The following is a 91,370-nucleotide window of genomic DNA, read 5'->3' as shown; positions in this document are numbered from 1 at the left end:
CCGCAGCCGGTGAAACCGCAGCCAGTGGAACCGCCGAAGGACGAGCACCCACCACAGCCCGTGGAACCACAGCCAGTGAAGCCACAGCCGGTGAAGCCACAGCCGGTGAAGCCACAGCCGGTGAAACCGCAGCCGGTGAAACCGCAGCCAGTGGAACCGCCGAAGGACGAGCACCCACCACAGCCCGTGGAACCACAGCCAGTGAAGCCACAGCCGGTGAAACCGCAGCCGGTGAAACCGCAGCCAGTGGAACCGCCGAAGGATGAGCACCCACCACAGCCAGTGAAGCCACAGCCGGTGAAACCACAGCCGGTGAAGCCACAGCCGGTGAAACCGCAGCCAGTGGAACCGCCGAAGGACGAGCACCCACCACAGCCCGTGGAACCGCAGCCCAAGCTGCAGGATCAGCCCATCAAGCCGCCGCAAGTGCTGCAGGACCAACCTGTCAAACCGCCGCCAGGATGGCCCAAGCTGCAGGACCAGCCCATTAAGCCGCCGCAAATGCTGCAGGACCAACCCGTCAAACCGCCGCCAGGATGGCCAAAGTTGCCCCAATCGACCAAGCAACCGCCGAACGACGCGAAATGTCCGGATTCGTTCTTGATCGCGGCTCGCGGCTCGGGGGAGAACCCTGTCGACGCACCCAACAACCTCAACAGAAAGGGAGAGAAGTCAGCGCTGTCTGTGATGTATGACCAACTGAACAGCCCAAAGGGCACTACTGGCGTCCATGGTTCGGACTACCCAGCCAAAAAGGCTCTGGTGTTCGCCACAGAGTCCAATCTCTTCAGTAAGAGTTTGTCGCCATCCGCCAAAGACGCTGCCAAGAAGCTCGTGAAAGTCCTGAGGGCCCAGGTGGAAGCATGCGAAGGGCAGAAGATCTATCTGGCCGGTTACTCGCAAGGGGCGGCCATAATTCGGGAAGTCCTGAACTCGGCCCCAGAGCTTCATGACAGTATCAGCGGGATCGTGTTGTTCGGGGACGCCGTTCTCTTCGGCAAGAAATTGCCCAGCGGGCTGGAGCATAAAACACTAAATATCTGTGTGGCAGGCGACCCCGTGTGTGTTGTCGCTCCCGAAAATTGGAACAGCTGTTTGGCATATTCACCCAGCTGCCCGCACTTCAGCTATGCCACCAAACCTGAGGATGGACCAAGTCAGGCGAGCGTCGCTGCGGCCCTCATCACCTGTGAGCCCTGTCGGCTACCAATTACGCCCGGGGCGAGTGCCCCCCGGCTCGGGCCTAGGGGATGAAACACGAGAATGCTCAAGCTAAAACAGCGGCGGAAAATGGAGCGGATCCTTGCCGAAGAATCATGCCGACCCTGCGTAATAGGCCAGGTCGTACCCGATCCGTACCAGCCACGGCCCCGAGAACATGGCCACCCTGCGCGACCCGGCGATCAACGCCCTCCGCGCCGCCGGGCACCCCAACATCGCCGCCGGCCTGCGCCACACCTCCTACGAGCCCTTCACCCGCCCGCTCGACCCAGCTCGAAGCGCCCGCGAAGTAAGCGAACCCGAGCAAGATCAATCTCACCGGGATTTCCTGTATCCCAGCTACTCACACCCGGAGTTCGGCGACGCCGGTTGGAACGGTGCGTTGAGCTTGGTCTCGCGGCGGCTGAGCTCGGCCGCCGACAGGTGGGCGGGGGATGCGCTTGTCACGTCGGAGACCGCCAGATAGAGCTCGAAATCCCTGGTGCTGCCCGCGGGCGGAGGGACGACCAGGGGCGGCTCCTGGTGGGTTCCGGTCGCGCAGGCGGCGAGCTGCAGCCGGGGGAGGAAGGCGTGGAGGGTGTTGATCCAGTCGGCTTCCGCGAGCTCGCGGCCGGGCTCGTCGTCGCCGGCGTATGTGCGCATCCACCCCGCGTAAAGGGCGGTGAGGTGTTCGACGACCGCGGCGTGCCGGTACCAGCAGTGCGTGATCGTGTTGTGGAGTTCGAAGGCCCTGCGGAGCCAGTCGACCCATCCGGCGAGCTCGCGCATGCGGGTCCGCCGCTCCGCCGGGTCCATGGCCGCCCACACCCAGCGCTGGGGTTCGGGGCTCTGGGCAGGGCCTGGTGGCATCGGCCAGAAGTCGGCGGGGTTCAGCGGGTCGGGCACAGGCGCCTCCTGGCGTCGTCGTCGGCTACTTCTTGGCGGTGCCGGGCTTGGGCTCCGCGAGGAGTTTCCTGAGGTCCTTGTCGCGGAAGGTAAGGCGCATCTTCACCTTGATCGGCGGCAGGTTGGTGTACTGGGCGATCGCGGTGAAGTCGGGGAGCTGCTGGAGGGAGTGGACGGGGGCCAGGTCGGTCTCGGTGGCCTGGGTGTTCGTGGAGTGCTCGCCGCGGGATCGGCCGTGGCTGGTCTTCATGACCTCGGTGCGCCCGTAGAGGCCGGAGAAGTAGCGCAGGGTCTCCAGGTCGCCGCAGCCGGGGAGCAGCATGCGCAGGCCGCTCGCGGACAGGACGGTGTTGGCCTTCTGGGCGCCGAGGGATTCCCGGAGCTGGGACAGGTCGTGCCACACCGTGAGGAGGGTGATGCCCATGCCGCGGCCGGTGGTGAGGATGTTGGGCAGGCGCGGGTAGCGGAGCATGTTGCCGGCCTCGTCGACGAGGATGCCGACGCTGGGGCTGATGGGCTTGCCGGTCGAGTTGTAGCGGGATTCCGCGGCGTGGATGGCTCCGGCGATCAGGGAGCTGATGAGCGGGGCGAAGCGGTCCGCGTCGGCCTCGGAGGCGATGACGCAGATGGTGCCGCGCCGGTCGAGCCATTCCTCGAAGGTGAAGTCGGAGCGGGCGCAGGTCTCGCGGACCTCCTCGTCGGCGAAGACGCGGGCCAGGACGTTGAGGCTGAACTGGATGGAGCCGACTCCGTCCTCGTGGAGGCGCAGCCAGGGGGAGGCGTAGTCGTCGGCGACGTCGGTGTAGCCGTGGGTCAGGAGTACGGCGCGGACGTGGTCGACCGCGTCTTTGCCGAGGCCGATCCAGCGCCGCATGTCGGAGACCCCGCCGCCGGAGAGGTGGGCGGCCAGCAGGATGCCCTTGAGGACGCTCTTGGCCTGGCTCACCCAGGGGGCGGCCCGCTTCTCGTCGCCGGAGGGGGAGGCCTCGGCCAGCCAGGCCGCCATCCGGTCCGCGGCCTTGGCGTCGGTGCAGTACTCGACCGGCGACCAGTGGTCGCAGGGGCGGCCGGGGATGCCGGCCGGGGCGATGGCCCAGACGGGGCCGAACGAGCGGCGGCGGGCATGGATGACGTCCAGGTCGGCGGCCTTGGTGGTGGTCACCACCAAGGGGCCCTGCCATTCGGCGGCGTTGGGGAGGACCAGCCCGGTCGTCTTGGACGATCCCGGTACGCCGAACACGGTCGCGGAGATGTGGGGCTGGGCGGCCACGATCTGCTTCGTGCGCAGGCCGCGGCCGGCCGTGACGCGGTTGACCCGCCTGGTCGGGTCGTTGTGCGCGGACATCCTCCGCTCGGTCTTCGCGCCGCCCCACTGGGCGCCGCCGGAGCTCCCGCCGAAGGACACCGCGCCGGCGACCTTGACGAGGACGGCGCCCAGCGTGAGTACGAGGACGGCGGTGAGCGCGTAGAACAGCCAGGCGGGCGGGGCCGGCCGGTAGACGGAGCCGGGGCCCTTGACCAGGGCGGAGACCACGGTAACGGGCACGCTGTCGGCGCTGCCGACCCAGCCGTTGCCGGACAGCAGCCCCGCGAGCGGTCCGGCGAGCAGGGCGGCGCCGCCGATCGTGACCGCCAGGCCCGCGCCGTACGCGGCGAGCAGGGTGTTGTCGTCGAGACCGGCGGCGGACGGCCCGGATCCGCGCGCGGCCATGTCATGCACCTACTGTCTTGGGTTCGTTCTGGTCAGAGGCGTTCCGATGACCTGGGAGGCCAGGTCGGACAGGGTTCACTCGAAGGCGCGAAGAATCCGCCGTTTCGTCGAGAATCCCGAAGCCTCGGCGATATCCCTGACGCATGCGCCCTTTTGGTGAACGGAGCGGCCGATGACGCTGGCCGTGGTCCGCAACCTGTCGTCCTCGCAGGCCCTGCGGACTCAGCAGGACGTCGAGGACTTCGAGCAGGAGATCGTCGATCAGTACGCGTTGTCGATGGCCGCGGCCGGGCTGACCGACGGACACATCACCACGTCCCGAGCGGCGGTCGTGGAGTTCGCCCGCTCGCTTCCCGGGCCGCTGTGGTCGGCGTCCTGCGATGACGCGGACAGGTTCCTCGTCGAGCTCCGCCGGTCCGGACGCTGCGGGAGCCACACGCTGGCCACCAAAACCACCTTGCTGGCACGGTTCTACGACTTCGTGATCGTGCGCTACCAGGGCGACATCCACGCTCTGACCGGCTGCGTGGTCGAGCAGCCGATCGACGAATACAACCGGCCCAAGGGCCCCGCCCGCGGTGAAGTGCGCGTTCCGCCGTCGGACGCTGAGGTGGACGCGTTGTTCGCCCAGTGGGGCCCGTCGATCGTCCAGGCCCGCAAGTACCTGCCCGCCGCGCGGGACTACTTCGCCGCGTCGCTGTGGCGCAGGCTGGGCCTGCGGATCAATGAGACGGCGATGCTCGACATCCGCGACTGGCGGCCGGACCTGGGAGAACTCGGCAAACTGCACGTCCGTCACGGCAAGGGGAGCCGGGGACGGGGCCCGAAGAGCCGCCTGGTGCCGGCCATCAACGGTGCCGACCAGCTCATCGACTGGTGGCTCGCTGAGGTCCGCCACCAGTACGGCAGTGACTGGAGTGACCCGGATGCCCCGTTGCTGCCGAGCGAGCGGCGAGATGCGGACCTCGGCCGCTGCATGAGGGTGGGGACCGATGCCCTTCGCAGTGGGCTCGCTGCGCAGACCGGACAGTGGCTGCCCGCCTGGTCCGGCCGTCTGACTCCGCATGTGCTGCGGCATTACTGTGCCTCCTCGCTCTATGGCGCTGGGATGGACCTCAAGGCCCTCCAAGAACTGCTCGGACACGAGTGGCTGTCCACCACGACCCGATACATCCACGTCCGAAACGACCACATCGAGCAGGCATGGGCGCAGGCCAACCGGCGCCTGGAGTCCCGCTTCGGGGGAGGTGTGTGAGGCCATGCTGTGGAACCTGCGGATGAGAGCCGCCGAGCGCGGCATCTGGAAGTCCACCGAGATGCGCCGGCTCCTGGCCGACGCAGGGCTGGAGATCAGCGCCGGGAAGATGTCGGCGCTGTGGACAGGCACCCCGACCACGATCCGCCTCGACGACCTGGAGGTCATCTGCTCGGTGCTGGACTGCGACCCGGCAACCCTGCTGATCTGCGAACCGGAGAAGGCCGCGGCCCGGCGCCCGCAGAAGGAACAGCAGACAGCCGTGGGGCAGGCCCCGGCGCAGGTGGTGGCACCGCGGTTCGGGCGCCACCGTTCGGCGCCGCCGCTGTGACCACTTCGCCACCTCGTTGCAACGCCTGCCAGGTCAACCGGGTCGCCTGGACGAAGCCCCGCGTCGATTTCTGCTACGACTGCCTGCCCGGCGGGCCGTTCCCGGCGCCTCCATGCCGCAACTGCGGGTCGGCCGACTACTTCAGCCAGGGCCAGTGCGGGACCTGCCACCCCGGCGCCCCGATGCACCCGTTCTCCTGCCGGGGCTGCCTGGCCTGGGGCGTCTCCCGCGTCCACAACTGGCGCTGCTGGAGTTGCCGCTGGTGGCAGAACCACTACCCGGTCGGCGAGTGCCTGTACTGCCATCGGACCACACGCGTCGGCGACTCGGGAGCGTGCAGGCTGTGCCTCGAACAGGCCCGCCGGCTCAAGGAGCCGGACCGTGCAGTCGACCTGGTCGGAGCCAACCGCTTCGGGCAGCAGCTCTACCTGGCCAACCTCCACGCCGTGCGGCGCGGGAAGCGAAGTGACTGGCTGGCCCACCAGCGCCGGCGGGCGCAGGCGCCACCACCGAGGTTCGCTCCTGTTCGTTGGCAGCAGCTGCTGCTGTTCCGGATGCCGCCCAATCACGCAGCCCTCAAGAACCGGGCGGCGGCCGCCGACTCCGAGATGGTCCGCTTCTGCGACGCGATCCTGCGCGACCACGCCGCCCGGCACGGCTGGAGCCGCAAGCAGATCAACGACACCGCTCGGTCCCTCAAGCTGTTGCAGGTCCTTCAGGACACCCCCGGCGCGAAGATCAACGCCAGTGACGTCCTCGAACTCCCCGGCCTGGGCGGAACCGCCATGTCCACGATGGAGATCCTGGCGGCGGCCGACCTGCTGATCGACGACCGGACCACCGCCGTCCACCGGTACTTCGCCGAACACGCGGCTGGCCTGCCGCCGGAGATGCGATCCCAGCTGGACACGTGGTTCGAGGTCATGCTCGGCGGCAGCAAGAGCGCACCCCGCCGCCTGCCGAGACATCCGCAGACCGCCCACCTGCACATCCTCGGGATGGCCCCGATCTGGCACGCGTGGGCAGCCCGAGGCGTCCGCTCCCTCGCCGAGATCAGCCGGGAGGACGTCGTCGCGGCCCTCCCGCCCACAGGCGCCAACCGGTCCTTCGCCGAGCAGGGCCTGCGGGGGCTCTTCGACATCCTCAAGGCCCGCAAGCAGGTCTTCACCAACCCCGCTCGCGGACTGCCCGCCACCCCAAGCGGCAGCACCATCCTGCTGCCCCTGGACACCGAGCTGATCCGGGAAGCCCTCAACTCCGACGACCCTGCCTCCGCGCTGGCCGTCGCCCTGGTCGCCTTCCACGGGCTGACCGGCCCGCAGCTGCAACAACTCGCGCTGACCGACATCCGCGACGGGCGGCTCACCCTCGACGGCCGTAGCATCCCTCTCGCCGGCCCTGTGCGCACCCGCCTGGCGGCATACCTCGACCACCGGGCCCGCACCTGGCCGACCACCATCAACCCGCACCTGCTCATCAACCGGCGCACCGGACCCCGCACCAACCGCGTGGGCAGGGGCTTCCCGTGGTTCAAGCTCGGCGTCACGCCCCAAGCTCTCCGGGAGGACCGCATCCTCCAGGAAATCCACGCCACCGGCGGCGACGTACGTCGAATCTGCGATCTCTTCGGACTCACCGTCTCCGGTGCCATGCGCTACACCGCCGGCCTGGACGGCTATGTAGACGGGAACGAGGGGCGCTGCTAGGCAGTACGGAGTCGTGTGTTGAGGCGTTCCCTGCTTGACCGGGCAACGGTCGTAAAGAGTGTTGCGTCCGTGGGGGTGTGAGCCGGTCCTGCGTAGGGCTGGATCTGTCGAGGGGGGTTCTGTGGAGAAGGACGTGGAACGGGAGCACAACGCGGAGGCGGCGCCGAACGTATACGAGCGGGTCCTCGCAGAGGACCGGAGGGTGATGCGCGAGGCACTGCGTACCAGCCTCGGCTGGGCGCACTTCGGCTTGGTGCTGACGGCCTTGGCACTCGGTGCGGTCGGGTACTTCGAGGGCCCGAAATGGCCGTTGATCATCGGTGGTGTGTTCGCGGTCTGGTTCGCGCTGGCTCTCGCCGTCGTCCGCAGCCGCGGCGGGCGAGGTTGGAAGGCGATCGAGCGTGCATACATCGCAACCTTCGGATGGGCCGGGTGGCTCTGACCTGACCGGTGTCGGGCCTGGCGGTCACTGGTGCACACCTCGACCCACGCCTGCCCGGCCGGCGAGCCCCCGGTTCCCCAACTGGCGGCCCGACACAGGCTCTCCAGCACGCTAACCCCGTGGGTTCCGCACGCCCGACGCTTCAGAAATGACGAACCCACGGGCTTAGATCACCATCTTCTCGTCGGTCTCGAAGAGGCGTTCCTCGGTGCGGGAGAGCATGAGCTGCACGGCGTGGGAGCCGCCTCCGCGGCCGACCTTCCACAGGGCGCGGCCGCGCTGGCCTGCTCCCCAGGAGCCGATGAGGCTGCATTCGGAGTCGGTGAGTCCGATGGCCTCGCGGGTGATCTGGAGGGGCCGGGTGTCCTGGGCGAGCTGGATGCGGGTCTCGCACGAGGCGATGAGGTCGCGGGCGATGGCGACGGCCTCGGAGCCGGCCGCGCCCACGGACTCGAAGTCGGAGAGGCGGTGGGTGGCCAGGACCTGGATGGTGCCGGTCGCCCGGGACAGGCGCAGGTCGGCGTCGATCTTCTTGACCATGGTGGCGCCGCCGGAGCGCATCTGCCGCCACAGTTCGTCGCGTACGACGATCCAGGGCCGCTGGCCTGGCTGGTCGATGGCGGACTGCGCCCAGGTGGAGACGCAGGACAGGACCATGGCGACGGTCTCGTCGCCGTACTCCTGCAGGGCCGAGATGTCGACGGACTGGATGGGTGCGTCCCAGTCCAGGTCGATGCTGGTGGCCTCGTCGAAGAGGCCGCCGAGGTGTCCGGTGACCATGCCACCGAGCGCGGAGCGGATGGAGGCCATCTGCTCGCGGGCCCGCTGGACTTCCCCGTCGCGGATGCGCAGTTCGCGGGCCATGACGTCGGTGGGGTCGCGCAGGCGGTCGTAGACGAGGGGGAGGGTGGGAACGGCGAAGCGGGTGGTGCCGTGGAGTTCGCCGGTGACCTCGCGTACGGCGACGTCGAGGGCTTCTTCCTCCTGGGGCTGCAGGGTGCGCCGCAGCTGGAGTTCGAGCAGAGCCTTGAGCAGGGTCAGGCGGCGGCGGTGGATCTCGGTGAGCCGGCCCTTGAGTTCGGCGGGGTCCGTGATGAGGTCCAGGCCGGCGCCGAGGGGGCCCGCGTCCAGGGGGTTCAGGCGGCCCGGCAGGCCTGGGCCGAGGCGTACGGGTTCGACGCCCAGGTGGCGGCACAGCTCCTGGTACTCGCCCTTGACGTCCCCGGCGATCAGCGTGCGGTGCCCGAAGGCCATCAGCCGCAGGGACAGGGCTTTGATGTGCGCGGACTTACCCGACCCGGGAATGCCGGTGATCATGACGTTGGGGTTGGTGCACAGGCCCTCCTTCACCCAGACCGCGGGGTGGGCGCTGAAGGCCTCCGTGGTCAGGACGTTGCGGCCGATGTACGCGCCGATGGGCGGCAGGCTCGCGGCGTGGAGGTAGGGGTACATCCCGGCGGCGTTCGCGGTGTCGGCGCGCACCACTTCGGTACGGGGCATCGAGGCGGCCCGGCCGGCGAACGGGTGGGTCCACCCTTTCCGCGGGGCGACGCGCATCGCGGTGTCGGGGTCTTCGAGCAGGCGGGCGCGCCGCTGTTCGCGGGCGGTCCTCTGCTGCGGCAGGGGCACGGGCGGGCGGTCGGCGATGCCGGCGGCCTCGTCGATGCCGATGGCTTCGAGGAGGGTGTCGCCGGCCGGGCGGCGGGAGAAGAGGCCCATCAGAATCCCATCCGTCGGTCGGGGAGGCCCTGGCCGAGGGGGAGGGCGCCGGTGGCGAACCCGGTGTCCTGCGCACCCCACATGCGGCGGACCTCCAGCCCGGAGGCGGCCGCGTCGGCCTGGAGTTCGGCGCAGGCGGTCTCCAGCTCGTCGAGCTCGGTGACGGTGACGGTCAGGACGGCCGTCATCCGCATGACGCCCTGGCCGGAGGCGCGTGCCGCGTCCTGGGCGCGGGAGATGGCCTCCTCGCGGCGCTCGTCCTCGCTCTCGTCCCGGCCGGACTTGGCGCGCAGGTGGCGGGCGGAGCTGCGCTTGGCCTTGTCGCGGGCGAGTTCCTGGCGGGCGCGGCGCGGGCCGATGGGCTCGTAGAGCAGGGTCATGGCCCGGCGGGCGTTCTGCCGCGGGCGCAGCAGCGGCTGGAGGATGGTCGCGTACACGGCGGCCTGGGGCCAGGTGCGGACCTGGTACGACACCGACCAGGCGCCGTCGTGCCGGTAGACGCCCCACGCCGTCTCGGTGGCCGCGGGTCCGGCGAGGTCCGCGTCGACGCCCGGGGCGGTGCCCGTCCAGTCGGGGGCCTGGGCGGCGGCCGTGCGGGTGGCGAGCATCTGCTGGGCCTCGGGGTCGTAGGCGGTGCGCACGGTCGCCGCCACCTTGCGGGGCGGGAGCCACTCGACGACCTGCAGGCTCGCGGTGGACAGGGCCTGGCCCATGGCGTGCAGTTCGCGTACGAGGACGGCCGCGGCGCCGATCTGGCCGCCGCCGGCGCCCTTGATGGCCAGGCGGGCCCGGGCGGCGGAGAGGGTGACCGTCAGGTACGTCTCCCGGGTGGCGGCGGCGGGGCCCGCGCCGTCCATCAGCTCGGCGAGCGCGGTCACGGCGGCGGCCGGCGCGTCGGGGGTGACGTGGCGGGCGGTCCAGGAGGCCAGGGCGGCGCCGTCGTCGGGCAGGCACCGCTGGTGGACGGCGATCCGGGTGACGGGGGAGTCCTCGGTGCAGTAGGAGCGCAGGAACGCGGCCCACGCCGCGACCCGGGCGGCCTGCTTGTCGGTGTCGACCAGGGCGAGGCCGGGGAAGGTGATGCGGGCGATGGCGCTGTAGGCGCCGGCTACGGGGTCGTGGACGACGCCGAGCTGCCCGCCGAGCCCGTCGGGGGCGTCGAGGATCCGCAGGCGGGCCAGGATGCCGGGCAGGTCCATCGGCTGGCGGCCGGTCTTGGCGGAGCGCGGGGCGAAGGCGCCGGAGAAGAAGAGGTTGCGTCGGGTGGCCACGGAGATCTGGTGCCTTACTGCGAGAGAGATCCATTCGTCGGCGCTGAGCCCTGACACCCGCCCGAACGCGAGGGCGAGGAGGAGCAGTGCGACCGGTACGCACACGAAGGTCGCCTGCCAGCCGACGTTGAACGGCAGGAGCGCGAGGAGGGAGGCCGCGGCCACCATGGCGAAGCCGGGTCCGGACAGGCGGCCCATGAAGCCGGTCGTCTCGGACTGCCAGCCGCCGTAGGAGACGGGTTGGGACATGTCACGCCTCGCTTCGGGGGGCTGGGACTGGCCGCGGGTCGGTGCTCGGTGCCTCGGTCGGCGCTCCGACCGGAACGGGTGCGGGTGCGGGTGCGGAGGACGGCTGTCGGCGCGGCGGAATGACCGCGTGACGGCCGCCGCCCCCGCCCTGGTCGAGGCCGGCATGTGCGGCCGTGCTGCCCAGACCGGATTCCAGGGAGTCCTTGCCGACCGCCGCGAGCTGCAGGCCGAAGGCCGCCATGCCCAGCGCCCGGCCGCCGAAGCGGCCCGCGGACTTCCCGGCGCCGCCCGCGCCGCCCGTGCCACCCGTGCCGGCGGGTGAGGGAGCCGCGGAGGTCGTCGTGTTCTCCGACTCCAGGGCCTTGGTGTAGCCGGAGCCGCCGCCGACCGCGCCGGCGCCGCTGGGGTCGGGTCGGTGGCCGCCGGTCATGGAGGAGGCGGAGGAGCCCGCAGAGCTGAGCCAGCCCGAGGCCATGGCGGAGCCGGAGCCGTTGGTCGTGAACGTCATGAATTTCGCCAAGGCCGGCCAGCAGAGCGCGGCCGCGAGGAACATGACGAAGCCGACGAGCATGTTCTGTACGCCCTTGCCCTCGGACATGGCGAAGACGCCGATGGAGAAGCAGGCGACGATCGCGGGCTTCATCAGGACCAGGGAGATGAAGGCGTTGCGGGCCTTGGGCCACCACTCGGACGTGGAATCGGAGAGCTGGCCCGCCAGGGTGATCGGCATCGTCGCGATGATGAGCATGATGCCGACCTGGCGCATCAGGATCTCCACCCACAAGGCCGCGATGACCAGGATGCAGACGATGCCGACGACGATGACGACACCGACCGCGGAGGCGGTCACGGTCTCGCCGGCGATGAGGGCGCCTCCGGCGGTGGCGGCGCCGCCGCCTCCGGTGATCAGGCCGCCGAAGAGGGTGCCGAGCTGCTCCTGCATGGCCTTCGTCGCGGCTGCCTCGCCGCTGCCGCCGCCCTCGAACGTCTTGTTGATGATCCATGTCGACACGGCGTCGGACCACGTGAGCGCGGTCTGGGCAACGCCCCAGTACACGGAGGAGATGACTGCCCACTTCGCGAGGCCGATCAGGGCGGTGGCGGCCGGCCCGCCGTTGTGGCTGACCGCGACCTTCCCGAACTGGAGCAGCAGGAGGAATACGGCCAGGACGGCCGAGAGCGAGGTCATCATCAGCGTGAACTTGGCGATGCCGGTGTCGTTCAGGTTGATGGTCGAGTTCTCGTTGAAGAGCGTCGCGAACTCCGACAGCAGCCAGACGACCGACTTCCCGATGTAGGAGGCGGCCTCCTTCAGGGCGTTGGAGGCGAACTCGGAGAACTTGCCCGCCACCCATTCCAGCGGCCCCTTGGCGGGCGGCGGGTACTTCGCCTCGCCGTCCTTCTGGCATGTAGTGAACGGCCTGCCGTCCCGCACAACGCAGTCGGTAATGAACTGGTTGAGGGGCTCGTAGTTCTTCCACTGCTTGTCGGGGAAGTCCTTGCGCCACCTCTCCAGGCGGCGGATCTCGGCTTCCTTCTGTTCCTGGGGGTTGCATTCCGCCGCCCCCGTGCCGTCCGCGCCCTCGCAGATGTTCGTCCTGCCGGGGAAGGGGGGATCGTCGGGCCCCGGAAGGTGACAGATCGAACGGTTGTCGATCTGGTCGACCAGGCAGTACTTGCCGCGGGTATCGAGGCCGACGCCGAACTGATCCCAGTCCTTGGGGATGGGGTCGGGCGGGCCGACGGAGGCGTGGTACTTGGGATCGTCGGCAGCCACCGCGATGGAGAGGGTGGCGCCGGCACCGAGGAATAGGCACAGGGCCCAGAGCAGGACGAGGGCGCGGGTGACTCGCAGGAATCGGTCAGTCCGCATGGCGTACCTGAACCCATCCGTCGTTCCAGGCGAAGCGGCTGGTGGGCTCGTAGGCGACGGGGAAGTCGCCCAGGGCGTCGTACTCGTCGGTGAACTTCCAGGCCCCGTCCTGCCACTTCACGACGAAGGCGACCGTGTCCCCGCGCAGAGGATTCTCGTCCGGTCCGCCCTTCGGGCCGGTGGCAAAGCGGTCGTAGGACAGCCATACCTGCATGACGTCGCCGACGGGCAGCCCGGGCGCCTTGAGGGTCTTGCCCCGTGCGGCATGGACGGCTGTGGTGAAGGAGATGTCGGCGGAGATCCCTCCCGAGGGAGGCAGACCGATGGCCTCACGCGTCTTGCGGATCTCGGAGACCTGCTTGTCGACGTAGCCGGGCACGTCCTTGGACGCGACGGCGGTGAGCTGCTGGGTGGCCTTCTCGTCGTCGAGCCAGGCGTACTCCTCCCAGAAGTACACGACGGCGGAGATCCCGCCGCTGGGAGATCCGGGGAAGCCGGTGGACACACCGTCTTTCTGGCCGGTGGGCTTGCGGAGGCTGACCTTCTGCGCCCGCTCCGGTGTCATCGGGCCGTCCGTCGCCGTACTGCCCGCCGGCGCGGAGGCGCTAGCGGACGGGCTGGCTTCCGCCTGCGGCTTCCCCTTGGCGTCCTCCCGCATCAGGGTGGCGGCGGCGAATCCGCCCACGACGAGAAGCGCCGCTACCGCGACGACGATCGCGGCGAGGACGATTCGGGCCCTGCGGGCCTTGAGCCCGTTCGAGGACTCCATGCTCAGGTGCCGCTCGTCATGGTGAAGACGGCCAGGACCAGCGAGGACGTCAGTCCGATGCCGCCCGCACCGATCAGGCTCCACAGCACGCCCTGCTTGCCCCGGGCCGCCAGCGCCGCGCGCTCGGTGTTGTGGCCGACCGCTACCAGGGCCCAGCCGCAGAGGCCGCCGAGCACGGCCAGCGCGAGGCCGCCGCCGGCCGTCCAGGCCAGGATCGTCTTGACCGGGGTGTTGACCGATGTCGGAAGGGCCGGGTCGAAGTCGGGGACCGGGCCGACGCCTTCGGCCAGGACGACCAGGCCGGGGTCACTCGCGAGGGTGTGCAGGGTCGTCAGGAGCTGGCTCATATTCGGTGGTTCCTCGTCAGACGGCAGTGACTGCAACGGCAGGGAGCGGGGCGGGCTGCGGGGCGTCGGGCAGCGGATCGCCGAAGGACGCCCGGGCGGCGGCGAGCACGGCGGTTGCCAGCTGCCGGGCCGCCTGCCGGGTGCGCGGGCGGATCCGGGCGGGCTGGGCCTGGAGTCCGTGGGCGCGGATGTCGGCGTCGTGGGGCAGGTGGACCACGGCGGCGGCGCGGGCCGAGAGCATCGTGGCCGCGGCCCGGACCACGGCGGGCGGGCGGCCGTCGGCCGTGGCGGCCAGGACGACGACGCTGCGGTGCAGGGGAAGGCCTTCGGCGTGCAGCACCATCACGGCCTGCTGGAGGGTCTGGACGCCCTCTGCGGTGGCCTGCGCGCACAGGACCGGCACGCTGAAGGGCAGATCGCACCAGGCGCGGGTCAGGCTCGGTGATCCTTCGCAGCGGGCCAGGAGGACGTCGTGCGGGACATGGTGGGCGGTGTCCGCGACCAGGGCCTGCCACCCGCCCGCGGCCGCCAGTTGGTACCAGGCTGCGGGCGGTGCGGGCAGGGACAGCGGAGCCGCATGCCATTCGCGCCCGTCGGTCAGTACGCCCCAGTCACCGTCGGCTGCGCGCCGTACGGCGGCGGCACCGCGGATCCGGGCCCGGGTCAGCGGGCGGTCGTGCGGCAGAGCGGCGAGGCCTCCCGCTTCCGGGCCGCCGCTCCACGCCGGCCAGGGAGAGGCGAGGCGGGGTGCCAGGTCGAACACCACGGTGTCGGCGGCCGCCGACAGCGCGTCGGCGAGGACGTGCGCGACGGTGGAGCGCGCGCTGCCGCCGGTCGCGGCCATCACCGGAACGACAAGGCGCGCGGTCTCCGGTAACGGCAACAGCGTCGAGTTGCCCCTTTTGCTCATCAATCCCCCAAAAACGCGCCACACAAAGCCATCACTAATGTGAATTTCACACGTTCGTCCGACTCTGCGATGAAGGGCATCGGCACCTTACACCGGACATACGACGACAACTGAGAGGTCTTCACCAACCCCACCTGCAAGCAGAGATGGCATAGTGTCACGATCCGCCTACGCAATCACAGGGAGACCAACTCCCGGCCAGTGTGGCCGAATTGCATCTTCGTGGGCGCAAATCAAAGGGACTGCCGAGGGGGCTGGGTGGGGGCGAAGCGGTGGCTGGGGGTGGCCGCCGCGGGTGCGGCGGCGGCCCCGTTGGCACTGGGAGTGGGCGTGGTCATGCTCGTCGGCGCGCTCGCCGAGGACGACGGCAAGGGCCGGACGGTCGGCACGTGGCCGACCGCGAGCACCCTCAAAATCGGCGGGGCCGACGGCGTACCGGCCCAGTACGCTCCGCTCATCCTGGCCGCTGCCGCCGCGTGCGATCAGGGGCTTCCGCCGGCGATCCTGGCGGCCCAGTTGTGGGCGGAAAGCAACTTCGACCCCACGGCGATCTCGAGGGATTCCGCCGGCCGGCCGATCGCGTACGGGATATCGCAGTTCATCCCGGAGACCTGGGCCCGCCAGGGCGTCGACGGTGATGGCGACGGCGACAAGGACGTCATGGACCCGAACGACGCCATCCCCGCGCAGGGGCGCATGATGTGCGGCCTGCTGAAGACGGCCAAGGCGCACCCCGAGTACAGCGGTTCCCCCATCGAGAAGGCCCTGGCCGGCTACAACGCGGGCTGGGGGCGGGTCGAGCAGTTCGGCGGCGTACCGCCCGCGAGCTTCGCCGCGGGGGAGACGTACAACTACGTCAAGGCGATCCTGGCCCGGTCGGTGAAGTACACCGCGTCGGGGGGCGGCGGGCCGGTCGAACTGCCGGCCGGCTTCGAGCTTCCGCCGGACACCCCGCCCCAGGTCCGCACCGCCGTGGCCTGGGCCCTGGCCCAGAAGGGCGGCTGGTACCAGCTCGGCGGCGACTGCACCGACGCCCTGGGCTCCAACCCCCGGCACTGGTGCGACTGCTCCTCCCTCATGCAGCAGGCGTACAGGGCGGCCGGGATCACGATCCCCCGCGTCACCTTCGACCAGATCGACCTGCCCATCCAGGTCGGCCTGGACAGCCCGAAACCCGGCGACCTGGTCTTCAACGCCGGCTCCGACGGCTCGGCGGCCAGCCCGGGACACGTCGGCATGTACATCGGCGCGGGCCTGCTGATCGAGTCCCCGCGGACCGGGGTCCGCACGCGGGTCGTCCCGTACAGCAGCTGGCGCAACTCGACGAACTACATGACCCGGGCGACGGGCATCCGCCGGGTGGTGACCTGGTGACCGACACGAGCGCAGGGACTCCCATGCACGACCAGCCCTTCTTCCGCCCCTGGGGCGTGATTGACCCGGCGTTCTGGGCGGGCGCGGAGGCCGGAGAGGCCACCATCTCCCCTGTCGAGATCCCCATTGCCGTCAAGGCCGCTGCCGTGAAGGGAGAGGTCGCCGAACAGCTGACCTCCATTCGCGCCGCGGCGTCCGTCGACCTCGTGCGCGCGAACGTCCTCGCCGAGGAACTCGACGCGAAGACCACGGCCGCGCACGGCGAAGGGCACATCGAGACGGTCCGGGTCCGGGAGGTCCGCGCCTACCTCGCACTTCTGACTGGCCACCACGAGACCGCGGTGGCCTGGTACCTCCACGTCGTCCGCCTACACGCCGGGCTCCACGGTCCCGAGCACGCCGAGACTGCCCTCGCGGTCCGCCGGGCGTACAGCATGTGGAAGGCGCTGCCCGCCTCGGATGCGGTCCGTCTCGCAGAAGGTCTGATCGAGGCCTTCACCGAGCTGCAGGGTGCAGGGGCGGAAGCAGTCCCCCGCATGCGCGAGCACCTCCAGCAACTCCAATAGCACCCACGGGGCCACGGCGGGCGCCACCTCACGGAATCTTCAGTCGTCATTGCCCGGGTCGGGTGGTACAGCCGGTCGGGCCCTACGGCGTACCCGTGAGGCAGAAAGCGCCGTTCTGGGACGGTGTTTCAGATACGGCAGCATCAAGAGGTGACTATCCAGAGCTGGCGGCTCTGCAGCTGGCGGCTCTGTCGAGACTCCGCCCGCCCGCCGGCCGAGGGAGTAGGTAATGCCCGCGACCGCGATCGGCGTCAGCGCTGTTCCCAACGAGGCAATCCAGTCGGGCCAGTCCAACCCTCCTTCCTTGTCCGACGGCTCATTGACCAAAATCTGTAGCCACGTTCCTGGAGGGACCGTCCTAGCCTGCGCCGCCCCGGAAGGCGCGGTCGACGAAGGCGCAGTCGGCGAAGGGGCGGTCGACGAAGGGGCAGTCGGCGAAGGCGCGGTCGACGAAGGCGCGGTCGACGAAGGCGCGGTCAGCGAAGGCGCGGTCGGTAGCGTCCAAGGGTTAGGACCCGTCGGCTGAAACCCAGGATTGACAGTCTCCTTCGGCGGCAGCACACCATCATCACGCGAGTGCGGCGTCTGGTCCTCCGTCGGCAAGCCGTCACTGCCCGTCCGGATCGTGCGCGACGTAACGGTCGTTAGCTGCTGCTCTGACTCGGCTAGAACAGCAAATGCAGACACCACACCGCTGCCAACGGCCGCCGTGATGGCGGCCATAACCGCCCATCGACTCCATGCGGTGCGCTCGGGCCCCTTTGACGACACCGATTCATCACCTTGACCGATTCGCCCCATATTGGACTAATATTTCAGTGTATGGTTCGCCCACGCGGGAAGAACACGCCGTAGAGGCCTGTGAGCACTCGCCGTTCACCCTTTCAGCCTGGCCTCTGAAGGCTGCAGCACACCTCAGGCGTCGCCTGCGTTTCCACAGGCCATGCGTCCGACCGGTGGGTTCCCAGGTTGGGCGGGCAGACCTAGTCCAGCGCGCCGTTCACCGGGGGTCCAGGATCGGGCTTGCCCGACCTCCGAAGGCGGCGCCGGAAGCATCCTGGGTCCCCGCGCCGGCGGGGATCAGCAGATGTCACCCGTATCGGTACGGAGCAGCATGGGGTCATCCCCCGCGGTGGGGGGAGCAGCGGGTATATCCCGACCTGTTCAACCCTGGCTGTGGTTCATCCCCGCAAGTGCAGGAAGCAGATTCTTGAGCGGGAGCTCATCATTCCCAACCTGGGGCCATCCCACGAGTGCGGGAAGAGGCCTTCCATAGTCCGCCCGAATGGTGCGCCGAGGGGGCATCCCCGCGGGTGCGGGGAGCAGGACGCCGACATGGTCGCGGATGCCTTCAAGGAAGGTTCATCCCCGCAGGCGCGGGAGGCAGGGCGACCTGGCTGCCGTCGAAGGAAAAGGCGCGGGGGCATCCCCGCGGGCGCGGGGGCATCCCCGCAGGCGCGGGGGCATCCCCGCAGGCGCGGGGGCATCCCCGCAGGCGCGGGGGCATCCCCGCAGGCGCGGGGGCATCCCCGCAGGCGCGGGGAGCAGCCCTCATCCTGGCCCCGGAAGTTTGGCTTGTGAGGGTCATCCCCGCGGGTGCGGGAAGCAGACTTTCTAGCCTGCCACTTTAGAAGGACAGGTGGGCGCGCCACGGCACTTTCGCCGAAACCGACATCCAGCGCATCTCGCCCCCACCAGTCCCAAGCGCCGTAGTCGCCCGCCGGTATCCCGCTCTCGATGCCTTCGCTGGCCAACAGGGCAGAGCAAACTGCGGGGCTGCAGGGCCCGGAGCAAGACTCCTTCGGCGCGCACCGCAGCGAGGAGTTATCCACACCGCCGGTCCTGTCCACAGGCCCGCACGTCGGTCGCGTCCGAGGTGGGACGATCACCACGTTTCCGCGACGAAGGAGGGGATGCCGGTGTCCGCAACCGCGATCAACGTGCTCGACTCGCAGCTCGATTCCGAGGATGCAGCCGCGGTACTGGCTGCGGCCTGGGACGTCCTCGAGATGACCACCGGGCTCTGCGATGCCATCGCGTTCGACGAAGGCAGCGACGAGCTGCAGGCGATGGTCGCCGCGCAGAAGTGCTCGGAGGGCCGAGATCTGCTTCCGCTCCCGACGACCGGGGGGCCGGTCACGGCTCCGCCTCCGGAGCCAGGGGCCGCGGGCCTCGTCCCGTACGTACGGCTCCTCGAGCACGTCGGCGGTGCGCTGGCCCGGTTGGCTGCGGGGCGGTCGGAAGCCGAGGCCCAGGGTCTGGGGCGGGCCGGGGAGCTGGCTGCCGGCGCTGCCGCGGCACTGGCCGTGGTCCGGGGGCAGTGAGGTGACCACCCTGGGAGGGTTGTTCGACGTCGCGGTCGCCCGGCTCGAGGAGGTCGCCCAGACCCCGCTGGCGTCGGTCGCGGCCGACGAGCGCGCGGCACTGGTCGCCGAGCTCGACGGCTTATTGCAGCAGGTACAGAAGGGGCTCGGCCCGCGCGCGTACACGCCGGTCCCGACGACCGAGGAGCGGAAGCTGACCCCGGCGGAGCAGAACCTGGACGACTGCCTGGGCGATGCGCGGGCGTCGCTCGGTACGGCGAGCCGGTACCTGTCGCCGCAGAAGGGGGAGCCCGGCCCGGCCGGCGAGCGGATCGCTGTCGCGGCGCGTGCCGTGGGAGCCGTACGCGACACGATCAGCAGCCATCTGGGACCGGACCGGGCACCGTTGACCCCGTACGCCTACCTCCTGCGGCACCAGAAGGCCTTCGACTACCTCGCCCGGCGCTACTCCGAGGTCGCCTGGGCGGCGGGCCACGTGGTGCACCGGCTCTCGCAGGGTGCCGAGCATCCCGGCGCGGTCGACGCCTTCGACAAGGCCCGGACCTCCCTCGACCACGCCTCCGTCTACGCGCGGGCATCGACCCGCGACGCCGATCACGCCCTGGCCGCCTTCCCGGCGGCCCTGCCCGTCGAACCGGTCCAGGCCACGGCCGCCGACCCGACCGGCACGGTCGTCGCCCGCCTCGCCGAGGACGGCGAGCGGCTCTCCCGCGCCGCGTACGCCGCCCTGCACGACCGCGCGGAGCATCGGATGAGCGGCTCGGACCTCCAGCAGATCTCCCGCTGGAACGCCATGGGCCGGCTGCTGGCGGGACGGGTCCTCCTGCACGTCGCCGAGGACGCCGCCGACGGCGCGGTGCGCGAGAGCCTCAAGGCGGCGGCCGGGGAGTTGAGGGAATCCTCCCGGGCGTGGAAGGCCGCGGCCGGGGCCTGGCAGCGCGTCGTGGACACCGGGGACCCGCGGGAGCGCCCGCAGCTGCCCCCGCCGGGGTACGCGCAGGTCCGGCAGGGGAAGGTCGCACCGATGCCGTCGACCGATCCCCACCCGGCGGTGGTGATCTCCCGTACCAGCGTCGTACGGCTGGGCCAGCTGCTGTTCGGCTCGCAGTGGACGCCGGAGCAGCCGCCGGGAGCCGCGCGGCCTGCTGCCGAACTCCTCGCGGACGCCGGTGGTGCGGGCGCGCTGGCGGCCTCCGCGTACCGGCTCTCCGCCACCGGCTGGCAGATGGCGGCGGCCGCCCCGTGGGTCGTCCGGCGGGCCGAGCCCGGACTGGTGACCGACGCCCCCGCCCACCGCCCGGCTGGCCTCGACCGGGGCCGTCGCTTCTACCCCGTCCATCCTCGCCAGATCGAGACACTGACGGAGGGCTACGGGGCGGTCATGGCCGCCGAACAGAAGGGCGCGGCCGCCCTCCTGACCACTGCTCAACGCGCGGGCACGCCCGTACCGCGGGCCATGCTGGATGCTGCCGCCCACCGCACGATCGCCCAGGAGCAGCAGTGGGTCACAGCGACACCGACCCAGACGCCGGCGCGATCCCTGCCCCGAGCCCACGTCCCGACCGACCTGGTCCTCGGACGCCGCCCGGGCATGCGCCGATGAGCCCACCGCCGGGCGTGCTCCCGCTCGGCGCTGCGTTCATCCCCGCGCAGCGGGGAGCAGGCCCCACCCGATGTGTGCACCTCGGCGGGCTCAGATTCAACCCCGCACGTGCAGGGAGCGGGGAGCCCTGCGGTTCACCACCGGCCAGCTCCTGGGTTCATCCCCACAAATGCGGGGAGCAGGCAGGCGGATGGTGGCTCTTCGCCGAAGACCTGGATTCATCCCCGCGTACGCGGATAGCAGGCTTGCCGACCTGCCACCTTAAGTGCCAGATGGAGGGTCTGAAGCAGTTTCACCCAATCGACATTTCAGGCATCTCGCGCAACCGGTGATCGGCGCTGCCCAAGCTGCACTGGCTCCCTGTCGATCCGGTCGGCAGTGAGGGCCCATCCGCCCGATCGGCCGGCCCGGCGGCGTGCAAGCCGCGCCCACCAGCCGTCCCCCGTCGGAACATCAGCCACAGAAGGTGCGCCCAAGCGAAAGCCGCACGCTGTATGCGGTGTACGGGCGCTACTCCGCACCACAGACAGCCTCAGCCACTGTGCTGTCTTTCTCCCGGAGCAACCACGTTCCTGAGCAGGTGGACACCAACGGGCCATCAGCACGGTGCAGCCCGCTGGGGCCTTCTGCAGCTCCCGGTCGGGCCACGGGCCCTGGCCACCTGGTGCGCCGTGCTTCTGACGCAGTAAGGAACCGCAGTCCGGAGACTCCTACAACGCCGACCGCGCATCCGCTTGAGACGGCCACCCACGTTCTGGCGATCCGCGGATAGCATCCGCCGCCAGAACAGGAGGGGATGGCCTGGCGTACCCGTAATGCGCCCGTCCGGCCCCTACTCGCTCAACCACATGGAAAGAAAGGCTCCCTTGAGCAGCATCAGCTCTGGCGGGCGGGTTCAGCCTGCCCGTCCCGGCGACCCGAAGAAGATCGGCCCGTACCGGGTCATCGGGCGTCTCGGCTCGGGCGGAATGGGCACTGTCCACGCCGCTCTCGACCCGCAGGGCGTCAGAGTGGCCGTGAAGGTCATCCATCAGGCGCAGGCGCAGGACCCGGAGTTCCGGGCCCGGTTCCACCGCGAGGTCCAGCTGTCGGCCCGCGTGTCCGGCCCGTGCCTGATACCGCTGCTGGCAGCAGACCCTGAGGCCGAAGCCCCGTGGCTGGCCACCGCGTACGCGCCCGGCCCGACCCTCAACCAGCACCTGGCAGCCCACGGTCCGCTTACCGGCGGCTCTCTGCATGCGCTCGCCACCGGTACCGCGCAGGCACTGGCCGCAATCCACCGAGCGGGCGTGGTGCACCGGGACGTGAAGCCGCAGAATGTCATCCTCAGCCCCGCCGGGCCCCGCGTCCTGGACTTCGGCATCGCCCACGCCGCCGACGGAACCTCCGTCACCCGTACCGGCATCATGACCGGCACCCCCGGCTGGATCAGCCCTGAGCAGTACCGCACCGGGACGGCGGGGCCGGCCGGGGATGTGTTCGCCTGGGGGGCGCTCATCGCCTACGCATCGAGCGGGCGTCTCCCGTTCGGCACCGGGGCCCCTGACGTGGTCGCCTTCCGCGTCATGTCCGGCGAGGCCGACCTCAACGGCATTCCCGACGGGCTTCGGGAGATCGTGGCACGGGCGCTGTCGAAGGATCCGGACAAGCGGCCGACAGCAGGTGAGGCGGCCGATCAGTGCGCTGCCGTGTTGTCCACCCAGGCCACCCAGATCATCGTCTCGGGCAACGCACCCACCCTCGTCGGTGACCTCATAGCGGGCGAGTGGGACATGCCCACCCTGGACGACCCGACCTGGCACGCCCCGGCCGCCAGGTCCCGGAAGCGCACTGTGATCACTGTGGCCGTGGCTGCGGCCATCGTGGGTGGATTGACCGGCGCCATCGCAGCATTCGGCCCGGGCGATGACAGCAAAGGCCCGCGCGGCACCGCTCAGGCAGCGGTCTCGACACCGACGACCGCGACGACACAGCCGCCACCGAACAGCACCACGAGCCCGGCCGCGAGTGCCGCGAGTCAGCCCGGACCGGAGAAGATGACGGACTCGGGGGAGGCAACCATCGCCACGTGGAAGGAATCCCGCCCTGCCCGGACCACAGCCGAGAACGACTCCTACGGAGCGATGGGTACCGGGCCTTGGCTCGACCCGGACTCCTACCCCGACGTCAACAACGGCACCCTCACCTTCCACCCGGGGAGGAAGGAGGTCTATGTCGCCATGAGCGACATGCAGCTTCCCCCGGTAGCGGTCCAGGAGGTCGCTCAGCTGGCCTGTCTGGGTCTGCGGCACCTCTCCGACCTCTATCCCGACTATCCCTACACCGAGTACGTGATCGTGGACACCGCCCGCGCGGGCGGGCCCGGCATCGTGTGGGAGGCGAATTTCCGCACCAACACGACCTGCACCACGTCCGCGACCCAGCGCACCGCCGACTGGCGACCCGACCAGCCGGGCCTGGCAGGAGCCCAGATCCCGAGCAGCGACGCCAACGAGATCCGCGTCGCTACTGATGCGGTCAACGGCATCCTGGGGCAATGGCCGGACAAGTCCCTCGGCCACCACAACACCAGCGCCGGCTATGACCGTGAAGGCCGCGCCCTGTACGTGTGGGTGGACAAGCCGGACTGGGACAACGCCACCCGCGAAAGCTGGGCGCGCATCGCCGCGTCCTCGGCCTGCAGCGCCCTCAAGGCCCAGGCCGCCCGATCCGCGAACTGGCCGTACACCAGGTACGCCTCGGTCATCACCGCCGCAGACGGAACAGCCCGCGAGTTCATGACCTCGGGCACCCTCGCAGACTGCCCTGCCTGATCATCGGTCGCACGGCCCCCGCCTCCCGCCGTCCGTCCACGGCGGCATCGGCACGGTCGGGCCGGTCGCGGTACAAGTCCGCCCAGCACATCGCACATACGTGCCCCTCGCCCCGGACGCTGCTCCCGGGGCGCAACAAGAAAGGAATGGGGTTGAACCTCAAGGAGATAGCCGACCTGGGCCAGGGCCTGGGCGCTCTCGCCTCGGCTGTCGTCGCCCTCATCGTCGTTCCGGCCACGGCCGTGATCGGTATCAAGCAGGCCAAGGCCGTCATCGCGGCCGGTCAGGATACTGCCACGGCTACCGCCAAGGCAGGACAGGAGAACGCCGAAGCCGTCTACAAGGCCGCCGTGGACGGGATGCATCTGCAGTCCAGAGGGGTACACCAACAGTGGCTGAAGGAGAACCGGGCCCAGACCTGGGTCCTCTTCTTGCAGGCCATCGACGACATGGCCAAGTTTCCTCACGAGTCCCCCGAGGAAAGTGAGGAGCACCTGGACGCACTCGCAAGGGCCTACTCCGTTCTGGAGATCGGTGCTCCCCTAGGGGACCACCCGGTCGTCGAAGCCGCCAAGGCGGTGATGAAGGCCGCCGATGACCTGGACGCGGAGAGGGGATGGGCAGCGGTGTACCGATCCGCCACCGATCTCATGCGGGAGCACACCCCGTCCGAGGAACAACTGGAAGTCGCCGAGTACGAGCTGGAAGCACACCAGGCGGCAGAGGACCACGAAGCACAGATGGAGGGCAGGGAGCCCGGCAGAGTGCTCAGCAGGCCACTCGCAGTACATGAAGCAACCCAGGGCCTGGATCGCCTGCGCCGCGGTGGCGACACGGTCGACACCACGCTGAAAGACAAGGTCCAGCGGCACCTGGATGACTGCACGTTCCTGGACGACGAGGAACGCCGAGTACTGCTGGAAGACGCCACGGAACGGCCGCGACGCAGCAGAACACAGCCGGGTCGGGCGCGCGCAACTCTCCGGTTCAAGCGGAGGGCATTCGTGGAGGCCGCAAAGAACGAGCTGAACGGACAGTAGGCCGTAGGCCACCCCCGCCGTCCGTCCACGGCGGTGCCGGCCCCCTCATGAGCGGCATCAGAAGACGCAGGTCCTTGACCGATCGTCCCCGTTCTTCCTGGTCACCTCACCCCAGGAAGGCGGATGGCTTCACACCCGCGGCGGCCGGATCCCGTGGTCCGCACCGTCCCCTGGCCTGGTCGGCACTTGGTGGTGCCGGGTAAGGGGCGCAGTCCGTGGCGTCTGCGGAGGCGGCGTTCGGCCCTCGAGCACTCGCCGGGCTGCGGCGGCACGCTCGTCAGTCTCCCGGGCGTGCCGGACAGGAGCCGTGGAGCGCATCTCCTCGCGGAGGGCGGTCTCCTGGCGCATCCCGTCCGCGTTCGCCCGGTGTTCCGTGGCCGCCGTCCGCTGGGCGGCCGCGCCGGCCCGCAGCCGCTCGATGTCCTCGGCGACCTGGGCGTCGAGGCGAGCGGCCAGTGCGGGTACGCGCCGGCGCATCGCCTCGAGGAGCAGGTCCATCGCCCGGACGTCCCCGGGCGGGGTCGCGGCTCCTCCGTCCTGCGCGAGCAGGGAGATGTGCGGGTGGGCGGCGACGGCCTGCCAGCCCTCGCGCAGTGCCTGGGCGGAGGCGCGGGAGGCCCGTTGGGCCTCGTCGGCCGCGGCCGTGCGCTGCTGTTCGTACTGGGTGGCCAGCGCCAGGGTCTCCTTCCGGCTGGTGCCGGCCAGTCGGAGCGCGAGGCGGCCCTTCTCCGCGGACTGCTCGATCCGCTCCAGGACGCGGCGCATCGACTCGGCGTGCCGCAGCGCCGCCGCATGGCGCTCCGCTTCCTCCCGCGCCCGGTGCGTCCAGGCGCCGGCACGGGACAGGACTTCGTACGCCTCGGCGGCGAAGGCGCCGCCCGGGGTGACGGGCGCGTCCAGGCGGCTCTGCTGGACGCCGGCCTGGCGCTCCTGCTCCGCGGCCATGTCCTGCGCCCGCTGCGCGGCGGCGCTCGCGTCGGCCGCGCGGGCGGCGAGCTGCTGCGCGGGCAGGTGCCCGTACGGGCGCTGCTGCCACGGGGTGCAGGCGGGCTCTTCCCTGACCAGGGCCCCGGTCCGGGCGGCCGGGACACGGGTGAACTCGTCGGTGACCATGATGTCGTCGGCGTCGGACCGGAGGACGCGTCCGTACGCGGCGACCGCGCGGTCCAGGCGGTCGGCGTCGGTGCGGACCGGCCCGAGGGCGGCGCGGGTGGGGTGGTCCTCCAACTCGTCGAGCGGCAGGTAGAGGTGGCTCTCCCGGCGGGCTCGGGACAGGGCCGGGTAGAGGCTGTGGGAGTCGGCGTGCAGGCCGTAGGCGAGGGTGACCTCGGCGGTGAGGCCCTGCGCCGAGCCGATCGTCATCGCGTACGCGTGGGTGAGGCACCCTTCGGCGATGTCGCGGACCGACATCCAGGCCTCGTGCATGGCGAAGCCGCCCGTCGGCCGGGGTCGGCGCCATTGGACGAGTACGCCGCGGCGCTCGTCCAGTGCCAGGACCACGCCCCGGAACCCGTTGAGGACGTCGACCTCGGACTCGTCCCGCCGGCTGCGGTAGTCGTTGCGGCGGATGTGGACCAGGTCCCCGGCCGCAAACGCGATCCGTCCCCCGCCCGCGACCGCGTACGTACGCCCCTGCTCCAGCTCGCCGGAGGCGACCAGGGCCGCGCGGGCGCCCGCGTTGAGGACGGCGACGTCCGCCCGGCGGGCGGCGAGCAGCAGGAGTTCGGAGAGCTGGCCGTGCGGGTCGCCGGCCCAGCGGACGCGTGCTTCGTTCCAGGCGGCCAGCATCGAGGTCAAGGCCTCGGTGGCGGTGTCCTCGGCGTGCACGCGGCCGTGGGCGGCGAACGCGGCGAGCGCGCTGGTACGGGCGCCGCTGCGCCAGTCCTGCAGGGCGGCCCGTTCCACGACATCGCGCTGGCGGCGGTTCTCCGTGAGCTGCAGGCCGTCGACGATGCGGTGGACGCGGGCGAAGCCTCCGCCGATGCCGACCGCGCGGAGCTGGAGCGGGTCGCCGACGGCAACGACCTTGGTGCCGGTGCCGGCCGCGTGCCGCAGGAGCGCGGCGAGCGCCCGGTCGTCGACCATCGCGGCCTCGTCGATGACCAGTACGCCGACCCCGTGCAGGCCGCGGCCGCCGCTGATGTCGCGGGTCCACGCGGCGACGGTCCGGGACTCGATGCCTGCCTCGGCGGCCAGGTTCGCGGCGGCCACGGCCGCGGTGGAGGCGCCCACGACGCGCAGCCCGGCGGCCTCCCATCCGGTACGGGCGGCCTGCATGAGCGTGGTCTTGCCCGCGCCGGCGACGCCGATGACCGCGTCGACCGCGTGCCCGGCGGTCAGCAGCCGCAGGACGACGGCGCGCTGCTCGGTGCTGAAGACGAAGGACCGGTCGTCGGTGGAGTGGGCGACCTCGACGGAGGCGAGCGTCATCTCGGCGGCCGCGGCGGTCAGCTGGGCCAGCTGCCGGCCCAGGCCGGCCGCGGCGCACTCGATGACGTCCTGCTCGGCGGCCACGACCGTGGTGTGCGTGTACCGCTGACGGTGGGTGTGGTGCCCGCGGTTGGAGTCGGACAGCCGGACCGCGTGGCCGTCCACCGCGAGGACCTCGTCCGTCAGCGCGGTCAGCCGCTCCACCGAGGGCAGGTAGGGCAGCGTCTTGGCGACCGCCGCCATCACGTGCGTGTGGGAGACCGTCTTCCGGGAGGCGGTCAGCCCGTGCTCGGCGTCCCAGATCCGGGCCGCGATCTCGGCCGGGCCCGGGAGGAGGGGGCCGCCGCCGGCGGACAGCGGCGGCGCCGTCCCGTCCGGCCCAGGCAGCGCGGCCGCGACCATCGCGTCGACCGCTTCCTCGCCGCCGAGCACGGTGGCCGCGCGCGTGCGCCATGCCTCCCTCGGCGCGGCCGGACCGGCGTCCTCCTTGGCCTCCGCGCTCTTACGGGCGGCCGCCTTCTGCTGCTCGCGCGAAGCACCCTCGCCCGCCAGGTCGATGACCTGCCGGTGGCGGCGGGAGAACGCGTCGCGCAAGCCTTCGTCGACTCCCGCGAGCTCCCACGCCCCGGTGGTCTCCGAGCGCTCGAAACGGGCCCCGTAGCCCTCCGTCAGCCTCGCCCTCAGCCGGCCCTCGGCGATCTCGTTGACCAGGTGGGCGTAGCGGTGGAGGTCCTCGCCGCCGCCCGCGATCGTGCGCCACTGGCCGTCCGCGCACTTCGCCATGTGCGCGATGTTCACGTGGACGTGCAGGTGCGGGTCACCGGGCGAACCGTCCACCGGGCGCGCGGAACGGTGCAGGGTCGTCCAGCCGATCAGCCCGGAGGTCTCCACCCGCTCGGCCTGCCGGCCGTCCCCGTGATGGCCGGCCATCCCGTACGCCGCCCACTCCTCCAGCGCGTGGACCGCCTCGGTGACGGACGCCAGCCAGTCCTCCTCGATCCGCCCGGCGAGCTCGGCGCCGGCCAGCCCGTAGGCCGCCGAGATGCTCTTCGGCAGATCCAGGGTGATGTCCACGCCGCGCAGGCCGACATCGACGTGCTGCCGCATCCACTTCCGGGCCGTGGCCACCGTGTCCGTGCCGTACAGCCCGTCGAGGGGGAGACCGGCGGCCGCGGCAAGGCGCTCGGCGTCGGCCAGCGGCAGCAGGTGGGTCTCGCCGTCGCGCAGGATGCCGCGCTCGGCCTGACCGAACCTCTTCGCCAACGCGGGCCGGCCCAAGTACTCCGAAACCGTCTTCCCGGCCGCGGCCGCCGCCTCGGAGACAGCGTCCACGAGCACGCGCGCGGTCACCTTCCCCCGCGGATCGAGGGCCTTCTTCCGCGCGACCAACTGCTCGCCGGTACGCCAGTCCCGACCGTCCATCAGCGCACGGGCGGCATCCGGATCGACGCGCCCGCCGGCGACCAGACCCAGCTCGGCCAGGCCGCCGCCGATCCACCGAAGGGTGCTCTGCCCGGCGAGCCGGTACTCGACCTGAGCGTCTTCGGCCCGGTCGCATCCACAGTCTTCGCTCAGCCGGTACTCGACCTGCTCGGGGGCGTAGATGGGCGTCGCGTACCCCACTTGCCCACCCCCTCAGCCGGTTCCCAGGCTTCGCAATCCATGATCCTGTATCGAAGATACCTGGAGTGCTAACGGGCATTCAAGGACGGAAGTTCCACGTCCCCGGAAGTGGATTTCGGCAGGCAGAGACGCGCCGGACTTTTGTCCGCGGACAAAAGTCCGGCGCGGTCCCGTCGGGCGCAGGGTTGATGTCAGCGTGATGCGCAGGGCTATGGCGGTGGGATCTCCGCTCCCGAAGACTCCGCGCCGCGCTGACATCCCCTCAGTTGGCGAGGACGCCTTGCCCGGCCCACCTTGCCCTTCCCCGGCCCGTCCCTCTGCCCAGGCTTCGCCAACGGCCCGTCCCGACCAGCGGGTGAACGCTCCTCCCGATGCCGGGGCGAACGGGTGACATGGCCACCGCCCGCCGTGATCATGCCGCCCGCAGTGCGTTGCCGTACTGCCAGGAGTCCCTCACGAACCACCCGACAGGAGAAGCCCTCCATGTTCATGCACGCGCTGAGGCGACGGATGTGCGCTCTCGGGACCGTCCTCGGGCTGGGCATTGTTCTGCCGCTCGCCACCGGGGCCACCCCGGCATCCGCCCAGGCTGTTCTGACCGTCACGAAGACCCACGAGGGGAACTTCGCCCGGGGCGGTGAGGGCGTCTACATCATCACGGTCACCAACACCGGCAACGAGGAGACCATCGGCAACGTACGCATCACCGACAACATGCCGCTGGGACTCACCCGCACAGGGCTGACTGTCGCTGTCAATGGAAACGGAGGCATCAACTGCCCGGTGAACGGCCCGTCAGGGTTCGCCTGTGATGCCGACCTCGACGCCGGCACCAGTATCGAGATCGAAGTGACCGTGGCTGTCTCCTCCGACGCCCCCTGCACCGTTACCAACACCGTGTCCGTCAGCGGCCTCGCAGACCAGGTCCTGATCTCGGCGAGCGACCCCACAACCATCACCGGCACCGGCTGCGGCAATGGCAACGGTGGGGGTGGCGACGGATCGATCCTCCCCGTCGATCTCAACGGAGTCGTCACCGCGTTCAACAACATCAGCACGAACAACAACCTCCTCAGCCCGGGGGCTACGAACACCACCAACCAGAACCTCGGGATCAACGCGCCCTGACAGAGCAGAGGACTGCCATGCCCGGACGGATCGTCCAGGATGCGCTGGGTGTCAGGGCCTGACGTGGTGGGACGCCGCGGCCAGGGTCGGCCCAGGCCTGGTCGAGGGCATCGATCCGTCCTGTCGGTGTCCCATTGCAGGACTCGGCAAGGTGGTCGACGGTGAGCGGGCGGCCGGCGTGCGCGAGGGCGTTGAGGTCGAGCGGGAGTTCATTCACGAGCGGACCCTGATCGGCCTGGACACCGCCGCGGCGAACGGCAGCCACGGTGGCCGCCCGCCCGCCATCGACGGCGACATGCTCGCCGTCGCCCTCCGGCGCCGCGACGCCGCGATGCCGAAGAGTCCGTCACCGCCATCGCCAAGCACCTCGGCGTCGGCCGCTCCACCCTGTACCGCACCCTCGCCGCGTACGACGAAGCCGCGGCCACCACCGACGCGCCACGGATCACCGACCGCCGCGTCGTGCCGCCCGACCATCGTCGGCGACCAGTCGAGAACCCGGCCCGCCGATCGGGCAGGTGCCGGAGTCGCCGACGGTGCACCCGAGCCATGTTGTGTACTACAAGGCCTTGTTCATGGTGCATTCGGTTGCCAGGAGGTCTGGAAGATGGACGAGCTGTACCCGCCGGTCGAGCCGTACGAGAAGGGGATGCTCGACGTCGGCGACGGCAACCTCGTGTACTGGGAGGTCTGCGGCAACCCAGACGGCAAGCCCGCCCTCGTCGTCCACGGCGGACCGGGATCAGGATGCGGGACCGGGGCACGTCAGTACTTCGACCCGGACCGCTACCGGATCGTCCTGTTCGACCAGCGCGGCTGTGGCCGCAGCACCCCCCACGCAAGCGAACCCACGACCGACATGCGCCACAACACCACCCGGCACCTGATCGCCGACATGGAGCGGCTTCGGAATCTCCTGGGTATCGACCGCTGGCTGCTCTACGGAGGCTCGTGGGGATCCACGCTGATACTGGCCTACGCCGAGACCTACCCCGAGCGGGTGTCGGAGATCGTCATCGCCGCCGTCACCACCACCCGGCGCTCCGAGATCGACTGGCTCTACCGCGGAGCGGGCCGGTTCTTCCCCGAGCAGTGGGAACGCTTCCTCGAAGGAGCCGGCGGCACACCACGGGACGGTGACATCGTCGCGGCCTACGCACGTCTGATGGAGCATCAGGACCCCGCGGTCCGGGAGAAGGCCACGGCCGACTGGTGCGCCTGGGAAGACGCGGTCCTGTCCGGGGAAACGAACGGCGCCTCCAACCCGTACGGCGACCGCCCGCCGGCCGCGCAACTGGCCCTCGTCCGCATCTGCTCGCACTACTTCTCCCACGGTGCTTGGCTGGAGGAAGGCGCACTCCTGCGCGATGCGCACCGCCTGGCCGGTATCCCGGGCGTGCTGGTCCACGGCAGGCTCGACCTGGCCGGCCCGCTCGATACCGCATGGGAGGTCGCCCGCGCCTGGCCCGATGCCGAGCTGACCGTCGTCGGTAACGCAGGCCATCTGGGCAGCGACACGACCCGCGCCCATGTACTCAAGGCCCTCGACCAATTCGCTCGCCAGGGATGAGACCAGACCGCCCGGCGATCCAGAGTCACTGACACCTCGCGTGTCGCCGACCGCTGACATATCCATGTCGCCCGACGCCGCGTGAGCCACGCTCCTTCTCGGGCGATGCAGCCGGCGGCGTCTTCAACGACGGCGGCACGGTTGTCCCTGATCGCGACCGCGGTCAGGGACAACCGTTCCACCAACTGTTCCGGCAGCGCCCCCGCCATCGCCGACTGCACGAACTGAGGGGCAACCGCAGCTGACGCTCTGCCGGGCCGGACCGTCATCACGGACACCGCCGCGTGAGACCGCGCCCCCGGCCTACCAGGGGGTCGGGTGGGCGGTCGCTGCCGACGCCACCGACGGGACGTAAAAGGTCGCCCCCATTGCCCACGTCTATCCCGAGCGAGTGCTGTGGCAGCCCGACCTCCTGTGACCGGCCGCTTCGCCCGAATGGCTCGTTCACGAGAGTGGGTTCTGGCTCAACTTCTGGATGCTGTTGGTGATCTTGCCGAAGCTCCGGCGCCGCGCTCGGCGCCTATCGGGCGCCTCGGGTCGGTAGCCCGTAAGCGAGCTGTTGTGCGGCGCCGGGCCGGCACCCTGGATGGCCACTTCGCCGGGCGGCAGTTGGCCATCTGGGTTCTGGAAGGGGGCCGCCGGGGGGCTCTGCATGCGTCAGTGGTCGGCTTCCGGTTGCCAGCGCGGGCCGGCGTACCGGGTGAGGGCGCCTTCGAAGTCTGCTTGCTGCTGTGCGGTCATCGGGCCGAGGACGCACACCGGGACGCAGCGGTCCGCGCGGAGGCGGACGCCACGGGAGTGGGTCCAGCCCGCAGGGGGGCCAGGGAAGCTGTGGCCGTCGTGGGTGAAGCGGATGTGCAGCCCAGTAGAGGGATATGGCGCCTTCGACCGGATGGCCTCCACGGTGACCATCTGGATCTTGTCCCAAGCGACCATGCGGAGGGAGGCATCAGTTACGGCGATGCCGTGCTTTTCGATGCTGAGGGACCATGGGTACCAATGCCGCAGCTTACGGCGCCACTGGACTGCGTCGGCCACCAGAAAGGGCAGTAGCACGGCTGTGCACAGCGCGCCGATGCCGAACAACATCATGGCCACGACCTCCCCCACTCCGGGCCTGACGCCCGTCTCCAGCTGGAAGGTCCCCATCTTCTGCAGGAAGTAGGAGTCCATTCCCGTGGCCACCGCGAGAGCCACGACGACGCGCAACAGATAGGAGGAGCGCAGAAAGGAAAGCGAAGCGTCGTCGGTGATCCGGTCCCGGGCTGTCCAGGAAATCTCGAACGGGCCGTCGTGCGTAGGTAACCGGTGGGTGGGCGGCGGGGGGTTGTCGAAACGCGGCACGCGGGTCACTGTGGTCGCGCCGGAAGAGCCGAGGGCAGTCCGGAGCTCGTCAAGGCGTCCATGAACTGCCTCAGCTGTCTGAGGACGCCGGCCGGGGTCTCGCTGCAGCAGCTCGGCGACAAGCTGGATCACTGCCGGCGGCAGCTCGGGCCGGAGTGTGCCGAGTGAGGGGGCATCCTCGGCAAGCTTGTGGTGCATGATCGCGAGCCCGGTTTGCCCGGTGAACGGTGGCCGCCCGGTGAGCAGTGCAAAGAGGACGCTCCCCAGGGCGTAGAGGTCCGAGCGTGCGTCGCCGCGTTCGGTGAGGAACTGCTCCGGCGCCCCATACTCAGGTGTGCCGGCAGGGGCAAGCTGCGAGGAGTGAGCCAGGGTGAAGGCAGTCTGGATGAACCCGGCGATGCCGAAGTCGACCACCTTGACCCGGCCGTCCGAGGCGAGCATCACGTTGTGCGGCTTGATGTCGTAGTGGATGACCTGTGCCCGGTGCGCGGCTACCAGGGCCGCGCAGATCTCCCCCGCGATCTTTAGAGCTCGGCCCACGTCCATGGGACTCTCGTGGCGAATGTGCTCGGCGAGATTGGCGCCCTCGACCCGCTCCATGACCAGGAACCACAGGTCCTCGTGGACCCCCCGGTCGTACAGGGCGACCACGTTCGGATGGCTGATCTGCGCAGCCGCCACCGCCTCCCGCTCGAACCGGCGTGGCAGATCCGCATGCATCGCCTCATCGAGCACCAGCATCTTGACCGCCACGTCCCGGTGCAGGCTCCGGTCCCGCCCGGCCCACACCTCCCCCATCCCTCCCCGTCCAAGCCGCTTGGTCAGCTCGTACCGCCCCGCGATCAGCTCTCCGCGCTGCACCCGCCACCCCCGATGACAAAGGCCATGCCAATCATCAGCGTATGGCCACGAGGGTCAGCCGAAGGGCGATCGACGGAGATCCAGGGCGCCTCCCTCCCATCCGACGACCCGAAGGTCTGGGGCGGCGTTCTGGCCAACGACCGGTCGGCATGGTCACGTATCGGTCGACGACGTCACATCAAGCGCCAACTCGCCAAGTCGAGGGTTCTGACCGCTTTTCCGGATGCTGTTGATGATCTTCGGCCACCGGTGCGGTTGGCGTTCCAAGGAGGCCCGGTTCGCCGGCCGCGGCCTGGCAATCCTCGAAACGGTCAACTGACATGCGGGTGTCGGGGCCATCCCTGCGGGTGCCGGGAGCAGAACGGCTTTGACCTGTACCTCGCGAACAACTGGGGGTCATCCCCGCGGGTGCGGGGAGCAAGGCCGGGACGAGAACGGAGTGCCCCTGGCCCCTGGATCATCCCCAGTCCCGCGGCCATGGGATCCGCCAGGGACTTCGGGGTGTCGGCTTGCGACGTCAGCCGGCCCAGACGATGGAGAGGACACGGAGGTGGCCCAGGCTGCGGTTGACCCAGTAGACGACGGTGAGCGGGCCGATCGACGCCCGCCGTACGTCCTCGCCCTCCGGGTCTGTGCGGTCCCACTGGGGCCAGGACCACGGGGACCGGGAGGCGATGTCGAGAACGTCGCGGACCATTTCCTGGACGGTCGGGTCGAGCTCGGCGAGGTGGGCGGAGGCCTGCGGTGCCAGCCGGGCGGGCCAGGCATCGCTCACCGGCGGGCCCCGATGATGTCCTCCAGGGCGACGCTGTCGGTGTCTTCGAACCCCGAGGCGATGAGCGCGGCGACGGCGGGCGCGGTGTCGAGCCGGCCCTGCCATTCACGGACCACCTCGTGCAGCGCCGTGAGGTCGAAGGTCTGCCTGGACTCCTCCAGGGCAGCGCCCCAGTCACGCTCGAACGCGGGAAGCCAGCGGTCGGCGGCTTCGTGCGCGGCGATGCGGGAGCGGAGTTTGGCCCCGGCCGCCGGGGCCGGCGGGGCCTGCGGGTGATGTACGGGTTGTGCACTCATGCGGCGGGTTCCCTTCCTCTGTACCGAGTCTGCCGCCTGATGACGGTCCAGGTCGAGTGCGCAGTGGAGCAGAGGATGCCGGCCTCTCCTGGACCCCCGACTTTTGTCCGCGGACAAAAGTCGGGGCCGGCGCACGACGGGCAACGCGGCCTCCGTAACCGTGGATTACGGGTCAGATCCCGAGGAGAGCTTCTCCTTGTGGCGGTATCGGAGGCTCAAGGACGTCGCGGAGACGGGTGATGCCTCGGCGCCAGTTCGGACCGTCCGCGGCTTCGCCCCACAGTTCGGCCAGTTCGGAGGCTCTGACCGCGCTTCCGTGATGACTGCGCCTTTCGGCTGCGTCTGGCCGCGGGCGCTTGGGGTGTGACCTTCGGCCTCGGCGCTCGTTCACCGGCAGTGAGGAAGATCATCACCGTCGTAGCGGGGGGCGCGCGTCTCGACGACGCTGCCGGCGCAACGGTTGAAAGCCGGGTCGGTTGAACCATGCGACTGATTCGCGTCGCGTGTTGCGCGGCTGTGGCGCTGCTGCTGATGAGCTGCGCCGATCATCGGATCGCTTCCCCACACCGTGAGTATCCGGTCGGCGAACAGGCCCAGGGCGATCTCATCAAGTCCGCGCAGCTTGCCCTCGTCACCCGCTGCCTTTCCGGGCAGGGGCTGGCCGTGCCGTCCCCACAGCAACGCCCCAAGGCCGCCACCAGCGAGGACAAGCGTTTCCAGGCCGCCTATTTCGGCACTGACCCCCGCGAGCTGTCCCTCACCCTCCCCACCGGGTACACCGTCACCGCCAATACGGATGGCTGCCTCGCCGACGCGCAGCGCGTCCTGTACGGCGATCAGAAGCGGTGGTTCGAGGCCGAGGTGGTCGTCAACAATCTGCGCGCCGAAGCGCAGGCCCGGATGGCGACCGATCCCGATCACCGTGCCGCGATGGCCCGCTGGGAACGCTGCGCCGGACAACGGTCCGGGACGCACCCGGACCAGCCGGACCCGGCCGTCACCGACCGCTGCAACCGTGAGAGCGGCCTGGCGGTGGTCGAATCCCGCCTGGAGCCCGTCCTGCTGGCCAAGGTACGTACCGAGCGGCGCGAGCAGCTGACCGCCTACCGGCAGCTGCGCTCGATCGCCCTGCAACGCGCCGTCAACCTGGCCTCCGCCGCAAACGCTCCTCAGGGGCCCAGTCGGAGATCCGACCCAACCACCGATCCGAGACCGACCGAACCGAAAGGGCACCACCCCTCATGACCATGCAGCGCATCATCACGTCCGCCGCCGCGGCGCTCCTCGCCATGACCGGAGCCCTGACGGTCTCCACTCCGGCCGGAGCAGCCGACTGCCCCAGCGGACACTTCTGCGCCTGGGAGCACGCCAACTTCGATGGCCAGCGCGCCAACTGGTCTGGCGATGACGGCTGGTGGGAGAGCTTCATCGCCGACGAGGACTCCTCGTGGGCCAATCACGGCATTTCGGGCCCGGGAATCAAGGACCACGTCAAGGTGTACTCCCGGGCACACCAGGGCGGCCACATGACCATCTGTCTGACCCCCGGCCAGGAAGTCGGCTCCAACGGAGCCGCAAACGACAACGGCGACTCCCACACCTGGGCGATGAGCTGCTGAACCAAGCCCGTGCCGGCAGTGAGCCCGACCGTCGTCCGGGCCCCACAGGGGAGATCACCCCGGGCGACGCCCGCCCTTGAAGCGCATGAGTCCGCACCCGACTGACCGAAGCCCCCGCTTCTGCGACAGCAGACGCTGATTCCGACGCGCCTCTGCCCTCTGGGGCCTGCTTCCGGTTTGAGTGCGCTCCTTGGCCAGACTGGCCAAGGAGCGGATGGCGTACCCCTCACTGGCTATGACGACTTTTTTGGGAGTCGTCTGTTGAGGACTTCGGTAGGCACGTGGCTCGGGGTTGAGTGATCAACATCGATAAGATTCGATGTCGTAAGCGTGTGCGGTCGAGGTTCGTGGTCTGTTTCATAATCCAGCTGTGGACATTTCCGATGAGGGACAGCCGCTCGATCCCGTCTGGCTTGAGATCGACAACAACGTGTGTGGCGGCTTGGCAGGGGCCCCGAGTGCTTCGTTGGTGGCCGAGCGGTTCATCGGGGCGGGCTGGAGTTCCAGATCGATTTCGTGGGAGTCGTATGAGGTCGAGACTGGCTGGTGTCGCATCGCGGTCGATCCGACCGAGGGTGACACGCTTCTGAACGGAGTTGTCGATCCTGAGAGGTTCGAGGATCTGGCAGCACTGCTGACCCGGTTCGGCCTGCCGTTCAGTCTTGAGCTTTGTGACGATGACGGCGAACTGCTGCGGGAGATCGCGGCTGGAACCCCGTCAGCGCCTCAGGACACAGTTTCCAAGCCCCTGAGCCGTCTCCTCGCTCTGCCTGGGCTTTGGTCGCGGCGAGGCGGTAGGACTCGGTTCCGGTCTGGATGATGTTGCCGCCGAAGGTGAGCCGGTCGACGATGGCCGCGCAGAGCCGGGGATTGGTGAACGTCTTGGTCCAACCGGAGAAGGACTCGTTCGATGCGATGGCGACGCTGTTCTTCTCCTCGCGTTCGGTCAGAACCTTGATCAGTTGCTTCTCGTCGGCGGCCTCGACGAGCTCGTTCACGAGCTTCGTAGCGAGGGTGTAGCGGACCCGGTGTCCCTTCATCGCGGCCTCGGTGCCCAGCGCGATCAGCAGATGGGACTTGCCGGTGCCGGAGTCGCCGATCAGGCAGAGCGGCTGGCCTTCTTGCGCACCCACTCGCACTTGGCCACCTCACCGAAGAACGGCCAGAACCAGATCGGACGACTCAGCGAGGACCTGGGCCAGAGCATCGACGGCGAGCATTCGACGGTCTGTGGGGAGCCCGGGCAGCGGTTCCGAGGGGCCGTAGATCGAACACGCCGGTTCGCCGTCAGGGTGCTGTGCGGCACCCAGGGCCGCCGCAGCCACAGCTCGCTCGGCGCCTGGGGCGTCCAGTTCGCCTCCAAGGTCGGCGGCGTGCTTGAGCAAGCTGCGGATCATGAACTCCCGTTCTTCCCTGGACGCGTCGTCCAGGTCGCCGGCGAAGTCGGCGGCGGTGTCGTTGTCAAAGGGACCGATATCCCAAGTGCCCATGTGGCCTCCTCCCGTGGCTGTCCGGAGATCCTCGCGCTGACCACCGACAGTGACGTCCGGAGGTCAGCGCGTCCATACCCGATCGGGCCCGGATCCGGCGGCGATGTCAGACACGAGTGACATGCTTTCGAACTCACGTCCTCTGACGAACGGAGCTGCCGGCGATGGGCATCGACTTTGATGCTGTCTGGTGCGCGACAGATCTCGGCAACCACCGCCCCTGCCGCTATACGTACGAGATGTATCCGTACGCCACCCTGCCTCCTCTGGACGAGAAGCGGTTCACGGGCGCATTCCAGTGGCTGGGTGACGCAGGAGGTTGCGTCGCCGAGCAGACCGCGAAACTGCGGCTGCTGGAAGAGAAGCTGGCCATCGAGGGACTGGCGCTACCGGAGGACTTCGTCACCTTCTACTCGTCGTCGAGTCTGCGGGAATCCTTGGACGCGGTGTCGGTGACCGGGTGCTGGAGCAGTCTCTCCGGGCCGCTGCCCAGCCCCGTTGAGCCAGGGGCGTTCCTCGTCCGGTTCTTCCGCGATCAGCAGGATTGCGTTCTCTGGTACCTCTACTTGCGCCCGTCCGGCGAGGTCTTCGTGGTCAATTCCCACCTCGACTACGAGTATGAGTACGAAGCACGGGACTCGGAGGACTGCCAGCCGGAGAGCAACCTGGACGATCTTGCCGCTCAGAAGGCAGGGATCCTTTGGTGTGCTCCCTCCTTCGAGGGCTTTGCCTACCGTTTCTGGCTTGAGAACTGTCTCTGGCACGCCGTGAACGGCGGGGGTGAGGCGTCACTCGACGCCGAGATGGAGAAGTATCTGGGCCACTACCAGGGCACGCCGTCCCGAAGAGAATGACGCCGCCATCCCCGTATGCGCGGGGAGCAGTCACCAATCGCTCCTTGTTTTGCTCACGGTGACGGGTTCATCCCCATCGGTGCGGGGCGCAGGAGGCGGGAATGTGACCGGCCTGTCTGACCTGGGTTCATCCCCGCACCTGCGGAGCGTTGAGGTGACGACCTCCACGCTAGACCAAGGGGCACCCGGTCCGGCGCCGTTCTCCGTCGGCAGGGGTCCTTAAGGTGCTCCGCTCCGCAGGTGCGCGAGGGCGATGTCGTGGACCCGTACGACCGCTTCGGGCGCGATCCGGGCCAGGACCGGCAGGGCGTGGTGCCAGCCGTCGCCCTCCAGGGCCTGCCGTACGAACCGGGCGGCAGCCCGCTCGTCGCCGGGGGTCTGCGCGGAGGCGGCGAGCGCGAGGGCCCGGATCGTGTGGGTCAGCGGGTCCCCATCCACCGACCTTCTGTGGGCGGTTACGCGGACCGGCACCCGGGCCAAGTACCCCGCGACGGCCGCGAACGCGACCGCGCGGCGCGCCGGGATCGCCAGCCGGTCCGCGACCCGCCACGCCTCGGCGGTGTCGCCGAGCAGCGCATGGAGCACGGCGAAGCCGGCCGTCGGCAGGAAGTCCGGAGAGTCGGCTCGCATCGGCCGGTCCAGCCAGTCCAGCCGGTCGGTGGCGTCCTCCCCGGCCCGGATCCGCAGGAAGGCGTCCACGAGGACGGTCTCGATCCGCCACACCGGCGGCGGCTCGTTCGCGTACTCCAAGGAGTAGCGGATCGCGTGCTCCAGCCGCTCCCGGCAGGACTCCTCCGTCCCGGCCGCGGCGGGCAGCAGCTCGGCGAGCCCGGGCAGGAGGTCGGCCAGCCCGCGTGGCCGTTCGGCGGTGACGAGCAGGCGTTCCCGCTCCTCGTCGACGAGCGCTGCCGCCATGGCCGGCTCGTGCGCGGCGACTCCCTCGGCAACGGCGATCCGGGCCTGCCGGGCGTTCAGCCGCCGCCAGGCCGCTCTTGTCCTGCGCTCCGAGGACTCCGAGGGATCCGCCTGGGCGATGAGTCCGACAGCGTCGACACCTGCGCCTGCCCAGGCCAGCGCCTGCGCCGCGGCAGCCCATGCGTCAGGATCCGAACCGGCACATTCGGCGGCAGCGAAGGCCGTCCTCCGTGCGTCGAGCGCGCGCCCGGCATCCGCGTGGGCCAGGGACAGCGCGGCCAGGGCACGCGCCCGCTCTCTCGTGCGGGTCAGCCGGGCGGCGAGTTCCTCGGCGTCCACGGGCATGCCGATCCGTCCGAGCGCGTCCACGAGAGCAGGCAGCCAGAAGGTCGGGAGCAGCTTGCCGGAGCCGGCGGCCCGCAGCAGCTCCAGGGCCTCACCCAGTCGGCTTTTCGCTTCGTCGTGCCTGCCCCGGCCTGCCAGCCGGATGGCCTCGTCGGCCAGCCTTCCCGCCTCGGTCCGGTCGATCTCCACGAAGCCGCTGCCCTCGTGGGCGTCGCCGGCCTCGATCCTGTCGACAGCCGTGCGGGCGAGAGCGGTTACGTCCCTCTCGTAGAGGCCTGTGTACGTCGTACGGAACTCCTCGGGTACCGCGTCCAGCAGACGGCGCGTCTGCTCCATCGGGAACCCTGTGTCGTCCAGTGCCAGCACGAGCTGTGCAAGGGTCAGTTCGAACGCCAGGTCCATGTGGGAGCGGTCCGCCGTCGACATCGAACCGGCGTCCCCACAGACCGACTCGACGTACTGCCTCGCCGTTTCCGCCACGGCTGCGGCCTTCTCGGGCCGGGCGTCCGCCAGCATCGAGGCGACCGCCGCGAGGATGCCGATGTTCTCCAGCGTCGGTGCTTTCTCCCATACGTCGCGCGCGTGATCGAGGGCACGGTCATGGATCCTGTCCGCCCGGTCGGGGGAAGCGGCTGCCAGGATCGCCCAGACCTGGATCCGGACGACCCGGACGTCCGGATAGCCGTGGTGGTGGCTGTCGTCGAGGTCCTCGGCCCGCTCCTCCATCTCGTCGAGGAGTTCCGCCGCCCGTGCCGGGTCGTGCGGCCGCAGCCGGCGGGCCGCCTCTGCCCAGGCCTCGTACCTCGCCGTGCCCAGCCCCCATGTCGAACGGAGGAGCTCCAGGCCGGCCTCCTCCTGCCCTGTCGCGATCAGGGCTACCGCCGCCCGGGCGGCGACCGCCTCCTCCTCGTCCTCGTCCCCGGGCAGGGACACGACCTGTCGGCGCCCCGTGCCCGCCCATACCGCCGCCTCCCGCGCGGTTTCCGGGGCCTGCTCGTGGCCCTTGTCCGCCAGTACGAGGGCCACCTCGACCAGCGCAGCGGCCTTGGCGGAGGGGTGCGTCGCCGCCAGTGCCAGCGCTCTCGCGTACCCGGGATCGCCGAGTCGGGCGACCGCACGCAGGACGGACCGCGGCAGGGGCAGGACGTGCCGCAGGAGGAACTCCCGGGACACGGCGGCGCCCGCCGCCACGGCGAGGTCGCCGGGGGTGGCGCCCCAATGCGCCGCCGCGACCGAGTCCAGGTCCGTGAGGGCGATCTCCGCCCCGAAACGGTCCACGAGGCGGAGCTGGCGCACCGGGTCGAGGACGAGCGCCGCCAGCCGGTCGGCGTCCCCGCCGTGCTGGAGCATGCGGGTGTATCCGGTGAGGAGGTAGTCCGGTGTGGTCTCGGGCCAGCCCTGGTCCCGGTAGCGGTCGGCCCAGGCGTGCAGCCGCGCCTCGTACCCGGCGAGTTCCGCTTCGCCGAGGGCGTCCACCGCGGCCCGGCGCAGCTCCTCGTGGGCGAGTACGTACGTCAGCCGGCCGGGGTCCTCGGCCTGTCCGCGCGGGGCCATGTGTGCGGAGTGACCGGGTGCCATGCTGCGGCCGACGACGCTGCGGAGCTTCTTGTCCACGTCGTACGGGCGGACCTCGACCAGCTCGGCCATCTCCCGGCCGCTGAGGGCGCCCCGGGCCACCGTGAGCAGGCCGAGGAGGTGGCAGCCGACCTGCGGATCGTCCAGCAGGGCGTACAGGTCCCGCATGGCCATGTCCCGGATGACCTGGGCCGCGGGCGAGGCCGCGAGGCGGCGGACGACCGCGGGCCGGCGCAGGGGGTGGTCGGCGGGAACGTCGTCGGGGACGGGCGGATTCGGCCGTCCGGCGACGATGACGCGCATGCCGGTCGGCAGGTGCCTGGGCAGCAGCGCCGCGATGCTCTGCCGGCCCGGACCGGCCCCGGCGTCCTCGTCGAGGCCGTCCACCACGAGCAGCAGGGTCCGGCCGCGGGCCGCGCTCGCCCGCGCCGCCGCCTCGTAGAGGTCGAACAGCTGGTCCGGGCGCCGGGGACGCGACGGCGTGAGCTTGCGCCCCGCTACGGCAGCGAGCTGATCGGTCATGTCCCGGAGGAAGTCGTCCCGGTGGTTCGTGCCCAGGCGCTCGGCGACGAAGTGCACGGCCACGTCGACCCCGGCCGGGAGGTACCGGAGGGCGAACCAGGCCAGAAGCGCGGATTTGCCCGCCCAGGCGTCGGCCTGCCACCAGAGGTAGTCGCCGCTGGGGCCCGGCGGTTCGCTCGCGAAGGCCGCCAGTTCGTCCAGCTCCTTCTCCCGGCCGACGAAGTCCCGGGGAAGGATGGTCTGGCAGACCTCGGCCGGATGACCGTAGAGGCGGCCGGGCGAGCCGGCATCGATGCGCGGGCCCCTGCCGCCTTGTCTGCTTCTCCCCCGCTTCTGGGCGGCTCGCAGGCGCGAGTGCCACCCCTCGGGGCTGACCCGCCGATGGACCGGGGAGCGCAGCGCGGCGAGCCTCTCCAGCTCCGGGATCAGGACCCGCAGCACGTAGGTCTCGTGCTCCTCGGACGGGACGGAACGGCCCCTCATCCAGTCGCTGATCGTGGCGTCGCGCACCTCGAACCCGTGCTTCGCACCGAGGCTGATGAGCTTCTTGTACCCGACCTCGCGCCCGCCCGCGGCCTCGTACAGCTCCCGCAGCTCTGCCGCGAAGCTCGGCGCCTCGACCCCCTCCGCCAACTGACCGGTCTCCGTCCCCTGTCCGGCGACGACTTCGCCGGAAACCTCGTCATATCCCGTCTGACCAGCGTACTTACGAGGCCTCCAGCCGTCCGGACATCGCCGGAGAACCTCCCGCCGAGGGATACCTGTGGCACCGAAGCCCGGCGGACGAGACCGCCGAGGCGCCTTGCCCGAGGGGGATTCCGTGTCCGTCCTGCAGTCCGTACTCCACGACGCGGCCGCACTGACCGCCGTCACCGGCCTCACCTACACCGGAGCCGTGGTCACGGTCGCCGCGTCGTCGGTGCTCTCCCGCAGCCCGGAGCGCCGGCGCGACGCCCGGGCGACGCTGACGATCCTGCTGCGGCGGCGCGGCGCGCGGTAGGCAGGCAGGCCGCCGGAGGCCGGGTGTGGGGAAGCTGCTCCTGGCTCCGGCCAGGCTGGTTTCCCCTTCTGCCACGCGCTACTCTCTGCGCCAGCGCAGCACCCCGCCACCTGCGGGGATGGCCCCCGTTACGAGCACAGCCCGCCCCGAGCCCCGCATGCGCGGGGATGAAGCGGCTCACCTCCGGGTGAGCCCCATGACCGAGCGGCCTTACCGCTAGCCTCGCGCTTTCAGCAGAGTGCGACGTCTGCTCATGATCAAAAAGCAGGAGCGCTCCTCCGACCTGGGAGGATCGGGTATTCCGATGAATCTTCTTGCCTCAAGCTGGGGGCACTTGTCAGGTGATGGAGCCCGGGGTGTCTCCGCGATGCTCCCAGGCTGGGCGGAGCGGCCCATGGATCTCAGGTGAGAGCGAGGAGCACTTCGTCGATCTCACCGCCGCGTGCTTGGCCAAAGCCCCTGCCATGCCCGGTGATCACAAAGCCACACTTTTCCAGTACGCGGATCGAGCCTGCGTTATCGGCTGCTGCGTGGGCGTGCAACGGCCGGGTTCTGACGAGATCGACCAGCACCGTGAGCGCCGCTGTGGCGATGCCGCGGCCCCAGTGATTTCGGCCGATCCAGTAGGTGACCTCGCGTTCGTTCGGCGGCCCGTACACCGCAGCATGGCCGACCACCTCATCGTCGGCGAGCACAGTGCGCATCAGGACATCGGGGTTGGAACGGATCCTGGCCCAGTAGCTGTCGAAGAGCGCCCTGTCGTAGTGGTACTTCCTGGTGACCGCGGCCACGTGCTGCGCCTCGGGATCAGAGAGGTGCTCCCAAAAGGTGGGCAGATCACTATCGAGTACTTCGCGGAGGGAGATCATTCCGGTGGTGGCTCCTGCGGCTGGTCGAGGACGTGGTACTTCGTCGAGTGCGGCGTCCGATAGCTGATCAAATTCAGTGAGTGTACTCCTGGCCTGGGAGGATGGACCGTGTCGAAGGCTCTGTCCGCAGCAGGAAGTAGGCGCGCTCCAGGTGAAGAAGAGTTGCGGGTGGCGTCGCTGTCAGGTCAGGACGAGGCAGCCCAGCCGCTCCAGTTCGCTGAGGAGCGGTAGGGAGGGATCGACCTCGTTCCATCGCAGATCCAGCTTCTCCAGCGATGGCATCAGGGCGAGCCAGTCGGGCAGCTGGCAAAGGCGGTTGCTTCGGAGGTCGATCTGACGCAGTCGTGGGAGGCCGGCCAGTGACTCCGGCACCTCGGTCAGGGAGTTCTCGCGTAGGTCCAGGTGGCGCAGTTCGTGCAGCTCGGCTGCCGACGACGGCAGGTGCTCGATCGCGTTCCCTCGGAGCCACAGCTCACGCAGGCAGCGGAGCTGGCCGAGGGCATCGGGCAGGGCGGTGAGCCGGTTGTGCTGCGCCCTGAGCTCGATGAGGCTGCCCATCCCACCGATGGTCTCTGGCAGGGTGGTGAGGGAGTTCTCACCGACGTTGAGGTAACGCAACCGGGTCAGGTTTCCCAGGGAGTCGGGGATCCGAGACAGCTGGTTGTCGTGCAGGTAGAGGCAGTCGCTGAGCTCGGTCAGCTTGCCGAGTTCTTCGGGCACCGAGGCCAGCGCGTTGTGGCCCAGGTCCAGGGTCTTCAGCCGGTGGAGCTGCCCGATGTCCGGCGGGAGGGCTATGAGTCCGTTGTCCGCGAGGATCAGCACATGGAGATCGGTCTTCCGCCAAACCGACTCGGGCACCTCTCCGAGCTCTTGACGCCACAAGTTCAGTGTGTGCCTCACGGCCATCTCCCCTTCGTCAACCGTCCTGGGCTCCGATTCTCGTCCGGGACCTCCCTCGGCGGCGACGGGGCCAGCAGACAGTCAAGGCAAGATCGACTGGCCGCGGCTTCGGCGCGGGCTCGGGTGCTGGCGAGGCGGTAGGAATCGGTTCCGGTCTCGATGATGGTGCCGTTGAAAGTGAGGCGGTCGACGACCGAACGACGGGTCACCGAGCCGTCCGGGAGACCGCTCGGAGCCGTCCTGCGCCGACGTCCCGTCCCGGCCGGCCTTCCCCCAACACCCCATTCAGGAACGGGTGTTGACGTTTCCCAAACCCGGCATGGCGTCCTCGCCCCCGTGCTACGTTCCTGCCTCATTCCAGCAGGGAACCGTTATGAGCAGAGAGCGAACGATGCACCTTGGCTGAATCACACACCCTGCCCCGCGGGGTGATACGTCCCCGGTGGGACCCTCGCCACCAAGCATGCGCCGAGGCACTGACATCGAAGGGCGAGAGGGTCGAGCTGAGCCTCACCGCCCTGCTCGAACAGGCCGATGACCTGCTGACCCTGACCGGGTCCACCCCCGGCGAGACGGTCGCTCTCCTCGAATACCTGCTGGCCATCTGCTACGCGTCCGAGACCTACCCGGCCACCGCCTCCCAGTGGCGGAAGTGGGTGGAAGAGAAGCACCCGCTGGACCAGGCCGCCGCGTGGCTCGCGGGCCGGCCGGACGACGAGGTGTGGGACCTCTTCCACCCCACCGAGCCGCTCGGCCAGAACGCGCTCCTCGCCCCCTTCCTCGATCAGCACGGTGCGGGCCCCGCACAGCTGGTGATCGAGCACGTGGGCGACTACAACCAGTTCTTCGACCACCACCACCTGGAGCATCCGGCGCCGTTACCCGTCGCCGAGGCGTTCCGGGCCATGCTCACGCAGCACGTGTACGGGCCCGCCGGCCGGGCCCGGATCTCCGGCAAGGAGACGCTCGGGCCGACCATCACCAACCTCGCCATCGGACGCCTCAGCAGCCGCATCCGCGTCGTCGCGCTCGGCGCCACCCTCGGCGAGACCCTCCGCCTCAACCTGACCCCGTCCGCCGGGCTCCCCGGCGCCTTCAACCGTTCCTGGACGGCCGGGCCCCAGCAGCGCCGGGGCTTCCGGACCAAGCCGGACGGCCGTCCCGTGAGCGGCCCGGCGGACCTCCACAGCTACCTCGGCCGCTCCGTCCTGATGCGCCCGACGGCCGACGGGGACGCCGTCGACCGGGTCCTCATGGGCGCGGGCGAACTCCTGGACCTGCAGCCCGTCCACCTCCAGGACGCGGTCTACGCCCTGACGGCGGACGGCAGGAGGAAGCCCCTGTGGGCATCGGCGACCAGGGCCCTGTGGCGTGACGCCCACGCCCTGTACGCCGCCGTCGCGGACCTCGACCGGCCCGGCGCGGTGGACAAGGGCATGGACCTCTACCGCCGCCTGGCGCTCTTCCCCGGAGCCGACGCCCTCCCGGGACCGGAACCGGGACCCGGCCGGCCCTCCTCCCGCACCATCAACCTGTGGGCGGTGGGACTCGTCGCGAAGCAGACCACCGCCATCACCTGGGTCTCCGGCGTCTTCCCCTTCGCCCCGGGGCTGGAGGCGGAGCTGTACCTCGCCTCCAAGCGCGGCTCTCTGATCGCCGAGCACGTCGCCACCAGCCTGGCGAAAGCCGCCTACGCGGCCTGGGCCGTCGCCTACCCGAACCCCAAGCCCGCCGACAAGGCCGGCCAGATCGCCCGGTTCGACGCGCGCGCAATGCACTGGGAGGCGACGGAGGAGGCCTTCAACATCCTGCTGGACGAGACCGCCGCGGGAGAAGACGTCCACGAGTGCCTCCGCGACTACGGCTCCACGGTCCTGGCCGCCGCCGGGAAGTTCCTCACCGAGCGCCTCGACTCGCTGCCGAGGAACTCCCGGGGAGCCCAGGCACGGGCCGCGGCCCTGCGTCGCTTCGACGACGAGACGGCACATCCCAGCGCCCCGGCCGAACTCCAGGGGGAAACAGCATGAGCAACCGGACGGAAAACCCCGGCGAGGCCACGGAGGCGGCACTCCCCTCCCCGCGGCCGGCCGCCGACGCCGCCCGCGACGAGGACTTCGAGGCCTGGGAGGAGAAGCCCCCCGCCGAGCGCCTCGCGGCCTGGCTCACCACCCTCGTACGCAACCGCGAGTACGGGCAGCTCGCGGAACTGCGCCGGCCGCGCACGCGGACGAACGCCCACATCCGGGCCGGCTGGTTCAACCCCGAGCAGCGCGAGGTCTACGAGCAGGTGGCCTTCCTGTTCGCGGTCTACCACCGGGGCAAGTCCCAGCCCTCGTACGGCTTCGGCAGCCTGGGCGACGCCGCCCGCCGGATCGGCGGCGGCGTCGGGCGCGGGCCGGACGACCCCGGGGCGGCCCGCCTGATCGACCGGATCGTCGCCAGCCGCCGGATCCCGTGGCGCCACCTCCAGCACGCGGTCCAGCGGCTCCGCGCCTGCGACCAGAAGCCGCCCTCGTGGGCCCGTCTCGCCGACGACCTCGTCCGGTGGAACGACCGCAAGGCGCGCGTCTCCTACCACTGGGCCGTCGACTTCCACACGCCTCCCACTCGGTCCCGCAGCACCGGGAAGAGCGACAAGACCGCCGACACGATCAAGAAGGGCACCATCAAGTGACCAGCAACGCCCCCTTCGCCGGTAGCCCGTTCCTCTCCCTCCACCTGCTGGAGACCCTGGTCGCCGTGCTGCCCGTACGCGACGAGAACGGCTCCCCCAAGTCGATCGTCTACGGCGGCGCCGAGCGCCACATGATCACGAGCCAGGCCCGCCGCCGGGCCGAGCGGGTCCATGCCCGGGGCCGCGCCAACGCGGGAGTCGGCGCACTGGCCGGGCACAGCACGGGCCTGCGTACCCGTGAGTGGGCGCTGATCACGGCCCGCGCCCTGGCTTCGGAGCACGGCTGGGACCAGGACGAGGCGGTCAGGACGGCCCGCGCGGTCATCGAGGCCACCGGGCTGAAGTTCGGTGATCCCGCGAAGAAGACCGTGGCGAACCTGACCAAGGTGCTGCTGTTCGCCCCCTCCGACGCGGGTGCCCTGATCGCCGCCCACATCGCCGAGCAGGAGGAGCAGATCCGGACCTGGACGGCCGGGTACCTGGCCGCGCAGACGGCCGGCGCCGTAAAGGCCAAGAGGGGCGCCAGGAAGGCGGCCGATGCCGCGGGCGCCGAATCCGAGGCCGCGGACGGCGGAGCCGACACGAAGTCGCTGCCCGCGCTGCCGCCCGCGACGCGCGCCGCGGTCCTCACCGCCCTGGCTCCGCGCGACGCCATCGACATCGCGCTCTACGGGCGCTTCCTCGCGGAGATCGCCGACTCCCCCAACGTGGACGGCGCCGTCCAGAGCAGCCACGCCTTCACCGTGCACGAGGCGGAGCAGGTCGACGACTTCTACGCGGCCGCCGACGACGCCAAACTCGACCGGAAGAAGAACGCCCTGGACTTCCTGGACGCCGCCGACGACTCCGGGGCCGGCATGACCGGCTACCAGTCCCTGATCTCCGGGACCTTCTACCGGCACGCCGTCCTCGACCGCGTCAGGCTGCGCAACAACCTCCGGGCCGCCGGCATGAGCGAGCAGGCGGCGGAGGAGGCCTCGGTGGCGGCCGAGGCGGAGTTCGTCAACGCCTTCGTCGACGCCTTCCCCGAGGCGAAGAAGAACTCGACCGCCTCCACGGGATCGCTGCCCGCCCTGGTCCTCGCCTTCGAGGGCGAGCGGCCGTACAACTACGCCGGCGCCTTCCAGAAGCCCATCGACGAGAACCCCGAGGACAAGGGCGGCGACGGCCCGGCCGGCCCCGCCGCGGTCAAGCGGCTCCTCGCCCACCACGTCTTCGTCGGCAGCCGCCGCGCCGACATCGGGGCCGGGCGCGTCCTCACGTACGACCCTCAGATCGACGGCCTGCTCAAGGAGCTGGATGCCCTCGGCGCCACGCCCGTGACGTCCATCGAGGAGCTGACGGCGTGACGCACGTCCTGCTCGTCCGGCTCGCCGCTCCCCTGCAGTCCTGGGGGGCGGTGTCCCGGTTCTCGCGCCGCGACACCCACAGCCGGCCCACCAAGTCGGCGGTGATCGGCCTGTGCGCCGCGGCCCTGGGCCGGGAGCGCACCGACGCCGTGGACGACCTGGCCGAGCTCGCCTTCGGCGTCCGCGCGGACCATCCGGGCACACCCGTACGGGACTACCACTCCGTCGGCGCCGGCCGGTACCCGCTGCGCCCGCGCGACATCATCACCGACCACCGGCGTGCCGCGGCCGTCTCGGCGAGCATGGAAGCGGCCACGGGCGGGGGCTTCGGCCACCACGAGCTGGCCGGCTGGTACGGGGCTCCCAAGAAGATCGCCGCCGATCCGGTCTCCGGGGCCCTGGTCTCCGGCGAGCTCTCCCGCACGGCGCTGATCACCGAGCGCTGGTACCTGTCGGACGCCGCGTTCCTGGCCGGGCTCCAGCACGAGGACCGGGGGCGGCTGGAGGAGATCGCCCACGCCCTGGAACACCCGAAGCAGCTGCTGTGGCTGGGCCGCAAGTCCTGCCCGCCCTCCGGCACGCTGGCCGCCGGCATCCTGCCCGGCACCCTCGCCCAGGCCTTCTCCGCCAAGCGGCTGCTGCCGGGCCCGGAGGAACCCGTGCCCGGGCACCGCCCCTGGGCCTGGATCCAGACCGCGCCCGGAGCTCCGGGGGCGTCCCCCGTCAACGACCAGCCGGTCAGCTTCGATCCGGCCCGCCGGGTCCACACCACGCGCTGGGAATCCCGTACGCGCATCACCATCGCCCCGACCGCCGCCGACTGGGAGGACATCATCCCGTGACCACCACACGCACCACGGCGGCCCGCTTCGTCGCCACGCACACCGTCCTGACCATGGACGCCCGGCATCCGTACGCCGCGAAGTCCCTCGTGGACGCCCAGGACATGCACCGCACGGTGATGAGCGGATTTCGCGGCTGGGTCGAGGACGGCGATCCGAGTGCCCGCTCCCAGATGGGGATCCTGTCGACGTGGTCGGTGGACCTCAAGGCGGCGGCCCTCGTACTGGTCGTGCAGTCACGGGTACCGGGTGACTGGAGCCGCATCCCCCGGGCCGCGCTCACCGGCAGGCCCCACACCATCACGGTGGACCGCACCCTCAGGGCCGGGGACGTCCTCGGCTTCCGTACGGTCGTCAACCCGACCCGGAGCAAGCCGTCGGGCAAGCCGGTCTCGGAGAAGGTGCGCGGGGCCCGGGTCCCCCACAGCAATCCCGAGCACGTCAAGAACTGGTTCGTGCGCCGCCTCCAGGCCGAGGGCGAGCCGTCGAAGGCGGAGAACGGCGTGATCCGGATCGGCGCCACCGCCGACCCGGCGGCCCTCGGGATCCGCATGCTGCCCACGGTCTCCAGCCCCGCCCCGCACAAGGGCCTGCGCATCGCCCGCGCGGAAATCCGCGGTTCGCTGACCGTCACCGACCCGGAAGCCCTGGTGGAGACCCTCTCCAACGGCCTCGGCCACGCCAGGGCGTACAGCTGCGGGCTCGTCCTGACGCGTTGACAGGCCCGTTGCGGGAGCGCCGACTTTTGTCCGCGGACAAAAGTCGGCGCCTCCTGCCGGCCATCGTGCTCGGCGCCGCTGTGATCATCTTCGAGGCGCGACACGATGACGAGGAGGACCACGTGCTGGACGCGATCCGCACGATATGGCTGCTGATGCCCGGGAAAGCCGGTGAGATCGCCGCTGACGAGTGGGTGAAGGGCGAGTACTGCGCGCTGTCCTTCCGCGAGGCCGGGGAGATCCGGCCGGGAGCCGAAACCGACGAGATCCGGCGAGAGATCGATGTCGCGTACGCGCACCACCCGGACGGCAAGAGGCAGCGACACATCACCCAGCTGCGCCAGTTCCTGACGGTGATGAAGCCCGGCGACTGGGTCGTGACCCCGGACTCGAAGCGGCGCCGCCTGCACCTGGGCGTCGTCGGTGAAGGCCCGCCCACGTACACCTCCTACGGCGACGCCTTCCCCCGCCGACGCCCGATGCACTGGCTCCTCCCGGATCTGGACCTCGACGTCCTGCCCCAGAACGCGCGGCACACCGTCGGCACCATCCAGCCGATCAACAAGTGGCGGCCGGAGGTGGAGAAGCTGATCCGCAAGCACCTGCCCGGCGTCGACACCATGCCCTTCCCGCCTGCGCAGACCTCAACATCGGTCGGGGTCTCCTACCGACAGGCGGACGAGGAAGCGGCGCCGAGCCCGGCCCGTGCCTCCGCGCCCGACCCGGACCTGACCACAGCCGCCGTACGCACCCACGCGCGCCTGCAGAACCTGCTGGCCCGCGAGGCCCAGAACCGCGGCCTGATCGCGCACTCGCCGACCGGCGATCCCGAGTACGACCTTGCGATCACCGACTCCGCCGGCGGCCACCTCATCCTCGCCGAGGTCAAGTCCCTGCCCAAGGGCGCCGAGACCGCGCAACTGCGCGCGGGCCTGGCCCAACTCCTCCACTACGCGGACTCCTTCCGCGAGCGCAAGGACGGTGTCCAGCTGGTGCTGTGGGTCGAAGGGCCTCCGCTGGACTGGGAGGCATGGCACCGGATCTGCCACCGGGCAGGCGTCACCCTCGCCTGGCCCGGTACGGAGGCCCGGATCTTCGGCAGCTGACCCCGGATTCCCGCCTCGGCGAAGCGGAACCCAGCGCCCGACTTTTGTCCGCGGACAAAAGTCGGGCCGCTCCGGCATCAGGCCGTACCCTCGGCCGCGCGCTTCGCCATAGCCGATGCCACTCGTGACCACGGCCCGGCCCGAGCAGGAACCGCTCACCCCGTCCGCCCGTCATGTACACGGGGGTTGCCAGAGTCAACACCCTTTACGCTCTTCACCACCGAGGTCCGAGGAGATCCATGGTCGACACCGTCAACTCACTGGCCGCCCGTGTTCACGAACTGCTGGTGGAGGTCCTGACCCATGGTCCCGCCGCGGTGGGCACCGCGGGCTTCCACGACGTCGTCGCGCGCGCCACGGTGCTCGGCCCCGACGGCACCTGGCTCGTCGCCGCGGGCCACTCGAGCCTCGGCGTCCTGGCCGTCCTCCGCGGAGAGGCGAACCAGGGAATCTTCCACCTCGACGCCGCGGTGGCAGCCGGTTACAACGACTGCGTGGCGCTCCACGCCGCCCCCATACGTCCGCTGCACGACGATCCCCGTTTCCGGGCCCTGTATCAGCGGATGCGCATCACCCAGGCGGACCTCGACGAGTTCTTCTGGCTGCACCAGGAAACGGAGCTCATGGTGCGGGACGCCCAGACAGCGGCCGTTGACAACATCGGCCGTCTCGACACCGGGGTGTCGCTGCTTCCGCAGGCCCCCATGCCGACCCGGGAACCGAACACCCTCGGCGTCCTGATCAGCCGCATCGACCTCGCGGCGACCCAGACCGCACTCCAACAGGCCGCCTTGAAGTCGGAGTTCCAGCGCAGCTCCGGCAATACCAGCCTCAGTCTCATCGACGACTCGTGGGACTACGACCGTGCCAGGCGCGACGCCTGGCACGCCGACGCATTGGATTCCCAACGCCTGCGGGCCGCCGAGGCCCGGGCCTTCGTCGAACGCCCCGGCGCCGGCACCACGCTCATCCCCTGCCCGCCGCTGGGCTCGATCGCATACCCGGGCTGAGGAGGACCGCACCGGCACGGTGGCCGGTGAGGCTTCTTCGCCGGCTCCCGTCCGCCATCTCGGGCGAGGCTGGTGAGAACCGGCTACAGAGACCGCGACGCCCCCGCCGGGCGGCGGGGGCGCGGTGGCAGGTACTCAGGCTTCGGTCAGCCAGCCTTCTTCAAGACCGCCCAGAACAAACCCGTTCTCGAAGCGCACCCTGTATCTGATCTGAGCGCCGACTCCGGCGTCGAGCCCTCCGTGCCGGATGATCTGCTGACGGAGATTGTCGATGATGCCGGCCGTGTGGCCATCGAACTGGACGCCGCGGACTCGCCGTTCGAATTCCGCTAGCCCGTCCTGAGCCATGCCGCCGCCGGCTTCCTTTGCCGAGCCCGTGACGATGCCCTCCAAGCCCTCGGCCAGGCACAGCGGACCGGGGAAGCCGATCCTGGCCGCCGTGTCGTTTGCGGTGAGCTGCACATCCCTGGTCAGCTTCACCTTCGCGCCGGTCTCGTACGGCATGGGTGTACCCCCCTCGTTCGATCTTGGCCGTGACCATGGCAAGCGTAGTCGGGATGCCATGGAAGGAATGGGGGTCCGGCAGGATCAGGAGCCCCACGGCTTGCCAGGCGGGGCCCTTCGTATCGGCCTCAGCCTGAAACTGCTCGAAGATCCGCTGCCAGGTCAGGCCCCCGGAGCGCGGACCTGCCGTGGCACGCTCTGCCGACGCTGCCGAGCGGTGACTCCTCCCCACGGAACAGACACACCCGCAAGGTCCGATGCCGAGAGCCCCACCGCGTTCGTCGTTCGCGGTGGGGCTCTCGGCTGGAACCCCGACTTTTGTCCGCGGACAAAAGTCGGGGCGGTCGGCTGCTAGCTCCCCTGGGTGTTCTCGATCAGGAGCATGGCCAGCTCCTCGCGGTGCTCAGCCGACATGTTGAGGCGGATCGCCTCGTAGACGGCCTTCGGGTCCTGCCACGCAAGCGGGCCGGGCGCCTCCGTGCTCCGGGCCTGGGGCGGGATGACACCTTCCGGTTCCGGCGCGCTCGGCGTCACCGGGGCCGGTGCGGGTGCCGTCGCCCGGACCGGCTCGGCGATCTCCGGGGCGGGCTGAGCGGGCGCCGCCGGGGGTGCCTCCGGCTCCCGACTTTTGTCCGCGGACAAAAGTCGGGCCGGCTGCGGATCCCGCTCGGGCGCCGCCGCCACTCCCCCGGCCGGCGTCGGCTCAGCCGCCACCCGGTCCGGTACGGAGTCCTGCGCGTCCCGCAGGATCTCCCGCTGCACCGCCTTGACCTGGGCCTCCTGGGCCTTGGTCTCCTTCAGGAAGGCCAGCAGTTCGGCCGAACCGGCACCCGGCCGGTCCTTCGCCGTGCGCGCCAGCACCCGGCCGTCCCGCTCCGGGAGGTCCCCCGAGCTGAGCATGGCCTGGATCTCCTCCGGGAGTTCCAGCAGCACCAGCTGGTTCGTCACCCACGACGGCGACTTGCCCAGCCGCTCCGCGGCCCGCGACTTGGCCCCGTGCTCCCGGCCGCCCTCCTCCACGCAGGAGTCGACCAGCTGCTGCACACCGCGGGCGCGCTCGATGACGTCGAAGTCCTCCCGCTCCAGGTTCTCGGCGAGGAGGTGGTCGATGAAGTCCGTACGGGAGGCCGCGAGGTCGTCCCGTACGACGAAGTCCAGCGACTCCAGCCCCACGTGCAGCGCACTGCGGAAGCGGCGCTCGCCGTTGATGAGGACGTACGCGGCCGCGCCGATCCGGGACTCGTGGTCGGGCCACAGGGCGAGGTAGGCACCCCGGCCGACCAGGACACAGGCGGAGAGCTGCGCCTGCCGCAGCTCCTCGCCGAAGCGGGTCATCTCCTCGTCCGTGCCGAAGTTGCGGCGCGGGTTGAGGGGAGTGGGGGACACCTGGTCGAGGGGGACCCGGATGAGTTCGTACGCCGGCAGGTCGCCCTGGGCGATGGCCTTGGCGCGGCCGCGCTCGCTGCGGCCGCCCGTACGGCGGGCGTTGCTGAAGGCGGCGCCGGTGCCGAGTAGGTCGCTCTTGCTCATGCCGCGATCCTCCGGGCGATCTCGCGCATGGCCTCGGACTGCTCGCAGTCCGGCGCGTAGTACAGCAGCGGCAGCTTGACGCGGACCGCTTCGCGCTGCTCCTTGAGGTCGGCGATGACGGTGATGACCGGCGGGTCGCCGAACTCCTTCCAGCTGTTGAGGGAGGAGGTGACGACGTAGCCCTTGCGGCTGTCGTAGAGGTTGACGACGAAGCCGAGCTGGGCGATCTCGATGTCGAGGTCGTCGATGAGGTCCTCGAGCTGCTCGCTGAGCATGTCGTACGCGTCGGCGGAGGTGTCCTCGGCCTGCACGGGCACGATGATGCCCGAGGTCTTGGGGGCTTCGCCCTCGCGGGTGCGCGCGTAGTAGAGCGCGGTGTCCATGGTGTAGCCGAGGCTGGGCGGGCAGTCGACGACGATGTAGTCGAACTCCTCCTCCAGCTCCTCCAGGGCCTTCTCCAGCGCGGTCTCCTTCGTCCGGACATGGCGGGTGGTGGCCAGCCGGGCGTCGAGGAGGAAGGCGTCCTTGCAGGAGGGCAGGAGGAAGAGGCGGCCGGCGAACACCCCGTGCTCGATGGGCACGAGCAGCTCGCGGACCCCGCCCTCGATCTCGCCGAGCATGTGCTTGGCGAGGCTCGGCTCCTTGATGCCGAGCATCTCGGCGCCGAGGTGGCGGGTGAGGTGGCCCTGGGGGTCGAAGTCGATGACGCAGACGCGGGCGCCGGTCTCGGCGAGGGCCTGGGAGAGCCCGTTGCTGATGGCGCTCTTGCCGACGCCGCCCTTCTGGTTGCAGACCACGATCCGGCGGGCGCCCTCGTGGGAGGGCCGGCGCCGACCGGCGGGGGAGGGATGGGTGTCGAGCCAGAGCCGGATGGACTGGGCGAGGCCCTGGTTGTACGGGACCTCCCGCACCCGGCAGTCCTCCTTGAACTCCCCGTAGAGACCGGTGGGGAGGTAGGTGGAGAAGGAGGAGGCGCCCGAGGTGTCCACGGGGATCGCCGCGGAGGCGTCGGCACGCCAGGCGTGAACGCCCTCGGTGACGGCGTCCTGGATGTCCACGCCCAACTGGGCAGCGCGGACCTTGAGTTCCTGCCGCAGGGGGGCGGGCAGCTTGGCGACTACCTTTTCCCTGACTTCCGGATCGTATGGAGCGGTCATGCGGGTACCTTACTAACCTTCTCGACGGAAGGCGAAGAGCCACACCGAAACATGTTGCTTGGCTATGACCCGTGTTGTCCCGAATAGATCTTCCGGATCCCTCCCACGACGGTTACCAGAGACCGGCCCGGGGCGCCTCTCACCTGCGATCCTGACGCGAACAAGTGGGGGATCGCGGTCGGCGGCGAGTGCGCGGAGCGGTACGAGACCGTCGGCACCTTCTTCAGCTTCCTGATGCGTTGCGCCCATCGCTTCGACCGACCGCCCTGCATGGATCGGTCCTGGACCGGGCCCGACGCCGTAGTTGGCCCGTCCGGCCAACTACACCACTCAGCTTTTGCGCCCGTTGTGCGACTCGGCGCGCTGCGGAACCGCGCCAACCTGTGGGGCGTTCGGGCTCCCGACCTCAAGACGAGGACGGGGACCGGGCCACCCTTCAGTCGCGGCGCCTGACCGGCTCTCCGAGCAGCTCGGTCAGTTCCGCCTCGACGGCGGCGAGCAGCGGGGACCCCCAGACGGTCAGTGTCTGTTCCCAGGGGTGGCCGAAGGTGCCCAGGCGGAGGTCGTCGGTGAGGTGGAGGTAGTAGTCGCCATTGGGGTAGGTGCCGTCGCCGGGTCGGGGCGGCCGTCCGGGGAGGTCGGTGCGGCGGGGGTCGTAGCGGTAGCCGTCGTGCTGCCAGTCGAGCCAGTAGACGAACTCGCCGGGCTCGGTGGCCGTGAGCAGTCCGCGCTGGACGATCGCGTCGATCTGTTCGGGGAGGTGAGGGACGGGCCGGTGGTGGGCGTGCAGATGCCAGACGGCGGAGGGAACGGGATCGCTGATCGCGGGCAGGGAGGTGGTGCTCGGCTTGAAGTCGAAGCCAGTGAAGAGGCGGTCCCACAGTGGAACGGCGTCGAGGAGCCAGTCGAGGAACTGCGCGGGGCGGGTGGTCTCGGGGGTGCCGGTCGGGCGCCAGTGGTAGGAGCGGACGGTGGCGGCCTCGATGAAGCCGGCCTTCAGAAGCCGCTCGCGCAGGGGGCCTCCGGCCTCGGCGAGGAGGGGACGCGAGCTCTTCGTGCGCCAGTGGGCGGTGCAGTCCTGGACGAAGTCTGCGTCGTCGCCGCTCAGCCCACCGACGATTTTGAAGGGACGGGTCAGGTCGGCGTAGACCCAGCCCACGGCGGTGACCTCGCCGTGCTGCAGGAGGACGTCGATGTAGACGTCGCCGTGCTCCGAGGGGCCGTCCGCGATCATCTCCGCATAGGGCACCGCGTGCGGGCCGGGGGAACCGACGGCGATCTCCCAGGCCCGTTCGGCCTGCTCCTGTACCGCGTACAGGCTGCGGATTTCGTTCCGGGGCTCCGCCACGACATCGGGCTTCTCGGCCGGCAGCTCCTCGGCAATCAGCACGGAACGCTCCCAGCCCGGAGTGAACCCCGCCGCCGTCAGCGCCGGGCCCAGGTCCGGCGAATCGTGCCCGTACACCTTCCACTCCACCGGCTCGCCACGCTCTGCGAAGGCTTCCCGCTGGCGGCGCACCAGGCTGGCGATGTCGGTCCCGGGCGCGAGGGGGGCGTGCTCGGCCGTGCCGTGCGTCCCGTAGTGCCGGCGCACGACCGGCCCATCGGCCTCGACCACCACCCCGACCGGATGCCACGAGGGGACCCGCCCCCGCAGCCCGTCGTATTCCGCCCACCGCTCACCCATGTCCATGCGCGGGAGCCTAGACGGGCTCGGAGGCGTCCCGGCGACCGGACCATGGATACACGCCTCGGGGCAGCAGGTTCCCCACCATCCATACATGCACGCAGGTCAGGGGCGCCCCCACGGCGGCACGGGCCATTTAGAAAAGAATGTAGCGACGCTGGGCGGGGAGGGCTGAAGCCCATACCCGTCATTGACGGGTACCTATCTTGCGGCCATGCGACTTCCCGTTGCGAGGCGGCCGACGGCGGTCAGCGTCCCGATGAGGGAATGTGACCACCTGGGCGGGGAACTAGCTGACGCCGAACTGGCCGCAGGTCGGGCGGTCGGATCAGGGGGCCCAGGGCAGTCGTACGGCCTCGATCTCCGAGTCGTTGAGGAGAGCCTCGACGAGCGGGGCCGGGCCGGCGACCTTGGTGGCCCACAGGTCGTAGTCCGTGCACAGGACCCAGGACCGGTCGTGAGCCCAGAGGTTGGACGGGGTCCACCAGTCTTCTTCGGGGTGGTCGTACAGGGCCTTCGCGTCTGCGAGCCGGCCTGCCCGGACGTGCAGGTTGTCGAAGTCCTCGGCCCCTTTCACCAACGGGGTGTAGTAGGCGAGGCAGCGGGTGTCAGCGCCCTGCGGGCTGCGCTCGATGAGGATCTCGACCAGCCGGTTCCAGTCAGAGCGGTCCAGGCTGCCCTCGGACGGACCCGTGATGCCGACCGGCCACCCGCCCGACTCGCGGAGCGAAGGGAAGGATGTGTGGCAGGGCAGACGCCCCTCGGAGGCGACGGGATCGCCGGTCCGCTGGGCGAGCTCTGCCCAGCGCAGGCGGCGATCGCGTGGTCCGGGGTGCTCGCCTGTGGACTTGGCGAAGGGGTCCGAAGGGTCGGTGAACACGTCTGCGGGGTCGAGACCCGGGATGATCTCGGGACTGGTGCTGTTCCTGTTCAGGAAGGCCCGCAGGTACTCGCCGTACGACATGTCGAAGGGCCCGAGTTCGTGTTCGTACATGGCATGGAGTACCCAGGCCGCGTCGGGCAGCGCCGGCGGCATGAACCCGGTGAGCCCGTCCCCGGCAGCCAGTTCCCTCAGCCAGTCGGTCTCCGCGGACGCGGCGAGCGGCCAGCGGGCGGTCGCCAGAGCGGCGGAGTTCTCATACATCAGCTCAGGATATGAGCGCAGACCCGGTGCTACCCCAGCGCCTCCCTGGTCTCGACGGCTGTCCTTCCGGCGTAGTCGTCACGGAAGAACGGTCAGAGCCAAGTAGCGCGCTAAAGGGCCACCTAGAGCGCTAAGTCTCAGTGGGCCGTCCGGGGGACCTTGAAGAGAAGACCAGTCGGCCCCGGGTGGCCCCGGAGCGCTGTACGCCCGCCCTGAGGCCTTCCAGGCCAGGCAAGGCCACATCACACCAACAGTCCGGAGAACGGCCGTTCACGGCCCCATTCTGGCGGTCACCTTTTCTGCCTCTGCGGGTGATTCACGTGGGTTGTCCTGTTGTCCCGTCTCACCGAAGCTTGTGGGGTGTGCGCTGTCGACCGGAACCCCGATGTTGTTGACCGCGGTCACGAGCGCCTGTTCCATATCCCCGTCGTCGCAGATGTCATCTACGGTCTTCACGAGCCGTAAGGCGAGTGCGGCAAGTAGGGGGCGGGCGCTACCTGCCTGAACGGTATCCGAGGGGTGTGAGGCATGTTGGCCCTGTGAGGGATGTGCTCCTCGCCCTCAACTTCGGTTCGGTCGAAACGACCTTGAGGCCGGATCGATCAGCGCCGGCGCAGCTCAGTCGAAGTCCTCGAATGCGGGGCGCCGACCCGCGCGTCGCCGTACGAAACCGCGTCGGCCGGCCAGCAGGGTGACGCCCGTCCATCCGACGACGCCTATGACGAGAGTGCCGAGTTGGCTGCCCGGATCGACGTCGGAGGCCGCCTCCAGCGGGACGACACCCTCCGGGTCGCTGATGACCTCGATCCGGTCGCCCACCTTCCACTCCGGGTCGCTTCCGTCGTAGTCCAGGGTCTCCTTGAGCTCGCCCGACCGGCCGATGAGGGTGAAGCGGTGGTTCGAGCCGCCGTCGTCGGCGGCGCTGTCGGCTGCGATGCGGACGGTCTCGCGCACACCCCGGCTGTCGAGCGTGGCCTCGGGGGCGTACTGGACCGAGCCCACGAGGACGAACACCGCCGGCAGGCAGGAGAAGAAGGCGAGCCACCACGCGTGGTGAAGAAAACGCAAGAAGATCACAAAGGCGAGGCACCCGATGAAGCCGGTGATGGTCGGGATCACGTCCATGCCCAAAGCGAGATACGAGATCCCTGTGTTGGCTGCGGCGATGATCCAGCCGAGCCCCACCACGACGAGGGTGAACAGGAGGTACGTACCCCGGTCCACGGTCTCACCCTGCGACTTCTTCATGTCCACTTCAGTCATCGGGGCAGCATAGACAGCCTGCCCGCCATGACGTGCCTTACTTGCCTGCACCCCCGACCACCCATCTGAGCTGCACGAACCTTAAGGAATCCTGGATAAGGGCAGGAGGCCCGGTTTCGGGGAGACCCGCCGCAAGACGCGTTTGGGGAGCGGTCACAGTGACCGCTCCCCAAACGGAAGCCCTGGTGTCGATGAGCCTGCTGTGAAGGGTGCGGCGGTCACCGCCACCACCGCGTCCCGGACTCCCCATTGACGGGGCTTGTTCAGCGCCACAGGCCGGCACGGCCCGCACACTCCACAAACGGGCGGCCTTGGCCCCAGTTGCCGACAGCAACCGACTGGGGAACGAAGAGCCGCCCCGAGGAAAAAGATCGAGATCCGAATCCGGCCCCGGCGCTCGCACGCCGGGGCCGGATTCGGGTGACGGTCAGCTGGCGGTCTGGTAAGCCGTCACGTCATCGCCGGACTTGGAGATCGCGATGCCGGTGAAGGCGTTGACGAGGTCCGGGGCGATGACCGGTGGTGTGGGCAGGTCCGCGCCGGTGCGGGAGTCCAGGGCCACGGTGCCGTTGGCCGTCTTGGCGTAGACCCTCCCGTGCCACACCGTCGTCACCTGGGGGGCGATACGACCGGCCTTTTCATCGGGCAGTTGCCACAGGGTGGTCCCGGTTGTGGCGTCGAATCCCCGGACCCGGTCGCGGCCCCAGCAGACGACCGCGCTCGCGCCGTCGTGCCGGCACCGGGCGGGGACCGGAACGGCGTTCTGCCGGACCTCACCGGTCCGCGGGTCGAGGAACCGCTCGTAGACGATGCGGTAATCCCCCCTGTCTCGGGCGTACAAGTGGATGAGATTCGGCCCCGCCGGACGCAGCTCCAGGTTGATGTGCTCCTGGCCCTGCCACCGCTCGGCCCCTGTGGTCAGGTCGTAGCCTGCAGGGGTGCTGTAGTCGTCGGAGGCTGTCTTCCTCTTCTCGCCGACCACGACGCCGCCCGCGAGGGTGGCGGCACTGAACATTTCCTGGCTCCACAGCACTCGGCGTGCGGTGAGGTCGATCGCATAGGTGGTGGACGCGTTGGTGAACACCGTGTCCTTGTGGGCGAGGGTGACGACGGCTACGTTCCCGGCGGCTCCGACGACCGAGGCCGTCAGCGGTTCCGGGGCGCCCTTCGTCCAGTCCGGGAGGGGCAGCGAGAGTCGCCAGGCGGCCTTGCCTGTTTTCGCGTCGGTCGCGACGAGCTCTGCCGAGTCGCGCGCGGCCTGCGTACCTGCCCCGGCCTGCCGGATCAGGAACGGGGCCAGGACCAGTGGGGAGTCGCCCTCGGTGACCACGGGGGGAGCCGCCCTGTTGCGTTCGCCCCGCGTGAGGGTTGAGATCGGCTCGCCGCCCTCGGGGCGGATGGTCTGCCTGGTCTGCTGGTTGGTGGTGTCGAAGACGAGGAGGCGGTCGGTCGTGGCCACGTAGGCAGTCTCCCCGTGCAAGGCGACGGGGAGTTCGGCCTCGTACATCCACGTTCCTGCAACGTTCAGCAGACCGGAGTACGCCTCCCACGGCATGAGGACACCCGTCGGCCGGAACGTCGTCGGCGGATCATGAGCGACCCGGGGCGGCACCACCGGTTGACTCGCCACCACCGGCGGAGCTGCGTCGACACGATCGGGCGTCGACGAACATCCCGTCGCGGCGACCGCCAACGCCAGTACCGTTCCGGCCAGCAGGCATCGGTGTGAACGCATCGAGTTCAAGCTGGGCCCCATCCCCCTCGGAAAATGATCACTTTAGAGGAGACCCGACGTCGTCGAGTCGTGGATGTTGAGACGCCGCTTCCTATGGCGTATCCGCCGCGGGTGCGCGCAGCGCATCGCGTGAGCGACGCCGAAGGCGTCCTCGATCGCCAGGATCGAGGACAGTGTTCTTGTCCCTCCTCGACCGCGGGCCGTGAATCCCAGGGGCCAGCCCCTGGACCCCGCCAGCGCCTAGGCCGCGCTGGACCGGCCTCGGCATGGGGGGCTACTCGCCCCCCAGACCCCCTCGCCAGGCGCTCAGGCGCCCTGGACCCGCTCCCCCTCACGCCCTGCCCCGCCTCCCTGACGGTCGGCGGTGCACCCCTCGGGCGCTGGGCGCCCTCACTGGGCATGAGGGCAAGGACAAGGAGTGGTTGATCCCGGACGGGGCTGATGTGCGGGTGTTCAGGCAGTGGGATACCCGCAGCCGACAGAAGGTGAAGGTGCGCTGGCTGAGGTGTCAGTGGGTGAGGCGGAAGCAGTATCAAGCCCGAAGGTGTGCCCCTGTGCTGGTGTGTCGATGTGTCAGCAGCCGGAGGAGTGGGGCACTCCCCACCACAGGCGGGCGTCCGCTGAGGCCGTCGGTCACGTTGCTCTTTAATAAGAGGGCGCCGCCGCCGCACGCCTCTGACCTGCAGGTTTGCCGAAGGGTATGTGTCCCCCAGGACACATTTGGCCTCCTGAAATGTGTACCTGGCGAGCACATTTCGCGAAAAACTCAAGCACCAGTTGATTTTTTGAGCCAGCCAACTGGCCCTGGAACACCGCAGGTCAGCGAGTTGGGGCGAGGCAGCCGAGGAGCCCGAACTCATCCGTGGTACCTACATGAATGTGACGTCATCACGACAACCTAAATCAAGGAGTCGTGTACTTTCGGTGCTTGGCGGCGAGAAAACTTCACGTACCGTGTACTTTTTGCGCCGTGTTCGAACAGGGTCGGGATCGGGGCTCCCCTCCGACGCGCCGAGGCGTCAAAAGACAAGCACTGGTTGATTTTTTGGATAGTCTCGGACCGCCTGAGTAACAAGGAGGTCCTGTGACATCTGATCCGCCCGCCCGTCGTCGGCGCGGGCCCCGGCCTGTACCCGCCCCCACCGCCGCGGGTAACGACGCCGAGTACGGAGACATCCTGGCGGTCCTCGGCCAGCAGCTCGGGGAGAAGGTCGCCGAAGCGGCCGACCCCAGCGGCCGCCGTCGGCTCAAGGGAGTCCACTTCGAGTACGCGACCGATCCGCGCGCCGTCCACGACATGGCCGGGGGCGCCGGATACAGCCTGGCCAGCAACTGGTTCACGCAGCTGCTGGCTCAGCTGGCCGTCGCGAACAGCATCACCAAGTCCCAGCTGTGCGTCTTCCTCTTCGTCGCGGGAGGACAGGTGCCGGGGACCGGCATCACCCAGTACACGCAGCAGGAGATCACGGACGGCCTGAACAAGATTGCCGCGCAGAAGGGCGGCAAGATGATCACGCGGTCCACGGTCAACCGGGCCGTCCAGGCGCTGTGCGGCTACAACTGGGTGGAGAAGGCCGGCAACGGCCGGATCCAGATCAACGTGCGCCTGTGGTTCCACGGCAACAGCGCTTCCCAGCAGGAGGTGCTGGCCGAGATCGCCGACCGGCACGAGCACGACACCGAGGTGTTCCCGTACGCCGTGGGGCCGGAAGGCGCCCACCAGGAGGAGCTGGATCTCGGCATCGAGCCCGAGGAGACCTATCGCGCGAGGAGGCGTACCGGGTGATAGTGCTGCCATGCCCCTGCGCGGGCGCCCGCTCACGAGGAAGGCTGTTCCATGGCTAACGTCATGTCTCCGATCATCGCGGAGCGCATCTGGGCGCTGCCGTTGTCCGGGTCTGCCGTCAAGTTCCTCCAGTACCTCGTCTCGCGCAGCGAGTTCGGGGGGACGCTGCCGGTGCGGCAGAAGGACATGGCGGCCGAGTACGGGGTCACGCCCCAGGCCGTCAGCGGACTCATGGCCCCGCTGTGCGAGCTGAACATCGTGCTCAGGCCGCGCAGCGAGGAGCGCACCGGCAACTCGTACCGGCTGCACCCGCTGGCGGCGAAGTACGAGACCCCGGAGTCGATGGAAGCGGCGTTCCGCGCCGCCCTCGCCCGCATTCAGGCGGGGGATCTCCCCAACCTGAAGCTGCCGACGTACCACCAGGCCCCGCCGGCCGCGACGGGCCGCCCGAAGCTGCAGGTCGCCTGAAGCTGCGGAAGCGCACACAGACGGAAGGCCCCCGCCGAGGTGGGGGCCTTCCGCGCCTGAGTAACAGTTGGTGCTCCGAGTATATCCGCCGAGTCCCGGCTCAGGGCAGCTGGATAACGTCGAAGCCGGCGACCGTGTCCCACTCGATGCCGCGCCAGTGTCATGGCCGGCGACGTCCTGCGGCTCAGAAGCGCAGCCGATATGCGCGCCATCGTAGAAATGTCGGATTCCGTGAAACTGCTCAGAAACCAGCCTCTTCGGCCGTAGGGTTGCAGTTTACGAAGCCTGCTCCCCGCGCACGTGGGATGAACCCGGGGCCGCCGTGTTCCACACCAGCCTGTACCACTGCTCCCTGCACAGCGGGGATGAACCACAGGCCCAGATCACCGAGCTGCTCACGCAGCTCTGCTTCCCGCGTGCGCGGGTATGAACCGTGGATGGGCGGAGGCGTGGCTGCGATCCTGATCTGCTTCCCGCACCTGCGGGGATGAACCCGACACCCCGTACGCGGTGCGGGTCCACGAGGACTGCTTCCCGCGCTCGCGGGGATGGCCCCACCTGAGCTCCAATGGCCGGGTACTCGCTGAACTGCTCTCCGCACCGCGGGATGCTCCCCACTGGCAGCGCGCCATCGAGAGGCAGGCGGCCCGGTTCCTGCACCCGCGGGGATGAACCTGGCATGACCTGTGCACCGACGTCCCCGGTGATCTGCTCCCCGCGCCTGCGGGGATGAACCCACCAACACCGAGTGGCGCTTCTTCGGCTGCCACTGCTCCCCGCACACGCGGGGATGAACCCGACTACACCGCGCTGTTCACCGAGGAGTGCGTCTACTCCCTGCGCATGCAGGGATGAACCCTGGACGGCTGCGGGGCCGATCAGGCCGGAGCGCTGCCCCCTGCAGATGCGGGGATGAACCCTCGGGAACGGTCGCCCGTTTCGACGCGCACGGCTGCTCCCCGACGCCCGCAGCGATCGTATGAGTAGACAGCCCTCCCTAACCGTGCCTCCGCAGACCGTCCCGCTGCCACGTGTGCGCCGGGAGGGACTCCGCCAGGGTGGTGAAGAAGCGCTGGTCGCGCCACGCCTCCAGGTTGCCGATCACGAAGAGGCGGCGTTTCGCGCGGCTCACCGCGACGTTGAGGAGGTTCGGGCGGGACGCGGCCCAGGCGCGGGCGCCCGGGCGGCCCGGGTCGGTGCCCAGGATCAGGATGACGACGTCCGCCTCCTTGCCCTGGGTCGTGTGCACCGTGCCGACCCGGTTGGGCGGCATCAGGTCCCGGCAGGCCCGTTGCGCGCCCGCGACCACCTGCCGGAACGGGCTGATCACGAACACGTCCCGGGCCAGGTCCACGCCGCCCTCGTCACGCAGCCGCTCCAGCACGCGCCGCAGCGCCCGCCCCTCCTCCGGGATCCAGTGCCCGTCCGCCTCCGCGCCGACCACGTTCACCCAGCTGCTCGTCGGCCGGTAGACGTACGGCTCGCGCTCCGCCGCCCCCTGGACCATCAGACCGTCGTAGGCGATGGCGTTGCTGATGGAGAACATCGGGTCGTCGCACCGCCGGTGCACGCGCAGCGGCGAGCCGACCCACACCTCGTGGCTGCCGTCGGGCAGTTCGGCCGGCAGCAGGGTGCCGTAGTGGTTCGCGCGGTCGGCGAGCTGCTGCACCGAGGTGCGGCCCGGCGCCCATTCCTCCGCGGCGCCGAAGTCGTCGCGCAGGGCCCGCTGCGCCGTCCACGGCAGGACCACGACCGGCTCCAGCTGCAGCGGGTCGCCGACCACGACCGTACGCCGGGCCCGCCACATGCCGCCCACCGCCATCTGCGGCGTCGCCTGCCCGGCCTCGTCGACGAACAGCCAGCCCAGCGCCTCCGCCCCCAGCCGCCCGAAGACCCGGTCGAGCGAGGCGAACGTCGTCGAGACGACCGGAACCACGAGGAACAGGCTCTGCCACGCCGCCCTCAGGTGCGCCTCGGGCACGGTCCTCGGCACCGCGCCGGCGACCGCGTCCATGCCGGCCATCAGGTTCGCGTACATGGTGCGGGCCGTGCACCGCAGGAAGGCCTGGTGGAGGTGGAGGGCGGCGAGGAAGAGCTCGGTACGGGCCGCGGTGATCTCGGGGTCCGACCAGGGGGCGGACAGTTCGCGCGCCGAGTCGCCGTCCGTGAGCCACGACTGCTGCGGTACGGACTTCCCCCAGCGCTCGCGCGCAGCCGCGATGCCCTCCTCGGCCCGTGCGATCCGGGCGCGCGCCGCCTGCACCGTTTCCTCCCGGGCGCGCAGGCGTGCCGCCGCCGCTCCCACGGCCCCTCGTACGCCGTCCCGTTGCGCCTGCGCCGCATCGCGCGCCCGGCGGGCGCCGGCGACCAGGTCCGCGGCGCCGGCCTCCTCCGCGTGCCAGGCCCGCGCGGCGCGGCCCAGGGTGAAGAGGCTGACCGTGAAGCCCGGTCGGCGGGCCAGGTGTGCCTGATGGGCGTGCTCGGCCTGGGCCAGGGCCTGCTCGGCGCGGGCCAGCGCGTCCTCGGTGGGCGGGAGGGTCTCCCGTACGCGCGCCAGCTCCGCCGCGTCCCGCTGCACGGCCGGCTCCGCCTCGCGCAGGGCCTCGTACGCCGCAGGCAGGCTGTCGTGGACCTTGGCGGCGATGGCTCGTTCGGCGCGCAGCCGCTCGACCTCGGCCAGCGCCGCCTCGAAGCGCTGCTTCCCCTCGCGCCACACGCCCGTCTGCGGGGTGTCACGCCACTGGCGCAGGAGGTGGGAGAGACCGGTGCCGCTGTCGATCCAGGCGTTGCGGGCCCGGCGGCCGCGGCCCTCCGCTTGCGGCGGGACGGGTGGCGGGGGAGGGGCGCCCGCGTCGGTCTGGCGGTACTTGCCGTGCCAGAAGCGGTTGACGAACTCCAGGCGGTTCTTCTTGCTGCCCAGGCGCGCGGCGACCGCACCCCACGCCGGCTCGCCCTTGAGGAGGCGGGTCGCCTGCTCGGCGAAGTAGTCGGCGTCGTCCCGCCACTGCTCGCCCAGGGCCTCGCGGGCGGGGATCTCGGTGGAGATGTTCTCCACGGCCCCGTTGTTGGCGGAGGCGACGACCATCTCGAAGCCGGTGAACTCCGGGCGCAGCGGGGTGACCGTACGGGTGTAGTCGCCGCTCTTCCAGACGTACGGGGCCTGTTCGGCGAAGGCCTGGGACGGCAGGCGCAGCGCGGCGAGGCGGCGGGCCCGCTCGACGACGGCCGCGGCGAAGCAGTCGCGCAGCATGGTGGTCTTGCCGGTGCCGGGCGGGCCGTTGACGGCGAAGATGCCGGCGGCCGGGGCCAGCTCGGTGTGGATCGCGTTGACGGCGAACTGCTGGCTCAGCGCGAGCGCGTGCGCGGGGTCGGCCGGCCAGCGGCCCAGCGGGGTACGGGCGGGGGCGACGCCGGCGAGCGCGACGGCGGGGTTGCGGCGCAGGTCGATGCGGCGGGCCTTGTTGAAATCGGCGTCCGGGGTGAGGTACGCGGCGAGCCCCGGGCCGGGATCGCGCGCGGCGAGCTCGCGGGCCACGAGGTCGAGGTCGGCGGCGATGAAGCTGTTGAGGAAGTCCTGCTGGTCGGCGGCGTCGGATGCGCGGTCCAGCCGTACGGGGACGCTGCGGACGCGCACCCCGGTGGGGTCCAGCGCGACGGAGACGCCCCAGGCCTCGGCCAGCTCGGCGGTGAACTCCAGGAGGTGCCCGGCCGTGATGACGCCGGTCCCGACGGGCGAGTCGCCCTCGTCCTCGCCCTCGTTCTTGTCCTCTTGCTTGCTCACTGAGGGGGCGGGCTCACCGAGCGCGGAGGCCCGGGTGCCCCAGGCGTCGGCCTCCTCTTCGAAGCCGTCGAGCCACCCGCGGCTGCCGGGTCCGGGGGCCACGGCCCGGCCGGTGGCCCAGGCGCAGGAGGAGAAGACGGGGGAGTCCAGCAGCAGCCGGCCCTCGTCGGTGACGGTTAACGCGAACAGCGCGCACTCGCCGTCCATCCGGCCGTCGTGATCCTCCCCGCTCTCCCCGAAGACGTGGAGCAGGGTGTCGCGTACGGCGGCGAGGGTGTAGGCGCCGCCGTAGACGATGTGCTGCCAGCCGTACCCCGGCTCCAGGGGTACGGACCGCAGCGGATGGCCGGGCTCCCAGGGCATGGGCCGATCCGGCTCGGCCGCGTAGACCCGCTCCCGGTCGGACAGGGCGGGCACCTTCTGCGGGCTGAACAACTCGACCGCCCGCCAGTACCCGACGATCCCGCTCCGCCGCCGACGCTCGTCCCCCAGCCGCGTCACGCCCGCTCCCGTCATCGGTGATCACTACTGCGCACCTTACGGGGATCATGACGGTGGGTCAGGCGGTTGGACGGGTCCGGCTCATCGTGCGCGGCCAGGCCTCTGGAACGTGCCGGGCTGCGGGTCTCCGTACGTGGGCCGCCTTGTCTGTGTGGCGTTGACCGATAGGTGGTTCTGACCGCGCTTCCGTGACGACTACGGCTGGCAGCACAGGCGACACCGTTGAGCGGACGACCAACAGACTCAAGCACTCCCGTGTGGTCGTTACCGCAGTACGACAGGTGCGAGTGAACGAAGTCTTTGTACCGGTCGGGCGGCCCGCTCACCCGTTGACTCTGGGCCGTGGCGGTCATCGCCCCCGGCTGTTTGGGGGAACCGCGATCCACCCCGGCTCTTCGCCCACCCGGCGCGTGCATCCATGGGTGAAACGAAAGGGAGACACGATGCCGCTCTATCTATCGAGGTTCAGCTACACGCCGGAGACGTGGGCGAGGCTGATCGGCCACCCCGAGGACCGCGCAAAGGCCGCTCAGTCGTACATCGAATCCGTCGGGGGAAAGCTCCACGGCTTCTGGTACGCCTTCGGCACGCACGACGGCTACAACCTCTGGGAAGCTCCGGACAACGTGTCCATGGCCGCGGTTGCGCTGGCGATCAGCGGAGGTGGCGCGCTCAGCTCGTTCGAGACGACCGTTCTCCTGAGCGTTGATGAAACGCTGGATGCCCTGCGCAGGGCGGAGCAAGTCCGGTATCGGGCTCCTGGCGAGTAGCGGCCCGCGAGCAGGCCGCTGCCTCCGTTGGCCCGTGCCGGGTCGACAACATCCACAACACGGCCGATCCAACCCGACTGACCAAGCGCCTCATGTGTGCCTTCAATCTCCATCCTGTCCACTTATGGGGCCACGACGGCGTCGACGGAGGACACGTCGGCGGCTGCCCGGACTGGGGCGCGGACCGCACTTTTGACGTAGCCGTCACGGAAGTGCGGTCAGAACCCGATAGGTGGCCACTTTGATTCCTAGTTGGCCAGGTCGTATCTGCGGGGCAAAGCCGGCACAGCATGGCGCGAGGCCAGCGGACCCGCCACCGTCATGCAGCCGAATCGTTAGCCGACCATGATGAAGATCAATTCGCGCAGCAGGGTTGTGGCAGCCGTAGGCGGAGCGGTTGCGCTGCTCGCCACTCTCACTGGACCCACGTCCGCAGCCAGCGACTCCAGTGCACTCGCCTCGACGCTGAACTGCATTGGCTCGATCACCGTGAACATCGGAGGCAGCGGGGCCGTCGATGGCAAGGGCAACCTCCGCTGCGCGACGCCCAGCACCTCCTACGACGCCCAGCTGACTCTCTCGGGATCCGTTACGAACAGCAGTGGGCTGGTCTACGAGACCAGGACGTCCGACCGACTCAGCATCTTCAACGGCAGCAGCGGCGAGGTCATCGACCTCACGGTGAACAGGAGGCTGGAGCGGCTCTCCAGCGGAGCCTCCGGCAATGCCACCGCGCGGGGCGCGGGGATGGTCATCGGGGGCGGCCCCTTCGGCGGCGCCCGGCAGACCGAGTCCGGCACCGGGACGTTCGGCACCGGGAGGGTGACAACCTTCCTCATCACCGACAACTACATCTTCGACCTGAACGGGTAACAGCACCAGCTGGTCACTATGGATCAAAGTCACAGTCTGAAGGGCGCGCTGCCTCTTTGGCTGGATCGGGCCGAAGTGCCCCAGGGCGTCGGTCCCCCGCGTAGGGTCGCAGGTCAGTAAGTCTGCTCCCCGCACCTGTGGGGCTGCCCCCTTCCTGACCTCGTTGGCGGCGGGGGTCGCGTTCTGCTCCCCGCCTTCGCGGGGATGAACCCCACAGCACAAACCGGAGTTGCTCGGGGGTGAACTGCTCCCCGCCTCTGCGGGGATGAACCCATCATCCTGCGGTACTGGGAACTGCACGACTGCTGCTCCTTGCACTTGCGGGGATGGACCCCTGGGCGTTTCCGTTCGAGGAGCTTGCCCACTGCTCTCCCGCACCTGTGGGATGAACCCAGGCGCAGCCCCTCTGGGGAGAGCTCTGCCCACTGCTCCCCGCGCGCGCGGGGATGGGCCCTACACAGACGAGCCGGACTTCCCGGCCATCTGCTGTTCCCCGCACGAGAGGGGATGGCCCCGTGTTACGCCGGAGGTAGAGGACGGCGCCGAGACCCCCCACACCCGTGTGGGGATGACCCCGAACATGAGATATCCCGGATGTGGGCTCTCATGCTCCCTGCGCCAGCAGGGATGGCCCTATCGGGAACCGTGCCACACAGCGTTGCTATCAGCGCTCCTTGCATGCGCGGGGATGACCCCATCGGCCCGTGGACGAAGGAGGCCTTGGGCCGCTGCTCCCCGCTCCTGCAGGGATGAACCCCGGTGTCCCGGCCAGGACTTGTCCGGCCGATCATGTGACCACGCCGTGCGCGGTTCGTTGATGTGGACATGGGGCGGGGTGATCTGAGTGATGCCGAGTGGGAAGGGCTGCGTCCGTTCCTGCCGGTCAGCAACAGGCGTTGTGGCCGGTGGCGAGACCACCGGCAGGTGATCAACGTGATTCTGCACCGGGTGCGGACCGGCGTGCAGTGGCGTGACCTGCCCGAACGGTTCGGGCCGTGGAAGGCTGTCTACGAACGCCATCGGCTGTGGTTGGCAGACGGGACTTGGGAGCGCCTGCTCCAGCAGGTCCAGGCCGTGACTGATGCGACGGGTGAGATCGACTGGGACATCTCGGTCGACTCCACCATCGTGCGAGCCCACCAGCACGCGGCGGGCGCCCGCACCGACCCGCCGCCGGCCACCGCGTCAAAGGGGGCCGAAGGGCCAGAACACCAGGACGAAACGCCGTGGCAGAGCTTCGTCGCCCGCCTGGTGGAGGTGGTGCGGGAGGTGAGGGCCTGGGACGCTCGCGCGGTGGGTTCACCACCAAGCTCCACCTGCGCGCGGACGGCCGCTGCCGCCCGCTGTCCTTGGTCGTCACGCCAGGTCAGCGGGCTGATTGCACCCAGTTCAAACCGGTGCTGGAGAAGATCCGAGTCCGAAGTCCGGGCCGGGCAGGCCCCGTAAGAAGCCCGACAGCGTCGCGGCCGACAAGGCCTACAGCAACGGGCCCTGCTGTCTCGTCTCAGCGAAGTTCGAGCAGTCTCAGTGAAACTTGACTGACGCTGCACGTGTCATCGCAGGCTGAGTGCGTGCATCGTTCGTGGGCACCGCTCCCTGCCGCTGCACTACACGTGCCGGACAACCTGATAGATCGTGTGCGAGGTGGGTGCCGGATGTGGGGCGCTATTCCAGCCGATCTCCTCAGCACGCCTCTCAATCGCTTCTCGCGCAGCGTGAGCTGCGGCTTCGTTCTCGAAGAAGGAAATGGACAGTCCGTTGCCCGTGGCAGGATCGACGAGGTGATACGCCCCGTGCACGCCGGGCACAGTTGCGGCGGCGTCCAGCACCCAGTCTCGGTCGTCAGTTGGCATCGGCTCCCACACGGCCACCCTTGCGATCATCGCCGCCTCCTTCGTTGCCCTGGACATCCAGAATGAACCAACTTCTATGGAATCCGCCGTCAACGACGCACTGACCGTCTCGTCGCAGCCGCAGCGTGTGCAGGCGCGCTGGATATCGCACAGGGCCCCTGACCTGTGGTTCGCTCGCGCCTTCGACGACACGGGACACCGCCGGCGCCCGTCTGGTGAAAGTTCGATGAGACGAACAGGCCGGTCGTCAATCTTCGGTGCGACCGGTGCATCTTCGCTGAGACAGGACACCTGCCGCGAATATCTGTGGCGCCGGGGCATCCGGCACACGATCCCGGAGAAAACCGACAGCCGGGCCGCCCGCCTGCGCAGCGGGTCACGCGGCGGGCGGCCACCAGGCTTCGACGAAGAGCGGTACAAGAGGCGCAACACCAACGAACGGGCCATCAACCGGCTGAGGCGGTTCAGGGCCGTCACCACGAGGTACGACAAGCGTGGCTACGTGGTCCTTGGCGCAGCCACGGCAGCAGCCTTAGTCATCTGGCCCCGCATTGGATGGACTGGACAAGCCCACGTGGCGGTCTCCTGCCTGACGGCGGACGGAACGCGTAACGGCGAGCGTTCCAGCCTGGGTCAGCGGCGGGGGTAGATGAGGATGCTCTTCCCGCCGGCGGTCGATGTGCCGAAGACGGCGACGTCGGCTCCGATCGCGGTGGGCAGGAGAGTTCCCTCTGGCAGCGGGGACGCCTGGCCCGAGGAGAGGTCGACGCCGGCGGGCGACTGAGAGGTTTTGCCGTAGGCGGTGCCGTCCTTGTCCACCGTCGAGACGGTGATCGCCTTGCGGGTGCTTGTCTGCTCGAAGCAGTGGCCCTGCCCCGACTGGAGGTCGATCACCACGCGGCCGGCCAGCACATAGCGGCCATCACCCGACACCGTGGGCGTGAAGGCGGAGTCGCTCTCGTTCGCGCACGCGACGGAGGCGCGCACCAGGCCCGTCTTGCCGTCGTGCACCGCATAGACGTTGGTCTGCGCCTTGCCCTCCTTGTCAGGCCAGGATGCCAGCGCGTCCCCGTTGGGCAGGCCGGAGGCCGTGACCGTGCGCCCGCCGTGCTCGGGCGCGGCGCCGGCAGGCACCACATCGCCGCTGAACCAGCTGCCGGCCCAGAAGGCGCCGTAGCCCTGGACCAGCGGGCCCGCGGGCGTCTGCCCGGCCACCGTCACTCGCCTGCTGTCGCAGGTGCCGGTCAGTTGCTGGCAGGGCTTGGGCGACTTCAGCGCGGGGTGGTTCTTGTCGTAGGTGGTGACCTGGCCGGAGATTACGTCGACGAGCGACGCGCCCTGGTCTGACGCCACTTTGACGACGCCCAGTTCCCGCTGCGCTGTGAAGCCGACGGCCGGCCCCGGGACGGTGATCTCCCGCAGAGGTTTCGCATCGTCTCCTGAAGAGGCGATGTCGTACACCGCGAGACGCGTGACCGAGCTCGCCGCGTTGACTCCGTCACCACCCTCGTTGCCGGTGACCGCGAGAACGGCGTACTCCTTGCTGCCGCCGCGCGTCAGCAACACCTTGGAGTCGACAGGCAGTCCGCTCTTGGGGGCTTCCGGACGGACCACCGGCTTGCTGCTCCAGCGCACCTTGCCGGTCTTCGCATCCCTGGCCACCACGCGCGCCGTCTTGCCGCCTCGTTCGTGCCAGCGCAGCAGAACCAGCCGGGCCTCGTCGGAGATCACGGGTCCGGACAACTCGTGTTCGTCGTCCTTGATCTCCCAGCCCTTCGTATTGTCGAACGCCGCCGGCACGGGCTCCTTCGGTGCGACCGCGGGTGCTGGCCCCTGCTCCCCGCCCTGGGCAGCACCACCCTTCGATCCGTTCGCCCCGTCGCCAGACGAACTGCCCTCGCACGCTGCCAGCGACAGCGCGGCGAACGCCGTCACCACACCCACAGCCACTCGGAATCTCTTCCCCATCGCTTGCTCCCCCGATCGCTTCTCAACAAACGTGAGAAACATACGGGATGATCAATCGTCAGATCCAGCGCCATTGCATTGGCCTGCGAGCCCTCGGCTCCCTCCCGTTGCCCCGCCTTACCGGCTTGGCTGACCGCCGGGGCGCCGACGCTCGATCGCGAGGTCGCGGGCCTGCCTGGCGAAGCTGGAGGACGGGATGATGCGGCCGCCCACGTGGATTCCGGACGAGAGCCGGCAGTCGCGGCCGACCGCCAGGCCCGGGCCGAGGGTGAGGGTGCTGCCCGTCTGGGTGCGGTCGCCGATCAGGGCGCCGAAGGCGGGGGCCTTGCAGCGGTACGGCTCGTCGTCTCCGTCGGCCCTCAGGACGATCTCCGTGATCGGGTGCCGCATGTCGGCGTTCAGCAGGCTGATGGCCGCCACGACGACCTGGGCGGACAGGTGGGCCCCGGTGCCGATGACGGAATGGCCGACGCCGACGGAGTGCCCCAGCCGGGCGCCTTCGCCGATGAACGTCTGCGTCACCTCGCACCCGAAGCCGACCGAGGCCCCGGCGCACAGCACCGAGCCCTTGCGGACCGTCGAGAACTCGTGGACCCGTACGCCCGGGCCGACGATCACATCCGGTCCGATGTTCGCCGTGGGGTGGATGACCGCCGAGGGATGGATCCGGTCCGGGAGTGTGAGGAGCGCGTCTTCGTGGATCGCCTTCCAGTCGCCCAGGAATGCGGACAGCTCGTAGTCCTCCAGCCTGCTGTAGCCGGTGTGCGCCAGGTCGGCCTGCTCGGGGCTGCTGACGTAGTCGCCGATGCGGATCGCGGTGGGCATGGGCTGCTCCTTGATACGTCGTCATGGGTGGGTAGGGGCGGGCGGGTGGCGGCACGGCGGGCGGGCTAACATCGCCTGCATTCGTCATGAAATGGGAGTGCTGCCCGTGTCCGGTCCGCGTCTCGGTGTCGCCGTCATCACGATGGGGACCCGTCCCGCCGAACTGCTCGCCCTGCTCGATTCCGTGCGCGCCCAGCACGGCGAGCCGGTCCGGATCGTCGTCGTCGGGAACGGATGCCGGTTCGACGGGCAGGGGCAGGGGCAGGGGCAGGGGAACGGGCTCGGGCCGGGCGTCGAGACGGTGGAACTGCCGGAGAACCTCGGGGTGTCCGGCGGGCGGAACGTGGCGTGGGAGACGCTGCGGGCACACGGCGACGTCGATGTGGTCGTCGACCTCGACGACGACGGACTGCTGCCCGATCCGGACACCTTCGCCCTGCTGCGCAAGGCCCTGGCCGACCCGGCCGTCGGCATCGTGAGCTTCCGGATCGCCGATGAGACCGGCTTCACGCAGCGGCGGCACGTCCCGCGACTCCGGGCCGCCGACCCGATGGCGGCCGGAGAGGTCACCACGTTCCTGGGCGGTGGCCACGCCATCCGGGCCGAGGTCTTCGAGCAGGTCGGGGGATGGCCGACCGAGTTCTTCTTCGCGCACGAGGAGACCGATCTCGCCTGGCGGGCCATCGACGCCGGATGGCAGGTCCGCTACGAGCCCGAGCTGCTGCTCCAGCACCCCCGGACGAGTCCGGCCCGCCACGCGGTGTACTTCCGGACGAACGCCCGCAACCGCGTCTGGCTGGCGAAGCGGCACCTGCCCGCCCCCCTCGTCCCGGTGTACCTCGGCGTCTGGACGGTGCTGACCCTCGTACGCAGGCCCCCGATCGACGGGTTGAAGGCGTGGCTCGGCGGCTTCGCGGAGGGCGTCCGGACGCCGTGCGGGCCTCGCAAGCCGATGCGCTGGCGCACGGTGGCACGTATGGCGCGGCTCGGGCGCCCGCCGGTGATCTAGTGCGGCGACCGGGCCCGCTACGCGATGTCGGCGCTAATCGGCCCGGTACCGCTCGGCCTCCTCGCGGAGGAAGTCGGGCAGCGCGTTCGGCGTCTGGTCCAGCCAGGCGACGTAGCGGGCCACTCCCTGTTCGACGGAGATCCGCGGCTCCCAACCGAGCGCGGCGGACATGCGGGTGGTGTCGGCGTAGCCGCCGAGGGGGTCGCCCTCGGGCAGCGGGCGGGTCTCGACCGGCGCGTCCGGGTAGTGCTGGACGACCATGTCCGCGATCTCGCGGATCGAGGTCGCCCGGCCGGTGCCCACGTTGAGTACCTGCTGGTGGGCCGCCGGGGCGAGCATGGCGCGGATGGTGGCCTCGGCGATGTCGTCGACGTGCACGAAGTCGCGGACCTGGAGGCCGCCCCCGTTGAGGAGCAGTGGGAGGCCGAGCTTCGCGCGCATCGCCAGCCACGCCACCACCCAGGAGTGACTGTGCTCCTTCACGGTCTGCGGTTCGCCGTAGACGCTGAAGTAGCGCACGGTGGCGTGGGAGACGTTCGCCGCGTTCGTCATCAGCGCGGTCTGGTGCTCGCCCCACACCTTCGTGTTGGCGTACACGGAGAGCGGGGCGAGGGGCTGCTCCTCGTGCCAGGAGCGGACATCCTTCCGCTTGGGATCGCCGTTGCCGTAGACCGCTGCGGAGGACACGAAGACGAAGCGCCGGACCTTGGCGTTGTGTGCCCGTACGGCTCCCAGCAGGACCTGCGTCCCGTGGACGTTGGTCGCCAGCGCGGCGAGCGGGTTGCGGGTGCAGGAGGCGACGTCGGCGACGGCCGCGGCGTGGATGACGTAGTCGCTCTGCCGGACCATCGCGTTCATGAGGGCCTCGTCGGCGATGTCGCCCACGACGGTGTCGCCGTCGCCGGCGTGGACGCCGAAGAGGTCGCTGTAGACGCGGGCCGGGTACGCGTCGAGCCGGCCCACGGCGATGACGCGGGCGCCGGCGCCCCGCAGGCGGCTGGTGATCCGGCTGCCGACGAGGCCGCCGCCGCCGGTGACCATGACCGTGGCGCCGGATACGGCGGATCGGAGGTCGTCGTCGTCCGTGTGTGAACAGGGCATGGTGAAGCTCCCGTCGTCGGGGTGGTGGTGAGGGCTGGGGCCGGACGGGGTCCGGGGGCCGGGGCCGGGTCGGTGGCGGCCGGTCGGCTCGGGTGCAGGCCGTTGCTCCGTATGGGCAGGGGTTGTCGGGCCACACCCGCGAGCAGGGGGAGCTGGGCGGCAGGGCTGAGAAAGGGCTCGCGAACACTCCTCTGCCCGCATAGAGTCCCAGGTCACGAAGCCTGCTCCCCGCAGACGCGGGGATGAACCCGTAGGTGACTGGTACCAGGCAAAGAAGGGCGGCTGCTCCCCGCACACGCGGGGATGACCCCGACCCGAAGCGGGTCATCGCCCCGGCGCTTTCCTGCTCCCCGCACTCCGCGGGGATGGACCGAAGGGTCGATTTCAGCCGCGTTCGAGGCTCAAGGGGTCCTGGACCACCCACTCGACGCCCCCGCCCTCGGGCCGGGCGAACACGGCGTTCGCGTACGAGATCCGGGTGGCTGGGTCCTCGTACTCCCCGATGAACTGGACGACACCCTTCCTCTTCTCCAGCGGGTCGAAGATCTGGACGCCCTCGGCGACCCATCCGGGGAGGGCCTGCTTCTGTCGGGGGCTGGTAGTACGGGCCACAGCGCTCCTTCGGGTTCTCGCGGTCCGGCGGCGGCCGGCCCTGTCGGGGGACGAGCGGTCGGTAGGGCGTGCACGGAACCGCACCTGCCTCCGCCGCCGGTGCTCCGGCGCGCCTCGGCGGGTGCTTGCATTCAGTGAACCGGCCGTCACGCAGTGCCGGTACGGTGAAGGTGCCGGGAACCCGTTCAATCCGTTCAAGATCGTTCCAGGGGGCCGAAGATGACGGAGAGTCGGACACCGAACGACGAACTGGCAGCCGTCATCGCCGAGGCCGGAGTCACGTACTACGCGCTCGCGCGGGAGATCCGTACGGTGGCGGCCGAGGCCGGGGAGACGCTGGGCACCGCCCCGTCGGCCGTCGCCTACTGGGTTGCCGGAGGGACACCGAGCGGTCGTACCCGCTCATACATCGCCGAGGCCCTGTCGAGAAAGATCAAGCGGAAGGTGACGGTCGCCGAGGTGGGTCTAGGCTGCGCAGGCATCGGGGAGGCGCTGAGCGCCGACCCCCTGGCCACTGCCGCCGACCTCGGGAGATCAGTGATGCTCCGCCGCAGGGAATTCCTCAACGCCGCCTTCGCCACGGCCGCCGTCGGTCTCCCCCTGGCCTACGACCATGAGGCGGTGGCCGCTACGTTCAAGGCGGCCGGTAACGGCGGCACCGTCGGCGCGGAGGAGGTCGCCGTCGTCCGGCAGCTCACCGAGATGTTCCGGAGCGCGGACGAGAAGCTCGGCGGCGGACACGGCCTGACCACGGTCACCGCCTACCTCACCGACACCGTCACCCCCATGCTCCGGGGCCGGTTCCCGTCGGAGGCGGTGCGCAGGGACGCCTTCGGGGCGGCCGCGCAGTTGGCGTGCCTGGTCGGCTGGAAGCACCACGATCTCGGCCGTGAGGGCGCGGCCCAGCAGTACTACCTGCTCGGATACCAACTGGCCTGCGAATGCGACCCGGCCGGCCACGGCGCGTGGCTCATGCGGGCGATGACGCACCAGGCCCTCGACCTCGGCCACCCGGGCTCGTGCGCGGAGCTTGCGGAGGAAGCGCTGCGCCGGGCGTCGGGCAAGGTCGACCGGCAGACCGAGGCGCTTCTGCTGGTCACCTGTGCCCGGGCGTACGGGACGGTCGGGGAACGCGGCAAGGCGGCGGGGGCGCTGCTGGCCGCCGAGGACGCGCTGTCGGACACGGAGGATCCGGTGCCGTCGTACGCCGCCGCTTCCGGGCCCGTCGCGGCGACCGTCGCCTCGCACACGGGCAGGACGCTGACCGCGATGAAGGACTACTCCGCGGCCGAACGGCACTACCGCACGGCGATGGTGGCCCGTACGCCGGGCACGTACCAGCGCGGACATGCCCTGACCATGGTCAACCTCGGGAAGTCGGTCGCCGCGCAGCACCGGCACGAAGAGGCCGTCGGGCTGTGGAGCCGCTCGCTCGACTTCATGGACGGAGTGGTCTCCGACCGGAGCCGGAAGGAAGTCCGGTCCATCCGTACGGTGGCGGCCGGCTACGGCCGGCGCGGCGTGCCCGGAGCGGCGGGTCTGCAACAGCGCGCGACCGAGCTCCTGCGAGCCCAGGCATGACGGCCCGCGGTACGGACGCTCCCGCGGCCGCGGTGGGCGTCGTGGTGCTGACCATGGGAGACCGGGAACCGGAACTCCGCGCCCTCCTCGACTCGGTGGCGTCCCAGGAGGGCGAGGCGGCGACGGTCGTCGTGCTCGGCCAGGGCGTGAAGCTGCCTCCCCTTCCCGACGGGGTGGAGGCCGTCGAGCTGCCGGAGAACCTGGGCATCCCCGGCGGCCGGAACGCGGGCGTGCGGTGGCTCCGCGAGCACGGCGGCGTGGACATCGTCCTGGTCCTGGACGACGACGGCCTGCTGCCCCGGACCGACACCCTGCGGCTCGTCCGGGAAGCCTTCGCGGAGAATCCGCGGCTCGGGGTGGTGGGCTTCCGGATCGTCGACGAGGAGGGCCTCACCCAGCGCCGCCACGTACCCCGCCTCGGCGGCGCCGACCCGGCACAGTCGGGGCCGGTCACCACGTTCCTCGGCGGTGCCCATGCCATCCGTATGAGCGTGATCGACCAGGTCGGGGAGTTCCCGGCGGAGTTCTTCTACGCGCACGAGGAGACGGACTTCGCGTGGCGGGCGCTGGACGCGGGGTGGGAGATCGACTACCGGGCGGACCTGGTGCTCCGGCACCCGCGCACCCAGGCGTCCCGGCACGCGGTCTACTACCGCAACACCGGCCGCAACCGCGTCTGGCTGGCCAAGCGTCACCTGCCTGCCGTGCTGGTGCCCGTCTACCTGGCCACGTGGGCGGCGTACACCGTGGCACAGCGGCCGCCGCTGCACGGGCTCCGGTCGTGGTGGGCCGGCTTCTTCGAAGGCGTCCGCGTCCCGTGCCCGCCACGGCGGCCCATGCGGTGGCGGACGGTGTGGCGGATGACGCGCCTGGGCCGGCCGCCGGTCATCTGACGGAGACGCGGACCAGGACGGGCCTTCGCCGCCGCGGGGGAGCGGCTGCGGGCGTTTTCACGTCGATCCCTAACGGGTTGGTGCGCGAGAGCGGTCGTGGGCGCAGTCGGGAGTGCAACTGAGTGCACCCTTCGCACGTCCTCCCCTCCGTGACGAGGCGTTGGATACCCGGGACACGGCGCGGACGGGTCCTGACCGTGGGCCCGGCCGGGCTGGTACTGGCCGCGGTCCTGCTGTGGAATGTCCCGCTGGCCGGGCAGTGGCGAGGGGAGCCCCCGCTCACGCAGCTCCTGCCGCAGTCCCCGCCCGGGCCGGGGCCCTGGGACAGCACCTCCGAAGGCATGTATTTCTCCGAGCCGGGGCTCGACGAAGACGAACAGAAGTTCCGGGGCTTCGCGCTCCACGGCAGCGACATCCTGCGCCACGGCTTCTCGCAGAGCGTCAAGCGGTTCGACTCCCCGACCTGGGCCTGGCTCGCTGTCCGCCGGTCTCCGGCCCAGGACAAGCCCTGGTCCTTTCCGCCGGTCGAGCCGGCCGGCAGCCGGAAGGCGGACGATCAGTCCTACACCTGCCTCGTCTACAGCGACTCGGTGGACGGGTGCGAACGCTGGTACGGCCACATCCGCTACGGCCAGTACGTGGTCGACATTGCTGTGAACGGCCGGGAGCAGGCACCCCAGGCCCTCGCCCTCCTCCAGGAGGCCGTGCTCGCCACCGACGCCCTCATGCCTGAATGACCAAGGCGCGGGCCGCGTCGATCGCGCGGAACTCCGGGCGCTGGAGGGGATGGAGGCGGCTGGAGGTGCCCGGGTCCTCCTCGAAGACGACAGGGTCCTTGATGTCGGCCTCGTGAAGGGCGAGGTCCTGCCGGGCGGTCGACTGCCGCCGGGTAAGATCCGGGAGTTTCATCGAGCCGTGGTTCGGGGCGAGGGTGCCGCGACCCGCGGATGTGGTGAGCGCATCCACGAGACCGTCCGGGGGGGCATCACATGACACAGCAGGGGACCATCGTGATAGAGCGCATGGACGGACCGGCCGCAGTGCGGGCCGAGGACGCGTTCAGGCTGATCTACGCCGAAGCGTTCGCCGAGCCTCCCTACTACGAGACGCCGGACGACGTCGCCGCCGCCTTCCGCCGTTTCCCTGCCCAGGTCCGCAAGCACACCTTCCGTGCCGCCCTGGCCCGTTGCGAGGACGGCGAGCCGGTCGGCATGGCGTACGGCTGGTCGCTCGCTCCCGACACGGGCTGGTGGGACGAACTGACCGAGCCGGTGCCCGAGGACGTGCGACGGGAGGACGGACACCGCACCTTCGGGCTGATGGAACTCGCAGTGCGCGGACCGTGGCGCGGGCAGGGCATCGCGCGGTCTCTGCACGAGACGCTGCTCGGCGGCATTGAGGCCGAGCGGGTGCTGCTGAATGTCCACCCGGGCGGCAAGGCGGCGTCGGCTGCCTACCGGGCGTGGGGATACCGCAAGATCGGCGAGGCGCGGCCATGGGGGACAGGTGCCGACCTCCATGACGTGATGCTGCTCGACCTGCGCTGAAAGCAGCCTGTGAACGGAGCGCCGCGAAGGCGCCCGCGTCCGCAGCCAGAAGCGAATCCGCTGGGGCGGATGCCCGCTGACACTGACGGCATGGAGGCGAACCCCAGCAAGATCGTTCTCGCCGGGGATTCTCTGTACCTCAACTACTCACCCGGAGTCTCCCACTGCCCCCTGGCCACCCCGTCCGCGTCCGGTACGACGGCGCACCAGTCGGCCGGCGCCGCATCGGCCAGCATGAGGGAGAAACCGTCATCCGTGACCTCGGAGAGTGTGTCGGCTCCACCGGGGTAGTTCCGGTGGGCCAGTTCGCCGTGCGACAGCGGGGCCACGAAAGCGGTGAAGTCGTCTTGCAGCAGCTCCGCTCTGGGGTTCAGCTCCGGCTCGACGGCGACGCAAACCAGCGAGCGTGGCCGCAGTAGTCGGGCCACTTCGGCTGTGCTCTCCGGCGTCACGCGGAACCATCTGCACCCCTGAGTGCCGTACGCCCAGCGCTCGCAAACCAGGGTCAGGCGCTCGGATACTTCCGCCACCCTCGCCCAGAAATCCGCGTCCGCGACGGCGTCGACGGGGTCCGAGACCTCTACGGGTTCAGGAGCCGAGTCTCGCCACAGGAACGCCGCGGCCTCACCATGGAATCCCGCCAGATCGGCGGCCACCGCTGGTGTGGTGTAGAGGTGTACCGCTCCCTCCCATCCCGACTCGATCTGAAGTCTCCCGGGTGCGGCGAGCTGACAGTACGGCCCGCGCCCGGCTGCCATTCCCTCGACGAGACCTATCGCTTGCGGCGGCCGGACCTCCGCACCATTGCGCAGGCCGCGGTGCTCTTCGGGAAGGGGCTCGCTCACCAGCAGCCCGCCCACCTCCAGGAGGTCTGCGCCACTCTTCTCCATCGCGGCTCCGAGCACCTCGCGAAGCTCCGCCGCGTACGCGCTCCAGGCAGCGGCTTCCGCCAGCTCCTCTCGCACGCGCTCGCTGCGGGGGCCAATGATCAGCTCTTTGGTCATTTCGCCGGCCACTTGAGTCCTCAGCTCCCCTTCCGGCCCGATGTCCGATCGTACGTTCCGCCTCGGGCGGGATGGTGTGTCAGATCATGGCGAGCCGGTCCACGAGCAGCTCCATCCTCCGCTCGGTCTCCTCCGGCGGCAGCCGTCCCGCCCTGGTCAGGGTCGCCAGCCCGTGCAGGGACGCCCAGAACACCTAGGTGAACAGTCCCGGGTGGACGCCGTCCCCGGCGACCTCGGCGAGGTTCTCCAGAAGGACGGCGAAGGCGTTCTTCAGCGGCTCCGGGGTGTCCTCCTGCGCGAACGCCAGGCCGCCGTCGAGCTGGAACATGGCGTCGTAGACCGCCGGGTTGCGTTCGGCGAAGTCGAGGTAGGCGCGGGCGAGAACGGTGACCCGGGCGTGCGGGCCGTTTGCGGCGGAGGTCGCGGCCCGCAGCGCCGCGGCCAAAGCGCCGCACGACGGGCACGTCACCGTCTGCTGTCGGGCGTGCAGGTCGACCCATACTGCGTCCCCGACGACGCCCACCGCGTCGACGACCAGTCCCTCGACGTCCGGCCACACGAAATCCCAGAAGCGTTCGTCCCCCATGGACACCATGCTGGGCAACGAGTATCACAGGTCGTGGCGGATGTTTAGGACTGACCGTCACAAAATATCCGCCACAGCCAGATTCAAAGAGCGCCATCATCGGCAGGAAACGAAGCGGTTGCCGCCGAGCCAGCCGCAGGAATCGATCGCACGTCGCCGCCGGATTCGTTCCCCTGGCTCAGGCAGCGGGCAGCACAGCGGCAGGCTCAGCCCGCCGCGGGAGTGTCCGGCTTACCGGGGCATGAGATTCGGAGGGAGCATCGGCATGCGCCCCTGCACATCTACGGCGGACGGGATCGAGGTAACGGCCTCGGTGCAAAGGCCATAGGTGTACAGCGTGGCCCGCTCATTGCCGTTGTGCCTGCCGGTGACATACCAGCCCTTCGGCCCGTTGTTCCAGGCGATGGAGCTTGCGCTCATGGTGAAGGCGCCGCCGTCGCGGAACGCTAGAAATCCACCTCCCCCGGTGACCAGCTGACCGGGCGGACAGTCATCCGTTCTGGCCGTGCCGACTTGTCCCGGATTCAGGTCGGTGTGCCCCCACACCACATGTGTGGTGATCTGTCGCGAAGCAGCCGAGTTGGACGCGCCCTGCTGCGCGTAGGCGATTCCGGCCCCGGCGGCGAGGGCCGCGGCGACCACGAGAGCGGTGGTACGAATGCGTTGCATGATGCCCTCCCGAAGGACGGATTTGTCGGGAGGACTCATAACCCTCGGAGCCTTGCCCATCCCCCGGGTCACGCGGATACCGCAAGCAGAAACGATCTCCCAGCGTCTCATCGAGTGAGTGGTTCCTCGGCGTGTGCCCGACGACGCTGGACGGGCCGAGAGAGATGGCCGCGCCGAGCGGCACGCCCCAACCCTTCGCCCGGACGACAACCGCCCATGCGGGTTGGCCAAACCAGAGGCGAACCCCGCCAGGTACACCGCTCATGCCAGGTCCGGCCGGTAAGCAAGCGGTCCACTCTCGCTCGCCACGCTCACCAGGCTCAGAGACAGCTTCTCGCTCTGCGCTGGAGCTCAGACGCCGTCGAGGGCCAGGTCACGCGCATCAAGCTGATCAAACGCCCGTCAGACGGCCGAGCTTCCTTCGCTCTCTTGCGGACCCTCGTCCCGGCGCAGCCGCCGTGACCGTCACGAAATATCCGCCACAGCCGATTCCACAGATCCCCATCGGCGGGCCGACAACGCGCCGGTGGCGCACATGTGGGCCGGGCAAGGTCACGTCTGTTCGTTGGGGGATCCCCCAACGAACAGAGGCGTCACTCGGCTCCGTAGTTGGAACGTTTCCACACGCGTTCGAATGCTTCCGCTGGGCTGATCGGTTCGGTGCTCCCGGCGAAGCTGGCGAGCCACGTGGCACCGGCCTGTCGGTGTCCATCCGTATCGGACAAATTCCAAGCCGCCAGTGCACGTGCGAAATCAGTCTGCGTGGTGTCTTCCATGATGCTGATCAGCAGCGATGCGTAGGCATCCTTGTCTACTCTGGCCAGCTGTTGACCGGCCTTGCCGCTAAGGGCGGGGTCTCTGGCAAAGCGCATCAGCCACTCGATGCCGGCTTCTCGGTGTCCATCCAGCTGAGCCAGCCCCCAGGCCGCCCAAATGCGATCCTCCCCGTTGAAGGTGGTGTCTTCCACGAATCGGGTCAGCATGGTCGCCGCGGCCTCCTCGTACTCGTCCATCAGGGCCAGTTGCCAGGCCGACCACACACGGTCGTAGTCATCGACTGTGGCGTCTTCGGCGAAGCGGGCAAGCCATGCCGCTCCCGCTTCCCTCTCTTCACGTACCTCGGTCAACGCCTTGGCGGCCTGCATGCGATCGGGCACCTTGAGGCTGGTGTCCTCAGCGAAGCGTGCAAGCCAGGTCACACCGGCCGACTGATATCCCTCCACCCGAGCCAAATCCTTGGCGGACTGGATGCGGTCGTGCACCGTGAGGCTGGTGTCTTCGGTGAAGCGTGCAAGCCAGGTCACACCGGCCTGCTGATATCCCTCCACCCGAGCCAACATCCCAGCAGCCAGCGAACGCTCGTCCGCTTCGAGCAAGGTGGCCCGAACAAAGAGGGTCAGCCATTCGGCAGCAGTCTCTTGATATCCCTCCAGCTGACCCAGGGTGCCGGCTGCTGCCACGCGATCCCAGATCCTGGCGCCGTCGTCCTCAACGCGTTGGATCAGCAGGTCCGCACCGGCCTCCAGATGTCCATCCAGCATGGAAAGCCACCCGGCCGCCTTTACGCGGATTTCGAACGGATCGTAGATGCTGGGCTGCTCGACCAAGCGGCGAAGACGGCCGGCGATGGGCTGCAGGGGAAGGTTCGTCTTCAGGTCCAGGACCTGCACGACGAGGGACTGGATCGTTTCCAGTTCCCCGCGTTCCGCCAGGATTTCCAATCGCCGAGTCGTCTCGGTCGCGGTGCTGTCCCCGGCGCCGAGGAGATGGTCGAGGAGGAATCCGAGGTAGGACGAGGGGTGGCGTGGAGGCTGTGGGGGACTTTCGATGGTGGAGGGTTCTTGGTGGGGGAACAGATCGTGGAGCAGCTGGACACGAGCAGCCTCGTCGCGCGTGGCATGGCGGGCGGCGTGGAATTCGAGGAAGGTCTGGTGGAGGAAGTCGAGGTCGTCCGCGCGCTGGGTCAGGATGCCGGTGGGCCGCAGGAGGTCGCCCAGGAACGCGTGCCAGAGGTGCTCTTTGACCTTCTGTGGACGGTTGGCCTGAAGGTGTGAGGCCAGGATTTCGACGGCGGGCGCGGTGCTGCCGTTGATCCTTTCGTAGGCGAGGTGGTCAATCAGCTCGGGCAAGTGATCGCGCACCTGTTCGGCGGCCTGTTCGGCGGCCTGGTTGTCCCTGGGGATCTGGTGACGGTCCTTCAGTCGTCGGATGGCCTCGTCATGGGTTTTCTTGATGTTCTTGTGGGCGTTCTGTTCGTAGATCAGCTCGACGAACGACTGGTAGGCACCGGTACGGCCGTCGGGCAGGGGACGGAGGGGATCGGCCGCGTAGAGCTGGCAGAGCATGAGGGCCATCAGCGGGATGCGGGCCAGGCTTTCCAGGCGGGAGTGCTTGAGGCCGGCGATGAATGCCTTGACGTGGCGGCCGGGGTCGTCCAGGGGGCGGAACCAGTGTGTGGCGTAGCCGTGCAGGTCGTCGCGGGAGAAGGGCTGTAGTTCGTAGCGCGGCACGTGCGGGCCCAGGGCGCCGAGTTCTGCCGCGGGCAGGGGGCGGGTCGCCACGACGAACCGGTACAGACCCGGCGCGGCCGCAGCCGCGCCGGCGAGCATCGTCAGAACAGCGTTGCGGGTATCGGTGTCGGGGATCTCGTCGATGCCGTCGACCAGGACCAGCCAGGACACCCCGGCTCGTGGCGGGTGGCGGAAGAAGTCGGCTGTCAGCTCATCGAGCAGCCCGACCTGCCGCAGGTTGGCGGTCACGGCTTCGGCGAGGACCGTGGGCAGCGGGTCCGTGCCGGTCAGAGCGGCGGCGCTCACCATGACCGGGATCGTCTCGCCGGTCCTGCGGTCCAGCCAGCTGTCGGCGGAGTCGGCCAGGTGGGTGCAGAGCAGCGTGGACTTGCCGCCGCCGGGTCCGCCCAGCAGTACGCACATGGCCCGGTCTTCGCGGAAGACCTCGGCGGCGGGCACCGCGGGGTCGTTCTGGTTGTTCGCTGCCGGGGTGCGAGCCTGCTGGCGCACGTAGACATCGGCCAGCGCCGGCAGGCTCGGGACGCCCAGGACGCCTGGATAGGGGTGCCGGCGTGCCGCCTTCTCGGCGGCTTCCAGGTACGCCTCCAGTGGGGTCGTGCCACGGCGTTCCGCCTGATCGCGCAGACGGGACAATTCGTCTCTCTCCGCGCTGCTGATGCCCGCCGCGTTGAGAATCGCCATGAGAGTGGCGGCCTCTGGCGGCCCCTTGTCGGGGTTGAGCGCGTTACTGACCGTCGCCTTACCGACCGGCTCGCCGTTGATCTGTGCCTGCCTGACGATGTCGGCCTGCTTCAGCTTCTGACGGGTCAGAGCGCCCTTCAGACGATTCTTCAGTTCCCTGTTGGCGCTGTCGCGCCCTGCCGGCCCCGTATCGGACACCCCGCCCCCTGACTAGTTGTTCATCCTTGTTCATGTGAACCCGGTGAACACCTCCTGCGCCGATTCTGTACTCGACCGGCCGGCCGGTCCCGTCCGAATCGGAAAAATCGTTCTGGAGGAGTACCGGATGACCATCGAACTGGTGCTGGCCAGCGGCCCCGTTCTGCTGGTGGCAGTGCTTGCGCTACGGCGGCGCAGGGCGCAGTCGAAGCCGGTGGGACTGGCTCGCGACGTCCGCGACCTGATCACCCTGCGCATGGTGCTGCGAGATGCCAAGCCCGGCCAGCGCGAGAGCCTGCTGGAGGCACACCGCAAGTGGCGATGTGAGCCGACGAAGAAGCCCCGAGGCTGAAGTCTGGAGACCAGCACGGGCGGGGACAGCAGAGCCCCGCCCGGAGCCTGGCCTATCCCTCCCCGTCGTCATCGTCGAGGTCGACGGCGTCCGGGTCGCGTAGTACTTGTTTCCGATCCCCTGATGTGGGCGGCCTGTCCCGAAGGGGGTGGCGGGCCAGGCTTGGCCGGGCCCGCCACCCCGTTCTCGAGGTCACCCGGGAGACCGTGATGCGCCACCGCCGCTATCCCTCGGACACCACCGACGCCGAGTGGGCCCTGATCGAACCCCTCCTGCCCACCCCGGCCTGCGAGACCGAGGCCGGCGGGGCTCCGGAGCGGCATCCCAGACGGGAGATCGTCGACGCCATCCGCTACGTCGTCGACACCGGCTGCAAATGGAGAGCCCTCCCCGCCGACTACCCGCCCTGGCGGACAGTCTGGGGCTTCATGGCGAGATGGACCGCAGCCGGCGTCGTCGGCCACATACGCGACCACCTGCGCGGCCGCATCCGCCGCGACATGGGCAAAGGCCCCAGAGCGGTGGCCACTGTGATCGACTCCCAGAGCGTCAAGGCCGCCGAGACTGTTGCCAAGGCCTCCCGCGGCTGCGACGCCGCGAAAAAGATCAACGGCAGGATACGGCACCTGGTCGTAGATACTCGCGGCCTCCCACTGCTCGTCATGGTCACCCCCGCCGACATGACCGACCGGGACGCGGCCAAGGAAGTCCTCTTCCGCCTGCGCCTCATGCATCCCGAGATCACCATCGTCTGGCCGGACCCGCCTACGCCGGACAGCTCGTCGAGTGGGCCAAGAAATATCTGCGGCTCACCATCAAGACGGTCAGCCGGCCAAAGGACGCCACCGGATTCGTGGTCCTGCCGCGCAGGTGGGTCGTCGAGCGCACGCCGGCCTGGCTCACGCATGCCTGCCGCCACGCACGCGACTACGAGAGGCTCGTACAGCACAGCGAAGCACTCATCACCTGGGCAGCCATCACGTTGATGACCCGCCGCATCACCCAGAAGAAGAAGCTCAGCCCTTCCACCCTCGCCCAAGCCGCCTGAACCGGTACCTCCAGCTCAGCCGACGGCTCGGTACATCACATCTGTCATGAACGGCTCAGGCGTAAGCAATGAGCGAGAAACCTGGCTACTGGACCATTCAGGTGGCATGCCCGCCTTTGCTTACCTGTTTTGGTTTGGAGTGTCCACATCACCGGAAATCCTGCGCTTCGGGCGGATCTCGCTCCCCACACCGAAAGGAACCGATGCCATGAAGCGCATCGCGCAGAAGGTGATGACGCTTTCCGCTGCTGTTGCCATTGCGGCCGCGGCGGCCATTCTCCCAGCGCCTCACGCGCAGGCCCATGCTCCGCGCATCGCCTTCCCGGAGATCGGCATCCAGTTCAACGCCGACGGCAACGCCGGCCAGTGCGGCGGGAGAACAGGGGAGCAGTGGCACCTCCACCAGAACTGGACCGAAGCGATCCGCTTCGACACCGACTCTCGCCCGGGCGGTTGCCGACTCGCCTTCGGCATCTACGACCCGGACGACGATCTGGCCGGGGCGTCCGTCACATACACCTTCCAGTCCAGCCCCGGCGGGAACCCTGCCCAGTGCGGAAACCAGGGCACCCACCAAATGCCGATCCAGAGGACCCGGACCTTCGGCCCCAGCATCCGGATCGACACCGACAACCGGCCGGGCGGATGCAAGCTCACCTTCGCCTTGTCGAGCCCCTTCCGCATGGGAATCGACGTCCGGTACGCCTCCGACGGCAACCGCGACCAGTGCGGCAACGCCTTCCCTCTCCCGGGCACCACCAGCCCTGTGGACAACAGCCGCGCAGTGCCCATCGACATCGACACCGACGACCGCTTCGGCGGCTGCCAGCTTCAGCTACGGCTCGATCTCCTCTAGTTCTATGCGGACACGTACCAACACCCACCGAAACGGCGATGCCTCCCGGGCCCGAAGGATCCTGGGAGGCATCGCCGTCTCACCTAGGCGCCGCAGCCCGCTACGCGGGACGGAGGCGGTGAAGCTGTAGCGGCCCAGGACGTTGAGGTTCCTGTGCTTGAGCGGGGACAGGCGGGCCACGTCGTCGTCCCGGATCTCCCCCTTGTGTCCGCGGCCCGCCCGGACTTCTGCACCCAAGTGGCCGAGACTCCGGGCGTCAGTCGATGGTTCGGGGGATAGGTGTGGACTGCAAGTTACCTGTAACAGACTCCCCACCACCCACTCACCTTGGCGGCCCCGGCCCCGCCCCGCGCCGTATCCCTGGGCACCGGACCTTGGTACACCGCGGGCAGGGGAGTGGGTGGTGGGAAGTCTGTTACAGATAACTTATGTCACTCGAGGATCTCCGTCCCTGGGTGTCTGGATCCGTGGCGCCATGGTCTCGCTGTCAGGCTCAAGCGACTCCCGTGCAACATCGCTGAACGCTACGAGCGCCCGCCTGTACTGCAGCCATCGAGCTTCCTGCGTCTGGACCAACGGTTCGCGCAGCATGTCGATTGCGAGGGCTTGAATCTGTAAGGAGTCCAACAGGCCGCATTGCCGCAGAGCATCGACGGCCTCCGCCTTGCGAGCCTCACAGTCCGGGCTCTGGACATGGAGTGCTTCACGCGCCCTCGTTACAGCGACATACGCAGCCCTACCCGCTGCACTGCCATCATTAGCTGCCCTGACCAGGGAATCCATCGCCCTGGCTGCCGGTCCCCTCAGACGAGCCGCTTCCAGAGAGGCCTGCAGGGCCTCCATGACCAACATCGCCATGATTGAAAGCAACGAGGACGCGCTCAGCTGAAGATCAGCAAGGGCCAGGTCCACCTCGTCCCAGATATCCGCCTCATCATCGCGCTCCTGGCGGTAGAGATCGAGGGTAAGGCGCATGAACCTTCGCGTCGTCCGGACGTACTCCGCAGCCGCAGTCCGGCGTTCGTCCCTCAGCGCCGCCAACCGGTACGCCTCGGCGGCGATCCAAGCCGCCTCCCGCGCCGCGCTCGCCTGCGCCAGACCGCCCGCTGCCTGCACCTTCGCGCCCAGCCAGTTCCCCAGCAGACCGCCCCCGATCGCCAGGAACGGCGCCAGCAGGGTCAACCCCGCCGAGTGCCGTTCGATCCAGTGCCAGAGCCCGACCACCATGCCGCCCCCTCTGTTCCGCCCACTACGGCGAAACAGGCAGCGTAGGCGCGAGAGCGTACGGGTCGAGCCCGTACAGGTAATTTGACCGCATGGATCGCGACATCGCCGAGCTCGTCGAGGAGTGGCTGGCCGGCCCGAACTCCGAGGCGAACGGCTACTTCGGCTACCAGGCCCTCGAGCACTACCGGCCCGCCGTCCTGCACTGGCTGACCGTCGGCTGCGGTACCGACGACCGCCCGGACCCCGACCTGTACCTTCAGCCCACCCCCACGGCGCTACAGGAATGGGCCATCGGCTACGCGGCCGCGGCCCGCTCGCGCGACGCCGCCTGCGGAGCCGTCCGCTCCTTCTACCGCTGGGCCGAGACGCCTGCGGCCGCCGGCGGGCCCGCCCTCGTGCCGCCCGGCACCGCGAAGTCGCTGCAGTTCCAGCGCGGCGGGAACTTCGCCGCGGGCCTCCCCGGCCGTGAGCTCCTCACACCCGACCAGTGCCGCTGGCTCGCCCAGGCCGCCGACCGCTACCCGGGCACCCGCCGCGAAGGCCCCCACCGCGCCCGCGCCCTGGTCTACCTCTGCCTCAACCACTACCTCTGGGGCCGGCACAGCGACGACGACGTCCTGCGCCCCGGCCAGATCACCGCCATGCGCCTGAGCGGCCGCCACCGCGAACAGCACCGCACCACCTGGGACGTCCCCCAGAAGAACGCCGCCTCCGACGCCACCCGCCTCCAGCCCGTCCACCACGACGCCGTACGCGCCATCGACGAATACCTCCCCCACCGCGCCGCCGCCCGCGACGACACCGGCCACCTCTTCACCACCGTCAACGGCCGCCCCCTCGAACCCCAGTCCCTCATCCGCATCCTGCGCACCGTCGCCGCCACCCACCCCGACCTGGAGGAGATCGCACCGGCCCTGTCCGCCGACGCCGTCACACACTCGCCGCCCACGCCGCCCACGCAGCCAACCGGACCCGACGCGTCGTCCCCCTCCTGATCGCCACCCTCCTGGCCGGCAAAGGCGCCTCGCCGTCCGCTACACCGTGGACCAGGACACCGCGAGACGGGGTCATGGCGTTCTCCTCGAGTGGTAGACGGAGCCGGCCACCCCCGCGCAGGTAGGCCCCGGTGTCCTAGCTCAGACACCAGCCGCAAGGTAGGTCGTGGGTGGCGGCACGAGTCCCGTTTCCCTGTCCGGGGCGCTGTCGTTGGCCTGATCGAGTGATCGAGGCCAAAAGGGGCGGGCGTGCGGCAAGAGTGGTCGCCAGAGGAGCTGTTGGCGAGCTGGACGCTGGTGGACGGCGACTGGGACCTAGGGCCTGTGTGATGTCGTGATCATTCGGCGGTTTTCAGCAGGTCGTCGATCCAGATCATTGCGGCGCGGAGGTGGAGGCCGGCGAGGTAGCT

Annotated in this window: 73 protein-coding genes and 7 pseudogenes; 39 read left to right on the top strand and 41 right to left on the bottom strand. The window is 69.9% G+C overall.

The window, feature by feature from the left end; all coding sequences use genetic code 11:
* Positions 1–441, bottom strand: a 441-nt coding sequence (locus ACFWBN_RS24600) for a hypothetical protein (RefSeq protein WP_385179071.1), incomplete at its 3' end; no start/stop codon positions are given.
* 60 nt (positions 442–501) lie between these two features.
* Between ACFWBN_RS24600 and ACFWBN_RS24595 the strand changes: the two genes are divergently transcribed.
* Positions 502–1,254: a cutinase family protein gene (locus ACFWBN_RS24595; RefSeq protein ID WP_385179070.1), complete on the top strand. Its 753-nt coding sequence runs from the start codon at positions 502–504 to the stop codon at positions 1,252–1,254.
* Positions 1,255–1,560: 306 nt separating this feature from the next.
* Here ACFWBN_RS24595 and ACFWBN_RS24590 read toward each other — a convergent pair whose 3' ends face one another.
* Positions 1,561–2,106: a hypothetical protein gene (locus ACFWBN_RS24590; RefSeq protein WP_385179069.1), complete on the bottom strand. Its 546-nt coding sequence runs from the start codon at positions 2,104–2,106 to the stop codon at positions 1,561–1,563.
* A 25-nt stretch (positions 2,107–2,131) separates the two neighbouring features.
* On the bottom strand, positions 2,132–3,817 hold the full coding sequence (locus ACFWBN_RS24585) for a type IV secretory system conjugative DNA transfer family protein (RefSeq protein WP_385179068.1): 1,686 nt from the start codon (positions 3,815–3,817) through the stop codon (positions 2,132–2,134).
* Between the two features lie 172 nt (positions 3,818–3,989).
* Here ACFWBN_RS24585 and ACFWBN_RS24580 point away from each other — a divergent pair, with 172 nt between their 5' ends.
* From ACFWBN_RS24580 to ACFWBN_RS24565, 4 genes are all read left to right on the top strand, one after another.
* A complete protein-coding gene (locus ACFWBN_RS24580; protein WP_385179067.1) occupies positions 3,990–5,072 on the top strand; it encodes a tyrosine-type recombinase/integrase in 1,083 nt (360 codons plus the stop codon).
* Positions 5,073–5,076: 4 nt separating this feature from the next.
* Positions 5,077–5,403, top strand: coding sequence for a helix-turn-helix domain-containing protein (locus tag ACFWBN_RS24575; protein ID WP_385179066.1), 327 nt, complete (start codon positions 5,077–5,079; stop codon positions 5,401–5,403).
* Positions 5,400–7,109, top strand: a complete 1,710-nt coding sequence (locus ACFWBN_RS24570) for a hypothetical protein (protein WP_385179065.1) — start codon at positions 5,400–5,402, stop codon at positions 7,107–7,109. The genes ACFWBN_RS24575 and ACFWBN_RS24570 overlap by 4 nt, the downstream gene beginning before the upstream one ends.
* A 121-nt stretch (positions 7,110–7,230) precedes the next feature.
* Positions 7,231–7,551: a hypothetical protein gene (locus tag ACFWBN_RS24565; RefSeq protein WP_385179064.1), complete on the top strand. Its 321-nt coding sequence runs from the start codon at positions 7,231–7,233 to the stop codon at positions 7,549–7,551.
* Between the two features lie 165 nt (positions 7,552–7,716).
* On the opposite strand, the gene ACFWBN_RS24560 is transcribed toward ACFWBN_RS24565, so the two are convergent.
* The 6 genes from ACFWBN_RS24560 to ACFWBN_RS24535 are packed head-to-tail and all read right to left on the bottom strand — an operon-like array spanning position 7,717 to position 14,623.
* The gene (locus ACFWBN_RS24560; RefSeq protein WP_385179063.1) at positions 7,717–9,270 is read right to left on the bottom strand and encodes a type VI secretion protein; all 1,554 of its coding nucleotides are present in this window, start codon (positions 9,268–9,270) and stop codon (positions 7,717–7,719) included.
* The gene (locus tag ACFWBN_RS24555) at positions 9,270–10,790 is read right to left on the bottom strand and encodes an SCO6880 family protein (RefSeq protein WP_385179062.1); all 1,521 of its coding nucleotides are present in this window, start codon (positions 10,788–10,790) and stop codon (positions 9,270–9,272) included. Before ACFWBN_RS24555 ends, ACFWBN_RS24560 begins: the two co-directional genes overlap by 1 nt.
* 1 nt (position 10,791) lies before the next feature.
* Positions 10,792–12,663 carry a hypothetical protein gene (locus ACFWBN_RS24550; protein ID WP_385179061.1) on the bottom strand — a complete coding sequence of 624 codons (1,872 nt, stop codon included), beginning with the start codon at positions 12,661–12,663 and terminating at the stop codon, positions 10,792–10,794.
* Entirely contained in the window at positions 12,653–13,432 is a 780-nt protein-coding gene (locus ACFWBN_RS24545) for a hypothetical protein (RefSeq protein ID WP_385179060.1), read from the bottom strand. The genes ACFWBN_RS24550 and ACFWBN_RS24545 overlap by 11 nt, the downstream gene beginning before the upstream one ends.
* Before the next feature lie 2 nt (positions 13,433–13,434).
* On the bottom strand, positions 13,435–13,779 hold the full coding sequence (locus ACFWBN_RS24540) for a hypothetical protein (RefSeq protein WP_385179059.1): 345 nt from the start codon (positions 13,777–13,779) through the stop codon (positions 13,435–13,437).
* Between the two features lie 16 nt (positions 13,780–13,795).
* The gene (locus tag ACFWBN_RS24535) at positions 13,796–14,623 is read right to left on the bottom strand and encodes a hypothetical protein (protein WP_385179058.1); all 828 of its coding nucleotides are present in this window, start codon (positions 14,621–14,623) and stop codon (positions 13,796–13,798) included.
* 324 nt (positions 14,624–14,947) lie between these two features.
* Here ACFWBN_RS24535 and ACFWBN_RS24530 point away from each other — a divergent pair, with 324 nt between their 5' ends.
* Positions 14,948–16,063, top strand: a complete 1,116-nt coding sequence (locus ACFWBN_RS24530) for an NlpC/P60 family protein (RefSeq protein ID WP_385179057.1) — start codon at positions 14,948–14,950, stop codon at positions 16,061–16,063.
* The gene (locus tag ACFWBN_RS24525) at positions 16,060–16,629 is read left to right on the top strand and encodes a hypothetical protein (protein ID WP_385179056.1); all 570 of its coding nucleotides are present in this window, start codon (positions 16,060–16,062) and stop codon (positions 16,627–16,629) included. Before ACFWBN_RS24530 ends, ACFWBN_RS24525 begins: the two co-directional genes overlap by 4 nt.
* A 358-nt stretch (positions 16,630–16,987) precedes the next feature.
* Here the strand turns inward: ACFWBN_RS24525 and ACFWBN_RS24520 are convergent, their stop codons facing one another.
* Positions 16,988–17,134 carry a hypothetical protein gene (locus tag ACFWBN_RS24520; RefSeq protein ID WP_385179055.1) on the bottom strand — a complete coding sequence of 49 codons (147 nt, stop codon included), beginning with the start codon at positions 17,132–17,134 and terminating at the stop codon, positions 16,988–16,990.
* A gap of 1,414 nt (positions 17,135–18,548) precedes the next feature.
* On the opposite strand from ACFWBN_RS24520, the gene ACFWBN_RS24515 reads away from it, so the two are divergent.
* From ACFWBN_RS24515 to ACFWBN_RS24500, 4 genes are all read left to right on the top strand, one after another.
* On the top strand, positions 18,549–18,953 hold the full coding sequence (locus ACFWBN_RS24515) for a hypothetical protein (protein WP_385179054.1): 405 nt from the start codon (positions 18,549–18,551) through the stop codon (positions 18,951–18,953).
* 19 nt (positions 18,954–18,972) lie between these two features.
* Complete coding sequence (locus tag ACFWBN_RS24510; protein ID WP_385179053.1) at positions 18,973–20,556, top strand: hypothetical protein; 1,584 nt, start codon at positions 18,973–18,975, stop codon at positions 20,554–20,556.
* An 866-nt stretch (positions 20,557–21,422) separates the two neighbouring features.
* Positions 21,423–23,369, top strand: a complete 1,947-nt coding sequence (locus ACFWBN_RS24505; RefSeq protein ID WP_385179052.1) for a serine/threonine-protein kinase — start codon at positions 21,423–21,425, stop codon at positions 23,367–23,369.
* A gap of 152 nt (positions 23,370–23,521) precedes the next feature.
* Positions 23,522–24,409, top strand: a complete 888-nt coding sequence (locus ACFWBN_RS24500) for a hypothetical protein (RefSeq protein ID WP_385179051.1) — start codon at positions 23,522–23,524, stop codon at positions 24,407–24,409.
* Between the two features lie 129 nt (positions 24,410–24,538).
* On the opposite strand, the gene mobF is transcribed toward ACFWBN_RS24500, so the two are convergent.
* Positions 24,539–28,462 carry a MobF family relaxase gene (gene mobF, locus ACFWBN_RS24495; RefSeq protein ID WP_385179050.1) on the bottom strand — a complete coding sequence of 1,308 codons (3,924 nt, stop codon included), beginning with the start codon at positions 28,460–28,462 and terminating at the stop codon, positions 24,539–24,541.
* A 483-nt stretch (positions 28,463–28,945) separates the two neighbouring features.
* Here mobF and ACFWBN_RS24490 point away from each other — a divergent pair, with 483 nt between their 5' ends.
* The 3 genes and pseudogenes from ACFWBN_RS24490 (at position 28,946) to pip (ending at position 31,160) form a co-directional block, all read left to right on the top strand.
* The gene (locus tag ACFWBN_RS24490) at positions 28,946–29,590 is read left to right on the top strand and encodes a hypothetical protein (RefSeq protein ID WP_385179049.1); all 645 of its coding nucleotides are present in this window, start codon (positions 28,946–28,948) and stop codon (positions 29,588–29,590) included.
* 336 nt (positions 29,591–29,926) lie between these two features.
* A pseudogene (locus tag ACFWBN_RS24485) lies at positions 29,927–29,986 on the top strand (helix-turn-helix domain-containing protein); the annotation flags it as partial.
* Positions 29,987–30,197: 211 nt separating this feature from the next.
* Entirely contained in the window at positions 30,198–31,160 is a 963-nt protein-coding gene (gene pip / locus ACFWBN_RS24480; RefSeq protein ID WP_385179048.1) for a prolyl aminopeptidase, read from the top strand.
* A 657-nt stretch (positions 31,161–31,817) separates the two neighbouring features.
* On the opposite strand, the gene ACFWBN_RS24475 is transcribed toward pip, so the two are convergent.
* The 3 genes from ACFWBN_RS24475 to ACFWBN_RS24465 form a co-directional block, all read right to left on the bottom strand.
* Complete coding sequence (locus tag ACFWBN_RS24475; protein ID WP_385179047.1) at positions 31,818–33,365, bottom strand: serine/threonine-protein kinase; 1,548 nt, start codon at positions 33,363–33,365, stop codon at positions 31,818–31,820.
* Positions 33,366–33,882: 517 nt separating this feature from the next.
* The gene (locus ACFWBN_RS24470) at positions 33,883–34,140 is read right to left on the bottom strand and encodes a hypothetical protein (protein ID WP_385179046.1); all 258 of its coding nucleotides are present in this window, start codon (positions 34,138–34,140) and stop codon (positions 33,883–33,885) included.
* Complete coding sequence (locus ACFWBN_RS24465; RefSeq protein ID WP_385179045.1) at positions 34,137–34,436, bottom strand: DUF6247 family protein; 300 nt, start codon at positions 34,434–34,436, stop codon at positions 34,137–34,139. Before ACFWBN_RS24465 ends, ACFWBN_RS24470 begins: the two co-directional genes overlap by 4 nt.
* Before the next feature lie 483 nt (positions 34,437–34,919).
* On the opposite strand from ACFWBN_RS24465, the gene ACFWBN_RS24460 reads away from it, so the two are divergent.
* Together ACFWBN_RS24460 and ACFWBN_RS24455 are read left to right on the top strand one after the other, a co-directional pair.
* On the top strand, positions 34,920–35,681 hold the full coding sequence (locus tag ACFWBN_RS24460) for a hypothetical protein (RefSeq protein WP_385179044.1): 762 nt from the start codon (positions 34,920–34,922) through the stop codon (positions 35,679–35,681).
* Positions 35,678–36,055, top strand: a complete 378-nt coding sequence (locus tag ACFWBN_RS24455) for a peptidase inhibitor family I36 protein (RefSeq protein WP_385179043.1) — start codon at positions 35,678–35,680, stop codon at positions 36,053–36,055. The genes ACFWBN_RS24460 and ACFWBN_RS24455 overlap by 4 nt, the downstream gene beginning before the upstream one ends.
* Positions 36,056–36,711: 656 nt before the next feature.
* Here the strand turns inward: ACFWBN_RS24455 and ACFWBN_RS24450 are convergent.
* Both ACFWBN_RS24450 and ACFWBN_RS24445 read right to left on the bottom strand, forming a co-directional pair.
* Positions 36,712–37,202: pseudogene (locus ACFWBN_RS24450) on the bottom strand (ATP-binding protein); the annotation flags it as partial.
* Position 37,203: 1 nt separating this feature from the next.
* Positions 37,204–37,545: a DUF4259 domain-containing protein gene (locus ACFWBN_RS24445; RefSeq protein WP_385179042.1), complete on the bottom strand. Its 342-nt coding sequence runs from the start codon at positions 37,543–37,545 to the stop codon at positions 37,204–37,206.
* Between the two features lie 164 nt (positions 37,546–37,709).
* On the opposite strand from ACFWBN_RS24445, the gene ACFWBN_RS24440 reads away from it, so the two are divergent.
* Positions 37,710–38,399 carry a hypothetical protein gene (locus ACFWBN_RS24440; RefSeq protein WP_385179041.1) on the top strand — a complete coding sequence of 230 codons (690 nt, stop codon included), beginning with the start codon at positions 37,710–37,712 and terminating at the stop codon, positions 38,397–38,399.
* Between the two features lie 219 nt (positions 38,400–38,618).
* On the opposite strand, the gene ACFWBN_RS24435 is transcribed toward ACFWBN_RS24440, so the two are convergent.
* The gene (locus ACFWBN_RS24435; protein ID WP_385179040.1) at positions 38,619–42,389 is read right to left on the bottom strand and encodes a hypothetical protein; all 3,771 of its coding nucleotides are present in this window, start codon (positions 42,387–42,389) and stop codon (positions 38,619–38,621) included.
* 187 nt (positions 42,390–42,576) lie between these two features.
* Here ACFWBN_RS24435 and ACFWBN_RS24430 point away from each other — a divergent pair, with 187 nt between their 5' ends.
* Positions 42,577–42,756, top strand: a complete 180-nt coding sequence (locus ACFWBN_RS24430) for a hypothetical protein (RefSeq protein ID WP_385179039.1) — start codon at positions 42,577–42,579, stop codon at positions 42,754–42,756.
* 401 nt (positions 42,757–43,157) lie between these two features.
* On the opposite strand, the gene ACFWBN_RS24425 is transcribed toward ACFWBN_RS24430, so the two are convergent.
* From ACFWBN_RS24425 to ACFWBN_RS24415, 3 genes and pseudogenes are all read right to left on the bottom strand, one after another.
* Positions 43,158–43,625, bottom strand: a complete 468-nt coding sequence (locus ACFWBN_RS24425) for a GNAT family N-acetyltransferase (RefSeq protein ID WP_190109197.1) — start codon at positions 43,623–43,625, stop codon at positions 43,158–43,160.
* A gap of 180 nt (positions 43,626–43,805) precedes the next feature.
* Positions 43,806–44,531 carry a leucine-rich repeat domain-containing protein gene (locus ACFWBN_RS24420; RefSeq protein ID WP_385179038.1) on the bottom strand — a complete coding sequence of 242 codons (726 nt, stop codon included), beginning with the start codon at positions 44,529–44,531 and terminating at the stop codon, positions 43,806–43,808.
* A gap of 89 nt (positions 44,532–44,620) precedes the next feature.
* Positions 44,621–44,722 (bottom strand): annotated as a pseudogene (locus ACFWBN_RS24415) (AAA family ATPase); the annotation flags it as partial.
* A gap of 231 nt (positions 44,723–44,953) precedes the next feature.
* Between ACFWBN_RS24415 and ACFWBN_RS24410 the strand changes: the two are divergent.
* From ACFWBN_RS24410 to ACFWBN_RS24380, 7 genes are all read left to right on the top strand, one after another.
* A complete protein-coding gene (locus ACFWBN_RS24410) occupies positions 44,954–46,552 on the top strand; it encodes a type I-E CRISPR-associated protein Cse1/CasA (protein WP_385179037.1) in 1,599 nt (532 codons plus the stop codon).
* Entirely contained in the window at positions 46,549–47,199 is a 651-nt protein-coding gene (casB, locus tag ACFWBN_RS24405; RefSeq protein WP_385179036.1) for a type I-E CRISPR-associated protein Cse2/CasB, read from the top strand. The genes ACFWBN_RS24410 and casB overlap by 4 nt, the downstream gene beginning before the upstream one ends.
* Complete coding sequence (locus ACFWBN_RS24400; protein WP_385179035.1) at positions 47,196–48,548, top strand: type I-E CRISPR-associated protein Cas7/Cse4/CasC; 1,353 nt, start codon at positions 47,196–47,198, stop codon at positions 48,546–48,548. Before casB ends, ACFWBN_RS24400 begins: the two co-directional genes overlap by 4 nt.
* Complete coding sequence (gene cas5e / locus ACFWBN_RS24395; protein WP_385179034.1) at positions 48,545–49,390, top strand: type I-E CRISPR-associated protein Cas5/CasD; 846 nt, start codon at positions 48,545–48,547, stop codon at positions 49,388–49,390. Before ACFWBN_RS24400 ends, cas5e begins: the two co-directional genes overlap by 4 nt.
* Positions 49,387–50,109, top strand: coding sequence for a type I-E CRISPR-associated protein Cas6/Cse3/CasE (locus ACFWBN_RS24390; protein ID WP_385179033.1), 723 nt, complete (start codon positions 49,387–49,389; stop codon positions 50,107–50,109). The genes cas5e and ACFWBN_RS24390 overlap by 4 nt, the downstream gene beginning before the upstream one ends.
* 26 nt (positions 50,110–50,135) lie before the next feature.
* Complete coding sequence (locus ACFWBN_RS24385; RefSeq protein WP_385179032.1) at positions 50,136–51,215, top strand: hypothetical protein; 1,080 nt, start codon at positions 50,136–50,138, stop codon at positions 51,213–51,215.
* A 239-nt stretch (positions 51,216–51,454) separates the two neighbouring features.
* Complete coding sequence (locus tag ACFWBN_RS24380) at positions 51,455–52,225, top strand: hypothetical protein (RefSeq protein ID WP_385179031.1); 771 nt, start codon at positions 51,455–51,457, stop codon at positions 52,223–52,225.
* A 135-nt stretch (positions 52,226–52,360) separates the two neighbouring features.
* On the opposite strand, the gene ACFWBN_RS24375 is transcribed toward ACFWBN_RS24380, so the two are convergent.
* The 8 genes from ACFWBN_RS24375 to ACFWBN_RS24340 form a co-directional block, all read right to left on the bottom strand.
* Positions 52,361–52,729 (bottom strand): hypothetical protein, encoded by a 369-nt coding sequence (locus ACFWBN_RS24375; protein ID WP_385179030.1) that lies wholly within the window; start codon positions 52,727–52,729, stop codon positions 52,361–52,363.
* A gap of 351 nt (positions 52,730–53,080) precedes the next feature.
* Positions 53,081–54,259: a ParB/RepB/Spo0J family partition protein gene (locus ACFWBN_RS24370; protein ID WP_385179029.1), complete on the bottom strand. Its 1,179-nt coding sequence runs from the start codon at positions 54,257–54,259 to the stop codon at positions 53,081–53,083.
* A complete protein-coding gene (locus ACFWBN_RS24365; RefSeq protein WP_385179028.1) occupies positions 54,256–55,416 on the bottom strand; it encodes a ParA family protein in 1,161 nt (386 codons plus the stop codon). Before ACFWBN_RS24365 ends, ACFWBN_RS24370 begins: the two co-directional genes overlap by 4 nt.
* A 436-nt stretch (positions 55,417–55,852) precedes the next feature.
* Positions 55,853–57,109: a DUF2716 domain-containing protein gene (locus tag ACFWBN_RS24360; RefSeq protein WP_385179027.1), complete on the bottom strand. Its 1,257-nt coding sequence runs from the start codon at positions 57,107–57,109 to the stop codon at positions 55,853–55,855.
* Between the two features lie 322 nt (positions 57,110–57,431).
* Entirely contained in the window at positions 57,432–58,247 is an 816-nt protein-coding gene (locus ACFWBN_RS24355; RefSeq protein ID WP_385179026.1) for a hypothetical protein, read from the bottom strand.
* A gap of 270 nt (positions 58,248–58,517) precedes the next feature.
* Positions 58,518–58,703 carry a hypothetical protein gene (locus ACFWBN_RS24350; RefSeq protein WP_385179025.1) on the bottom strand — a complete coding sequence of 62 codons (186 nt, stop codon included), beginning with the start codon at positions 58,701–58,703 and terminating at the stop codon, positions 58,518–58,520.
* Between the two features lie 162 nt (positions 58,704–58,865).
* Positions 58,866–59,510 carry a hypothetical protein gene (locus tag ACFWBN_RS24345; protein ID WP_385179024.1) on the bottom strand — a complete coding sequence of 215 codons (645 nt, stop codon included), beginning with the start codon at positions 59,508–59,510 and terminating at the stop codon, positions 58,866–58,868.
* 427 nt (positions 59,511–59,937) lie between these two features.
* Positions 59,938–61,017: a PQQ-binding-like beta-propeller repeat protein gene (locus ACFWBN_RS24340; RefSeq protein ID WP_385179023.1), complete on the bottom strand. Its 1,080-nt coding sequence runs from the start codon at positions 61,015–61,017 to the stop codon at positions 59,938–59,940.
* A gap of 1,312 nt (positions 61,018–62,329) precedes the next feature.
* On the opposite strand from ACFWBN_RS24340, the gene ACFWBN_RS24335 reads away from it, so the two are divergent.
* Positions 62,330–63,031: a hypothetical protein gene (locus ACFWBN_RS24335; RefSeq protein WP_385179022.1), complete on the top strand. Its 702-nt coding sequence runs from the start codon at positions 62,330–62,332 to the stop codon at positions 63,029–63,031.
* Positions 63,032–63,082: 51 nt separating this feature from the next.
* Positions 63,083–63,499: a hypothetical protein gene (locus ACFWBN_RS24330; RefSeq protein ID WP_385179021.1), complete on the top strand. Its 417-nt coding sequence runs from the start codon at positions 63,083–63,085 to the stop codon at positions 63,497–63,499.
* Positions 63,500–64,496: 997 nt separating this feature from the next.
* Here ACFWBN_RS24330 and ACFWBN_RS24325 read toward each other — a convergent pair.
* Complete coding sequence (locus tag ACFWBN_RS24325) at positions 64,497–67,781, bottom strand: DEAD/DEAH box helicase (RefSeq protein WP_385179020.1); 3,285 nt, start codon at positions 67,779–67,781, stop codon at positions 64,497–64,499.
* Positions 67,782–68,224: 443 nt separating this feature from the next.
* Between ACFWBN_RS24325 and ACFWBN_RS24320 the strand changes: the two genes are divergently transcribed.
* From ACFWBN_RS24320 to ACFWBN_RS24310, 3 genes and pseudogenes are all read left to right on the top strand, one after another.
* Positions 68,225–68,551, top strand: a complete 327-nt coding sequence (locus ACFWBN_RS24320) for a GYD domain-containing protein (protein WP_385179019.1) — start codon at positions 68,225–68,227, stop codon at positions 68,549–68,551.
* A 345-nt stretch (positions 68,552–68,896) separates the two neighbouring features.
* Complete coding sequence (locus ACFWBN_RS24315; RefSeq protein ID WP_385179018.1) at positions 68,897–69,424, top strand: hypothetical protein; 528 nt, start codon at positions 68,897–68,899, stop codon at positions 69,422–69,424.
* Positions 69,425–70,249: 825 nt separating this feature from the next.
* Positions 70,250–70,910: pseudogene (locus ACFWBN_RS24310) on the top strand (IS5 family transposase); the annotation flags it as partial.
* Between the two features lie 121 nt (positions 70,911–71,031).
* Here the strand turns inward: ACFWBN_RS24310 and ACFWBN_RS24305 are convergent.
* From ACFWBN_RS24305 to ACFWBN_RS24295, 3 genes are all read right to left on the bottom strand, one after another.
* Complete coding sequence (locus ACFWBN_RS24305; RefSeq protein WP_385179017.1) at positions 71,032–71,307, bottom strand: hypothetical protein; 276 nt, start codon at positions 71,305–71,307, stop codon at positions 71,032–71,034.
* Positions 71,308–71,910: 603 nt separating this feature from the next.
* Positions 71,911–73,227 carry a hypothetical protein gene (locus tag ACFWBN_RS24300; RefSeq protein ID WP_385179016.1) on the bottom strand — a complete coding sequence of 439 codons (1,317 nt, stop codon included), beginning with the start codon at positions 73,225–73,227 and terminating at the stop codon, positions 71,911–71,913.
* Positions 73,228–73,362: 135 nt separating this feature from the next.
* Entirely contained in the window at positions 73,363–74,070 is a 708-nt protein-coding gene (locus tag ACFWBN_RS24295; protein ID WP_385179015.1) for a transferase, read from the bottom strand.
* Between the two features lie 106 nt (positions 74,071–74,176).
* On the opposite strand from ACFWBN_RS24295, the gene ACFWBN_RS24290 reads away from it, so the two are divergent.
* Positions 74,177–75,079 (top strand): glycosyltransferase family 2 protein, encoded by a 903-nt coding sequence (locus ACFWBN_RS24290; RefSeq protein ID WP_385179014.1) that lies wholly within the window; start codon positions 74,177–74,179, stop codon positions 75,077–75,079.
* A gap of 33 nt (positions 75,080–75,112) precedes the next feature.
* Here ACFWBN_RS24290 and ACFWBN_RS24285 read toward each other — a convergent pair whose 3' ends face one another.
* Together ACFWBN_RS24285 and ACFWBN_RS24280 are read right to left on the bottom strand one after the other, a co-directional pair.
* Complete coding sequence (locus tag ACFWBN_RS24285; protein WP_385179013.1) at positions 75,113–76,180, bottom strand: NAD-dependent epimerase/dehydratase family protein; 1,068 nt, start codon at positions 76,178–76,180, stop codon at positions 75,113–75,115.
* Positions 76,181–76,564: 384 nt separating this feature from the next.
* The gene (locus ACFWBN_RS24280) at positions 76,565–76,792 is read right to left on the bottom strand and encodes a hypothetical protein (RefSeq protein ID WP_385179012.1); all 228 of its coding nucleotides are present in this window, start codon (positions 76,790–76,792) and stop codon (positions 76,565–76,567) included.
* 219 nt (positions 76,793–77,011) lie between these two features.
* On the opposite strand from ACFWBN_RS24280, the gene ACFWBN_RS24275 reads away from it, so the two are divergent.
* The 3 genes from ACFWBN_RS24275 to ACFWBN_RS24265 all read left to right on the top strand — a co-directional run bounded on the left by ACFWBN_RS24275 (position 77,012) and on the right by ACFWBN_RS24265 (position 80,003).
* Positions 77,012–78,373, top strand: coding sequence for a tetratricopeptide repeat protein (locus tag ACFWBN_RS24275; RefSeq protein ID WP_385179011.1), 1,362 nt, complete (start codon positions 77,012–77,014; stop codon positions 78,371–78,373).
* Entirely contained in the window at positions 78,370–79,266 is an 897-nt protein-coding gene (locus ACFWBN_RS24270) for a glycosyltransferase family 2 protein (protein ID WP_385179010.1), read from the top strand. The genes ACFWBN_RS24275 and ACFWBN_RS24270 overlap by 4 nt, the downstream gene beginning before the upstream one ends.
* A 149-nt stretch (positions 79,267–79,415) precedes the next feature.
* Positions 79,416–80,003, top strand: coding sequence for a hypothetical protein (locus ACFWBN_RS24265; protein ID WP_385179009.1), 588 nt, complete (start codon positions 79,416–79,418; stop codon positions 80,001–80,003).
* On the opposite strand, the gene ACFWBN_RS24260 is transcribed toward ACFWBN_RS24265, so the two are convergent.
* Positions 79,990–80,232: a hypothetical protein gene (locus ACFWBN_RS24260; RefSeq protein WP_385179008.1), complete on the bottom strand. Its 243-nt coding sequence runs from the start codon at positions 80,230–80,232 to the stop codon at positions 79,990–79,992. The two genes, ACFWBN_RS24265 and ACFWBN_RS24260, sit on opposite strands and share 14 nt — an antisense overlap.
* A gap of 23 nt (positions 80,233–80,255) precedes the next feature.
* On the opposite strand from ACFWBN_RS24260, the gene ACFWBN_RS24255 reads away from it, so the two are divergent.
* Entirely contained in the window at positions 80,256–80,813 is a 558-nt protein-coding gene (locus tag ACFWBN_RS24255) for a GNAT family N-acetyltransferase (protein ID WP_385179007.1), read from the top strand.
* A 143-nt stretch (positions 80,814–80,956) separates the two neighbouring features.
* On the opposite strand, the gene ACFWBN_RS24250 is transcribed toward ACFWBN_RS24255, so the two are convergent.
* The 4 genes and pseudogenes from ACFWBN_RS24250 to ACFWBN_RS24235 form a co-directional block, all read right to left on the bottom strand.
* Positions 80,957–81,817 (bottom strand): hypothetical protein, encoded by an 861-nt coding sequence (locus ACFWBN_RS24250; RefSeq protein ID WP_385179006.1) that lies wholly within the window; start codon positions 81,815–81,817, stop codon positions 80,957–80,959.
* A gap of 79 nt (positions 81,818–81,896) precedes the next feature.
* Positions 81,897–82,262, bottom strand: a pseudogene (locus ACFWBN_RS24245) (TetR-like C-terminal domain-containing protein); the annotation flags it as partial.
* A gap of 372 nt (positions 82,263–82,634) precedes the next feature.
* Positions 82,635–83,072 carry a hypothetical protein gene (locus ACFWBN_RS24240; RefSeq protein WP_385179005.1) on the bottom strand — a complete coding sequence of 146 codons (438 nt, stop codon included), beginning with the start codon at positions 83,070–83,072 and terminating at the stop codon, positions 82,635–82,637.
* A 593-nt stretch (positions 83,073–83,665) separates the two neighbouring features.
* Positions 83,666–86,482: an NACHT domain-containing protein gene (locus ACFWBN_RS24235; RefSeq protein WP_385179004.1), complete on the bottom strand. Its 2,817-nt coding sequence runs from the start codon at positions 86,480–86,482 to the stop codon at positions 83,666–83,668.
* Between the two features lie 127 nt (positions 86,483–86,609).
* Between ACFWBN_RS24235 and ACFWBN_RS24230 the strand changes: the two genes are divergently transcribed.
* The 3 genes and pseudogenes from ACFWBN_RS24230 (at position 86,610) to ACFWBN_RS24220 (ending at position 88,738) form a co-directional block, all read left to right on the top strand.
* Positions 86,610–86,834 carry a hypothetical protein gene (locus ACFWBN_RS24230; protein WP_385179003.1) on the top strand — a complete coding sequence of 75 codons (225 nt, stop codon included), beginning with the start codon at positions 86,610–86,612 and terminating at the stop codon, positions 86,832–86,834.
* Positions 86,835–87,043: 209 nt separating this feature from the next.
* Positions 87,044–87,882, top strand: a pseudogene (locus ACFWBN_RS24225) (IS5 family transposase).
* 106 nt (positions 87,883–87,988) lie between these two features.
* Positions 87,989–88,738: a hypothetical protein gene (locus ACFWBN_RS24220; RefSeq protein WP_385179002.1), complete on the top strand. Its 750-nt coding sequence runs from the start codon at positions 87,989–87,991 to the stop codon at positions 88,736–88,738.
* Here the strand turns inward: ACFWBN_RS24220 and ACFWBN_RS24215 are convergent.
* A pseudogene (locus ACFWBN_RS24215) lies at positions 88,718–88,969 on the bottom strand (hypothetical protein); the annotation flags it as partial. The gene ACFWBN_RS24220 and the pseudogene ACFWBN_RS24215 sit on opposite strands and share 21 nt — an antisense overlap.
* Before the next feature lie 195 nt (positions 88,970–89,164).
* Complete coding sequence (locus ACFWBN_RS24210; protein ID WP_385179001.1) at positions 89,165–89,965, bottom strand: hypothetical protein; 801 nt, start codon at positions 89,963–89,965, stop codon at positions 89,165–89,167.
* Positions 89,966–90,054: 89 nt separating this feature from the next.
* Here ACFWBN_RS24210 and ACFWBN_RS24205 point away from each other — a divergent pair, with 89 nt between their 5' ends.
* Positions 90,055–90,960 (top strand): hypothetical protein, encoded by a 906-nt coding sequence (locus ACFWBN_RS24205; protein WP_385179000.1) that lies wholly within the window; start codon positions 90,055–90,057, stop codon positions 90,958–90,960.
* The last annotated feature ends 410 nt before the right edge of the window (positions 90,961–91,370 follow it).

The sequence above is a fragment of the Streptomyces sp. NPDC059989 genome (assembly GCF_042736975.1).
Lineage (GTDB): Bacteria > Actinomycetota > Actinomycetes > Streptomycetales > Streptomycetaceae > Streptomyces.
The sequence above is the reverse complement of the archived record's forward strand: the minus strand, read 5'-3'. Positions and strand labels throughout refer to the sequence as shown.

Coding starts and splice junctions, on each gene's coding strand:
- ACFWBN_RS24535 (WP_385179058.1), bottom strand. CDS start 14,623: ATGGCCGCGACCGGCGGCAGCGCGCGCTCCACCGTCGCGCACGTCCTC.
- ACFWBN_RS24365 (WP_385179028.1), bottom strand. CDS start 55,416: ATGACCGCTCCATACGATCCGGAAGTCAGGGAAAAGGTAGTCGCCAAG.
- pip (WP_385179048.1), top strand. CDS start 30,198: ATGGACGAGCTGTACCCGCCGGTCGAGCCGTACGAGAAGGGGATGCTC.
- ACFWBN_RS24455 (WP_385179043.1), top strand. CDS start 35,678: ATGACCATGCAGCGCATCATCACGTCCGCCGCCGCGGCGCTCCTCGCC.
- ACFWBN_RS24555 (WP_385179062.1), bottom strand. CDS start 10,790: ATGTCCCAACCCGTCTCCTACGGCGGCTGGCAGTCCGAGACGACCGGC.
- ACFWBN_RS24595 (WP_385179070.1), top strand. CDS start 502: ATGCTGCAGGACCAACCCGTCAAACCGCCGCCAGGATGGCCAAAGTTG.
- ACFWBN_RS24370 (WP_385179029.1), bottom strand. CDS start 54,259: ATGAGCAAGAGCGACCTACTCGGCACCGGCGCCGCCTTCAGCAACGCC.
- ACFWBN_RS24360 (WP_385179027.1), bottom strand. CDS start 57,109: ATGGACATGGGTGAGCGGTGGGCGGAATACGACGGGCTGCGGGGGCGG.
- ACFWBN_RS24580 (WP_385179067.1), top strand. CDS start 3,990: ATGACGCTGGCCGTGGTCCGCAACCTGTCGTCCTCGCAGGCCCTGCGG.
- ACFWBN_RS24575 (WP_385179066.1), top strand. CDS start 5,077: ATGCTGTGGAACCTGCGGATGAGAGCCGCCGAGCGCGGCATCTGGAAG.
- ACFWBN_RS24255 (WP_385179007.1), top strand. CDS start 80,256: ATGACACAGCAGGGGACCATCGTGATAGAGCGCATGGACGGACCGGCC.
- ACFWBN_RS24560 (WP_385179063.1), bottom strand. CDS start 9,270: ATGGGCCTCTTCTCCCGCCGCCCGGCCGGCGACACCCTCCTCGAAGCC.
- ACFWBN_RS24330 (WP_385179021.1), top strand. CDS start 63,083: ATGGCTAACGTCATGTCTCCGATCATCGCGGAGCGCATCTGGGCGCTG.
- ACFWBN_RS24210 (WP_385179001.1), bottom strand. CDS start 89,965: ATGGTGGTCGGGCTCTGGCACTGGATCGAACGGCACTCGGCGGGGTTG.
- ACFWBN_RS24540 (WP_385179059.1), bottom strand. CDS start 13,779: ATGAGCCAGCTCCTGACGACCCTGCACACCCTCGCGAGTGACCCCGGC.
- ACFWBN_RS24490 (WP_385179049.1), top strand. CDS start 28,946: ATGTTCATGCACGCGCTGAGGCGACGGATGTGCGCTCTCGGGACCGTC.
- ACFWBN_RS24375 (WP_385179030.1), bottom strand. CDS start 52,729: ATGCCGTACGAGACCGGCGCGAAGGTGAAGCTGACCAGGGATGTGCAG.
- ACFWBN_RS24315 (WP_385179018.1), top strand. CDS start 68,897: ATGATGAAGATCAATTCGCGCAGCAGGGTTGTGGCAGCCGTAGGCGGA.
- ACFWBN_RS24205 (WP_385179000.1), top strand. CDS start 90,055: ATGGATCGCGACATCGCCGAGCTCGTCGAGGAGTGGCTGGCCGGCCCG.
- ACFWBN_RS24240 (WP_385179005.1), bottom strand. CDS start 83,072: ATGCAACGCATTCGTACCACCGCTCTCGTGGTCGCCGCGGCCCTCGCC.
- ACFWBN_RS24270 (WP_385179010.1), top strand. CDS start 78,370: ATGACGGCCCGCGGTACGGACGCTCCCGCGGCCGCGGTGGGCGTCGTG.
- ACFWBN_RS24250 (WP_385179006.1), bottom strand. CDS start 81,817: ATGACCAAAGAGCTGATCATTGGCCCCCGCAGCGAGCGCGTGCGAGAG.
- ACFWBN_RS24425 (WP_190109197.1), bottom strand. CDS start 43,625: ATGATCTCCCTCCGCGAAGTACTCGATAGTGATCTGCCCACCTTTTGG.
- ACFWBN_RS24320 (WP_385179019.1), top strand. CDS start 68,225: ATGCCGCTCTATCTATCGAGGTTCAGCTACACGCCGGAGACGTGGGCG.
- ACFWBN_RS24465 (WP_385179045.1), bottom strand. CDS start 34,436: ATGAGTGCACAACCCGTACATCACCCGCAGGCCCCGCCGGCCCCGGCG.
- ACFWBN_RS24545 (WP_385179060.1), bottom strand. CDS start 13,432: ATGGAGTCCTCGAACGGGCTCAAGGCCCGCAGGGCCCGAATCGTCCTC.
- ACFWBN_RS24445 (WP_385179042.1), bottom strand. CDS start 37,545: ATGGGCACTTGGGATATCGGTCCCTTTGACAACGACACCGCCGCCGAC.
- ACFWBN_RS24440 (WP_385179041.1), top strand. CDS start 37,710: ATGGGCATCGACTTTGATGCTGTCTGGTGCGCGACAGATCTCGGCAAC.
- ACFWBN_RS24585 (WP_385179068.1), bottom strand. CDS start 3,817: ATGGCCGCGCGCGGATCCGGGCCGTCCGCCGCCGGTCTCGACGACAAC.
- ACFWBN_RS24285 (WP_385179013.1), bottom strand. CDS start 76,180: ATGCCCTGTTCACACACGGACGACGACGACCTCCGATCCGCCGTATCC.
- ACFWBN_RS24340 (WP_385179023.1), bottom strand. CDS start 61,017: ATGTACGAGGCCGAACTCCCCGTCGCCTTGCACGGGGAGACTGCCTAC.
- casB (WP_385179036.1), top strand. CDS start 46,549: ATGAGCAACCGGACGGAAAACCCCGGCGAGGCCACGGAGGCGGCACTC.
- ACFWBN_RS24295 (WP_385179015.1), bottom strand. CDS start 74,070: ATGCCCACCGCGATCCGCATCGGCGACTACGTCAGCAGCCCCGAGCAG.
- ACFWBN_RS24460 (WP_385179044.1), top strand. CDS start 34,920: ATGCGACTGATTCGCGTCGCGTGTTGCGCGGCTGTGGCGCTGCTGCTG.
- ACFWBN_RS24305 (WP_385179017.1), bottom strand. CDS start 71,307: ATGATCGCAAGGGTGGCCGTGTGGGAGCCGATGCCAACTGACGACCGA.
- ACFWBN_RS24380 (WP_385179031.1), top strand. CDS start 51,455: ATGGTCGACACCGTCAACTCACTGGCCGCCCGTGTTCACGAACTGCTG.
- ACFWBN_RS24420 (WP_385179038.1), bottom strand. CDS start 44,531: ATGGCCGTGAGGCACACACTGAACTTGTGGCGTCAAGAGCTCGGAGAG.
- ACFWBN_RS24355 (WP_385179026.1), bottom strand. CDS start 58,247: ATGTATGAGAACTCCGCCGCTCTGGCGACCGCCCGCTGGCCGCTCGCC.
- ACFWBN_RS24220 (WP_385179002.1), top strand. CDS start 87,989: ATGCCCGCCTTTGCTTACCTGTTTTGGTTTGGAGTGTCCACATCACCG.
- ACFWBN_RS24345 (WP_385179024.1), bottom strand. CDS start 59,510: ATGACTGAAGTGGACATGAAGAAGTCGCAGGGTGAGACCGTGGACCGG.
- ACFWBN_RS24230 (WP_385179003.1), top strand. CDS start 86,610: ATGACCATCGAACTGGTGCTGGCCAGCGGCCCCGTTCTGCTGGTGGCA.
- ACFWBN_RS24275 (WP_385179011.1), top strand. CDS start 77,012: ATGACGGAGAGTCGGACACCGAACGACGAACTGGCAGCCGTCATCGCC.
- ACFWBN_RS24550 (WP_385179061.1), bottom strand. CDS start 12,663: ATGCGGACTGACCGATTCCTGCGAGTCACCCGCGCCCTCGTCCTGCTC.